The organism is Sphingomonas sp. EU05-FHT14C10, from assembly GCF_058790595.1.
In genome coordinates, this window is record NZ_JBYTEN010000017.1 from 1 (window position 1) to 86,188 (window position 86,188).

78 protein-coding genes are annotated in these 86,188 nt (G+C 66.5%); 39 read left to right on the plus strand and 39 right to left on the minus strand.

Annotated elements, in window-relative coordinates:
• Positions 1–105: 105 nt before the first annotated feature.
• Both AC3WT0_RS15020 and AC3WT0_RS15025 read left to right on the plus strand, forming a co-directional pair.
• The gene (locus tag AC3WT0_RS15020) at positions 106–1,401 is read left to right on the plus strand and encodes a glycoside hydrolase family 130 protein (protein WP_492754244.1); all 1,296 of its coding nucleotides are present in this window, start codon (positions 106–108) and stop codon (positions 1,399–1,401) included.
• Positions 1,402–1,469: 68 nt separating this feature from the next.
• On the plus strand, positions 1,470–2,660 hold the full coding sequence (locus AC3WT0_RS15025; RefSeq protein WP_492754245.1) for an MFS transporter: 1,191 nt from the start codon (positions 1,470–1,472) through the stop codon (positions 2,658–2,660).
• 4 nt (positions 2,661–2,664) lie between these two features.
• Here the strand turns inward: AC3WT0_RS15025 and AC3WT0_RS15030 are convergent, their stop codons facing one another.
• Both AC3WT0_RS15030 and AC3WT0_RS15035 read right to left on the minus strand, forming a co-directional pair.
• On the minus strand, positions 2,665–3,111 hold the full coding sequence (locus AC3WT0_RS15030; RefSeq protein ID WP_492754246.1) for a DoxX family protein: 447 nt from the start codon (positions 3,109–3,111) through the stop codon (positions 2,665–2,667).
• A 29-nt stretch (positions 3,112–3,140) separates the two neighbouring features.
• Entirely contained in the window at positions 3,141–3,407 is a 267-nt protein-coding gene (locus AC3WT0_RS15035) for a BufA1 family periplasmic bufferin-type metallophore (protein ID WP_492754321.1), read from the minus strand.
• A 262-nt stretch (positions 3,408–3,669) separates the two neighbouring features.
• Here AC3WT0_RS15035 and AC3WT0_RS15040 point away from each other — a divergent pair, with 262 nt between their 5' ends.
• The 5 genes from AC3WT0_RS15040 to AC3WT0_RS15060 all read left to right on the plus strand — a co-directional run bounded on the left by AC3WT0_RS15040 (position 3,670) and on the right by AC3WT0_RS15060 (position 6,837).
• Positions 3,670–4,209 carry a sigma-70 family RNA polymerase sigma factor gene (locus tag AC3WT0_RS15040; protein WP_492754247.1) on the plus strand — a complete coding sequence of 180 codons (540 nt, stop codon included), beginning with the start codon at positions 3,670–3,672 and terminating at the stop codon, positions 4,207–4,209.
• Positions 4,206–4,847, plus strand: a complete 642-nt coding sequence (locus AC3WT0_RS15045) for a DUF1109 domain-containing protein (protein ID WP_492754248.1) — start codon at positions 4,206–4,208, stop codon at positions 4,845–4,847. Before AC3WT0_RS15040 ends, AC3WT0_RS15045 begins: the two co-directional genes overlap by 4 nt.
• A gap of 78 nt (positions 4,848–4,925) precedes the next feature.
• Positions 4,926–5,195: a BufA2 family periplasmic bufferin-type metallophore gene (gene bufA2 / locus AC3WT0_RS15050; protein ID WP_492754249.1), complete on the plus strand. Its 270-nt coding sequence runs from the start codon at positions 4,926–4,928 to the stop codon at positions 5,193–5,195.
• A 56-nt stretch (positions 5,196–5,251) separates the two neighbouring features.
• A complete protein-coding gene (bufB, locus tag AC3WT0_RS15055; protein ID WP_492754250.1) occupies positions 5,252–6,094 on the plus strand; it encodes an MNIO family bufferin maturase in 843 nt (280 codons plus the stop codon).
• Entirely contained in the window at positions 6,091–6,837 is a 747-nt protein-coding gene (locus AC3WT0_RS15060; protein ID WP_492754252.1) for an HvfC/BufC family peptide modification chaperone, read from the plus strand. Before bufB ends, AC3WT0_RS15060 begins: the two co-directional genes overlap by 4 nt.
• A 7-nt stretch (positions 6,838–6,844) precedes the next feature.
• Here the strand turns inward: AC3WT0_RS15060 and AC3WT0_RS15065 are convergent, their stop codons facing one another.
• The 3 genes from AC3WT0_RS15065 to AC3WT0_RS15075 form a co-directional block, all read right to left on the minus strand.
• Positions 6,845–8,980, minus strand: coding sequence for a S9 family peptidase (locus AC3WT0_RS15065; RefSeq protein ID WP_492754253.1), 2,136 nt, complete (start codon positions 8,978–8,980; stop codon positions 6,845–6,847).
• Positions 8,981–9,172: 192 nt separating this feature from the next.
• Positions 9,173–10,474: an MFS transporter gene (locus tag AC3WT0_RS15070; RefSeq protein ID WP_492754254.1), complete on the minus strand. Its 1,302-nt coding sequence runs from the start codon at positions 10,472–10,474 to the stop codon at positions 9,173–9,175.
• A gap of 19 nt (positions 10,475–10,493) precedes the next feature.
• Entirely contained in the window at positions 10,494–11,357 is an 864-nt protein-coding gene (locus AC3WT0_RS15075) for a 2-keto-4-pentenoate hydratase (protein WP_492754255.1), read from the minus strand.
• Positions 11,358–11,409: 52 nt separating this feature from the next.
• Here AC3WT0_RS15075 and AC3WT0_RS15080 point away from each other — a divergent pair, with 52 nt between their 5' ends.
• From AC3WT0_RS15080 to kduD, 3 genes are read left to right on the plus strand one after another with little or no spacing between them, the layout of a single operon-like run.
• Positions 11,410–12,456 (plus strand): LacI family DNA-binding transcriptional regulator, encoded by a 1,047-nt coding sequence (locus AC3WT0_RS15080; protein WP_492754256.1) that lies wholly within the window; start codon positions 11,410–11,412, stop codon positions 12,454–12,456.
• 55 nt (positions 12,457–12,511) lie between these two features.
• The gene (gene kduI, locus AC3WT0_RS15085) at positions 12,512–13,348 is read left to right on the plus strand and encodes a 5-dehydro-4-deoxy-D-glucuronate isomerase (RefSeq protein ID WP_492754257.1); all 837 of its coding nucleotides are present in this window, start codon (positions 12,512–12,514) and stop codon (positions 13,346–13,348) included.
• A complete protein-coding gene (kduD, locus tag AC3WT0_RS15090) occupies positions 13,345–14,100 on the plus strand; it encodes a 2-dehydro-3-deoxy-D-gluconate 5-dehydrogenase KduD (protein ID WP_492754258.1) in 756 nt (251 codons plus the stop codon). Before kduI ends, kduD begins: the two co-directional genes overlap by 4 nt.
• Positions 14,101–14,119: 19 nt before the next feature.
• Here the strand turns inward: kduD and AC3WT0_RS15095 are convergent, their stop codons facing one another.
• The gene (locus AC3WT0_RS15095; RefSeq protein WP_492754322.1) at positions 14,120–15,418 is read right to left on the minus strand and encodes a pectate lyase family protein; all 1,299 of its coding nucleotides are present in this window, start codon (positions 15,416–15,418) and stop codon (positions 14,120–14,122) included.
• 266 nt (positions 15,419–15,684) lie between these two features.
• On the opposite strand from AC3WT0_RS15095, the gene AC3WT0_RS15100 reads away from it, so the two are divergent.
• Positions 15,685–18,492: a TonB-dependent receptor gene (locus AC3WT0_RS15100; RefSeq protein WP_492754260.1), complete on the plus strand. Its 2,808-nt coding sequence runs from the start codon at positions 15,685–15,687 to the stop codon at positions 18,490–18,492.
• Between the two features lie 132 nt (positions 18,493–18,624).
• Here AC3WT0_RS15100 and AC3WT0_RS15105 read toward each other — a convergent pair whose 3' ends face one another.
• Positions 18,625–19,437, minus strand: a complete 813-nt coding sequence (locus AC3WT0_RS15105) for an energy transducer TonB (protein ID WP_492754261.1) — start codon at positions 19,435–19,437, stop codon at positions 18,625–18,627.
• A gap of 238 nt (positions 19,438–19,675) precedes the next feature.
• Between AC3WT0_RS15105 and AC3WT0_RS15110 the strand changes: the two genes are divergently transcribed.
• The 4 genes from AC3WT0_RS15110 to AC3WT0_RS15125 are packed head-to-tail and all read left to right on the plus strand — an operon-like array spanning position 19,676 to position 22,736.
• Complete coding sequence (locus tag AC3WT0_RS15110) at positions 19,676–20,365, plus strand: PepSY-associated TM helix domain-containing protein (RefSeq protein ID WP_492754323.1); 690 nt, start codon at positions 19,676–19,678, stop codon at positions 20,363–20,365.
• A 14-nt stretch (positions 20,366–20,379) separates the two neighbouring features.
• A complete protein-coding gene (locus tag AC3WT0_RS15115; protein ID WP_492754262.1) occupies positions 20,380–20,859 on the plus strand; it encodes a DUF2271 domain-containing protein in 480 nt (159 codons plus the stop codon).
• Between the two features lie 11 nt (positions 20,860–20,870).
• Positions 20,871–21,752 carry a DUF4198 domain-containing protein gene (locus tag AC3WT0_RS15120; protein WP_492754264.1) on the plus strand — a complete coding sequence of 294 codons (882 nt, stop codon included), beginning with the start codon at positions 20,871–20,873 and terminating at the stop codon, positions 21,750–21,752.
• Positions 21,753–22,736, plus strand: coding sequence for an FAD:protein FMN transferase (locus AC3WT0_RS15125; protein ID WP_492754265.1), 984 nt, complete (start codon positions 21,753–21,755; stop codon positions 22,734–22,736).
• 96 nt (positions 22,737–22,832) lie between these two features.
• On the opposite strand, the gene mdoH is transcribed toward AC3WT0_RS15125, so the two are convergent.
• From mdoH to AC3WT0_RS15250, 25 genes are all read right to left on the minus strand, one after another.
• A complete protein-coding gene (gene mdoH / locus AC3WT0_RS15130) occupies positions 22,833–25,115 on the minus strand; it encodes a glucans biosynthesis glucosyltransferase MdoH (protein ID WP_492754266.1) in 2,283 nt (760 codons plus the stop codon).
• 4 nt (positions 25,116–25,119) lie between these two features.
• Positions 25,120–26,238 (minus strand): polysaccharide biosynthesis/export family protein, encoded by a 1,119-nt coding sequence (locus AC3WT0_RS15135; RefSeq protein WP_492754268.1) that lies wholly within the window; start codon positions 26,236–26,238, stop codon positions 25,120–25,122.
• The gene (locus AC3WT0_RS15140) at positions 26,235–27,434 is read right to left on the minus strand and encodes a KpsE/RkpR family capsule polysaccharide export protein (protein ID WP_492754269.1); all 1,200 of its coding nucleotides are present in this window, start codon (positions 27,432–27,434) and stop codon (positions 26,235–26,237) included. Before AC3WT0_RS15140 ends, AC3WT0_RS15135 begins: the two co-directional genes overlap by 4 nt.
• A gap of 83 nt (positions 27,435–27,517) precedes the next feature.
• The gene (locus AC3WT0_RS15145) at positions 27,518–29,872 is read right to left on the minus strand and encodes a TonB-dependent receptor (protein WP_492754270.1); all 2,355 of its coding nucleotides are present in this window, start codon (positions 29,870–29,872) and stop codon (positions 27,518–27,520) included.
• Positions 29,869–30,810, minus strand: a complete 942-nt coding sequence (locus AC3WT0_RS15150) for a FecR family protein (RefSeq protein WP_492754272.1) — start codon at positions 30,808–30,810, stop codon at positions 29,869–29,871. Before AC3WT0_RS15150 ends, AC3WT0_RS15145 begins: the two co-directional genes overlap by 4 nt.
• A gap of 43 nt (positions 30,811–30,853) precedes the next feature.
• Positions 30,854–31,375 (minus strand): RNA polymerase sigma factor, encoded by a 522-nt coding sequence (locus AC3WT0_RS15155; protein ID WP_492754273.1) that lies wholly within the window; start codon positions 31,373–31,375, stop codon positions 30,854–30,856.
• Between the two features lie 108 nt (positions 31,376–31,483).
• On the minus strand, positions 31,484–32,104 hold the full coding sequence (locus tag AC3WT0_RS15160) for a trimeric intracellular cation channel family protein (RefSeq protein WP_492754274.1): 621 nt from the start codon (positions 32,102–32,104) through the stop codon (positions 31,484–31,486).
• Between the two features lie 136 nt (positions 32,105–32,240).
• Positions 32,241–33,359, minus strand: coding sequence for an OmpA family protein (locus AC3WT0_RS15165; protein ID WP_492754275.1), 1,119 nt, complete (start codon positions 33,357–33,359; stop codon positions 32,241–32,243).
• Between the two features lie 143 nt (positions 33,360–33,502).
• Positions 33,503–34,003 carry a DUF2793 domain-containing protein gene (locus AC3WT0_RS15170; protein WP_492754276.1) on the minus strand — a complete coding sequence of 167 codons (501 nt, stop codon included), beginning with the start codon at positions 34,001–34,003 and terminating at the stop codon, positions 33,503–33,505.
• Between the two features lie 10 nt (positions 34,004–34,013).
• Positions 34,014–36,206: a phage tail protein gene (locus AC3WT0_RS15175; protein ID WP_492754277.1), complete on the minus strand. Its 2,193-nt coding sequence runs from the start codon at positions 36,204–36,206 to the stop codon at positions 34,014–34,016.
• On the minus strand, positions 36,206–36,496 hold the full coding sequence (locus AC3WT0_RS15180; protein ID WP_492754278.1) for a hypothetical protein: 291 nt from the start codon (positions 36,494–36,496) through the stop codon (positions 36,206–36,208). Before AC3WT0_RS15180 ends, AC3WT0_RS15175 begins: the two co-directional genes overlap by 1 nt.
• 48 nt (positions 36,497–36,544) lie before the next feature.
• Positions 36,545–38,077: a M20/M25/M40 family metallo-hydrolase gene (locus tag AC3WT0_RS15185; RefSeq protein ID WP_492754279.1), complete on the minus strand. Its 1,533-nt coding sequence runs from the start codon at positions 38,075–38,077 to the stop codon at positions 36,545–36,547.
• A 70-nt stretch (positions 38,078–38,147) separates the two neighbouring features.
• Complete coding sequence (locus tag AC3WT0_RS15190; RefSeq protein ID WP_492754280.1) at positions 38,148–38,570, minus strand: hypothetical protein; 423 nt, start codon at positions 38,568–38,570, stop codon at positions 38,148–38,150.
• Positions 38,571–38,643: 73 nt separating this feature from the next.
• On the minus strand, positions 38,644–39,894 hold the full coding sequence (locus AC3WT0_RS15195) for a DNA-packaging protein (RefSeq protein WP_492754324.1): 1,251 nt from the start codon (positions 39,892–39,894) through the stop codon (positions 38,644–38,646).
• 55 nt (positions 39,895–39,949) lie between these two features.
• Positions 39,950–40,540, minus strand: a complete 591-nt coding sequence (locus AC3WT0_RS15200; RefSeq protein ID WP_492754281.1) for a hypothetical protein — start codon at positions 40,538–40,540, stop codon at positions 39,950–39,952.
• A gap of 402 nt (positions 40,541–40,942) precedes the next feature.
• A complete protein-coding gene (locus AC3WT0_RS15205; protein ID WP_492754282.1) occupies positions 40,943–41,584 on the minus strand; it encodes a glutathione S-transferase family protein in 642 nt (213 codons plus the stop codon).
• 12 nt (positions 41,585–41,596) lie between these two features.
• Entirely contained in the window at positions 41,597–42,367 is a 771-nt protein-coding gene (gene tatC / locus AC3WT0_RS15210) for a twin-arginine translocase subunit TatC (RefSeq protein WP_492754283.1), read from the minus strand.
• Positions 42,364–42,711, minus strand: coding sequence for a Sec-independent protein translocase protein TatB (gene tatB, locus AC3WT0_RS15215; RefSeq protein ID WP_492754284.1), 348 nt, complete (start codon positions 42,709–42,711; stop codon positions 42,364–42,366). Before tatB ends, tatC begins: the two co-directional genes overlap by 4 nt.
• Positions 42,712–42,740: 29 nt before the next feature.
• A complete protein-coding gene (locus tag AC3WT0_RS15220; RefSeq protein ID WP_492754285.1) occupies positions 42,741–42,983 on the minus strand; it encodes a twin-arginine translocase TatA/TatE family subunit in 243 nt (80 codons plus the stop codon).
• Between the two features lie 28 nt (positions 42,984–43,011).
• A complete protein-coding gene (scpB, locus tag AC3WT0_RS15225) occupies positions 43,012–43,587 on the minus strand; it encodes an SMC-Scp complex subunit ScpB (RefSeq protein ID WP_492754286.1) in 576 nt (191 codons plus the stop codon).
• Entirely contained in the window at positions 43,584–44,357 is a 774-nt protein-coding gene (locus AC3WT0_RS15230; protein WP_492754287.1) for a segregation and condensation protein A, read from the minus strand. The genes scpB and AC3WT0_RS15230 overlap by 4 nt, the downstream gene beginning before the upstream one ends.
• Complete coding sequence (locus tag AC3WT0_RS15235) at positions 44,354–44,986, minus strand: molybdenum ABC transporter ATP-binding protein (protein WP_492754288.1); 633 nt, start codon at positions 44,984–44,986, stop codon at positions 44,354–44,356. Before AC3WT0_RS15235 ends, AC3WT0_RS15230 begins: the two co-directional genes overlap by 4 nt.
• Complete coding sequence (gene modB / locus AC3WT0_RS15240) at positions 44,976–45,674, minus strand: molybdate ABC transporter permease subunit (protein ID WP_492754289.1); 699 nt, start codon at positions 45,672–45,674, stop codon at positions 44,976–44,978. The genes AC3WT0_RS15235 and modB overlap by 11 nt, the downstream gene beginning before the upstream one ends.
• Complete coding sequence (modA, locus tag AC3WT0_RS15245) at positions 45,671–46,429, minus strand: molybdate ABC transporter substrate-binding protein (RefSeq protein WP_492754325.1); 759 nt, start codon at positions 46,427–46,429, stop codon at positions 45,671–45,673. Before modA ends, modB begins: the two co-directional genes overlap by 4 nt.
• A gap of 95 nt (positions 46,430–46,524) precedes the next feature.
• Positions 46,525–46,842, minus strand: a complete 318-nt coding sequence (locus AC3WT0_RS15250; RefSeq protein ID WP_492754290.1) for a 2Fe-2S iron-sulfur cluster-binding protein — start codon at positions 46,840–46,842, stop codon at positions 46,525–46,527.
• Positions 46,843–46,919: 77 nt separating this feature from the next.
• On the opposite strand from AC3WT0_RS15250, the gene AC3WT0_RS15255 reads away from it, so the two are divergent.
• The 8 genes from AC3WT0_RS15255 (at position 46,920) to AC3WT0_RS15290 (ending at position 58,479) form a co-directional block, all read left to right on the plus strand.
• Positions 46,920–47,546 carry a DNA-3-methyladenine glycosylase family protein gene (locus AC3WT0_RS15255; RefSeq protein WP_492754291.1) on the plus strand — a complete coding sequence of 209 codons (627 nt, stop codon included), beginning with the start codon at positions 46,920–46,922 and terminating at the stop codon, positions 47,544–47,546.
• Between the two features lie 279 nt (positions 47,547–47,825).
• Complete coding sequence (locus AC3WT0_RS15260; RefSeq protein WP_492754292.1) at positions 47,826–49,202, plus strand: OmpP1/FadL family transporter; 1,377 nt, start codon at positions 47,826–47,828, stop codon at positions 49,200–49,202.
• A gap of 113 nt (positions 49,203–49,315) precedes the next feature.
• The gene (locus AC3WT0_RS15265) at positions 49,316–51,301 is read left to right on the plus strand and encodes a S9 family peptidase (protein ID WP_492754293.1); all 1,986 of its coding nucleotides are present in this window, start codon (positions 49,316–49,318) and stop codon (positions 51,299–51,301) included.
• 90 nt (positions 51,302–51,391) lie between these two features.
• Positions 51,392–52,732, plus strand: a complete 1,341-nt coding sequence (locus tag AC3WT0_RS15270; RefSeq protein ID WP_492754294.1) for a UDP-glucose dehydrogenase family protein — start codon at positions 51,392–51,394, stop codon at positions 52,730–52,732.
• Between the two features lie 106 nt (positions 52,733–52,838).
• Positions 52,839–53,897: a dTDP-glucose 4,6-dehydratase gene (gene rfbB, locus AC3WT0_RS15275; protein ID WP_492754326.1), complete on the plus strand. Its 1,059-nt coding sequence runs from the start codon at positions 52,839–52,841 to the stop codon at positions 53,895–53,897.
• Between the two features lie 196 nt (positions 53,898–54,093).
• Positions 54,094–55,560 carry a flippase gene (locus AC3WT0_RS15280; protein ID WP_492754295.1) on the plus strand — a complete coding sequence of 489 codons (1,467 nt, stop codon included), beginning with the start codon at positions 54,094–54,096 and terminating at the stop codon, positions 55,558–55,560.
• 119 nt (positions 55,561–55,679) lie between these two features.
• Complete coding sequence (locus tag AC3WT0_RS15285; protein ID WP_492754296.1) at positions 55,680–56,837, plus strand: right-handed parallel beta-helix repeat-containing protein; 1,158 nt, start codon at positions 55,680–55,682, stop codon at positions 56,835–56,837.
• Between the two features lie 10 nt (positions 56,838–56,847).
• Entirely contained in the window at positions 56,848–58,479 is a 1,632-nt protein-coding gene (locus tag AC3WT0_RS15290) for an O-antigen ligase family protein (protein ID WP_492754297.1), read from the plus strand.
• A gap of 81 nt (positions 58,480–58,560) precedes the next feature.
• On the opposite strand, the gene AC3WT0_RS15295 is transcribed toward AC3WT0_RS15290, so the two are convergent.
• The gene (locus tag AC3WT0_RS15295) at positions 58,561–59,457 is read right to left on the minus strand and encodes an EpsD family peptidyl-prolyl cis-trans isomerase (RefSeq protein ID WP_492754298.1); all 897 of its coding nucleotides are present in this window, start codon (positions 59,455–59,457) and stop codon (positions 58,561–58,563) included.
• 160 nt (positions 59,458–59,617) lie between these two features.
• Between AC3WT0_RS15295 and welK the strand changes: the two genes are divergently transcribed.
• Positions 59,618–60,646, plus strand: a complete 1,029-nt coding sequence (welK, locus tag AC3WT0_RS15300) for a beta-1,4-glucuronosyltransferase WelK (RefSeq protein ID WP_492754299.1) — start codon at positions 59,618–59,620, stop codon at positions 60,644–60,646.
• A gap of 24 nt (positions 60,647–60,670) precedes the next feature.
• Here welK and AC3WT0_RS15305 read toward each other — a convergent pair whose 3' ends face one another.
• Both AC3WT0_RS15305 and AC3WT0_RS15310 read right to left on the minus strand, forming a co-directional pair.
• The gene (locus AC3WT0_RS15305) at positions 60,671–62,071 is read right to left on the minus strand and encodes an ATP-binding protein (RefSeq protein WP_492754300.1); all 1,401 of its coding nucleotides are present in this window, start codon (positions 62,069–62,071) and stop codon (positions 60,671–60,673) included.
• Between the two features lie 52 nt (positions 62,072–62,123).
• Positions 62,124–62,543, minus strand: a complete 420-nt coding sequence (locus tag AC3WT0_RS15310) for an XrtV sorting system accessory protein (protein WP_492754301.1) — start codon at positions 62,541–62,543, stop codon at positions 62,124–62,126.
• A gap of 154 nt (positions 62,544–62,697) precedes the next feature.
• On the opposite strand from AC3WT0_RS15310, the gene AC3WT0_RS15315 reads away from it, so the two are divergent.
• The 8 genes from AC3WT0_RS15315 to AC3WT0_RS15350 all read left to right on the plus strand — a co-directional run bounded on the left by AC3WT0_RS15315 (position 62,698) and on the right by AC3WT0_RS15350 (position 71,854).
• The gene (locus tag AC3WT0_RS15315; RefSeq protein ID WP_492754302.1) at positions 62,698–63,903 is read left to right on the plus strand and encodes an outer membrane beta-barrel protein; all 1,206 of its coding nucleotides are present in this window, start codon (positions 62,698–62,700) and stop codon (positions 63,901–63,903) included.
• A gap of 16 nt (positions 63,904–63,919) precedes the next feature.
• Positions 63,920–64,756, plus strand: coding sequence for a polysaccharide biosynthesis/export family protein (locus AC3WT0_RS15320; protein WP_492754303.1), 837 nt, complete (start codon positions 63,920–63,922; stop codon positions 64,754–64,756).
• 25 nt (positions 64,757–64,781) lie between these two features.
• Entirely contained in the window at positions 64,782–66,107 is a 1,326-nt protein-coding gene (locus AC3WT0_RS15325) for a Wzz/FepE/Etk N-terminal domain-containing protein (protein ID WP_492754304.1), read from the plus strand.
• A gap of 3 nt (positions 66,108–66,110) precedes the next feature.
• The gene (locus AC3WT0_RS15330; RefSeq protein ID WP_492754305.1) at positions 66,111–66,821 is read left to right on the plus strand and encodes a CpsD/CapB family tyrosine-protein kinase; all 711 of its coding nucleotides are present in this window, start codon (positions 66,111–66,113) and stop codon (positions 66,819–66,821) included.
• Positions 66,822–66,826: 5 nt separating this feature from the next.
• The gene (gene xrtV / locus AC3WT0_RS15335; RefSeq protein ID WP_492754306.1) at positions 66,827–67,729 is read left to right on the plus strand and encodes an exosortase V; all 903 of its coding nucleotides are present in this window, start codon (positions 66,827–66,829) and stop codon (positions 67,727–67,729) included.
• Positions 67,726–68,430 (plus strand): exosortase-associated protein EpsI, V-type, encoded by a 705-nt coding sequence (gene epsI / locus AC3WT0_RS15340; protein WP_492754307.1) that lies wholly within the window; start codon positions 67,726–67,728, stop codon positions 68,428–68,430. Before xrtV ends, epsI begins: the two co-directional genes overlap by 4 nt.
• A 78-nt stretch (positions 68,431–68,508) precedes the next feature.
• Entirely contained in the window at positions 68,509–70,002 is a 1,494-nt protein-coding gene (locus AC3WT0_RS15345) for an undecaprenyl-phosphate glucose phosphotransferase (protein WP_492754308.1), read from the plus strand.
• Positions 70,003–70,441: 439 nt separating this feature from the next.
• Positions 70,442–71,854 (plus strand): right-handed parallel beta-helix repeat-containing protein, encoded by a 1,413-nt coding sequence (locus AC3WT0_RS15350; protein WP_492754309.1) that lies wholly within the window; start codon positions 70,442–70,444, stop codon positions 71,852–71,854.
• A 25-nt stretch (positions 71,855–71,879) separates the two neighbouring features.
• On the opposite strand, the gene AC3WT0_RS15355 is transcribed toward AC3WT0_RS15350, so the two are convergent.
• Complete coding sequence (locus AC3WT0_RS15355) at positions 71,880–73,217, minus strand: sensor histidine kinase (RefSeq protein WP_492754310.1); 1,338 nt, start codon at positions 73,215–73,217, stop codon at positions 71,880–71,882.
• A complete protein-coding gene (locus AC3WT0_RS15360) occupies positions 73,207–74,595 on the minus strand; it encodes a sigma-54-dependent transcriptional regulator (protein WP_492754311.1) in 1,389 nt (462 codons plus the stop codon). The genes AC3WT0_RS15355 and AC3WT0_RS15360 overlap by 11 nt, the downstream gene beginning before the upstream one ends.
• 149 nt (positions 74,596–74,744) lie before the next feature.
• Between AC3WT0_RS15360 and AC3WT0_RS15365 the strand changes: the two genes are divergently transcribed.
• The 4 genes from AC3WT0_RS15365 (at position 74,745) to AC3WT0_RS15380 (ending at position 79,568) form a co-directional block, all read left to right on the plus strand.
• Entirely contained in the window at positions 74,745–74,921 is a 177-nt protein-coding gene (locus AC3WT0_RS15365; protein ID WP_492754312.1) for a hypothetical protein, read from the plus strand.
• A gap of 88 nt (positions 74,922–75,009) precedes the next feature.
• Positions 75,010–76,326: an efflux RND transporter periplasmic adaptor subunit gene (locus AC3WT0_RS15370; RefSeq protein ID WP_492754313.1), complete on the plus strand. Its 1,317-nt coding sequence runs from the start codon at positions 75,010–75,012 to the stop codon at positions 76,324–76,326.
• 11 nt (positions 76,327–76,337) lie between these two features.
• Entirely contained in the window at positions 76,338–77,018 is a 681-nt protein-coding gene (locus AC3WT0_RS15375) for an ABC transporter ATP-binding protein (protein ID WP_492754314.1), read from the plus strand.
• Positions 77,019–77,060: 42 nt separating this feature from the next.
• Complete coding sequence (locus AC3WT0_RS15380; protein ID WP_492754315.1) at positions 77,061–79,568, plus strand: ABC transporter permease; 2,508 nt, start codon at positions 77,061–77,063, stop codon at positions 79,566–79,568.
• A 111-nt stretch (positions 79,569–79,679) separates the two neighbouring features.
• On the opposite strand, the gene AC3WT0_RS15385 is transcribed toward AC3WT0_RS15380, so the two are convergent.
• Positions 79,680–82,427 carry a M14 family metallopeptidase gene (locus tag AC3WT0_RS15385; RefSeq protein WP_492754316.1) on the minus strand — a complete coding sequence of 916 codons (2,748 nt, stop codon included), beginning with the start codon at positions 82,425–82,427 and terminating at the stop codon, positions 79,680–79,682.
• Positions 82,428–82,566: 139 nt separating this feature from the next.
• Between AC3WT0_RS15385 and AC3WT0_RS15390 the strand changes: the two genes are divergently transcribed.
• Positions 82,567–83,121 carry an NADPH-dependent FMN reductase gene (locus AC3WT0_RS15390; RefSeq protein ID WP_492754317.1) on the plus strand — a complete coding sequence of 185 codons (555 nt, stop codon included), beginning with the start codon at positions 82,567–82,569 and terminating at the stop codon, positions 83,119–83,121.
• A gap of 1 nt (position 83,122) precedes the next feature.
• Here the strand turns inward: AC3WT0_RS15390 and AC3WT0_RS15395 are convergent, their stop codons facing one another.
• The gene (locus AC3WT0_RS15395; RefSeq protein ID WP_492754318.1) at positions 83,123–84,802 is read right to left on the minus strand and encodes an MFS transporter; all 1,680 of its coding nucleotides are present in this window, start codon (positions 84,800–84,802) and stop codon (positions 83,123–83,125) included.
• Between the two features lie 169 nt (positions 84,803–84,971).
• On the opposite strand from AC3WT0_RS15395, the gene AC3WT0_RS15400 reads away from it, so the two are divergent.
• Together AC3WT0_RS15400 and AC3WT0_RS15405 are read left to right on the plus strand one after the other, a co-directional pair.
• The gene (locus AC3WT0_RS15400; RefSeq protein ID WP_492754319.1) at positions 84,972–85,595 is read left to right on the plus strand and encodes a glycine zipper 2TM domain-containing protein; all 624 of its coding nucleotides are present in this window, start codon (positions 84,972–84,974) and stop codon (positions 85,593–85,595) included.
• 106 nt (positions 85,596–85,701) lie between these two features.
• Complete coding sequence (locus AC3WT0_RS15405) at positions 85,702–86,076, plus strand: glycine zipper 2TM domain-containing protein (RefSeq protein WP_492754320.1); 375 nt, start codon at positions 85,702–85,704, stop codon at positions 86,074–86,076.
• Positions 86,077–86,188: the final 112 nt, after the last annotated feature.

Here is an 86,188-nt window from a genome sequence, read left to right on the forward strand (position 1 = left end):
TCCCACAGAGTGTATCCTGGATGGGAGGCCGGGTGGGGGAGCGGGCCGGTGCCGCGCCTGATCCGGATTCCCGGATCAGGCTTAAGAGATCGGGAGTAAAAGCAGATGGGCGACGGCGAGACGACGATCGACAGCGGCATCATTCTCCGATCGGACCCCAAACGCACGGTGATCCGCCCGTTCGAGCCGGGCGACCCGCCGGGCTTCGGCGTCGAGGGGCGGCCGCGTGCCCAGCGCATCGCCGACCGCATCCTCGAACTCGATGCCGACGCGCTCCACGCCGAGCTGAAGGCGATGACCGACGCGCTCGCCCCGCGCCACCGCGATCTGGAAGCAATCCTGATGCGCCGGTTCGAGGAAGTGAACGGCCTCGTCATCGACCGCTGCCTCGTCCCGCGCGAACAGGCGCTGCTGATCGGCGCCTATTTCAGCGAGGAATATTCGTACGAGGCGGCAGCGCTGTTCAATCCCAGCATCGTCCTGCATCCCGATCAGGGCGGCGTCGGCGAAGGCGCGCTGCGCTTCATCATGTCGCTGCGCGGAATCGGCGAGGGACATGTCTCCTCGGTCACCTTCCGCACCGGCATCTGGGAGGCCGACGGCACGATCATCGTCGATACGCCCAGCCGCTACTCGGTCGCGCCGCGCGTTACGCGCGAGGATGGCGACATGATCCGCCTCGGCTGCGCGGAGAGCCATGACATATCCGAAACGGTGATCTTCCCCCTCACCCCGGCGCAGCGGCAGGGGATCGAGGATGTCCGCCTCGTCCGCTTCCTCGACGATGACGACGCGACGCCGCGTTATTTCGGCACCTACACCGCCTATAGCGGATCGACGACGCGGCAGGAGATGCTCGACACCGAGGATTTCTCGAACTTCGGGATGCGTCCGGTGACCGGGCCGATCGCATCGGGCAAGGGCTTGGCGATCTTTCCGCGCCTGATCGGCGGGCGCTATGCCGCGCTCGCCCGCCACGACAATGAGAATATCTGGCTGCTCACCTCCGACGATCTCTACGCCTGGGAAGGCGGTGGCCGGCTGCTGACCCCGCGCTGGCCGTGGGAGTTCGTGCAGATGGGCAATTGCGGATCGCCGATCGAGATCGACGAGGGCTGGCTGGTCATCACCCACGGCGTGGGCATGGTCCGCAACTATTGCATCGGCGCCTGTCTGCTCGACCGCGACGATCCCGCGCGCGTGCTGGCGCGGACCGAAGCGCCGATCCTGCGTCCGGACGAAGGCGATCGTGACGGCTATGTCCCCAATGTCGTCTATAGCTGCGGCGCGATCGCCAAGGGCCGGACGCTGCTGCTCCCCTATGGCGTGGCCGACAGCTATGCCACGTTCGCGACGGTGGACATCGATCGACTGGTGAAAGCGATGAAACCGGTTTCATGAGACCTTGAAGCCAGCAGGGCTATGCGCCTATCTGGACGCTGTTGCACCGCAGCATCGGGAACCCCGCCATGTCAGCTTCCGCGAGCCGTCATCCCGGCCTCGTCATGTTCGCGCTCGCCACGGGCGGCTTCGCGATCGGCACCGCCGAATTCGCGGCGATGAGCCTGCTCCCCTATTTCTCCGCCGGGCTTCACATCGACGCACCGACGGCGGGCCATGTGATCAGTGCCTATGCGCTGGGCGTGGTGACGGGCGCGCCGGTGATCGCGGTGCTGGCCGCGCGCGTGGCGCGGCGGACCCTGCTCATCGGCCTGATGCTCTTCTATGCCATCGCCAATCTGCTGAGCGGACTGGCTCCCGACTATCACATGATGCTGCTTTTCCGCTTCCTGAGCGGGCTGCCGCACGGCGCCTATTTCGGCGTCGCGGCGCTTGTCGCGGCGTCGCTGGTGCCGGCGAACAGGCGCGCGCAGGCCGTAGCGCGGGTGATGGCGGGGCTGACCGTCGCGACGATCCTCGGCGTGCCGGCGGCAAGCTGGGTCGGTTTCGCGATCGGCTGGCGCTGGGGCTTCGTGATCGTCGCGGCGCTCGCGACGCTGACCGCGCTGCTCGTCTGGCTCTACGCCCCGCACGATCCCCCCGCCGAGGGCGCGAGCCCGCTGCGCGAATTGGGCGCGCTGGGCAACCGGCAGGTGTGGCTGACGCTCGCGACTGGCGCGATCGGCTTCGGCGGGCTGTTCGCCGTCTATACCTATGTCGCCTCGACGATGATCGAGGTGACGCATGTCTCGGAAGCGCTGGCGCCGCTCGTCCTCGCCATCTTTGGCGTCGGGCTGACGCTGGGCAATCTCGGCGCGGCATGGGCGGCGGATCGCGCGCTGATGCCGACGGCGGCGGGGATGTTCCTGTGGAGCGCCGTATCGCTCGCGCTCTTTCCCTTCGCCGCGCCCCATCTGTGGAGTCTGTCGATCGTCGTCTTCCTGATCGGCATCGGCGGCGGCGTCGGCACCGTGCTGCAGACCCGGCTGATGGACGTGGCGGGGGACGCCCAGACGCTTGCCGCGGCCCTTCATCACAGCGCCTTCAACCTCGCCAACGCGATCGGACCCTGGCTGGGCGGGCTGGCGATCGCCGCCGGCTATGGCTGGACCTCGACCGGCTGGGTCGGCAGCCTGCTGGCGCTGGGCGGTCTCGCCATCCTCGGCATCGCCGCGCTCGATGCGCGGCGCGGCGCGGGAAAGCCCGCGCCGGCCTGCTGACCGATCAGGCGGCCAGCCGCCGCCTGAACAGCGCATCGAGCGAAATCGCGCCGCCGCCCTGTGCGATGAGCGGAAGCAGCAGCCCCGCCCAGCTGAGATGCGTCGGCCAGGCATCGGGATAGACGAAGATCTCGATCACCGCCGTCATGCCGAGCAGCGCCAGCGCCGCCGGGCGCGTGGCAAGGCCGAGAACGAGCAGGATCGGGAAGAGATGCTCCGAATAGGTCGCGACGTGCGCCGCGAGTTCGGGCGGCATGAAAGGCAGCGCATAATCGGTGCGGAACAGTTCGTAGGTACTGTCGGTGATGGTCAGCAGCCCTTCGACCTTGGTGCGCCCCGACGTGAAAAACACCGCCGCAATGCCGAGGCGCGCGACCAGAAGCAGCAGGGCGGGCGGCAGCAGGCGCTGCGCGAGCGACGCCGCGCGCCGATAGAGATTGGGGATGCTCATGCTGTGGCTCCTTCCGGTCGCGCGATCGGTCACGACGCCTTGGGCGTCAGCGAGCCGTAGCCCTTGGGGGTCTTGGTCTTGGTGCAGGTGCCGGCGGGGACGAGCTTCCACGCGTCGCCCTGATAATTGACCTTGGAGGTGCCGGCGCAGCTGGTGCCCGCGCCCGCCTTGCAATCATTCTTGCCGGCCAGCGAAACGCCGTAGCATTTCTCCATCGGCTTCTGCCCGCCCGCGGCATTGGCGGTGCCCGCGCCGGCGATGGCGACGGTCAAGGCCGCCGCGACGATGGTCGTCATATTGGTCATGTTCTTCTCCGTGATTGCGATGAAATCGGCATCCGCGCCCGGCATGCGGCCGGCCATGTGGAGCACGGGCCGGCCGCAAGGTGACCGGCTGGGGGCGCTGAAATGCCGGAACACGCCCGACAGTTCGGCGCTGTCGCGGCAACGGTTACGACCGACGCGATTTTTGTCGCGCCTCCCAAAAAAACGTGAGCGCCCGTCATTCCGACTGTAACTTCGCGCGCGACCCGCGCGAAAAGGCGGTTCGGGAGTGCGCATGCGAGCAGGCGAGGAACAGTTGCGGGCATGGATGGTGGCTGGGCTGGACGGCGATGCCGCAGCGCATGCCGTGTTGCTGCGCGCGCTCGTCCCCATGCTGCGCGCCTTCTATCGCCGCCGCGTCGGCAGCGGCGACCATGATGTCGAGGATCTGGTGCAGGAGACTTTGATCGCGGTGCATACGCGCCGCGCCACATATGACCGGGATCGCATGTTCAGCGCCTGGCTGTTCGCGATCGCGCGCTACAAGATGATCGATCATTTCCGCCGCGCACGCCACATGGTCGATGTCGAGGACGTGCAGGAGATGCTGGTCGCCGAAGGCTTTGAGGACGCCAGCAATGCCCGGATGGACGTCGACCGGCTGCTGGGCGCGCTGCCGCCCAAGCAGGCGCGCGCGATCCGCGCGACGCGCATCGAGGGGCTGAGCGTCGCCGAGGCCGCCGAAGGCGCGGGCATCGGCGAATCGGACCTGAAGGTCTCGGTTCATCGCGGGCTGAAGCGCCTGGCCCAGCGCATCGTGGGGGACGGGCGATGAACACCGACATGCTGATCGATCAGCTTGCCACCGACGTGAAGCCCGTGCCGCGCCACGGCGTCATGCGCAGGATCGGCCTCGGCGTCGCCGCCGGCGCGATCGTCACCGTCGGGCTCATCGGCCTGTGGCTGGGCTTCCGCGCCGATCTGATGCAGGCGATGCACGGTTTCCATTTCTGGATGAAGTGGAGCTACACCGCGTCGCTGTTCATCGGATCGCTGATCGCGACCGCGCGGCTCGCCCGCCCCGACGCCCAGCCGCTCCGCTGGTTGTGGCTGCTCGCCATCCCGGTGCTGCTGCTCGCCGCCGTCACCACGATCGAGATGATGCACGCGCCGCCGGCCGACTGGCTGAAGATGTGGTTGGGGCATAGCTGGAAGCGCTGCCCGTGGATCGTGCTGATGCTTTCCGCGCCGATCTTCATCGGGCTGCTCTGGTCGTTCCGTCGGATGGCGCCGACGCGGCTGCGCGCGGCGGGGGCGGCGGCGGGCATGGCGGCGGGGGCCTGCGCCGCGACGCTTTACTGCATGCATTGCCCCGAGGTCTCGGCGCTGTTCGTGCTGACCTGGTATTCGCTCGGCATCCTGCTCGCCGCCGCGATCGGCGCACTGATCGGCCCGCGTTTCCTGCGCTGGTAAAGTTATGCTGTAACCGGTCGGCACCCGGCGTCGAAACAGCAAGCGCCATCACGGCAGACTCTATTTCGGGAGAATGAAATGATCAGCATCAAGTCGGGCGCCAGCGTCGCCGCCTCCGCCGCGCTTCTTGCCATCGCCGGCCTGTCGGTCGCAGCGCCGGCCAATGCCGCGTCGCACGAAGGCGCGGCCAAGGTCCACTGCTACGGCGTCAACACCTGCAAGGGCACGTCGGACTGCAAGACCGCAAAGAATGACTGCAAGGGCCAGAACAGCTGCAAGGGCCAGGGCTTCAAGGAAATGTCGTCCAAGCAGTGCACCGCCGCCGGCGGCAGCCTGACCGAGAAGTAAGCGGCAGCGCGCCCGGCTGCCCCAAGGCGGCCGGGCCGCGTTCACGGAGACGCACCATGACCGTCCCGCGCCTTGCGGACCATCATTTCGGGCTGGGGCTGCGCAAGCCGCATTATGCCGAGTTTCTCGACGGCGAGGTGCCCGTCGACTTCGTCGAGGTCATCTCCGAGAATTTCATGGTCCCCGGCGGGCGGCCGCGCGCCATATTGCGCCGCATCCGCGAGAAGCATCCGGTCGCGCTCCACGGCGTGTCGATGTCGATCGGGTCGGCCGATGGCCTTGATGCCGATTATCTGAAGCGGTTGCGCGCGCTGTTCGACGAGATCGATCCGCTCTTCGTCTCGGACCATCTCAGCTGGTCGCGGATCGACGGCTTCAATTCGCATGACCTGCTGCCGCTGCCCTATACCGAAGAAGCGCTCGCCACCGTCTGCGCCAATATCCGCCGCGCTCAGGATGCGCTGGGGCGCACGATGCTGATCGAGAATCCGTCGAGCTATATCGCCTTTCCCGGCGCGCCGATGACCGAGTGGCAGTTCATCGAGGCGATGTGCGCCGAAACCGGCTGCCACCTGTTGCTCGACGTCAACAATGTGTTCGTCAGCGCAAGCAATCATGGCTTCGATGCGCTCGCCTGGCTGGGCGGAATCCCCGCCGGTCGCGTGCGCCAGATCCACCTCGCCGGCCATTCGCAGGGTCGCGACATGCTGATCGACACGCATGACCGCCCCGTGCCCGCATCGGTCTGGGATCTTTACGCCCATGCCGTCGCGCTGACCGGCCCCGTCGCGACGATGATCGAGCGCGACGACGACATCCCCCCGCTCGCCGATCTGCTCGCCGAGCTGGATTGCGCGCGCGCGATCGCCGGCGGTGTGCGGGCCTGCGTCGCGGCATGAGCCTGATCGCCCTGCAGCGCGACTTTCGCGCCTGGCTCGACGGCGCATCGGACGACGCGGCGGCACGGATCGGGCCGCAGGCGGCGGCCGGGCTGCTCGTCTATCAGAATAATTATCGCGCCGCCCTGATGGCCTGCCTTGCCGACACGTTCGAGCGGGTGCGCGCCTGGATCGGCGAGGATGCGTTCGAGGCGGCGGCGATCGCGCATATCCGCGGCCACCCGCCCCATGCCTGGACGCTCGACGCCTATGCCGAGGGCTTCCCCGACAGCATCGCCGCGCTCTGGCCCGACGACCCCGAAGTCGGCGATCTGGCGTGGATCGACGGTGCGCTGGCCGAAGCCTTCGTCGCGCCCGATGCCGATCCGGTCGCGATGGCCGATCTAAGCGCGATCGACTGGGACAATGCCGTGCTGCGCTTCAGCCCCTCGATCGCGCTGGCTCCCGCCGCCAGCAACGCCGCCGCCATCTGGTCGGCGCTGTCGGCCGGAGAAGCCCCGCCCGCCACCGCGCGCCTGCCGATCCCCGGAGCGATCATCGTCTGGCGACAGGATGGCATGTCCTGCTTCCGCAGCATCGAGACGGTCGAACGGCTGGCGATCGATCATGCGATGAGCGGCGCGAGCTTCGGCGCGCTCTGCGCGATGCTGGTCGACAGCCTCGGCGAAGCGGAAGGCGCCGCGCAGGCCGGCGCGCTGCTCGGCCAGTGGTTGCGCGACGGCCTGATCGTGGGCGTGGATTAAAACATCCTCATTTCACCGGCCCGCCGTTCACCGCCGGCGCGCCCTTCAGATAATGGCCGAGCCAGGCCTGCACTTCCTTGTAGAATTGCCGGCTGTCCTCGGGCTTGGTGATCCAGTGCCATGCGTCGGGCCAGACGAGCAGGCGGCTGGGCACCTGCATCCGCTGCAGCGTCGACCAGGCCTCGAGCGTATTCGCCAGCGGCACGCGATAGTCGCGCTCGCCGATGCTCATCAGCATCGGGGTCTTCCAGTCGGCGCCGTAGGTGATCGGGCTCTGGTCGCGCCACACCTTGCTGTCGCCCCAGGGCGGCCCGCCGCTGGCGACCTCGCGGCCATAGTTGAAGTCGCTCGTCCCCCACTGGGTCAGCAGGTCGACTTCGCCGGCATGGCTGACGAGACATTTGTAGCGCGTCGTCGTCGCCTCGATCCAGTTGGTCAGGTGGCCGCCATAGCTCGCCCCGCCTGCGCAGGCATTGCCCGCGTCGATGAAGGCGTAGCGCTTCGCTGCCTCGTTCACCGCCTCGTCGATTTCCTCGGCGGGGCCGCGCAGCGGATCGAGCTTGATGTTGCGCGCGAACTGCTCGCCATAGCCGGTCGAGCCCGTATAGTCGGTCAGGAGCACGACATAGCCGGGTGCGGCGAGCAGATGATAGTTCCAGCGCAGCCCGATCTGGTCGGCATTGCTGCTCGCCGGCCCGCCATGGATGATGACGAGCAGCGGATATTTCTTCTTCGGGTCGAAGGCCGGCGGGGTGACGATCATGCTGTGGATCGTCCGCCCCTTCTTGCTGATAAAGCTGAAATGTTCCGGGCTGCTCCAGTCGATCGTCGCGGCGAGCGCGGTGTTGACGCTGGTCAGGTTGGCGTGGCTTTTCTTCGCCGGATCGACGCGCACGATCTCGACCGGGCTGACCGAGCTGCCATAGCCGGCGATCAGGCGAAGCTGCTTCGCCTTGTCGGGGATGACGAGGCTGGTGTACCCGCCGGTCCTGGGCGCGATCACCAGCTCGGGCTTTCCGCCGTCGATGCCGAGGCGGTAGATATTCTCGTTCGCCGCCTCGGGCACCAGCATGTAGATTTGACGGCTGTCTGGGGTGACGGCGAAGGAGGCGGGTTCGCGATCGAAGCCCGCCGTCAGCGTCGTGATCGCGCCGCCCGCGGGCCAGCCGACCTTGGCAAGGCGCGGCAGGTCATAGACTTCCTGCCCTTGCGTGTTGTGCGTGAAGAGCAGGGCGCGGCCGTCGGGCGTGAAGGTGGGATCGGAAAATTCGCCCGCTTCCTCGGTAACCGGCTTCGGCTCGCCGCCCTCGGCGGGGATGCGGTAGAGCTTGTAGTTGACGCGCGCGAACGCGGCGTTCCAGCGCTCGGTCGTCGCGATGAAGACGATCTCGCGCCCGTCGGGGCTCCATACCGGCGACAGCGTCGCGCCGCCGTCGCCCTGCGCCGACCCGAAGAACCCCTCCTGCGCGGCGAGGTTGGTCGGCGCGATGATGTCGCGCGCGGCCGCGCCATCAACGAGCGGCTGAACCATGATCGTCGGGCGCTTCTCGTCGATCCACTGGTTCCAGTAGCGGATCGGGAAATGTTCGTAGACGCGGACATTATATTTGCGCGCCTTGATCGCGGCGGCATCGGCGCGGTTTGCGGCATCGTCCTTCGCGTCGGGGAAGACCGAGGATTCGAAGAGGATCGCCTGCCCGTCGGGGCGCCATTGCGGATTGGACGCACCGGTCGACACGCTCGTCGCGCGCACCGCCTCGCCGCCCGCGAGATCGAGGATATAGACTTGCGGCGCATCGTCGCCGTCGCGCTTGGCGACAAAGGCGATGCGGCGGCTGTCGGGTGACCAGGCTGCGTCGCTCTCGCCGCCCTTGCCGCTGGTCAGGCGGCGGGGGGCGGCCGATCCGTCGGCCGGGACGATCCACAGGTCGGTGACGGCCTTGTCGGCTTCATAGGAAGGCTCGTTGAGCGTGTAGACGACCCAGGCGCCGTCGGGGCTGACGACCGGCGCGCCGACGCGCTTCATCATCCACAACGTCTCGTGCGTGATCGGGACCCTGCCCGCCGCCGACGCCGCCATCGGCACCAGCGCGGTGCCGAGCGCAAACGCCAGCAGGCCAGCCGAAAAACGTGATGCGCGCATGATTGCCCCCTCGAAGAATCGTTCTGATCCTTAAGGACTAGCGGAGCGACGCAGCCATGTCTCTCCTCGCCGCGAGCGGGCCGAGCCTGAACGGGAGGTGATTTCCCGTCATTGCGAGCGCAGCGAAGCAATCCAGTCCGATGTCGAACATCCCTGGATTGCTTCGCTGCGTTCGCAATGACGAAATATGGCCTAGATCTCGATCCGTTCGGCGACGGGCTGGAGGCGCGGGCTGAGCAGGTGAACCACACCCAGCGCGAAGAAATAGGCGCTGCCCGCGACGACGAAGATCGGCGTGTAGCTGCCGATGCTGTCGAGGACGTAGCCGGTATATTTGGACATCACCATGCCGCCGACCGCGCCCAGCGTGCCGCCGATGCCGATCACCGATCCCACCGCCGCGCGCGGGAACAGGTCCGACGGCAGCGTGTAGAGGTTGGCGGAGAAGGCCTGATGCGCCGCCGTCGCGATGCCGATCACCAGCACCGCCACCCACAAATTGTCGTAATGCTGCGCAAAGAAGATGGGCGTGACCGCGATGGCGCAGCCGAGCATCGTCATCTTGCGCGCGAAATTGCAGCTTCGCCCCGCCTTCATCATCGTCGACGATGCCCAGCCGCCGACGATGCTGCCGACGTCGCTCAGCACGTAGATGGCGACGAGCGGCGGGCCGAAGCTCTTGAGGTCGAGGCCATAGCGTTCGCCCAGATAGCCGGGCAGCCAGAAGAGGAAGAACCACCAGATCGGGTCGATGAAGAATTTGCCGAGCGCATAGGCCCAGGTCTCGCGCACGCCGATCAGGCGGCGCCAGGGCAGCGGCTTGACCGGGTCGGCGGGGTCGCTTTCGATCCACGCCAGCTCCGCCGACGATAGGCGCTTCTGCTCGCGCGGGCGGCGATAGATGGCGACCCAGGCGATCAGCCAGACGATGCTGAACAGCCCGGTGACGATGAAGGCCATGCGCCAGCCATAAGCAATGGTCAGCCAGGGGACGATCAGCGGCGTGATGATCGCGCCGACATTGGCGCCGGCGTTGAACACGCCGATCGCCAGCGCACGCTCCTTGGCGGGGAACCATTCGGTCACCGCCTTGATGCCGGCGGGGAAATTGCCAGCCTCGCCCACGCCCAGTCCGAAACGGACGGCGGCGAACTGGGTGACGCTGTGGACGAAGCCGTGGCCGATATGCGCGGCCGTCCAGATCACGAAGGCGATGGCATAGCCGAAGCGCGCGCCGATCCGGTCGACGATGCGGCCGAAGCCGATATAGCCGATCGCATAGGCGGCCTGGAACCAGAAGACGATGTCGGCATAGGCGGTCTCCGTCCAGCCGAGTTCGAGCGACAATGTCGGCTTGAGCACGCCGATCATCTGGCGATCGACATAGTTGATCGCGGTCGCCGCGAAGAGCAGCGCGACGATCACCCAGCGATAGCGGCCGGCCCTGCCCGCCGCTGCTTCCGTCACCGCCGCGGCGTTGCCCTGACCTGCCATATACGCATCCCCTTCATTTTCACTCCGCCCGCGGCTCTGCGGCCACGATACGGCATTCGATCGCTTCCTCGTCGCCGAAACGCGCAACGGCGGTCTGCCCCGGTGCGATCGGATGGACCCCGCTGACGGCGCCCGTCGACACCCAAGTGCCCGGCGGCGGCGTGATGCCGCGCGCGGCAAGATTTTCAAGCAGCGCGCGGAGCGACCCGGCGCTGCCGTCGGGGAAGGACGACGCCTTGCCCTCGCCGATCGTCACGCCGTCAATCAGCGTCGCCACCCGCCAGTCGTCGATCGCGCGGTCACGCCAGCCGACGATCTCGGGGCCGATCACCAGCCCGTTATTGTTGCCGAAGTCCGACGCCGTCACCAGCGGGCCGAGCGCGTTGATCCCCGGAAAGGGCGAGCTCGCGATCTCGAACCCCAGATGCACAGCATCGACGGTGGCGAGCGCATCGTCGAGCGTCCAGTGAAGCCGGCCCGGCTCGACCATGCCCAGTTTGAACAGGAATTCCGATTCGATCGCACCGAATCCGCCCTCGAAAACGGCGACTTCCGGCCGGTCTTCCGCGTCGGTCAGGCTGCCCGCGAAGATCGGGCCGCACAGCCGCGTCGTCCCCAGCTCCACATCGAGCGGCGGGGGCACCCGGCCGACTTTCCAGCCCACCACCGGCGCCCCCCACAGCGCGATCGCGCGGTCCTGAATGGCATAGGATTGGGCGAAGGAAAGCGGCGGATTTCCGGGATATTCGGGCAATGCCCGCGCCGCCTTTCGCGCGGCGACGAACGCCTCGGCGATCGCCTCATTCCCCGTCGCTGCTTGCTCGTCCGCCATCGGCACTGCTTTCCTCTCGTCGGCGAACGAGCTATAGGAAACCGGTGTCATTGTCCATGCCCTGTCCGCGCGCTATGCGGGGCGGGCAAGGGGAGTATCGGGTTTGAGCGAGGGTGCGGGCGGTTCGCGGGGCGGAAAGCCGACGATCAACGACATTGCGCGACTGGCCGGCGTGTCGAAGAAAACGGTGAGCCGCGTCATCAACCGCTCGCCGCTGCTCAACGAGGAGACCCGCCGTCGCGTCGACGCGGTGATCGCCGAGACGGGCTATGTCCCCAACCCCCAGGCGCGCGCGCTGGCGCTGCGGCGCAATTTCCTGATCGGGCTGGTCCACGACAACCCCAATGCCCAGATGGTGCTGGGGATGCAGCAGGGCATATTGGGCGTGCTGGCCAACACCGAATATGAGCTGATCGTCCGCCCGGTGAACCGCGGGTCGCCGACGATGGCCGACGACATCCGCGCCTTCCTGACGCGCCAGCGGCTCCACGGCATCGTGCTGCTGCCGCCGATTTCCGAGAATGACGCGCTCGCCGCGCTCTGCGACGAGCTGGACTGCCGCTATGTCCGCATGGGATCGGCGCAGCTCGACCAGCCCGAGCGGATGGTCGGCTCCAACGACCGCGAGAGCGTGCGCGAGGCCACGCAGTTCCTGATCGAGCAGGGGCACCGGACGATCGGGATCGTCACCGGACCGCAGGGCTTCCGCTCGGCCTTCGAGCGCCGGTCGGGTTTTGGCGAAGCGCTGGCGGCGGCCGGGATCGAGCTACCCGACGCGCTGGTCGTCGAAGGCACTTACCGCTTCGAATCGGGTGTGGCGGCCGGGCACAGGCTGCTCGATTCGCGCCCGCGCCCGACGGCGATCTTCGCGTCCAACGACGAGATGGCGGCGGGCGTGCTCCACGCGGCGCGCGCGCGCGGGCTCGACGTGCCCGGCGATCTTTCGATCATCGGTTTCGACGATACGTCGATCGCCGCGCATCTCTGGCCCCCGCTTACCACCGTGCGCTGGCCGATCGCCGACATGGCGCGCGCCGCCGCCTACAAGCTGCTTGCCGACACGCCCGACGCCGACGCGCAGGCCGCCGCGCCTTCGCTCTTCCTGTCGACGCTGATCAAGCGCGCATCGGTCGCGCAGCCGCGCGGCTGATGCTTGATTCGTCGAATGACACCGGTTACCAATCGCGCCGAGAGGAAATCCCGACATGTACGTGAAAACCTACCACGCAACTCACCCCGACATGATGGACAGCGTCAGCAACGACGCGCTGCGCGACCGCTATCTGGTCGGCGGACTGTTCCGCGAGGGCGAGGTCGTCCTCAACTATTCGCACAATGAGCGCTTCGTGATCGGCGGCGCCGCGCCCGGCGCGGCCCCGGTCGCCCTCCCCCGCCAGGCCGAGCCGGCCTCGGCCGCGGGCAAGCCCTTCCTCGAACGCCGCGAGATGGCCGTCGTCAATGTCGGCGGCGCGGAAGGCACCGTCACCGTCGACGGCGCCGACTATGCGCTGGCGACAAAGGAAGCGCTCTACCTGCCGATGGGCACCACCGATGTAAGCTTCGCCGGCAAGGGCGCGCGCTTCTACATCGTCAGCGTCCCCGCGCACGCGACCTTCCCGATCAAGAAGATCACGCTGGCCGAGGCCAATCCGCTGGAGCGCGGCGGGCTTGAGGGATCGAACGAGCGGACGATCTACCAGCTCGTCATCCCCGGCGTCTGCCAGTCGGCCCAGCTGCTGATGGGCATGACGATCCTGAAGCCCGGCAGCGTGTGGAACACCATGCCGCCGCATCTCCACGATCGCCGGTCGGAAATCTATTTCTACTTCGATCTCGAAGGCGACGATCGCGTCTTCCATTATATGGGCGAGCCCGATTCGATGCGGCACATCGTCGTCGGCAACGAGGAAGCGGTGATCTCCCCCCCCTGGTCGATCCACATGGGTTCGGGCACCAAGGCCTATGCCTTCATCTGGGCGATGGGCGGCGAGAATCTCGACTATACCGACATGAATGTCCTCGACATCTGCCAGCTCAAATGACCGGGCTCTTCGATCTTAGCGGCAAGATCGCCGTCGTCACCGGCGCGAATACCGGCATCGGGCAGGGCATCGCTGTCGCGCTGGCTAGGGCTGGCGCGGACGTGGCGGTCGTCGGGCGATCGGCCTGCGACGAAACGGTCGCGCTGATCGAGGCCGAAGGGCGCAAGGCGGCGTTCATCGCCGCCGACCTCTCGACCATCGCGCCGGTCCAGTCGATCGTCGACGAAACGATCGAGCGGCTCGGCGGGCTCGACATCCTCGTCAACAACGCCGGGATCATCCGCCGCGCCGACGCCGTCGATTTCAGCGAGGCGGACTGGGACGCGGTGATCGACACCAACCTGAAAAGCGTCTTCTTCCTCTGCCAGGCGGCGGGGCGGCATATGATCGCCGGGGGACGCGGCAAGATCATCAACATCGCATCGATGCTCAGCTTCCAGGGCGGGATCCGCGTGCCCAGCTATACCGCATCCAAATCGGGCGCGGCGGGGCTGACCAAGCTGCTGGCCAACGAATGGGCGGCCAAGGGCATCAACGTAAACGCGATCGCGCCGGGCTATATCGCGACCAACAACACCGCCGCGCTGCAGGCCGACGAGGCGCGCAACAAGTCGATCCTCGACCGCATCCCCGCCGGCCGCTGGGGCGCGCCCGACGATATGGGCGGGGCGGCCGTTTTCCTCGCCTCGCGCGCGTCGGACTATGTCAACGGCCATATCCTCGCGGTCGACGGCGGCTGGCTCGCGCGCTGAGGCCGAGCCTGCCTCCCGCTCAGTGCGCCTTCTTGCCCTGCGGCGACTGGACTTCGTGCACGGCATGCTGGCCCGGATAGACGCCTGATTTCGGCTCCATCGTGTCGAGGTTCCACGCGGCGGGATCGAAGGCGGTGCGCGTCGGTTCCCTGACGTCGGGATAGCCGCCGACCTGCTTCTCGTCGTTGATGATTTCGCCGCGCCCCTCGGCGACGTCGAAGACCAGACGGGCGTCGTCGGCGTCGCGGTCCCACGGCCGCGCGCCGGCCATGGCGAGAATGTCGGTCTCGACCTCGTCCGAAGGCAGCACCGCAAGCCCGGCAGGCCAGACATCGGGCTCGGCGACCGTGACCAGCTTCGCGGTGGTGACGCCGTAGCGGCCGAACATCGGCAGCGGACTACCGATCCGATCGACCGCGACATTGTCCTTGGCGTAATAGCGCAGGTCCCCCGCGCCGCCGAGCATCAGGAAAGCGAGCGGCTCGGTCGAGCGGCCACCGCGCAGGACGTTGCCGACCGCCGACAATTGGCCGGGCACATAGGGATGCCCCGCCCATTCGAGCGCCATGAGATTATAGTGGATCGCGCGCTGGCCAGGGTCGTAGATCAGATTGTTGACCACCGCCGCCTGCACGCCGCCTTTGAGCAGCGGATTGCGCTCGTAATTATGCGCGTAGAGATTGCGGTAGATCAGGATCTGCGTCGCGTTGTCGTGGATCAGCGATCCCTTGCTGTGCTCGCCCTTGGGATGGCTGCCGTTGGCGATCCCCTCGCCCGCGATATTGTAGGAGAAGGTGATGCGGTAGGACGCGCCCTTGCGCCAGCTTTCGAGCGTATCGCCCGAGAAGCGCGGGCCTGACGCCGACATATTCTCGTCGAGCGCCCAGAGGAAGGAGCAGTGATCGACGATCACGTCGTGCGCGCCGACCGTCGAGATCGCATCGGCCTCCCAGCCGCTGCGGATCGGCTGGCCGTCTACGCCCGTGCGGACGCGGATGTGGCGGATGATCACGTCATGACCTTTCACGTCGATCCCGCCGCGGATAATCGTGATCCCCGGCGACGGCGCGGTCTGGCCGGCGATCGTCAGGAAAGGCTCGCTGATCGTCAGCACGCTACGCCCGAGATCGATCACGCCGCCGACCTCGAACACGATGATGCGCGGCCCCTTCGCCTCGATCGCCTCGCGCAGCGAACCGGGTCCGCTGGCCGCCAGCGTCGTGACGCGAATGATTCGCCCGCCGCGCCCGCCCGGCGTTTCCGCCGCCCATCCGACCGCGCCCGGAAAGGCCGGAACCGCATGCGCGGCGCCCGACACCGTGCAAGCAAGCAAGGCGAAAGCGGCGAAAAACTTGGGTTTCACAGGCAGGCTCCACTCGCTTCTTGACAGCGGCCTAGCGCCGCTTCATTTTTATGACACCGGTTACTTAACCGCAAACGAGACCATCGCCAAGATGGCCGGCAAGGGAGGATGGGGCAGAGACATTCCGCCACATTCTGGTTTTTCAGGCCCGGGGGGTCGATAGCGGCTTTGCGCCGACGATCGATGATACCGGTGTCATCAGAACGAAGGGGAGGTTTTTGATGAAGACGGCAGGCGGCACTATCGCGACGACATGGCTGGGGGCGGCTTCGGCTTTCGCGCTTGCGGCGGGCGTTGCCGGCGCGGCGCAGGCGCAGATCGCAGAGGCCGACGGCGTGGATGCGGCAGTCGACGACATCGTCGTCACCGGCTTTCGCGCCAGCCTCAATTCGGCATTGACCGCCAAGCGTGACGCGGTGGGCATCGTCGACGTCATCAAGGCCGAGGACATCGCCGAATTCCCCGACAACAATCTCGCCGAATCGATCCAGCGCATTCCGGGCGTGACGATCACGCGCGATCAGGGCGAAGGCCGCCAGATCACCGTGCGCGGCCTGGGGCCGATCTTCACCCGCGTCCGCATCAACGGGATCGAGGGCCTGTCGACCACCGGCGGCGCCGACTCGTCGGGCGGTGCGAACCGCAGCCGCGCCTTCGACTTCAACGTCTTTGCGTCCGAGCTGTTCAACGCGATCACCGTGCGCAAGACCGCCTCGGCCGATGTCGAGGAAGGCTCGCTCGGCGCGACCGTGGATCTCCAGACCGCCCGCCCCTTCGACTATAAGGACGATTTCACGCTGGCCGGTTCAGGCCAGGTCGGCCTCAACGATCTGTCCAACGCGGTCGACCCGCGGCTGGCCGCGCTGGTTTCGGCCAAGCTCGCCGACGGCAAGATCGGTATCCTGCTGTCCGCCGCCTACAGCGAGCGCGGCATCCGCGAGGAAGGCCCCTCGACCGTGCGCTGGGAACGCGGCACCGACAATGGCGGGTTCAGCCCGCTGTCGACGCTGCCGACCGGCGCCAATCAGGGCTTTGCCTTCTTCGCCCCGCGCATTCCGCGTTACGACAGCTATCTGTACAAGACCAAGCGCCTCGGCCTGACCGGATCGATCCAGTTCCAGCCGACCGAGCATACGCTGCTGACGATCGACGCGCTCTACGCCAACTTCAAGTCGGACCGGTCAGAGCAATATCTGGAGGCGATCTCGTTCAGCCGATCGGGCACGGGCAAGCCGCAGACGGTGATCCTGCCGGGCGCCGAAGTCGACGCCACCAACAGCCTCGTCAAGGGCACGTTCAACAATGTCGACGTCCGCGTCGAATCGCGCTTCGACAAGCTGGAGACCAAATTCCAGCAATATACCGCGAACCTGCATCAGGATCTGGGCGAGCATATCCGCTTCGACCTGCTCGGCGGCTATTCGCGCTCGCAATTCTCGAACCCGATCCAAACGACGATCACGCTCGATGCGAACAACGTCCAGGGCTATAATTACGACTTCACCGACGGGCGCATGCCGACGCTTGGCTATGGCAATCTGAACGTCACCAATCCCAACGCCTTCACGCTTTCGGAGATCCGGCTGCGCCCGCAATATGTCGACAATGATTTCCGCGTCGGTCGCGCCCAGATCGAGTTCGACGTGATCGAGGGGATCAAGATCCGCGTCGGCGGCGATTACAAGCGCTATACCTATAGCAGCGAGGAATATCGCCGGACGAGCGAAACCGCGGTGCCGACGCTCGCGGCGGGGCAGCTCGCGTCGCTATCCCAGCTCTACTCGATCAGCAGCGGAACGCCGACCAACGGCACGCCCCACAGCTTCGTCATCCCCAATCTCGCCGCCTTCGCGAGCGCTTTGAACATTTATTCCAACAGCGGCACCTATGCGCTGACCGGCATCAACAACAACAGCGCACAGGGCAATTGGCGCGAAGTGCGTGAGCGCGATCTCGGCGGCTTCGCGCAAGCCGTATTCGAAACCGAGATCGCCGGCATGGAGCTGCGCGGCGACGCCGGCGTGCGCTATGTCGACACGCGGCAATTTTCGAGCGGCTATTCGGGCGGCGCGGCCAATCCGTCGCTGATCACGGCGAGCCGCAGCTACGGCAACTGGCTGCCCTCCGCGAACCTCAGCCTCAACATCACGTCCAATTTCATCGCCCGCGCGGGTATCGCGCGTGTGATGGCGCGGCCCGACCTCGGCAATCTCTCGCCGGGCGGTTCGTTCAGCATCTCGGGCGGCAACCGCACCTATACGCGCGGCAACCCCTATGTCGATCCGACCAAGGCGACTGACTACGACCTGTCGTTCGAATGGTATTTCGCGCCGCAATCGGCGATCGTCGTCGGGTTGTTCTACAAGGATATCTCCAGCTTCGTCGCGACGACGGCGCAGCAGATTCCGTTCAATCAGCTCGGGCTGCCCGACAGTTTCCTGAACGGCACGACAGTGCTGCCGACCGATCTGTTCACGGTCACCCAGCCGATCAATTCCAAGGGCGGATCGCTGAAGGGCATCGAAGTCGGCTTCCAGACGCCGTTCAAATTCCTGCCCGGCTTCCTTACGCATACCGGCGTGCAGGCGAACTACACCTATGTCGACTCGAAGATCACTTACCCGCTCTCGACCGCGGCCAATGCGCCCTCGATCACCCAGCCGCTGGTCAATCTGTCGAAGCACAGCGCCAACGCGACGCTCTACTATGAGGATGAGCGCTTCTCGCTGCGCGGCTCGCTTGCCTATCGCAGCGGCTATCTGACCAACGTCCCCGGCCGCAACGGCGTGAGCCCGCCCGCCGCGACTGCCGGCCAGCCGACCTATAACAATGTCGAGGGCACGCACGGCACGACGACGATCGATGCGCAGGCCTCGCTCAAGATCACCAAGAACTTCACGCTGACGGTCGAGGCACTCAACCTCACCGACACCTATATCGATCAGTATATCGACAGCGCCGCCGACCGGTTAAGCGTCTACCACCACACCGGCCGGCAATTCTATTTCGGCGGTCGCTTCAAGTTCTGAGGGTCGCGCACTCGAGGGAAGGCGGCTCCGGAGGTAACTCGGGGGCCGCTTTTCTTCTGCGCGCTTGAGAGCGGCGCTCGCGGATTTCAAACAAGCTCCCGACCGATGATGGGCCCCGTTTGCCGACGAATGTCAGGCGTGGTTCCCGGCGGGGCTCAGCATGAAGGGAATCTTGACCAGCCCCTTGACCCTGACGGCTTCCCCACCACGCATTGTCGGCAACCAGCGCCAGCCCCTGACGGCGACCAGCGCGGCGCTGTCGAGCCTTTCGAACCCGCTCGATTGCGCGACCGAAACGCTTTCGACCGCTCCGTCGAGCGAGAGAAGCACCGACAGCACGACCGTGCCCTGCTCATGTTTGCGGCGCGATTCGAGCGGGTAGCGCGGCGGCGTTGCCGAGATCATCTTCGTCGACAGATCGACCCCGTCGACCGGCCCGGCCATACGCACGGGCGCGGGCGCCGGAGCGGGGGCGACCACCGCGGCCTGGACGGGCGGCGGTGTCGGCGTGGTATGTACCGGATTGACGACTGGCGCCGCGATCTGAACGATCGGCGGCGGCACGACGACCTGCGGCTGCGCAACCTTGATATCGAGCGGCTTGTCCGGCTCGGCGGGCGGCGGCGGGGGAGGTGGCATCAGGTTGATGACGTGGAGTTCGTGCCGGTGATGCTTGAAGTGCGGGCCATGATGAAGAAGCAGGCTCGCAAAGGCGACACCGACGATGGCGCAGGACGCGATCAGCGCAACGGGGCGATGCTTGCCGCCCGCACCATAGCGCGAGGGTTCAAAGGGAACGGGCTTGAGCGTGCGGACAGCCCGACCGCCTGTCGAGTCGGTGCTCGATTCAGGCTCGAGCGCCAGCGCATCGCCGCCGCCGCTCAGCATGTCTCGCCGCCCCTGATCATTGCCCCAACGCTCCGCGATATGACTATTGAGAAGCATTCGCATAGCCTTTCGCGTCCGAAAGGTCGAGCCTGTCCGTGAATCTACGCAGCCGGACGGCTGCGCCACCTCCCGAAACGGGGGCGCAAGCGGCGGAGAAAATGGCTTGCGATTCCCCGTCCGCGCATTATTGCGACTAATTATCAATACGACGGTCGCGCGTTGGTCCGCCGGAGCTTTGTGCGCCCAATTGTCAGTTGCATTCCCCCTGGAGCCGACCCTGACCGACCCTCTTGCCATGCCCGCCGATACGCAGCGAACGGAGGCGGCTGCCGCGAATGGGCCAGGCGGCGGAGCGCCGGCGCGCGCCGGGCCGAAGCGCAAGAAGCGGCACACATGGTGGCTGAAGCAGCTTCACACCTGGCACTGGATCAGCGCGGCGGTGTCGCTTGCCGGAATGCTGCTGTTCGCGGCGACGGGCATCACGCTCAATCATGCGGCGTCGATCGAGGCGAGGCCCGTCGTCACCGATCGCTCGGCGACGCTGCCCTCCGAACTGCTCGCGCAGCTTGCCCATCCGGCCAGCGCCAGCGCGCCACTGCCCCCCGCAGTCGCCGATATGGTGAAGCGCAAGGTCGGTCTCGATCCGGCGGGCAAGCCGGGCGAATGGTCCGATGCCGAAGTCTATGTCGCAATGCCGCGCCCGGGCGGCGACGCCTGGGTGAGCATCGACCGCGCGAACGGCGACATCAGCGCCGAAGTGACGACGCGGGGCTGGATCTCCTACCTCAACGACCTGCACAAGGGGCGCAACACCGGCGGCGCATGGTCGTGGTTCATCGATATCTTCGCGGGCTTCTGCCTGCTCTTCACGCTCACCGGCCTGCTCCTCCTCCAGCTTCACGCCAAGCATCGCCCGTCGACCTGGCCGCTGGTGGGGCTGAGCCTCGCCATTCCGCTCATTCTCGCCATCCTGTTCATCCACTGAAGGTGCTCTGGCCTATGCGTAGCTCTTCCCTTGTCCTGATCGGCGGCGTGATCGCCGCGCCGGCAGCCGCCGGTACGGTGACCGTCACCATCCCGCGCCTCAACGTCGCCGAATATCACCGCCCCTATGTCGCGGGCTGGATCGAGCCGGCGGGCGGCGGCGCAGCCCGCACTGTCTTCGTCTGGTACGACGTCAAGAAGGGCGGGAACGAGCCGGGCACCAAATGGCTTGCCGATCTGCGCACATGGTGGCGCAAGGGCGGCCGCAGCCTCAAGATGCCGGCCGACGGCGTGAGCGGTGCGACGCGCGCGCCGGGCGCCTACACCATCCCGCTGCCCGCCGACCTCAAGCCCGGCCAATATGTGCTGAACATCGAGGCCGCGCGCGAAACCGGCGGGCGTGAGCTCGTCTCCGTTCCGCTGTCCGTCCCGACCAAGCCGGCCTCCGCCTCGGGCAAGGGCGAGCTCGGCGCCGTCACTCTCTCCGCTCGCTGAAAGGCTCAACGATGAAGCGTTCAAACCTGCTGATGCTCGCTGCAGCCGCGCTGCTGCCGCTTGCCGCCCCCGCCCAGGCTCACCGCCAGTGGCTGCTGCCTTCGGGCACGATCTTCTCGGGCCAGGATCCGTGGGTGACGGTCGACGCCGCCGTCTCCAACGACCTGTTCTTCGCCGATCACCAGCCCTTCCGCCTAGACGGCGTGAAGGTGTGGCAGCCCGACGGCACGCCGGGCAAGATCGAGAATGGCTCCACCGGCCGCTATCGCTCGACCTTCGACGTGCATCTCGACAAGCCGGGCACGTGGAAGATCGGCACCGAGATGTCGGGCGTGATGGGCAGCTTCAAGGTCAATGGCGAGGAACGCCGGGTCGGCGGCCGCCGCGGTCCTCCGGGTGGTCCGGGTGGTCCGGGTGGTCCGGGTGGTCCTCAGGCCGGCGCTCAGCGCCCGTCTGTTGCAACCGTCGCTGAAATTCCGGCCGATGCAACCGACGTCAAGCTGACCGAGACGATCAACCGCAACTATATCTTCGTCACCTCGGGCGAACCGACGACGACGGTGTTCACGCCGACCGGCAAGGGGCTCGAGCTGTCGCCGATCACGCACCCCGACGAGCTGGTCGCGGGCGAGCCGGCGAAGTTCAGGTTCCTCGTCGACGGCAAGCCGGCGAGCGGCCTCAAGGTCACCATCATCCCTGGCGGCAAGCGCTACCGCGATGCCGAAGGCGGTTTCGAGGTGACGACGGGCGCCGACGGCGTCGCGACGATCAACTGGCCGACGGCGGGCATGTACTGGCTGAACGCCACGCTGACCGACAACAAGCCGAGCGAACCGCGCGCGACCGAGCGCCGTATGGGCTTCACCACGACCGTCGAGGTGATGGCGCCCTGAATGATCGCTTTGTCGGCCGTCCCGCGTATCGCCGTTCCCGAGCATCTCTCGGCGGCGGCGTTCGCGGGGCACGATGACAGCCTGCCCATCGTCGATCTCGCAGGGGAGACGATGGGCACCTATTGGACGGTGCGCTTCGCCGCGCCGCGCGGCTGCGTGGTGCTGGCGATCCAGTCTGCGATCGAAGCGCGCCTCGCCACGATCGTCGACGAGATGAGCCATTGGCGGCCGGATTCGCTGCTCAGCCGCTTCAACGCTGCCCCCGCCGGCAGCTGGTTCTCGCTGCCGCCCGATTTCGCCCATGTCGTCGCCGCCGGCCTCGCCATCGCCGAGGCCGGCGAAGGCGCCTTCGATCCCACGATGGGTCGGCTGACCGACCTGTGGGGCATCGGCCCGAGGCCGGCGAGCCAGCCGCCGTCGCAGACCGCGATCGCCGGGGCGCTGGGCCAGTCGGGCTGGCGCGCATTGTCCTTCGATCCCGCCGCGCGGCGTCTGCGCCAGCCGGGCGGGCTGTGGCTCGACCTGTCGGGAATCGCCAAGGGCCATGCGGTCGATGCGGTGGCCGATCTGCTTGCGGCGCACGGCATTGCCCATGCGCTTGTCGAGGTGGGGGGCGAACTGGTCGGGCGCGGCGTGTGCCCCGATCTCGATCCCTGGTGGGTCGATCTCGAAACCCCGGCGACGGGCGTCGAGCCTTTGCGCATCGCGCTTCACCAGTTGGCGGTCGCGACGTCGGGCGATTATGTGCGCGGCCCGCACACGATCGACCCGCGCACCGGCATGCCGCTGGTCGATGCTCTGGCGGTGAGCGTCTGCCACCCCAGCGCGATGATCGCCGATGCGTGGGCGACGGCGCTGACCGTTGCCGGCGCCACCGGAGGCCCGATCCTTGCCGACGAACATGGCATCGCCGCGCGCTGGATCATGCGCAACGGCGACGCTTATCGCGAAATCCTGTCCCCGGCTTTCGCCGCTATGCTCTGACCCCCCGTCATTGCGAGCGCAGCGAAGCAATCCAGACGATGCCAGGCGCCTGACTGGATTGCTTCGCTGTGCTCGCAATGACGGAAAAGAAACGCCTCAGCCCAAACGCGCCGCGCGCATCGCATAAAGCTCGTCGAAGCAGCGGCGCTCGCTGAACGCCAGCAGCATGTCGCGCTCCGACAGCTTCGCGCGCGCCCTGATCCGCGGCAGCAGACGATCGGCGATGCGTGGTCGCGCCCGTGTCTCGCGCCGGTGATGCACGTAGAAATGGGGATCGACGAGCGCCTGGTCGAGCACGCTCTCATCGGCTTCGAGGCGCGGCAACACGCGGGCCAGCCGATGTTCCCATAGCCCGACCGCACGCACCACCGCCGGCTCTTCGACTTCCTCGGGGATGCAGAACAGCCGGCGCGCCCTGAGCGCGGGGAAGCTCAGGCTCGAATAGCGCGCGATCCAGATGCTCGTGGTGAAGCCGATCAGGATCGGCGAGAACCACAGGATCAGGTCGCTCGGCCGCGCCCAGCCGCCCGACATCGCGCTGAACAGCATCTTCTGCGTGTGCGGGACATTCACCACCTGCCAGACCATCGTCGCGAGCGCGGCGAGCCCGATCGCGCTGACCCAGCCGAAATGGCGCGTGCACGCCGCCCAGGGCAGCGGCGCATCGCCGCGATCCTGCACGCCCCAGCTGATCCCCTTGCGCTTGATCCACAGCCAGATGAAGCGCGTGACGAAGATCATCATCAGCGGCGAGAAGAAGAGCGAGAAGATCGTCTCGATCAGCACCGACCAGACGAGTTTGGCCTTGCCGCCGTAAAGCCGCGCCTTGTCGTGCCTGAGGTGCAGCACGAGCGCGACGATGCGCGGCAGGAACAGGAAGACCAGCGACGAGATGAGCAGCATCAGCATCGGCATCTCGATCTGGCGCAGGCTGCCGATCGCGAGCAGGCCGTGATTGAGGAAATTGAGCATCCCATAGGCTGAGACGACGAGGAACATCGCCCAGAGCGGCGCGGCGACATAGCCCATCGATCCGCTGAGGAAGGTCTCGCGGTGGATCGCGCGCAGCCCGCCGATGAACAGCAGGCGCAGATGCTGCAGATTGCCCTGCATCCAGCGCCGCTCGCGCATCAGATAGCCGAGGATGTTGGCGGGCATCTCCTCATAGCTGCCCTCGACTTCGGTCAGGAACCAGACCTCATAGCCCGCGCGCGCCATCATCGCCGATTCGACGATATCGTGCGACAGCGGCTTGCCGCCCCAGGGCGCGGGACCGGTCAGCTCGGGCAGGATGCAATGCGCGATGAAGGGCTCCATGCGGATCATCGCATTGTGCCCGATATAGCTGGCATGCCCCATATACATGGCCTGCAGGCCGTATGAGAAAACCGAGCCATAAAGCCGCGCGGAGAATTGCTGCATCCGCCCGAACAGGCTTTCGCGCAGGATCGGCTTGGGATTGGTCTGGAGGATGCCGACGCGCGGATTGCCTTCCATCATGCGCAGCAGCGAGACGACGGCGTCGCCGTCCATCACGCTGTCGGCATCCATCACCAGCATATAATCATAGTCGCCGCCCCAGCGTCGGCAGAAATCGGCGATATTGCCCATCTTGGCATTCTGGTTGGTCGGGCGACGGCGATAGAAGAAGCGGCCTTGCGGAAAAGCCTCGCGCAGCCGGTGGACGGCCGCTTCCTCCGCGACCCAATAGTCGAGCTTGCGGCTGTCGGAGAGCAGGAAAGTGTCGAAGCAGCCGGCAAGGCGCGGATGGCTGCGCGCGATCGATTCCCAGGTCGCCGCAATGCCGGCGGCCACGCGCGCGACATCCTCATGATAGACGGGAAAGACGATCGCGACCTTCACGCCTGCACGCGGATCGCGCGCAGTCTGCGAGGGGTGCCAGCGATTTTCGGGCGCGTGCAGCATGTGCCATGTGCCGAGCACGAGCTTGAAGAAATTGGCCGACAGGAAATAGGTCATCACCCCATAGACGACGAGGTAGATGTAGAGCGTCGCCTGCGGCATCTGCTGCGCCTTCAGCATCAGGCTCGACATAAAGAGGATGCCGGCGGTCGCCGCGACCGCAAGCGCGAGCGTGACGCGCTGGCGATATTCGACGGCCCTGACCCAGCCCGGCTCGGCATTCGCCTTCCCCGTCGTGCGCCCGTCGATCAGGCGGCGGCGGAGATTGACCTTCCACGACAGCGGGATGAGCGGCGGCACGATCGATCGCCGGCGCGGCGGCGGCTGCACGCCCTCCGCCCCGTGCCGATCGAGCCAGCGGCGCAGATCGTCCCAGCCGCCGATGCCGCGCGCAGCCCTTGCCGCCGCCGCCTCGTTGAGGCCGGCGAGCTTCAGATAGTCACTGATCCGCGCCATGGGCTTATTTCAGCACCTGCGCCGGCAGCGTGACCTGGAAGAGGAGCCCCACGACCTTCTGGATCGAAACGATCGGCGCCTCGGCGATATAGACTAGATCGCCATCCTCGAGCGGAAATTGCTGCGCAGCAATCAGCCCCTGCGGCCTGTTCCACGCAAAGTCGTAGAGGATCGGCCTGTCGCCCGCGCGCCTGCGCATCACGAACACCGCATTGTCGTTGGCGGCATTGCCGTCGAGCCCGGACGCCTCCGCCAGCGCCTCGGCCAGCACCGGCTGCCTGCCGAAGGCGAAGCTGCCATCCTTGCGCGCGCCGCCGCCAAGCACCGTGACCTTCACCACCGGCGCCTTGCGCACGATCACCCGGTCGCCTGCCTGCAGCGGGATGCGCTCGCGCAGCGCGACCGAGATCGGCAGATCGACGGCGGCGGCGTCGCCGCGCAGCACGCTGACCTGCACGGTCGCGCGGTCGCCCGAAAGATCGCCCTGCCCCAGCATGGCGTTGCCATCGCCCAGCGACTGGGTCAGCGCTTGCGCCAGCGTCAGCCCGGCGGGCGTCCAGCCGACCGCCTTGGGCTGACCGACCGACCCGGTGACCATCACGTCATAATGCGGCGAGGCGGCGACAGCGACCATCGCGGTCGGGCGCTGGAGGATGCGCTGATCCGCGAAGCGGCGCGAGATCGCCTGCTGCGCCTCGATGGGGGTCATGCCGGCGATCGCGACGGGGCCGGCATAAGGCAGGCTGATCGCGCCGTCGGTCGAAACGGTGAAGTTGCCGAGCGCGATCGCGCCCGGATTGCCGCCCGATCCGCCGCTGCCGCCCGGCCAGGGCGAGAAGCTCCACAGCGTGACGTTCAGCACGTCGCCCGCACCGAAACGGAACTCGCGCACCTGCATCGGCTGGCGCAGCGCGACGAGCGCGCGGTCGACCCCGGCCTCGTTCGCACCGATCGCGTCGGTGCTGGCCTTCGCCGCGACCTCGGGCGTGACATGCACGATCTCGACCACGTCGCTCCGCGCCATCGAAGGCGCCGAAGGCCCGGTGCCGGGCAGCGCGGCGCAGCTTGCCGTGCCGAACAGCAGCGGAATGATCAGCCAGCGGAAATAGTCGAAGCGGTTCATCGCAGCAGCCCCCAGAGGATGAGCGTCGCGAGCAGGATGCCGCCGATCCACATCAGGCGGCGGGGATGCTCGGGCGTCTGCGGCTGCGACGGATTGGAGATGACGTTCAGATAATAGCGGTTCTTTTCGGCGCTCGCCTGCGCCTCCTGCACCGCCATATTGGCCTGGTTGAGCTGGGCGATGTGGTTGTCGCGCGAGACGATCAGATTCTCGTAGCGCGCCGAATTCTTCGCCAGCGCCGGAAATGCTTGCCGCGCGCTCGACATGTCGCGCCGGACCGCGCCGATTGCGCTGCCGAGATTGTCGGCCATCGGATTGTTGGGCGTCGCGCCGGCAACCGATTCGCGCTGCGCCTTCAGCTCGGTCTCGCGCATGGCGAGGCTGTTCATCAGCGACAGGTTGGAGAGATAGAGATCCTTGGGATCATAGGTGCCCGTCGCGCCGCGATAGCGGGCAAGCTCGGCCAGATCGGCGTCGAGCGCCTTTTCCACCGCATGTTTGCGATTGATCGCGCTCGCCACATAATCCTGCACCTGCCGGTCGTTCATCCGGTCCATATGATGCACAGCGTCGGCGAGCAGGCGCTGCGCCAGCGCGGTCGCGAAGCCCGGATCATAGGCGTCGACCTCAAGCGAGACGATGCCGCTCTTCTGTTCGATCTCGATCTTCACGCTGCGCTGGAAATAGCGCCACAGCGACACGTCGGTGCTGCGGAACAGGCTGGCCAGCCCGCCATAGCGGCTGACGAAATCGCCTTCGCGGAAACGGTCGGCCAGCTTCATCGGCGCGGCGAGGCCCTGAAAGGCTTCCCAGCTATCGAAATAGCTCTGGAGGATATAGCCGCCCTGTTCCGAGCTGTCCCCCGAGGCACCGGCGAGCAGCGAGCTGAGGCTCGGCCCGCTCTGCTTCGGATTGACCACCATCAGCGACGCGGTCGAGGTATAGACCGGCGATGCGATCAGCCCGAAATAAAGGATCGAAAGCAGGTTGGGGATCAGCACCACGGCCAGGAACAGCGGCCGCTTCAGCAGGCGCTGAAGCCGGTTCGGTTCCTTCGCATCGGCGGGCGCGGACTGGTCCGCCGCAGCGGTGGCAGCAGGTGCCGGCTCTTCGTGCCAGCGCAATCTGCCGATGTCGGGGGCATCCGCAGGCACGCTCGCATCGCGCAGCCGGCGCACGTCAACTCCGAGAGTCATTCGTCATTCTCCTTGGTCTCCGCAAAGACGGAGCCAGGGCGAACCAACCTTGACGTAACGTGCCGCCCGCCGATTCCCGCGACCTAGAAGCTGCTGTCCAGCCCGATGCGCAGCGTGCGCGGCCGAAGCGGCGTGATCTGGTCGTTGAGCGCGCCGGTGAAGGGCGTGCCCAGCGCGAAGCGATTGCCGATCTCGTCGGTCAGGTTGGTGATGCTGATCGTCACCCCCAGCCGGTCGCGCCCCACGCGCGCCGACAGCGACGAATCGAGATAATTGCCCTGCGGCTCGCCAAGCTCCGGCCCGATGCCCAGCCGCGACCGCCCGATATAGCGCGCCATCGCCGAGACGTGCAGGTCGAGATCGCCGCTCAGCGGCGTCCGATAGTCGACGCCCCCGCGCACGGCATAGCGCGCGACATTGGGGATCCGGCTCATCCGCGCGAGCGCCAGCCGGAACAGGTTGGCGTCGGGCCGCGTTACCTTGCTGTCGTTGAACGCCGCGCCGCCGTCGATACGCAGGCCGGGGACGATCATCCAGCCGGCATTGACCGCGACCGACCAGATGCGCCCGTCGCCGATATTGGCCGTGCTCGGCAGCCCCGCCGCGTCGATGAAGTCGGCCTGGATATCGTCCCAGCGCGTGTGCGACAGGCTGGCTGCGAAATCGAAGCGATCGTGCCCCGGCGCTCCGATCCGGAAGCCCGTTTCCGCCGCGCGAACGCGGTCGCTGCGAAAACGGCGGACGAAATCATCCTCGATCGCCAGCCCGCCGGGGCGGAAGCCTTCCTGATAGCGCGCATAGACCGTCAGTCGCGACAGCGGCGTCGCGGTCAGCGCGACCGAAGGCAGCAGCGCATTTTCACTGCGCGCCGCCGCCGTCTTCGCCATCGCGGCGTCAATCACGCGGAACACATCGCGCCCTTCGCCCGAAAGCCGCGAATGGGTATAGCGCCCGCCGGCCGTCGCCGTCAGCCAGGACGCGAACTGGACGCTCAATTCGCCATAGACGGTCGCCTCGCGGACGCGGTTGACGACGCCCGTCACCGGCGCCAGCCCATCGAGCGGGCCGAGCGAGCGAGCGATTCGGGTGCGATTGTCGATATAGGTCGCGCCGATCACGCCGCCCCAGCCGTCGATCATCGGCCGCGACAGGCGATTCTCGGTCGAGAAGAGCCGCGTCACGTTATTCTGGGTGAAGAGACGCGGCGTATCGCCTGGCTGGGTGGCGTCGTAGCGCTCGTCGAGGCTCTGCCCGACGATCCCCGTCGAGGACAGGAAGCGCAGATCGCCCCAGTCCTTCGCGATCACCAGCTCGCCCAGCTTGTAGAGGCTGTCGAAACCCTGCGCGATCGGACTCGACCGGGTGAGCGCCGGCGCATCGCGATCGGCATATTGGCTGTCGGCGCCGTGCGTCGACTGGATCACGCCGCCGACATCGATCGTCCAGTCGTCGCCCGGCGCAAAGCGCAGCGTCGCGCGCCCGCCCGTCACGCGCGTGCGGTTGATGTTCTTCTCGCCGAGCAGCGGATTGTCGATATAGCCGCCATCGCTGACGACATAGCCGGTCACGCGCGCAGCCACACCTTCGGCGACGGGCAGGTTGAGCGTCCCGCCCAGATCGGCGCCCGGATCGCCATGCTGGGTGAAGGAGAAACCCATTGATGCCGATCCCTCGACCTGGCCGAGCTTGGGCGTGTTGGGCGCCAGCCGGATGATCCCGCCCAGCGATCCGGCACCATATAGCGTCGCCTGCGGCCCTTCGAGCACCTCGACCGAGGCCATGTCGTAAAGCCTGAGGTCGGGATCGGGGGCATTGTAGGTCAGGCGCAGGTCGCCCAGATACTGGCCCACCGTCGCTTGCGTCGGGCCGGTGAAGCTCGAATCGGCGATACCGCGGATGAACAGCTTGTTGCGCCCCGCGCCGAGATGCGTCGACGAGACGCTGGCCAGCCTGATCAGGATCGATTCGGTGCCGCGTTCGCCACCGAAACGCAGATCCTCCCCGTCGAACAGGCTCGCCATGCCGGGAAAGTCGTGGAGCCGCGTGTCGCGCTTGCTCGCGACCACCACGATATCCTCGCCCGATTCCGCGACCGCCGGCAGTGGCACCGGCGCAACCTTGCGTCGCGCGGGCGCAGCCTTGTCAGGCACGATGCGCAAGGTCTGCGCATCGACTACCACGACCTTCGCGCCGCTGCCGCCGAGCAGCCGGCCCAGCGCATCGCGCGCACTCATCCGCCCGCGCACGGCGGGCACGCGGCGGTTCCACAAGGCCGGGTCGATCGTCGCGACGCTGACGCCGGTCTGCGCGCTGAGCGCAGCCACGGCTTCGCTCAGCCGCCCTGCGGGCAGGTCGAGGCGGGATTGCGGGGCGGCCTGCACGGCCGTCGCCGCCAGACCCAACGCCCCGATCGTCAAGGCGCGGCTTATTGCTTTCACGGCGCTCCCGCGTGCAGCATCCAGCCCCTCGCGTCGCGCTGCGCCGATACGCCGAGCAGGGCGGCCAGCCGCTTCACCACCGCATCATGATCGGGATCGAGAACGATCACCGCGCGCACCGGCATCGCGGCGATGGCGGGCGATACCGAAACCGTCTGGCCCAGATTGCGCGAAAGATCGTCCGCTACGTCGGAGAGCACGGCGCCGTCATAGATCAGCCGCCCTGCGCGCCAGCTCGCGACGCGATCGGGCGCAATGTCGGCGACGCTGACATTGGCGTCCGCATCGGCCGCGCGCAGCATCCGACCCGCCGGCAGGCTGACGCCCTCGGCGCCCGGATTGTAGACGACTTCGCCTTCGGAAACCGCGACCGTGGTCACGCCCCGGTCGCGCGTGACGTTGAACGCCGTTCCCACGTCGCGCAGCAGCGCGTTGCCGACCTTCACCTCGAACGGATGATCGGCGTCATGCACCACCGCGAACATCGCCTCGCCGCGTTCCAGCGTCGCGCGACGCGGGTCCTTGCGATCGAGCAGGATGCGGCTGCCGCCGTTGAGATCGATCGTCGTACCCCCCGCCAGCGCGATCTGTCGGTGCACGCCCGGCCGGGTCTCGACCGCATAGAGCGAAGGACGCTGCGCCATGAAGACGAAGCCGAGCACGACGAGCAGCAAAGCCGCCACCGCACCACCCACCCAGGGCCGCCGCCACAACGGCGCGCGCGCCACGGCGGCAGGCGCCAGGGAAGCCGGCTTCGCCGTCGCCAGCAGCGCCGCCGCATCCTCCTCCGCCACGGCCATGGCATGATAGAGGTCCGCGCGCCCGGGATCGCCGGCAAGCCAGTCGCCGAACGCCTCCCAGTCGTCGAACGCGGGGTCGCGTTGCCTTATGATCCAGTCGAGCGCTTCTGCGCGCATCGCATCGCCTGTCTGCGTCATCTATCCCCCATGATCGCGATGACGGAATGGATCGCCCGCAACCTCATTCCAATTCGCCCCGTGCTTCGATGACGGCGCGATAGGCCTTGCGCAGGTCGCTTTCGACGGTGCTCAGGCTCACGCCCATTTCGGCGGCGATGTCGCGCTGGGCCACGCCGTCGATCCGGTGGCGGCGGAAGATCGCGGCGGCCCGTTCGCCGATCGCATCGAGCGCGGCCTGCACGCGGCGCAGTTGTTCGCGCGCCAGCAATGTCCGCTCGGCCGAAGGCTCGTCGGAACGCCCCGGGGTGACCGGGCCGGTGGTCTCGGACCAGGCCCGCTCACGCTTCGCTTCCTGCCGGACCGAGCGGTAGCGATCGAGCATCAGATTATTGGCCGCGCGGAACAGATAGGCCAGCGGCTGCGCGATCGGCCCGCCTGGCGACGCGCTCAGCTTCAACCACAATTCCTGCAACAAATCCTCCGCCGCATCGCCGGCGCCATGCGCTGCGAGGAAACGGATCAGCTTGTCCCGATTGGCGAGGAATACGGCCTCGATACCGTTCGATTCAGGCGAATCGTGCATGGGGCTGGGGGATATGGCCTGTGAGTCTCGGCCGATCCCATAACCCGATCGCGCCCGTCACGCCAACCCGCTTCGCCCGAAAGCCGGCGGGCGGCCGGGAATCGTGCCTCAGCTGCGATAGCCCGGCAGCGCCAGCCCGCGCACGATTGCCAGCGCGCGCAACCCGAAGCCGGCGCCCGCCGCCGCGAATGCCGCGACGAACGGGGAGACCCCTGCGATCGTCAGCCCGACGAACAGGAAGGCCGACAGGGCGGCGGCAGTCACATAAAGCTCGGGGCGCAGGATGATCGAAGGCTGCCCGGCCAGCACGTCACGCAATATGCCGCCGACGCAGGCGGTCACGACGCCCATCATCGCCGCCGGAATCGGCGCGATGCCGAACGCGATGGATTTGGCGGCGCCGAACACCGCATAGGAAGCCAGTCCGATCGCATCGAACCAGTCGAGCGCGCGATCCTGCCACCAATGGCGGGGCGTCACCCAGACGAGCAGGGGCACGGCGAGGCAGATCAGCGGATAGCGGCTGTCGTGGATCCAGAAGACCGGAGCGCCGATGAGGAGATCGCGCAGCGTGCCGCCCCCCGTCCCGGTGATCAGCGCGAAGAACGCGAAGGTGACCAGCGTCTGCTGCTGGCGCGCCGCCTGCAGCGCGCCTGAGGCCGCGAACACCGCGATGCCCAGCAGGTCGAACCAGGACAGCAGAAGATCGATGCGATGCAGCGAGATCATCGGGAGGAACCGGCAAATATCCGTCGAAGGCTGACAGCGCGGGCGCAGTCAGCCGGACGGGCCTGAAAAGGGCAGGCATGAAAAAGGGGAGCCGACGCGAACGCCGACTCCCCGATTTCTGGCATCAAGCCCAGGCTTAGTTGCCCGAACCCGGACCGTAGGTGATTTCCACGCGACGGTTCTGCAGTTCGCGAACGCCGTCGGCGGTCTCAACGCGGAGGTTGGTCTCACCATAGCCCTTGGCGGTGATCACGCCGCCCGGGACGCCCTTCGACTGCAGATAGCTGCTGACGGTCGCGGCGCGACGCTCGGACAGGCCCATGTTGTACTTGGGCGTACCCGACGTGTCGGTGTAACCGGCAACCATCACCTGCGCCTGACCGCAGCTGCCATAGGCCGTGACCGCGTTGTCGAGGATCGACGAAGCCTCAGCGGTGAGGTCCGACTTATCCCATTCGAAGAACACGATGTACGGTCCCGGCGTGCAGACCACTTCCGGCGGCGGAGGCGGCGGAGGCGGAGGCGGCGGGGGAGGCGGCGGAGGCGGAGGCGGCGGCGGGGGAGGCGGCGGAGCCGCCGGTGCGCCGAAATTGTAGGTGATGCTCGCCAGCAGGCTGTGCGAACGGTAGCGCGTCTTCACGTCGCGGCCGAGCCCGTCGATCAGCTTGATGTTGTCGATGTTGAAGAAGCGATACTTCGCGCCGATGTCGATATGGCTGGTCAGCGGCGCGCGGACGCCCGCCAGAGCCTGCCAGGCGAAGCGCGTGTCCGAATCGTCCAGAAGGCTGGCATTGCCCACGAGGCGCCAGTTGAACTTCGCACGGCCGACACCGGCACCACCGCCGACGAAACCGCTGATGCCGTCGTCCGAGCCGAAATCGACAAGGCCGTTCAGCATGAAGCTCAGCGCCGAGCTGCTGCCGCCAGCGTTGGGATAGGTCCCGGCGGGCGCCGGCACGGCGGTGCCAACATACGACGTGGTCTGCGACGTGAAGTTGGTCACGGTCGCGCGACGATAGCCGACCTCGGCTTCCGCACGGAACGGACCGAAGTCATAGCCGATGATGCCGTCGACATCATAGCCGGCGCGATGCTTCGCGGTCGCGTTATCCTTGATCCCGGCGATGTCGAGCTTGATGTCCTCGACAATCATGGCGCCGCCTTCGACGCCAACATACCACGACTTGTCTCGCGCCAGAGCGGGCGAGGCAATCGCCGTGGTGGCGAGCGCCACTGCAACGGCTAGCTTCCGCATATGAATCCCCTTTCTCGTGTGTCACCAAGGACAGCCGTAACTCCGTAACTCCAGCTTCGTTGCGGCGCAAGCATCCAATTCCTCAAACTGTTGCCTAAATGCCGCAGTTTGGGGCGCTTAAACACTAAAGGACAGGCATTTTATTACGCGATCAGGCCGTGCGCGCGGAGCCTGTCGACAATGGCCGCAATTGCCGCACGGGCCTCGCCGTCGATTGTTGCACCGCCGTCGGGAAGCACCACTGCGACCTTGCGCGCGCCCAGCACCGCGTCGCCGCCGATTCGGATTTCGGCGGCATGTTCGACGCCGGCGGACCATGTGCCGCCGACCCGCTGCGCCCACAGATTGCGATCGGCGAGCCACACGCGCATGCCGTCGGGCGCCGCCAGGAAACGCCAGCCGCCGGCGACCCTGCACGCCAGTTTGCCAGCCTCCCCGCTCCACTCGGCCGAGGCCGCCTCGCCCACGATCCAGCATGCCCCGATGGCGGGATCGGCTGGCGGCGCCCCCAGATCCATCGACAGCGCTGCCGGCGCCAACCCCATGTCGATCAGGGCAAGCGCTTCATTATGCGTGATATCCTTCTGGGCCTGTCCGCTTGCCAGATAGGGCAGGCCCAGCCGCGCGCTCGACGATTCGGTCATCGCTTCATCCTCATCCGATGGTCAGGTTCAGCGTGGCGGTGGGCGACAGGGCGTGATCGCCGATCTGCGCCACCCTGATCAGCATGTCGGGTCCGCCGACGGCGAGGTCGGCGGCGACCGCGTCGGGCGGATAGATCCAGGGCGGCGGCCCGGTCTCGACGCTGCGCCCGCCGCCGCCGGCGCCTTGCAACGTCAGGCGATAGGCTTCGCGCGCCTCGCCGATCGGCGCGTCGCCGCCGTCGCTCCATGTCCAGCCCGCGCGGCTCCGCCGGGTCCAGCCGATCATGAAGCCGCCATCCGCCATCGGCGTCGCGCGCAGCCGGACGGGCGCAAGCGGACGCAGTCCGCCCGCCATGGCGGGGATGGCGTCCTCGGCGGGCGTCGCCAGGTCGCCCAGCCCGCTTGCCATGAGCCTGACCGCGCCGCCCATCGCCGCGAGCGGGGGCGACAGCCGCGCCAGCGTCGATGGCTCGATCAGCACGAAGCGCTCGCCCGCCCGATGCGTGGCGATCGCGGACTCGGTCGCCCGCCGCCCGCGCAGCAGCCGCGACAGCCGCCAGCGCGCGCCACCCAGCGGCTCGGCCTGTCCGAACTGGATCAGCTCGTCGCCGAGCAGCGCCAGATTGGCCCCGCCGAGCAACGCCGGATCGTCGGCGTCCCCGATCGTCATCGCCGCATTGAGCAACATGATCTCCACCGCGCCGCCCAGATCAAACAATTCGGGCGCGGCCTCGCCCAGCACCGAAAGAGCCGTCCCCATCGTCGCGGGCGCCGCCGTCCCGCCGATCGGCTCCCAGCGCGCGCCGCCGTCGGTCGACATCAGTAGACTTGCCCGCCGCCAGCCCGGTGACATGCCCGCCGCCGCGACGAAAAGCCGGGGCGCATCCGGCGCGCCATCCTCGATCGGCGGCAGGTCGAGCAGGCGGACGGTCGTCGGCCCGTGGATCAGATCTGGGGCGCCGCTTCCCCGCCCCGGTGCTGCGGGCAGCAAAGGCGTCATCGCCCCCGCCCGCACGCGCACCAGCTTCAGCGCAAGCGCCATTCGCTCGAGCGTCCATCCCGCGACGCGCCAGCGCCCTGCCTCGCCCGCCAGCGTCACCACGTCGCCGGGGCGCAGCGCCGTGCGCCGCCAGCCGGTCGACAGACTCCATTGCTCGCGCTCGACCGCGTGGCGCGCCAGCCGCGCCTCGGCGATCGCCTTGGCCTCGCCTGCCTCCAGCGCCGCCGCCAGCTCGATCCGCGCCGATCGCCGTCCCGCCCCCGGCATCCGCGCGCGCTGCAGCCCCGCCTGATAGTCGCGCGCCGGATCATAATAGCTGAGCTCGACTTCGCCCGGCACGGCCAGCGCCGAACCGCGCTGATGCGCCTCCTCGGTGGTGCGATCGGCCGTCGCGCGCCGCTCGGTCGCACCGATCTCGGCCACCGCGCCGTCGTCCCCGATCCTCAGCGCCGCGCCGTCGTCGACCAGCGACAGCGGCAGCGCATCGGCGACCGTCTCGATCAGCCCGCGCACGCTGTCGCCCGAAGCCGCGAACCCGCCGAGCGAGGCGACATGCGCGCCCGCCACCGCCCCGCCCGAAATCTCGCCGAGCATGGCGCCGACATTGACCGCCGCGTCATCGGCCACCACCTCGAAGGTCAGCGACGGAATACGGTTGCCAAAGGCGCCGAGCTGAAATCCCTCGAACACGGCATAAGCGCAGCCGCGCGCGGCGGGCGCCTGGCCGATGCCCTCGGCCGACGCGATCAGCGGATCGACTTCCTGATCCTCGTCGCCCGAATAGAGGCGATATCCCGTCTCGGTCTTGAAGTCGCCCGCCGCGCCGCGCAGCAGATTGCCGTCGGCCCAGATGCGCCGCACCTCTCGAATCCGCCGCCCCGAAATCAACACCGCGAACGACGCCGAATAGCTGTAGCTCGTCGTCGAAGGCCGCCCCTTGCCCCCGCCGCTCTTGTGCCGGTCCTCGATCAGGTCGGTCGACCAGAAGACCGTCCCCGCCACGCGCATCGTCCCGAACAGCCTGGGGATCGCCGAGCCGTAGGATGATGTCTGGACCGATCGGTCGCCCAGCCGCGCGCCCTCGCGCCCCTTGGGTTTGAAGATGATCGCCTGGTCGACATATTGGCCGATCGCCGCCCCGATCGCGCCGCCGATCGGCCCGCCGATCATCGTGCCCACCGCCGTCAGCACCAGCGTCGCCATCAATCCTCTCCCGCTCGCCAAAGCCCGATCAGCGGCCAGCGCGGCCGCCCCGGCGTCTCGACCACGCGCCGCAGCCCGGCATCGGCATGGACGAAGCCCTGCCCCGTCCACACCGCCAGATGCGCCTGCACCGCGCGCTGCGCCACCGGATTGCGCAGATAGGCCGCGCGCACCCGCGTCTCGTAGCTCGCCGGCCAGTCCTCGATCTCGCCCGTAACGACACCCGCAAACCCACGCGCAAAAGCAGGCCGCGCAGCACCCTGCGCGGCCTTCCGGCCGAACCATCTCATCCGCTTGTCCTTTTGCTTTGGCGGCGCCCGCCCGCGCGCCCTTTCCTGCTACCAGCTCATGTCGGCCAGCAGCCCGGCATAGACCTCGATACCGTCCCACAAATTGCCCAGCCGCAGATTCTCGTTCCGCGCATGCTGGTTGTCGTCATAATTGGCGATGCTCACGCCCACCATCGGCACCTTGAGCTGGTCGACCACCTCGGCAATGCCCGAACTGGCGCCGACGATCGGCAGGCGGATCACCGGATAGCCCACCGTCCGCCCGATCGAGGCGGCGACGGCGCTCGCCGCCGCCCCTTCCATCGGCGTCTCGGTCGCGATCGAGCTGCCTTCGTCCCAGTCGATCTTCACGATCTTCGGATGCGCCACCCGCGCCGCCGCATCGGGCGTCTCGTGCACCACCGTCCAGCCGATCGTTCCCAGATAATCCTCGATCAGCGTGCGAACGCGCGCCGGCGTCTCGCCCGGCGCCAGGCGGATGTCGACCGATGCATTGGCCTCGGTCGCGATCGCGTTCGCCGCATTGGGCCCGTCGTCGCCGGCATGGATCGCGCGGACGTTGAGCGTCGGCGACAGATAGCCGTCGGCCAGCCGCTTCGGCCCGACATTGCGCCCAAGCGCCAGCGCCTTCCTCAGATCGTCCTCGACCGGCGGCATCGCGGCCAGCGCCGCCTTGTCCGCCGCCGACACCGGCTTCACATCGTCATAGAATCCCGTCACCTTGATGTACCCGTCATCGTCGCGCAGGCTCATCACCAGATCGGCGATCATCACCGCCGGGCTCGGCGCCCAGCTGCCATAATGGCCGTCGTGGAGCGGCTTGTTGGGGCCATAGACGGTCATGCGGAAACCGGTGATCCCGCGATTGCCGAAATTGATCATCTGCTTGCCCGACTGGTGCATCGGCCCGTCGCCCATGATGAGCAGATCGGATTTGAGCAGCGCGCTGTTCTGCCGCACGATCTCGGCGAAGTGCGGCGATCCCTGCTCCTCCTCGCCTTCATAGAGCAGCTTGATGTTGATCGTCGGCCTGATCCCCCTGGCCTTCAGCGCGTCGAGCGCGCTCAGCATCGTCTGGATCGATCCCTTGTCGTCGCCCGCCGATCGCGCATAGATGCGCCAGTCGGGGTTGAGCGGCCCGCTCGCCGCCTTCCAGTCGACCGCCTTCGCCGCATCGCCCGATCCCTCGCGCACCGTCGGCTCGAAGGGCGGGTTGAGCCAGCCCTTCTGCGCGATCGGCTGCCCGTCATAATGGGCGTAGAACAGCACGGTGCGCTTCGCCCCCGGCACCTTCATCTCGGCATAGAGCGAAGGCGGCGTCCCCGGCGCCGCGCGCAGCAGCTGCGTCGTGAAGCCGCGCTTCTGCAGCTCGGCCGACAGGAAATCGGCGTTCTTCTCGACATCGCCCAGCGTCGTCGCGACATTGGGCAGCGACAGCAGGGTCGAGAATTGCGTGACGATCGCCTTCTCGTTCGCCTCGCGCCACCCGCGCACCGCCTTCGCGGGAGAAGCCGCGTCGGCCAAGCCTCCCGCAACCAGCGCCAGCCCCGCCACGCCCACCGAAAAATGCCGCAATTTCATCGCCGATCCCCTGCTTGATCATCCAAAAGGATAGGCGAGCGCGGCGCCGGAACGAAAGCCCAAAAATCCGCTATTTTCGCACCGGCGGCTGTCCGTACCGATCCTCCAGCTGCTTCAGCGTCGCATCGAACGCGTCCATCGCCGCCTGATGCTCTTCGCGCTCCGCATCCTCATTGATCGCATAGGAATATGTACCATCGAGCATCTGGTGACGCTTCAATCTGCACGTGTTGACGACGGTGAAATCCCGATCGGGGCCGAAACGCGCATGATAGGAACGCTTCAGCGCCTCGATACGATTCCCATAGCGGCGGTCGAAATCAGCCGCGTAACGCTCGGCACGCGCGCGATCGCAAAGGCCCCTCCCTGTTGCGCCCTCGCTGGCCAGATAGATTGCCTCGTCCAGATTGCCCAACCGGTCAGCCGCAGGGCGTAAGGGGCCCACGCCCGGCTCCCCCGCCGCAAGCGCAACGATCAGCAGAATCGGCATCATGCGAGCATCTCCGCCCTAAACCGCTCACGACGGATATCGATCGTGCGGCAAGCCTCAATAGGCGCGCAACCCCTCACAACATCCTTACCCCCACATGCCCCGCCTGCGGACCGAGCATCAGTTCGCTCATCGCCCACACCAGCGCGTCGGCGCGGTCGGGGGATCGCCCCGGCCCGGCATAGCCGCCGCCCGCGATCAGCCCGCACAATTGATCCTCCAGCTCGGGGAAAGCGCCGACATGGAAGGCGCGCCCCGCATCGTAGAGCGCAGAGACCGGCTCGGCCCGCGCCGCCTTGCCACGTGAGGCGTGGACGAGCCTGACGGGCAGGTTCGCCGCCGCCGCGCGCAGCACGCTTTCCACCATCGCCCCGCCATTATTGGCCTCGGCGATCACCCGGTCGGCGCCCGCCCGCGCCGCGCACGCCGCCACGGCGCGCGCCCAGCCCTCGGGCGCCTGCCCTTCCACGCTCGCATCCTCGATCACATAGGCAAAGCCGTCGTCGCCCAGCGCCACCGCCACGATCCCGCAGGCGTCGCCGTCGGTCCCCGCCGGCGGATCGACGCCCACCACCACGCGCCGCACCGCGCCCATCCGGCGCACGCGCCGCGCCTCGATCGTCGCGCGGCTCCACAGCGCGCCTTCGGCTTCCTCGATCAGCTCGCCGTCCAGTTCCTGCCGGCCTAGCCGCGTGCCGCCATAAAGCCCGTCCATCGTGGCGATGAACGAGGGCGCCAGGTTGGCGCGATTGTCGCGTGTCCGCCCGCCGGTCACGATCACGCCCGGCTCGGCGATCAGCCGGCGGATGATCGCCACCGGGCGCGGCGTCGACGTCGCCACCACGCGCGGCCAGCGCCCGCTGCGCAGCCCCAGCATCAGATTGTCCCAGGCCTCGATCGCGTGGGGCCATTTGGCGATCTCGTCGGTCCAGGCGGCGCTGTGCTGCGGCCCGCGCAGCGCATCGGGCTCGGCTGCCGAATAGACGAAGGCCTGCGCGCCATTGGGCCAGTGCAATTGCCCGATCGAGGGCTTCCAGTCGGGTCGCTCGTCCGCAGGCGCGATCGCCAGCAGCCCGCTGTCGCCCTCGATCATCACGCGCCGCGCCTCGCCTGCCGTCGCCGCGACCAATGCGATGCGCGCGCGCGGCCCCTGCCGCGCCTGATCGCGCACCCATTCGGCCCCCGCGCGCGTCTTGCCGAAGCCGCGCCCCGCCATCATCAGCCAGACCGTCCACTGCCCCTGCGGCGCGATCTGGCCGCCGCGCGCCCACAGGCTCCAGTCATGCTCGATCGCGCGCAGTTCGGCGCCGGCCATGCCCCGGATCATCGCGGGCAGGAAATCCGCATGGGGATGATACAGATGCCGTTCGACCCATGAGTCTTCAGCCGGCGGGACGTTGCGCGCCATCGCCGCTCTCCTCCGCCGCGCCTGTCTGGCGCTGCTGCTCGACCGGCATCTGCTGCCCCGTCAGATTCTCCCGCATCGTCTCGATCCGCAGGATCAGGCGCGCGCGGATCGCCTCGTCCGCCTCGTCGCGCGCTGCGCCCGCGCCCCGCCGCGCGCGCAATTCCATCACCGTCGTCCGGTGCTGCGCCATCAGCTGCAGCGCCATGCTTTCGGAAAAGACGCGCTCGCGCCCCACGCGCTTGCCCTGATGCCACACCGGCTTGCTCACGCCCTTGGTCGCGCGGCGGATCAGCGCCAGCTCCAGTTCCTCATAGGCGGCGATCATCGCCTCCTCCCACGCCTCGGCGAAACCCGCGTCGCGCTTCTTGAGCATCCGCGCCGACGCCGGCGACATCGCCACCGCACGCGCCGACGCAGTGACGTTCAGCGTCCTCGCCAGCGTCGCCAGAAAGGTCTCGCGCTTCTCCCCGGTCCATTCGTTCGCGCGCGGCGCCCGTGCCTGCGCATCGCGCGGCGGACGCACAGCCGCCGTCCGCGCCGCACCCCCGCTGCTCCGCTTCGTCATCCCAATCTCCCGATACCAGCACCCCGGCCATCCCGCCGCCCGTCATCCCCGCGCAGGCGGGGATCCATGAACATCTCGGTCGCAAGGTTGAGCGCGCGAACATCAGGACAATCAGCTCACGCGGAGACGCGGAGAAAAGGCGGCAGGACCAACCGAACCGCGCCTCAAACTCCGCGTCTCCGCGTCTCCGCGCGAACCCCATTCCCACGCCCCCGTCATTGCGAGCGCAGCGAAGCAATCCAGAACGAAGCCCGAGAGCCCCTGGATTGCTTCGCTATGCTCGCAACGACGAAAAGCAGGCGCCGATCCCCAAAAGACCGCCCGGCCCGACTCACAATTCTTCAGCGTGCTGACCTTGTGCCAGATCAGCGTCACGATGTCAAGATATTTTTACCGATTTGGTTAGTTCGACAGATGCAGCATCTTCCGGTTGGCGGCGACGATCGGCGCCACGCTGGGCCGCGCATTCATGCTGGCGAAGAAATGCGCCAGCTTCGGCCGCGCCGGATCGTCGATCGCGACGCCGCAATAGCTGACATTCTGCAAGGGGCAGATCACCGCAATGTCGGCGATGGTCAGCCGGCCGTCGATCAGATGGCCCGATTCAGGCATCACCGATTCGATATAGTCGAGCACCGGGGGCAGCGTTTCGGTGCGCGCCTTGTCCGCCGCCGCCATGTCGGGCTCGCGCCCCATCATCCGCGCGACGAACATGTTGAAGAAGACGGGCAGCGTGGCGCCGGTCAGGATCGTGTCGGCGAATTCCTCGTACCAGATGGTCTGCGCCCGCGCGCGCGGTTCGGCGGGCAGCAGCGGTGTCTCGGGATGCAGCGCTTCCCAATAGGTCAGGATCGCCGTCGAATCGCAGATCTGGAAATCGCCGTCGCTCAGCGCCGGGATCTTGCGGAAGGGGCTGGCCGCGCAGAAGCCGGGATCGTCCGCGCCGGGGGGCAATTGCTTATGCTCGAAGGCGATTCCCTTTTCCGCGCCCGCGATCATCGTCTTGCGGACGAACGGCGACAGCGACGAACCATAGAGAATCATCGGCCTTCTCCCTTACTCGGCGGCAGCCGCTTCGGCCTCCCGCTCTTTCTTGCGCTTGCGTTCGGTAAACCAGATCGCGATCAGCGTGAACTCGTAGAGCGCGATCAGCGGCACCGCGAGCAGCAGTTGCGAGAAGACGTCGGGGGGCGTCAGCACCGCCGCGACCGCCACCACCGCGACGATCGCGTAGCGCCGCCCGGCGCGCAGCTGCGCAAGCGTCACGATCCCGGCGCGCTCCAGCAGCATCAGCAGCACGGGCAGCAAAAAGGCCACGCCAAAGCCGAAGATGAATTTCGTCACGAAATCCAAATAGTTACCAACGCCCGGCAACGCCTCCTGCGTCACCCCACCGACATTCCCCTGGTAACCCAGCAGGAATTTCAGCGCGACCGGCATCGCGAAATAATAGGCCAGCGCCGCGCCCATGATGAACAGCACCGGCGTCAGAATCAGGAAGGGCAGGAAGGCCCGCTTTTCCTTGGCGTAGAGCCCCGGCGCGATGAACTGCCACAGTTGGCTCGCGATCACCGGAAAGGCGACCATCAGCGCCGCGAAGAAGGCCACCTTCACATTGACGAAGAAGGCCTCGAAGATGTTGGTGTAGATGAGCTTGCCCTGCCCCGCCTTCAGCAGCGGCTGGACGAGGAAGGCGAAGATCGGCCGCGCATAATAATAGCAGCCGGCAAAAGCGACGCCGATCGCCAGCAGCGACCAGAGCAGCCGGCGGCGAAGCTCGATCAGATGGTCGAGCAGCGGCGCGGTGGTCTCGTCCAGATCCTTCATCGCGCCGTCTCGCCCGTTGCCGGCGGCGGCGCCTCCGGCGCAGCAGCTTGGGCCGGCGGCGCTTCTGGCTGGGGCAGCGCAGCCATCACCGGCGGCGCCTCGTCCGGGGCGGCATGCTCGCGCATGATCCGCTCATTCTCCTCGGCCCATTTCTTTTCCATCTCGGCCAGCTCGGCCTCGCGGATCATCGCATCGAGCCCGCTGCGGAAATGGCGCGCCATGCCGCGCGCCTTGCCGATCCACTTGCCGAGCTGGTGGAGCGCGCGCGGCAAATCCTTCGGCCCGATCACCAGAAGGGCGACCACCGCGATCACCAGCAATTCGGTCGGCGCGACGTCCAGCATCAGCTCACTTCACTCGTCGCGGACGGCAATCAATTCTGCCGCGTTTCTTCCGGCTGCGGCGCGCGCTGCGCCTCGACGGTGCGCGGCGTGGCGTCGACCGTATCGATTCGCGGCTGCGGCTTGGTCGATTCGTCCTCTTCGGCGAGGCCCTTCTTGAAGCTCTTCAAGCCCTTGGCGACGTCGCCCATCATGTCGGAAAAGCGACCTTTCCCGAACAGCAGGAGCACCACGATACCCAAAACCAGCCAATGCCAGAGGCTGAAACCACCCATGATCAATCTCCCGGGACGTTGGCCCCCTCTAGTCGGTCTCGTCGTCGCTTTCCAGTTGAACCGCACTCATCGCGAGATCGATCGGATCAAGCAGGCCGGCTGCCCTCAGATCGTCGATCCCGGGCAGGTCGCGGCGCGAGGCCAGGCCGAAATGTATCAGAAAATCGGGGGTAGTGGCATAGGTAAGCGGTCGCCCCGGCACCTCGCGCCGCCCGGCGGGCCGCACCCAGCCCGCCTCCATCAGCACGTCGAGCGTCCCCTTGGAGATCTGCACGCCGCGAATCGCTTCGATCTCGGCACGGCTCACCGGCTCGTGATAGGCGATGATCGCCAGCGTCTCGATCCCCGCGCGGCTCAGTTTGCGCGGCTCCTCGCGCTCGCGTCGCAGGATATGGGCAAGGTCGGCTGCGGTCTGGAACTGCCAGCGCCCGCCGCGCTCGACCAGCTCGACGCCGCGCCCTTCATAATCGTCGCGCAGCCGCGCCAGCACTGCGCCCACCTCGAAATCGCCGGCATGCGCTTTGATGTCGGCGATCGTCAGCGGCTCGGCAGCGGCGAAGAGCACGGCTTCGACCGCGCGCATCAGGTCGTCCGCGTCGTTCATCCCGCCGCTTTCAGATAGAGCGGCGCGAAAGCCGCATCCTGTTTCAGCGTCACGCGCCCCTGCCGCGCCAGTTCGAGCGCGGCGAGGAAGCTCGAGGCGAGCGCCGATCGTCGGTAATCCTCGTCAGCCGCCACCGGCAGGAACGCCTCGATCCGCGTCCATTCGATCCGCTCGCCCAGCATCGCCATCACCCGATCGAGCGCAGCATCGAGCGTCATCACCGGCCGCCGCTCGATCCGGTGCATCACCGGCCGCCGCCGCGCCTCGACCACGCCATAGGCCGCGATCAGCTCGTAGAGGTCGGCGACCCACGCCGACTTGCGCACCGTGCGCAGCCCCTCCGGCGCGCCGCGCGTGAAGACGTCGCGCCCCACCCGGTCGCGCCCCATCAGCCGAGCGCCCGCCTCGCGCATCGCGTCGAGCCTCTGGAGGCGGAGCTGCAGGCGCAGCGCCAGCTCCTCCGGGCTGGGATCGACCGTCGGATCCTTGGGGAGGAGCAGGCAGGATTTGAGATAGGCGAGCCACGCCGCCATCACCAGATAGTCGGCCGCGATCTCGAGCCTCAGCGCGCGCGCGTCCTCGATATAAGCGAGATAGCCCTCGACGAGCTGCAGGATCGAGATCTGCCGCAGGTCCACCTTCTGCGATCGGGCGAGCGCCAGCAGCAGGTCGAGCGGGCCTTCCCACCCGTCTATCTCGATCCTCAGGGCCTCGGCAGGCGCAGGGGCGATTTCGGCCTCGTCGAACTCCACGGCGCCGACTTTAGTCACGACTCCCCGTCCCGATCCAGCGCCACGATTGTCGTCGCCAGCCGCTCCACCTCGGCGCGATCGTGGCTGACATAGAGGATCGGGAGCCCGAGCGTGTCGCGCACGCGCTCGATCACGCGCATCACATCCTCGCGACGCACCTTGTCGAGCGAGGCGAGCGGCTCGTCCATGAGCAGGAAGCGCGGCGCGGAAAGCAACGCCCGCCCGATCGCCACGCGCTGCGCCTCCCCACCCGAAAGGTTGCGCGGCCGCCGGTCGAGCAGCGCGCCGATGCCAAGGAAATCGACCACCTCATCGAACCCGATCCAGCGCTCGGCCTCGGCAGCCAGCCGCTCGCCATAGCGCAGATTGCCCGCCACGCTCATATGCGGGAACAGCCGCGCATCCTGGAACACATAGCCCGCGCGCCGGCGCTGCGGCGGCAGGTCGGTCGTCTCGTCGAACAGGGTCACGCCAGCGACGCGGATCAGCCCGGCATCGGGCTTCAGCAGCCCGGCGACCATGTTGAGCACGCTCGTCTTGCCCGCGCCCGATGGGCCGAACAGCGCGGTCAGCCCCGGCCCGCTCGCAAAGCGCGCCGCGACATGCGCGCCGGCGAAGCTGCGGGCGACATCGACCTCAAAGGACATGGCGGCTCCCGCCCGCGCCGATCCGCCGCGCCAGCCATTCTGACGCGATCAACGCTACCAGCGACAGCAGCACCGATATCGCCGCCAACCGCACCACGATGCCCTCGCCCCCCGGCACCTGCAGCGCGGCGTAGATAGCGAGCGGCAGCGTCTCGGTCTCGCCCGGAATGTTCGACACGAACGTGATCGTCGCGCCGAACTCGCCGATCGACCGTGCGAAACCCAGCACCAGCCCCGCGAGCACCCCCGGCAGCGACAGTGGCAGGGTGATGCTGGCAAAAGCGCGGATCCGCCCCGCCCCCAGGGTGCGCGCCGCATCCTCCAGCCTGTGGTCGACCGCCTCGATCGACAGCCGCATCGCACGCACCATCAGCGGCAGCGCCATCACTGCCGCCGCAATCGCCGCCCCCGTCCAGCGGAATATCACGCTGACGCCGAACCAGCTTTCCAGCCAGCCCCCGATCGGCCCCTGCCGCCCGAACGCGATCAGGAGAACCCAGCCCGTCACCACCGGCGGCACCACCAGCGGCAGATGCACGAGCGCGTCGATCAGCAATTTTCCCGGAAACCGTCCCCGCGCCAGCAGCAGCGCGATCAGGAAGGCGATCGGCAAGGCAGCGGCCACCGCGACGATCCCGACCTTCAGCGACAGGCCGATAATCCCCCACTCCTCGGCCGAAAGCCTCACCGGACGGAAAATCCGTAGCGCTGGAAGATCGCCCGCCCGCGCGGCGACAGCAGGAATCGGCGGAAACCCTCGGCCTCCGGACTGCGCGACGATGCGATGATCGCCATCGGATAGGTGATAGGCGCGTGACTGCCCGGCGGGAAAACGCCGACGATGCGCACTTTCGACGATGCCCTGGCGTCGGTTTCATAGACAATGCCGAGCGGCGTCTCTCCACGCTCGACCAGCGCGAGCGCCGCGCGCACATTTTCCGCGCGCGCCACACGCCCGGCAACCGAAGGCCAGACGCCCAGCGCGGTCAGCGACGCCTTGCCATATTTACCCGCCGGCACCGCGTCGGGATCGGCCATTGCCAGCCGCCCGTCGCCCAACGCGCGCGCGATCGGGAAACCGCGCCCGATCCGCAGCGCGACACGCGACCCTGCGGGCGCGATCAGCACGAGGCGGTTGCCGAGAAAGTCGGACCGGCTGCCGGGACGGATCAGCCGCTCGCGCTGGATCACGTCCATCCATTCGACATCGGCGGAGACGAACAGATCGGCGGGTGCCCCCGCCTCGATCTGCCGCGCCAGCGAGGATGACGCCGCGAAGGAGATCACCGGCCGCGCGCGCCCGGCGGTGGCCCAGGCATTCGCCGCCGCGTTCATCGATTCCTGCAGGCTCGCCGCCGCCAGCACGAGCGGCCCGCGCTTCTGCGCCTCCGCCGGCGCTGCCAGCGCCAGTAAAGCGGCCATCCACAGGAACAGGGAGCGCATCATATTCATCGGTGCATAAAGGCCGACAGCGCCACCGGCCGCAAGCCCCTTCGCCCGGTGGCGGGTTCGCGCCTTCGGACCCGAACGGTCTTGCCTCAGTCCTCGGGAGCGATCGTCACCTTGAGGCCGTCGAGCGCGGGGCCGAATTCGATCTGGCAACCCAGCCGCGACGTCGCGTTGCGGAAGCTGGAGCTGTCGAGCAGGTCGTTCTCGTCTTCGCTCATCGGCGCGAGCTTGTCGACGAAGTCGGGATCGACATGGACATGGCAGGTCGCGCAGGAACAGCAGCCGCCGCACAGCGCGAGCAGCTCATCGAATCCGTTATCGCGGATCACTTCCATCACCGACAGGCCGTCTTCGCCCTCGACGCTGTGTTCAGCTCCGTCGCGGGTGACGACGATCAGTTTCGACATTTGCGTTCCCCTTCCGTTCGCGCTACGCGATGAGCGCGCAGACGCTATGTCGCGCGTCGAGGGGATGATCAAGCCGGATGGGCCTTTCCGCCGAACAGCTCAAACTTTCGCTCGATGCACTGGCGGCGATCGAACCTGCTCTGGGTGCTGCCGTCGCGCGCGTCGGCTATCCGGCGCCGCGCCTGCGCGAACCGGGTTATGAAACGCTGTTGCGGACGATCGTCGGCCAGCAGGTCAGCGTCGCTGCCGCCAATGCGGTCTGGACGCGGCTCGATGCCGGCATCGGCGGCGCGGTCGATCCGGAAAAGCTGCTTGCCGCATCGGACGAGACGCTACGCGCGGCCGGCCTGTCGCGCCAGAAATCGGGCTATGCGCGCAGCCTTGCCGGGCTGATCGTCGAGGGTGAGCTCGATCTCGCCCGACTGCCTGACGATGACGAGCAGGCAATCACTGAGCTCGTCCGCATCAAGGGCATTGGCCGATGGTCCGCCGAAATCTACCTGCTGTTCGCCGAAGGCCGGCCCGACATCTGGCCGGCGGGCGATCTCGCCGTGCAGATCGAGATCGGGCGGATCATGGGGCATGAGGCACGCCCCGACGAAAAGACGCTGCGCGAGATCGCGGAAGCATGGCGGCCGCATCGCGGCGCCGCCGCCATTCTCGCCTGGCATCATTACAAGGCCGATATGGGCCTGCCCGTCTGAAAGCTTCACCGTTCACTCCCCCGTCATTGCGAGCGCAGCGAAGCAATCCAGCCGATGCCCGGCGTTCCGCTGGATTGCTTCGCTGCGCTCGCAATGACGGGGATGAGTTCGCGCTGCGCCCGTTAAGACCCCGGCCTTCAACACCCGCTGCAAATAAAGCCATAAACGCAGCCATTCCGGCGCCATATACTGAAATCAGGATTGCGATTCGCAACGGGCAGGCGCAAAGGCCCGCGCTTGGTTCCGGCGGAAAGCCGGCCGTGTAGAGAGGATCGCCCCGTGCCCAACACCAAGACGCTTGTTCGCGCGTCGCTGTTCGCGTCCGCCGCCTTCGCCCCGCTGATCGCCGCTGCCCCCGCACATGCCGGCGCCTTCTATCTGCAGGAACAGTCGATCAAGGCCGCCGGGCGCGCTTTCTCCGGCGAAGTGTCCGAGCGCGGCGTCCAGCAGCTCTGGTGGAACCCGGCCGCGATCGGCGGGATCAGTGCGCCGCAGGGCTTTCTCGGCGTTGCCGCCGTCTTCCCGCACGCCGATGCCCGCAACGTCAACACGCAGGTGATCCGCCCGACCGTCACCATTCCCGGCCTCGGCACCGTGCCCGGATCGACCACCTCGGTCGGCGGCCAGCAGAACGAGCATAACCCGGTCAACAGGGGCTTCCTGCCGACCGGCGGCTTCGCCATGCCCCTCAACGACAAGTTCGCGATCGGCATCGTCTCGGCCGCGCCATACGGCTTCACCAGCAATTATGCGGCGGACAGCTGGGCCCGCTACAGCGCGGACAAGACGCGCCTGCGCACCTATGATATCCAGCCGACCATCGCTTTCTCGCCGACGCCCAACATCAGCATCGGCGCCGGCCCGAACATCGAATATGTCCGCGCCACCTTCTCGAACGCGATCCCCGATCCGCTGCCGCCGATCGCCGGCCTCAACGCAGGCAATGACGGCTATCAGTTCCTGAAGGGCAGCGGCTGGAACGTTGGCTACAGCCTGGGCATCCAGTTTCACAACGAGCATTTCGACTTCGGCGTCAGCTACAAGTCGAAGATCAAGCACAAGCTGGACGGCTCGCTCACCGTGTCGGGCTTCACCGATCCGGTGCTGATCGCGCAGGGCGTCAATTTCAGCGTCGATACGGCCAAGGCGCGCTACACCTCGCCCTGGCAGCTCCAGTTCGGCGGCCGTTATCATGCCACGCAGCAGCTGACGCTCAACGCCCAGATCGTGCGCTTCGGCTGGAGCGAGTTCGACACGATCGATCTCAGCGACCTCGGCCAGCTCGGCAGTCAATCGCTGCCCTTCGGCTATCGCAACACCTGGTCCTATGCCGGCGGCTTCGACTATGCCGTCAGCCCGAAATGGACGCTGCGCGGCGGCATCCAGCGCGATCTTTCGCCGGTCCGCTCGGGTGAGCGCGATCCGCGCGTGCCCGACGGCAATCGCTGGAACTTCGCGCTCGGCACCAGCTATGCGCTGACCGAGCATATGGGGCTCGATGCCTCGCTGGGCTATGCGAAGATCGCCAGCAATCCGATCGACAAGACCACCGCCGCCTTCGTCGGCACTCCGCTGCAGACCGTCGTCACCACCTCGGGCGTGCTCGACAATGGCCGCGCGATCGTCTTCGGCCTCGGCGGCCATATGACCTTCTAACTTTCAGCGGGGCGGCGCCGGGCGCCGCCCCCGCCCGGCATGGCGCAACAGGCTTGGCGCGCGGCCCTCCCATGTGTATTATTTATGCAATACACCGATGGGGAGGCTTGTTCGTGAAGACAATCATTCTATCTGCGCTGTTCATGGCCACGACCACTTTCACCGCCGCGCCACTCTCGGCCGCGCCCTCCGCCCCGCTGATCGAGCGCGCGAAGCTCTTCGGCAATCCCAGTCGTTCGATGGGCCGCATCAGCCCCGACGGCAAATGGCTGAGCTGGCTCGCCCCACGCGACGGCGTGATGAACATCTGGATCGCCCCCGCATCCGATCCCGCGGCGGCCAAGCCGATGACCGCCGAGAAGACGCGCCCGATCAGCCAGTATTTCTGGGCGCCCGACAGCAGCATGCTGCTTTTCGTGCAGGACAAGGGCGGCGACGAGAATTTCCTGCTCTACGGCGTCGATGTCGCGACGGGCAGGGAAAGCAAGCTCACCCCGTTCGAGAAGACCCGTGTCGAGGTGATAGGCACCTCAAATCACATCAAGGATCGCATCCTTGTCGGTCTCAACAACCGCGATGCGCGCTGGCACGATGCCTACAGCCTCGATCTCAAGACCGGCAAACTCACCGAAGTGATGCGCGGCGATGGCTTTGCCGGCTTCCTGGCCGACGACAATCTCGATCTGCGCATGGCGCTTCGCCCCAACACCGCCGGCGGCTTCGACTTTTTCCGCATCACCGGCGGCAAGGTCGATGAAAAGCCCTTCGCGTCGACCACGCTCGAGGATTCGCTGACCACCCAGCCCTCGGGCTTCACCACCGACGGCAAGACGCTTTATTGGCTCGACAGCCGCGGCCGCGACACCGCCGCGCTCATCGCGCAGGATGTCGCGACCGGCGCGACGAAAATCGTCGCCGAAGACCCCAAGGCCGATATCGGCAGCGTGATGACCGACCCGAAGACCGGCGAGGTCGAAGCCTGGTCGGCCAATTATCTGCGCGACGAATGGACCGCGATCGATCCTGCGGTAAAAGCCTCGCTCGATTTCCTCAAGTCCAGGCTCGACGGCGACATCGTCGTCACCTCGCGCACCGAAGCCGACGACAAATGGACCGTGGCGCTCGATCCGGTGAAAGGCCCGCCCGTCGTCTATCTCTACGACCGGACCAAGGGCACGCTCACCCAATTCTACGCCAGCCGCCCCGAACTCGAAGGCGCACCGCTCGTCGCGATGCACCCGACCGAGATCAAGTCGCGCGACGGCCTGACGCTCACCGCCTATCTCACGCTTCCGCCGGGTAGCGACGCGAATGGCGACGGCGTGCCCGACAAGCCGGTGCCGATGGTCCTGCTCGTCCACGGCGGCCCCTGGGCGCGCGACCAATATGGCTTCAACAGCTATCACCAGTGGCTCGCCAATCGCGGCTATGCCGTGCTGTCGGTCAATTATCGCGGCTCGACGGGCTTTGGTAAGGGCTTCACCAACGCAGGCAATCTCCAGTGGGGCCTGAAGATGCATGACGACCTGATCGACGCCGTCGACTGGGCCGTCGCGCGCGGCGTCGCGGTGAAGGACAAGGTCGCGATCATGGGCGGATCCTATGGCGGTTATGCGACGCTTGCCGGCCTCGCCTTCACGCCGACGACCTTCGCCTGCGGCGTCGACATCGTCGGCCCGTCGAATCTCGAGACGCTGCTCAAGACCATCCCGCCCTACTGGACGGCGGGCATCGAGCAGTTCAACCAGCGCATGGGCAATCCCAACACGCCCGAAGGCCTCGCCATCCTCAAGAAGGCCTCGCCGCTCTACAGCGCCGACAAGATTGTCCGCCCGCTGCTCATCGGCCAGGGCGCGAATGACCCGCGCGTCAACAAGGCCGAATCGGATCAGATCGTCGATGCGATGAAGGCGAAGGACATCCCCGTCACCTACGTCCTCTTCCCCGACGAGGGCCACGGCTTCCGCCGACCGGAAAACAATATCGCCTTCAATGCCATCGCCGAGAATTTTCTCGCCCGATGCCTCGGCGGCCGCGCCGAGCCCGAAGGCGAGACGGTGAAAGCCTCGACGGCTCAGTTCCTCGCGCAGGCGAAGTAAAACACCGCAAACAAAAACCGATAACCCTCTTTCGGGTGGCATCCTGCGCCCGCCCCGGCTAACGGGACGGGCGCAGCAAAGAGGGTTTCGATGAAGATCACCATGATCGGCTCGGGCTATGTCGGGCTGGTATCCGGCGCCTGCTTTTCGGATTTCGGCCACGAGGTGGTCTGCGTCGACAAGGATGAATCGAAGATCGAGGCGCTGAAGGCCGGCCGAATCCCGATCTTCGAACCCGGCCTCGATCAGCTTGTCGCGGCCAATGTCCGCGCCGGGCGTCTCAGCTTCACCACCGATCTCGCCGCCGGCGTCGCGGATGCCGACGCCGTGTTCATTGCGGTCGGCACCCCGTCGCGGCGCGGCGACGGCCATGCCGATCTCAGCTATGTCTTCGCGGCCGCCAAGGAAATCGCCGAGGCAGTGACCGGTCCCACCGTCATCGTCACAAAATCGACCGTGCCCGTCGGCACCGGCGACAAGGTCGAGGCGATCCTGCGCGAGACGCGGCCCGATGTGCCGCTCGCCGTCGTCTCCAATCCCGAATTCCTGCGCGAAGGCGCGGCGATTTCGGACTTCAAGCGCCCCGACCGCATCGTCGTGGGCACCGAGGATGTCGGTGCGCAAAATGTGATGCGCGAGATTTACCGGCCGCTCTATCTCAATCAGGCGCCGATCCTGTTCACCGGCCGGCGCACGGCCGAACTGATCAAATATGCCGCAAACGCCTTCCTCGCGACCAAGATCACCTTCATCAACGAGCTTGCCGATCTCGCCGAGAAAGTCGGCGCGGATATCAAGGACGTGTCGCGCGGCATCGGCCTCGACAATCGCATCGGGTCCAAGTTCCTTCACGCCGGCCCCGGCTATGGCGGCTCCTGCTTTCCCAAGGATACGCTCGCGCTGCTCCGCACGGCCGAGGAAAATGCCGTGCCGCTGCGCATCGTCGACGCGACCGTGGAGGCCAATGACCTGCGCAAGACCGCGATGGGCCACAAGGTGATCGCCGCGCTCGGCGGCGACGTGAAGGGCAAGCGTATCGGCCTGCTCGGCCTCACCTTCAAGCCCAATACCGACGACATGCGCGACGCCCCCTCGCTGTCGATCGTGCCGGTGCTGAAGGAAGCAGGCGCCGAGATCGTCGCCTACGATCCCGAGGGCCATGAAACCGCGAAGGCAGTGATCGAAGGCATTGGCTATCGCGACAACGCGCTGGCGGTCGCCGAAGGCGCCGATGCGCTCGTCCTCGTCACCGAATGGGACATTTTCCGCGCGCTCGATTTGCGGCGGATCGCCTCGCTGATGCGCAATCCGCTGCTCGTCGATCTCCGCAATGTCTACGCGCCCGACGATGCGCGCCGCGCCGGCCTTGCCTATGTCGGGGTCGGGCGGGGCACCGCCGACCACGGCTCGCTGGAACAGGCCGAAGGCTGAGGCACCTCCCTCCGAAAACGTCCCGTCCCGCCACGCTGAACGAAATCGAAACGAGCATCGTCCAGAACCACGTACCACTCACTCTGACGGAGCTGTGATGACTTCGCTGCGTATCCTCGTCACCGGCGGCGCCGGCTTCATCGGATCGGCGCTTGTCCGCCACCTGGTCGCCAACACCGATCACAGCGTGCTCAATGTCGATGCGCTGACCTATGCGGGCAATCTCGCATCGCTCGGGCCGATCGCCGACAGCAACCGTTATCGCTTCCAGCGCGCCGACATCTGCGATCGTGACGCAGTCGCCAGCGCGATCGCCGATTTCCGCCCGCAGGTCGTCACGCATCTCGCCGCCGAAAGCCATGTCGATCGCTCGATCGACGGCCCTGCGCAGTTCATCCAGACCAATCTGGTCGGCACCTTCAACATGCTCTCGGCCGCGCTCGACTATTGGCGCCAGCTGGACGGCGCGGAGAAAGCCGGTTTCCGTTTCCATCATATCTCGACCGACGAGGTGTTCGGCGCGCTCGGCGGCGAAGGCTATTTCACCGAGGATACCGCCTATGATCCGCGCTCGCCCTATTCGGCGTCGAAGGCCGGATCGGACCATCTCGTCAGTGCCTGGCATCACACCTACGGGTTGCCGACACTGATCACCAACTGCTCGAACAATTACGGCCCCTATCACTTCCCCGAGAAGCTGATCCCGCTGATGATCCTCAAATGCCTCGCGGGCGAGCCACTGCCGGTTTACGGCACTGGCAACAATGTGCGCGACTGGCTTTATGTCGACGATCATGTCCGCGCGCTGACGGTGGTGTTCGAGCGCGGTGTCCCCGGCGAAAGCTACATGGTCGGCGGCCGATCCGAACGCACCAACCTGAAGGTCGTCGAGACGATCTGCGACACGCTCGACAAAATCCGCCCACGCGCCGACGGCGAAAGCTACCGCGTGCAGATCAGCTTCGTCGCCGACCGCCCCGGCCATGATTTCCGCTACGCGATCGATGCGTCAAAGCTCGAGCGCGAACTCGGCTGGAAACCGCTGGAAAGTTTCGAGACGGGCATCGCCAAGACGATCCGCTGGTATCTCGACAACGAAGCCTGGTGGCGTCCGATCATGTCGGGCGCCTACGCAGGCGAGCGGCTCGGTCTCAAAAGCGCCTGATCCGTGGCGCGCCCCGCAATCCTCGTTACCGGCGGCAGCGTAGCGGCGCAGAGCTATGGCATTCGCTCGCGTTCGTGGCAGGATGTGTGTCGGGGCGATATGCACAGCCTTGTGGAGAGCGATAAATAATGAAGGGCGCCATCCTTGCCGGATGCGACGGGCATGATCCCTGTGCGTTGACGGAGGTCGCGCGCCCATGAGCATCGCGCGCAACTCGCGCTATAATCTGATCGGGTCGATCATCCCGATCATATTGGCGCTGGCGACGGTGCCGATCTACCTGCATTTCGTGGGGCAGGACCGGTTCGGCGTGCTGTCGATCGCCTGGCTTTTCCTCGGCTATTTCGGGCTGTTCGATCTGGGGCTGGGCCGCGCGACCACTTACCAGATCTCGGCGCTGCGCGACGGCGATCCGGCCGAGCAGGCCGAAGTCTTCTGGTCGGCGATCCTCGTCAACATCGGGATGGGGCTGGTCGGCGCGATCGTGCTCTGGCTCGTGTCGCAATATTTCTTCCAGAGCGTCTTCAAGGTCGATGCCAGGCTGCGGCCAGAGATTCTCGCTGCCGTCCCGCTCCTTGCCGCTTCGGTTCCGGTGGCGACGATGACGGGCGTGCTCACCGGCACGCTGATCGGCAAGGATCGTTTCCTCGAAGTGAACATGCTCTCGGTCACCTCGACCGCCTTGTTCCAGATCTTCCCGCTCGGCGTCGCCTGGCTGATCGGCCCCAACATCTCAGGATTGCTGGCAGCAGCGCTGGCCGCGCGCGCGACCGCGATTGCGGCTATGTGGATTCAGTGCCACCGGCTGGTGCTTCGCGGCCAGCCGATCCGCTTCTCGTCGGGGCGCGCACGATCGCTGCTCGGTTATGGCGGCTGGGTGACGCTGACCTCGATCTTCAGCCCGATGCTGGTGATCGTCGACCGGTTTGCGATCGGCGCCGTCCTCGGCTCGGCGGCAGTCACCGTTTACACCGTGCCTTTCCAGATCGCTCAGCGCATCTCGATCATTCCGACCGCGCTGGTCGGCGCGATCTTCCCGCGCCTGCCCTCGGCCGACCGGGAGGAACAGTCGCGGCTCACCGGCAAGGCGCTGCTCGTCCTCTCGTCGCTGCTCGGGCCGCCGATCATGGTGGCGATCTTCATCATCCACCCCTTCCTCGATCTGTGGGTGGGGCGCGAGATCGGCACGCAGGCCGCGCCGATCGCCCGGCTGATCATCCTCGGCTTCTGGGCCAACGCCTTCGCGATCGTGCCCTATGGCCGGCTGCAGGGCACCGGCCGCCCCGATCTGGTCACCAAGGTCCTGCTGATCGAGATACCCTTCTATCTCGCCGGCCTCTATTTCGGGATGAAGCAATTCGGGCTCGTCGGCTGCGCCTTCGCCCTGGCCGTCCGCTTCGCCGTCGACTTCATCCTTCTGTCCTTCGCCGCGGGGGGGAAACTCGACAAGGCAGGGCTGCTCGGCGCCAACGCATTGCTGCTGTGCGCAGGCGCGGTCGTCGCCAGCATCCTGCCTTATCACGGCATTGCCTTGTGGATTGTCTCGGTTCCGCTGCTCGCCGCGATCAGCTGGCTCGCCTGGGCGAACATGCCTGCCGAACTGCGCGCGCAGATCGATACCGTGCTCGACCGGCTGCGCGCCGCGCGAAAGTCACAGGCGTGAAGGGAAATGGCCCTGTCCGGGCTTTCTCCACCAATTTTCAACGTGACGCCTGCTATGCGGCGCCCATAGACTGAGCGGCGATCGCGCTGCACGGCCCGGCCTGAGAGAGTGAGTCAATGATGCCTAATCTCAAAGTCGCCCTTGGCGCCTTGCTGGCCATTGCGGCGGGCGGCTGCTCGGCGACCCCGGCGCCCGCCGCAGGCCCGGTATCGACCGACGCGGCACTCGCCGCCGCTCTGGCCAGCGCGAAGGGCGGCGAGACCATCGCCGTCGCGCCGGGCGACTATACGCTCTCGCTCGACGGCAAATCCTATGCAAAGCCCGTGACCATCACCTCGGCGGTGCCGGACAAGCTCGCCCATTTCAGCGACGTCAGCCTGTCGAACGTCGAGAATATCACGCTGCGCAACGTTCGGCTCGGCCGCGTTCTCGAAGCCGGAGAACCGGAATGGCTGCGCTTCGTCCGCATCTTGGGCTCGCGGAATATCGTTGTCGATCAGGTTTGGGTGCATGGTTCGCTCGACGACGATCCGCGCAATGACGGCGTTGGCATCTTCGTGGCCGACACAAAGGGCATCACGATTAGCCAGTCCGACTTCCAGCAGCTCTACAACGGCGTGATCCTTACCAAGTCGCAGGATGTGACGCTGCAGGGCAACCGGTTCTATCAGATGGCGTCGGACGGATCGGACTTTTCGGCGATCGACACCGCGCTCATCGACGGCAATTGCTATTCCAGCTTCCACCCGGCGCCCGGCGATCATCCTGACGGCATCCAGTTCTGGAACCATAGCGTGCCGAGCGGATCGACCAATGTGAAGATCACCAACAACCAGGTGTTCAAGGGTACGGGTGACGGGATGCAGGGCATCTTCATCAGCGCCGAGAATCCCGCGCTGCGCCACAGCAATTTCACTATCGCCAACAATCTGGTTTACAATCAGCATCTCTACCACGGCATTTTCGCCAGTGGCGTCGATCATGTCCTGATCGAAAATAATACGGTGCTCTCGATCCCGGGTGGAAACCCGGTGTGGATCGCGGCGGCCGGCGCCGCAGACATCACGCTCATCGGCAACGTCGCGGACCAGTTCGTCAACGACAAGAGCCGCGACGTGAAGCTCAGTGACAATATTTTCCTCAACGAATCAGGCGGCAAGGCTAAGTTCCCCAATCGCAAGGCGGGCGCCGACGCGCGCGCCTCCGACCTGATCATCGCCGGGCGCGGCTTCCAGGGTGCAGACAAGCAATGCGTCATTTCGCGGCCCGCCGAGTGAGGATCATCGAATGTTGAGTGCGATCCGCAATCTGTTCGTCGGCTATGGCCGCTTCCTGACGGCGCCGGCGCCCCCTGTCATCGCGCCGTTCCGCAGGCCCGTCGCGCCGCATCGCGCGCTGATGCGCAAGGTCGGCTTCTTCGCCATGTGCATCTTCCTGGGCATGGTTTACGGCTTCGTCTTCACCGTCTTCCCGCTCAGCTTCATCGTCGTTCTCGCGCTGCCGATCCTCGCGCTCGTGATGATCGTGATCTGGGCGCTGCCTGATCAGGAAAAGGCGCCGACACGCGCGCTTACCAATTTGCTGTTCCTGCTGATCATGCTGGTCGTGCTGTGGCCCAATTATCTGGCGATCTCGCTGCCCGGCCTGCCGTGGATTTCGGTGCGGCGCCTCTTTTCGCCCATCGTCACCTTCATCCTGCTGATCTGCATCTCGACTTCGGCGCGCTTCCGCGCCGAGCTCGGCCATTCGCTGCGCTCCTCGCCGCTCATCTACACGGGTATCGTCGTCTTCGCGATCCTGCAGCTGGTGACGCTGATCTGGTCGCTGTCGCCGCTGGGCGGGCTCTTTCCCGTGATCGACCACGAGTTTCTGTGGATCGGCGTCTTCTTCGCCAGCGCCTGGGTATTCACTCAGCCCGGCATGGTCAGGCGCGGCGCGATGATGCTGCTGGCCATGACGCTGATCGTCTCGGTGATCGGTATGCTCGAATGGAAGAACCAGCAGATTCTATGGGCGCACCACATTCCGTCCTTCTTCCAGATCGGTGACGATGCGGTGGAGCGCATCCTGACGCCGCAGTTCCGCGACGGGCGCTATCGCATCGCATCGACCTTTTCGCTGTCGCTGAACTTCGCCGAATATCTGGCGCTGATGACGCCGTTCCTGCTCTATTTCCTGTTCCGGGCACGCTCGATCATCACCATGGCGATCTGGGCGGCGGCCGATCTTGCATTGCTGATTGTGATCTTTCTCAGCACCGCGCGGCTCGGCGTCATCGGCTGGCTGACCGCGCACGGCTTCTTCATCATGTTCTGGGCGTTCAAGCGCTGGCGCTCGAACAAGGCGGACCTGATCGGCCCGGCGCTGTCGATCGCCTTCCCTACCGCGCTGGTATTGCTGGTCATTGGGATCAACACGGTGGATGCGATCCATAACCGCACGATCGGTGGCGGATCGACGAGCTTCAGCAACGACGGCCGACGCACTCAATTCAGCATGGCGCCGCCGGTGATCGCCAGAAATCCCTTCGGCTATGGATCGGGACAGGGCAGCGGCGCGCTCGGCTATGTCGCGCCCAGCGGGCTGCTCACCGTCGACAGCTATCTGCTGACCATCGTCCTCGACTACGGCATCCTCGGCTTCCTGGCCTATTACGGCATGATGCTGTCGGCGGTCGTCAACGGCGCCCGCGCTTCGCTCGAGGAGGATGATCCAAGCGACAATGTGAGCTTCTCGCTTGCGGTATCGACAGCGATCCTCGTCTTCCTCACCGCCAAGCTCGTACTCAGCCAGGAAGACAATCATGCCGTCTACTTCTTCCTGCTCGGGATGAGCTGTGCGATCCAGTCGCAGACCAAGCGGCGGCCCATGACAAAAGTCGCAGCGGCGCCGGGGGCGGCACTCCCCGCTCCAGCCTGAGCGCCGCATAACCTGAACGCAAAAAAGAGAGGGGCGCCTCCCGCCATGGGAAACGCCCCTTCCTTCTGTCCGGAGACGCTTTTACTTCGCGGCGGGCGAGCCCGATGCTGCCGGCGTCGGCGCGCCCGGCTTGGCCGGGCCGTAGCCGGGCTGATACTTCACCGCGTCGCGCGCGGCCTTCACCTTGGCCTCGAGCTCCTTGTTGGCGAGGTCGTTCAGCTTGCGCATCTGCACCTGCTGCATGGCGACGGCGAGCGCCTGATCGCCCGTGAACGGCACGACCTTGGTCTCGACGATCTTGTTCGCGACGAGGATCGGGCGGCCCGGCACCGGGATGATGAACACTTCGCCGGCCGGCAGCTTCAGTATCTGCTGCAGGAGCTGCGGCGGCATGCGCAGCGCGTCCATCTGGCCCGGTGCACGCTTGTACTGGAGGTGATCCGCATCGAGCTTGGCCTGGACTTCTTCCATGGTCTTCAGCGGCTGGAAGGCCTTCAGCTTGGCTTCGTCGGCCGGCAGCTCGAACTGGATCTGGTCGACGGTGAAGATCTTGCGCTGGGCGAACATCTCGGGGTTGTCGTCCATGAACTTCTGCGCTTCCGACTTGGTCGGCTGCGGGATCGTCGAGGCGATCGAACGCTGCAGCATGTCGACGAGGATCTGGTCGTCGGCGCGGCGTTCCTGCAGCAGATAGGCCGGGGTCTTGTCGAGCCCACGCTCGCGCGCGAGGTCGGAGAGGATGCGACGGTTGATGATCTGCTGGAGCGCGTTCTGCTCGATGATCTTGCGCGCTTCGCCGGTTGGCAGCTGGATGCCCTGAAGCTCGGCATTGAGTTCGTGGATGGTGATGTCCTTGCCGTCGACGGTGGCGATAACCTGCCCCTTGTCGAGCTGAGCGGCCGCATCCTTCTTGCCGCACGCGCCAAGCGCCAGCAGCATCGTGCCGGCCAGCAGCCCGCCCGAGATCATCTTACGCATATTTGCCCTCCTCATCGGCCCGGTGAGCCCGGGCCGCAAAATCCCTGTGCGCGTCGCTATAGGGCCGGCCGGGGCAGTCACAAAACGAAAAGAGCGTTAAGCCTCTAGAGTCGGCTCGACGGGGCTGGCATGCCGAACGAAGTCGGGCACAAGGGGGATCATGACACAGGAAGGAAACGCCGGACCGCGCCGCCGGCCACGCATCTGCCTCGCCGCATCGGGCGGCGGCCATGTCCGCCAGCTGCTCGATCTCGAACCCGTCTGGCGCGATCAGGACTATTTCTTCGTGACCGAGGATACGGCACTCGGCCGCAGCCTCGCGCGCGATCATCCCGTCCGCTTCGTCGCCCATTATGCACTGGGTCAGGCGCGGATCGGGCAGACCGTCGCGATGATCCGCGGCGCGTTCGCCAACCTCGTCCAGTCGGTGCGGATCGCCTTTTCCGAGCGGCCAGACATCGTGATCAGCACGGGCGCCGGCGCCGTATTCGTCACCGCGCTCGTATCGCGGCTGCTCGGCGCGCAGTTCATCCTGATCGATTCCTTCGCACGTTTCGACAAGCCGTCGAAATTCGCTCGCATCGCCAAGCCCTTCGCCAGCCATGTCGTGGTGCAGTCCGCCGCGCTCAAGACGATCTGGCCCGACGCCGAACTGTTCGATCCGCTGCGCATGCTCGACGAGGAGCGCCCGCCCAAGCAGCCGCTGATGTTCGCGACCGTCGGCGCGACGCTGCCTTTCCCCCGGCTGGTTGAGGCCGTCCTCGCGTTGAAGGACAGCGGCAAGCTGACCGAGCACGTCATTCTCCAGATCGGCGACGACGATGCGCCCTATGCGCCTCGCTCCGACATCGAGATCGTCCGGTCGCTCGATTTCGATCGCGTACAGGCGATCCTCCGCGATGCCGAGCTGGTGGTCTGCCACGGCGGCACCGGATCGCTGATCACCGCATTGCGCGCGGGCTGCCGCACCGTCGCCATGCCCCGCCGCTTCGCGCTCAAGGAGCATTACGACAATCATCAGGAAGAAATCACCGCCGCCTTCGCCGATCGCGGCCTGATCGAGGCGGTGCTCGACGCCGATCAGCTCGGCCCGGCGATCGAGCGCCTTCGTGCGCGACCGGCGCGCATGGCGACGACCGATCCCAGTGGCCTGATCGCCTGGCTGCGCGCGTTGATCGCGAAGGGCTGACAGTCAGCCCTTCGCGCAATCCGGTCAGAGCGCGCCCGCAGTCCGGGCCACGGCCTTGGGCTTGTCGGCGCCGCGACGGAACTGGTCGCGCGCAATCGCCATAAGCAGATAGGTGGGCAGCGCCTCGTCGCGGAACCGATAGCGCCGGGCCGGACCGGCGGTATCGACATCGAACAGCTCGTCCCACTTGTCCATCGTCGCGGCGACGCTGCCGGCCGCAGCGGCGCTGTCGGGCGAAAGCCGCACGTCCTCGGCCGCGAACCAGCCGTCCGCAGTGCTTGCCGAGCGCGCGATCGCGGCGAGCACGCTGCCGTCGCTGTCGGCCAGCAGCTTGCCCTTGATCGTCTTGCTCGCCGGCAGGATGCGACTTTCGGCTTCCTCGACGATGCTGTCGAGCGCGCCCCAGACGTCGTTCAGCTCGACGTTGAGCCGTTCCTGGTCGAGCGCGTGGAGGCTCGAATGGTGGCAGATCAGCCGCACGAGATAAGGCGAACCATTGGACAGCAGGCGGATCAGCTTGACCGCCGGCTCCTCGAAGCTGACGCCGGCGCTGTTCTCGCCGATGCGGATCAACGATCCGATCTCGGCATCGGTCAGGCGCGGCATCGGCAGGCCGATGACGTTGCGGCGGATCGAGGGGATATAGCCGACCAGCTCCTGCAGGTTGGACGCGACGCCGGTCAGGATCAGCTGCACGCGCGCCGCGCGATCGGACAGGTTCTTGATCAGCTCGGCGACCGACTGGCGGAACTCGGGATCGATGATCCGGTCATATTCGTCGAGGATGATGAGCACGCGCGTTCCGACGATCTGCGCGCACAGGTCGCTCAGCTCGCGCGGGCCGAAGGAACCGGCGGGCAGGCGGTCGGCGAGCGAGGCGCCGCCCTCGGCCTCCGGCGCGGTCGGCGCGACATTGCCGAGATAAAGCTGCGGGATATCACGCAGCACCGAGCGGAAGATATCGTCGAAGCGCGAATGCGCCCCGCACGAGGCATAGACGACCTGATAGCGCGAATCGCGCGCCACATCGGCGAGGATATGGACCAGCGAGGTCTTGCCGATGCCGCGCTCGCCATAAATGACGACATGACTGCGCTGCTCCTCGAGATGCTCGATCAGCTTGGCGAGCACGCCCAGACGCCCGGCGAAACGATTGCGATCGGTCACCGGCTGGGCCGGCGTGAACACATCGCGCAGCGCCAGCCGCGCCTTCATCAGGCGGCTGCCTTCGCCCATTGCGGTTGGCTGGTCGAGTGCTGACGCACGGAAGGTCGGGAAGGGTTTGGCGTCCTCGCCGCCATCGTCCGGCCCGGTCCAGCCCATCCGCAGACGGCGTGAATCGGGGCGATAGGCCACGCGCTCGATCCGGTCAGGATTGCGCCGGCGGCGGAACATCGCGGTAAACCAGTGGGGAAGCACAGCCACATCAATTCCTTACGTCTTGGCGTCGCGATCGTTCCTGCCGGCGCGTCGCCCGTCAACCCTGCCGCTTGAACGGCTTCAGCACGAAATAGCTGTAGGCCAGAACCGCTACGATTCCGATAACAGCAAAAGCATCATAACCGTGATTGCCGAGATAGTTGGAAACCGCACAGCCGACCGAGGGCGGAAGATAACTGAGAATCGAATCCTGCGGCTCGCCGTCCCCAACCGAACGCTGCAGGAAAACCACGATCAACCCGGCGAAAATCGCGATGGTAATCCAGTCATATGGTGTCTGCATCGCTTGCCCGCCCCATTTGCAAAATATTGCTTTCGGGTGCGGCCTATCATTGAAATCGGCCCAATACAAAGGTCCCGCGACCGGACGCGCAAGACAAAGATTGTTAATAGCCCGCGCGCCGCTTTGGCGCACCGCAGTGCGAAAAGCCTGCATTTCCGGGGATTGGAGCGTCATGGCCGGCCGTTGCACGAAAAGCGCTTACCGGCTGAATCATGGTTTCCGCGCGGCCAATGATGTTGCCTCAACGCCCGCAACAGGTTAGCCGAATAGTCCTTCGGGGGTAGGATGACCCAGCTTTTGGGTCATGTTTGGGCGTAGGGTGGCGGCATTGAAACTGGCTTCGACGATCACGATCCTGCTGATGTCGTCGGGTGTCCCGGCGTTGGCGGCGGGGCAATCGGATCTTCCGACCCGCGAGATTTCGGTCACACCAAATGTTCGCATCGAATATGACTCGAACGTCTACGGCGTGAACAAGGCGTTCGTCCCGGCGGGAAACGGGACACGCGACGATCTTCATATCGCGCCCGGGGTCGGCTTCGATCTGCAGATGCCGTTCAGCCGCCAGGCACTCTATCTGAACGGCTCGGTCGGCTACGATTTCTACAAGAACAACAGCGCACTGAATCGCGAGCGCCTCGACATCAACGGCGGCGCGCGACTCAATCTGCTCGGCTGCAATCCGACCATCGACGGCACCTACACGCGCATGCTCAGCAATCGCTATGCGCTGGTTTCTGTCGATCAGATCGACAACACCGAAACCCACCGCGCGATCGGCACCACGGTCAGTTGCGGCGGGCCGCTTGGCCTCACCTATGGCGGCAATTACCGGCATGAGAATGTGACCAACAGCCTCGCGGAACTGAAGATCCTCAATTATGATTCGGATTCGTTCGGCGCCAATATCGGCTATACGCGCCCCACGTTCGGCACGCTGCTGCTGTATGGCAACTATAACAAGATAAGCTATCCCAATCGCCTCTACATCATCGGCGGCACCGACATCGTGACCGATGGGGCGAAGATCTACAGCGCCGGCGTGAGTTTTGAGCGCAATATCGGGTCGAGGATTACGGGCAAGGTTTCGGCAGGCTATACCTGGGTCACGCCGAAGCTGCCGCTCTCGCCGAAATTCCACGGCGCGTCCTATGCGCTGAATGTGACCGCCCGTCCGATCGAAGCGCTGCAGATCGATGCCATCGCATCGCGCAGCGCCTCGGCGTCGAATCTAGCCGACGTCGCCTACACGATAACGGATCTTTATTCGTTGCAGGGTAATTACACCTTCAGCCGATCGCTTTCGGCACAACTGGGGGCGAGTTATCAGAAGCAGAATATCAACGGGTCGCCGGTGGAGACGCCCTTTTCGCAGGCCGATTATGATTTCTGGACCGCCAATGGGGGTCTTCGGTACGTTTGGAGAAAACTGACCTTCAGCGCTGACGTGTCGCACATGCGCCGCAATTCCAGGATCCTGTTCCAGCGCTATAATGACACGCGCATCGGATTCGGCGTTTCGCTTGGTCTTTGAAGCAATGGGAATGAGCATGAGCAGGTCTGTATTTGGTACGCTCGCCGCCTCGACGGCGCTCTTCATGTCGGCGGCGGTCGTCGCGCAGCCGCCCGTTCCCGCAGCCGCGCCCGCCAAGCCTGCGGTTAGCCCGGACAAGCAGGAAAAGGATCTGCTCGCCGGTTATGTGCTGGGGCCGGACGACGTTATCGAAGTCGACGTGCTCGGCCAGCCCGAGTTCAAGACGCGTGCCAAGATCCGCAACGACGGCATGATCGCCCTGCCCTATATCGGCGATGTGAAGGCGCAGGGCCTGACGATCATCCAGTTCAACAACATGGTGTCCGAGAAGCTGCGCGCCGGCGGCTATTATGCAAAGCCGTTCCTCAGCACCGATATCGTGTCCTTCGCCAGCCGCTATGTCATCGTGCTCGGCGACATCGCGCAGCCGGGTCTCCAGCCCGTCGATCGCGCCTATCGCGTGTCGGAAATGCTCGCCCGCGCGGGCGGCCTGCGTGAGACCGGCGCCGACTATGTCGTGCTGCGCCGCCAGAATGGCGAAGAGCTGAAGCTCGATTTCAGGAAGCTCGCGGCCGGCGGCGTCGAGGACGATCCGCTCGTCCAGCCCGGCGACAAGCTCTATGTCCCTGCCGCCGAGCTTTTCTACATCTACGGCCAGGTCAATGCGCCGGGCGCCTATCCGCTCAAACTCGAAATGACGCTGCGCCGCGCGCTCGCCCGCGGCGGCGGCCTCACGCCCAACGGCTCGGAAAAACGCATCAAGCTCTATCACGACGGCACGGAAAAGAAGGTCGGCATGGATTATGTGATCCAGCCCGGCGACGTTCTCGTGGTCGGCGAACGACTCTTCTGATCGCCCGCGTTAAGGGAGCAGCCCCGTGAATCTTGTTCAGTTCCTCCGCATCCTGATGGCGCGCAAGGCGATCATCATCGCGACGCTGCTTGCCTCCCTGGTGACTGCCGTCATCGTGTCGCAACTCGTTCCGCCGCGCTACGAAGCGCGCAGCCGCGTGATCCTCGATCTGATCAAGCCCGATCCGGTCACCGGCCAGCTGATCGCAACCAACATGCTGCGCAACTATATCAGCACGCAGATGCAGCTGATCGAGGATCTGCAGACCGCCGAGCCCGTCATCGACAAGCTTGGCTGGGCCAACGATCCCGCGCTGATCGAATCCTATGCGCGCGCGACCGACGGCAAGGGCACCGATATCCGCCGCTGGCTGGCGCAGCAGATCGTCGACAACACCAAGGCGAGCATGGTCGAGGGCAGCAACATCCTCGAGATCAGCTATCGTGGCTCCAGCCCCGAATTCGCCAAGCAGATCGCCGACCTGATCCGCGACACCTTCATCGAGCAGAATCTGCGCTCGACGCGCGAGACTTCGGCGCGAACCGCTGACTGGTATCGCGATCAGGCCGAGCGCGCCAAAGCCGATCTGACCGCGGCCGAAGACGCCCGCACCGCCTATGCCAAGGCGAACGGCATCGTTCTCGACGCCTCCAATACCGATCTCGAAAGCCAGAAGCTGACGCAGCTCTCGGGCGCCTCGACGCTCCCGGCGACGATCACCAACATGACATCGCCCGCGCAGACCCAGCTCGATCAGGTCGACCAGCAGATCCAGCTGGCCGCCTCGACGCTCGGTCCCAACCACCCGACCTTCATCGCGCTCCAGAAACAGCGTCAGGTCCTCGCGGCCGAAGTCGCGCGCACCGGTGGCAACGGCGGGATGAGCGCGGCGCAGATCGAGGGCAAGTTCCAGGCGCAGAAGGCCCGCGTGTTGGGTGAGCGCGACAAGATCGACCGCATCAACCAGATGCAGCGCGACATCGACATGAAGCGCGATCAATATCAGAAGTTCGCTTCTTCGGCGGCACAGCTCCGCGTCCAGGCCGATGTCGGCGAGACCAGCCTCGAGCCGCTCGGCAACGCGACCGCGCCCTCGAAGCCGAGCTTTCCGAACATCCCGCTGATCATCGGTGGCTCGATCGGTCTCGGCCTCGCGCTCGGCGTCGGCTTCGCGCTGCTCGTCGAGCTGCTCAACCGCCGCATCCGCAGCGATACCGATCTCGAGCATGCCGCTGGCGTTCCCGTCTTCTCGGTGGTCGGCAGCACGCGCAATCCCAATGGCCTCGTCAGCCGCATCCTGCGTTTCTTCGATCGCAGGAACCGTCGGCGCGGCGAGCTGGCGGAGGCTTAAGTCATGGACAATATCGATATCATCGCCAGCGAGCCGCCCGCCGAGCCCGCCGCATCCGAGACGAGCTGGGAAGCCGGCCCCGAATATCATATCGCGTCGGTGATGCTGTCGGACCCGACGAGCATCAATGCCGAGGCGATCCGCGGGCTGCGCACGCGCATCATGGCGCAGCACGTCCGCGAAGGGCGTCGCGCGCTCGCCTTCTGCACGCCCTCCACCGGATCGGGCTGCACCTATTCGGCCTTCAATCTGGCGGTCGCCATGGCTCAGATCGGCGTCCGCACCGTGATCGTCGACGGCAATCTGCGCACACCCAGCATCGCCGGGCTGTGCGATCTGCCCGATGGCACGCCGGGCCTGTCCGAATATCTCGCCGATGAAGGCATGCGCCTGTCGCAGATCATCAACGCGGACGTGCTGCCTAACCTGTCGGTGGTCGCGGCGGGTGCCGTCCCCGCCAATCCGCAGGAGCTGCTGTCGGGCGACCGCTTCCGCTCGGCGGTCGATCAGCTGCTGCGCCAGTTTCAGCTCACGATCATCGACACGACGCCCAGCAACACCTGCACCGATGCGCAGCGGGTCGCGACGGTCGCCGGCTACAGCATCATCGTCGCGCGCAAGCACAAGACGCATTACAGCGATGTGCAGATGCTCGCCCGTCTGCTGCGCGCCGACCGTTCGGTGATTGTCGGCACCGTCCTGAACGACTTCTGATGGACATGAGCAGCTCCGTGCGCTCCGGCGACAGCCGCGCGGCCCTCGCCGCGCACTGGCCGCTTTTCCTCGGCATTCTGGCGCTGCTCGTGCCGACCATCGTCACCATCGCCCGCCAGACCTGGACGGCGGAGGCCGGTGTCCACGGCCCGATCGTTCTCGCGACCGGCATCTGGCTGGTCGCGCGGCGCTGGAAGGAGATGCTCGGCATCCGCCAGCCGGGATCGCCGCTGATCTTCTGGGTGGGGTCAGCGATCCTGCTCGTCGCCTATATGCTCGCGCGCGCCTTCGATTTCCTCGTGATCGAGGCGGCGGCGCTGCTCTTCGAACTGGTGCTGATCTTCTATCTCTATTTCGGGCGCGAGGCGGTAACCCGCATGTGGTTCCCGATCCTCTATCTCTGCTTCGCCGTGCCCATCCCCGGCTGGGTGATCGACACGATCACCGCGCCGCTCAAATCCTTCATTTCGCATACCGCGACCTGGCTGCTCACCAAGGCCGGCTACCCGATCGTGCGAGAAGGCGTGACACTCTACATCGCGCAGTATCAGTTGCTGGTCGAGGATGCGTGCGCCGGCCTCAATTCGCTGATCAGCCTCACCGCGATCAGCCTCTTCTACATCTACATCCTCCACAATGCCTCGGTGCGCTACTCTCTGTTCCTGATGCTGTGGATCATCCCGGCGGCGCTGCTCGCCAATCTGGTGCGCGTCATCATCCTCGTGCTCATCACCTATTATTTCGGCAACGCGGCCGCGCAGGGCTTCCTGCACTCGACCGCAGGGCTGGTGATGTTCGCCACCGCGCTGCTCGGCATCTTCGCCGTCGACAGCCTGATGACGCCCATCCGCAGGATGCTGACCAAGTCGACGCCTCCCGCCCCTCCGGCAGGGGAGCAGGCGGCATGAACCGGCGCGATCTCCTGATCGGCGCGGCCTGCCTCGTCACCGCCGGCGGTGCCGAGGCGATCCGCCCGCGCAACCGCATGTCGCTCGTCCACGGCCGCAAGCTGGCCGATGCCATCCCCCTTGCCTTCGAGGGCTGGAAGCAGATGGATACCAACGCGATCGTGACGCCCGAGAGCGACAACAGCCTCGCAAACCAGCTCTACAGCCAGCAGGTTTCGCGCCTCTATGTCCGCCCGAACGGCGACTATGTGATGCTGCTCATCGCCTATGGCGATACGCAGAGCGACAGCCTCCAGCTTCACCGGCCCGAAGTCTGCTACCCGGCATTCGGCTTCCAGGTGACCGAGAGCGTGGCGTTCGACTTCGATCTCGATCGCGGCGTGACCATCCCCGGCCGCCGCCTGACCGCCTCGACGCCCGACCGCACCGAACATATCAGCTACTGGACGCGCATCGGCGAATATCTGCCCGCCGACGGCCGCCAGCAGCGCTCGATGAAGCTGCGGCAGGCGATCGCGGGGATCATCCCCGATGGCGTGCTCGTCCGTATTTCCAACGGGCTCAGCGACCGCGATGCGGCCTTCGATCTCAACGAAGCCTTCGCGCGGGCGATGATCCGCGACATGAAGCCTGATATGCGCGCGGCGCTGATCACCTCAGAGAAGGCCCGGGAGCTCAGCCAGCCCCTGGGCAAGGCGTGATCGCATGGCGGCCGCCCGGCGGGACCGGCGCCTGACGCGCGCGGCGGCACGCTCGAAGGGCCGGCGGGGGCTGCCGGCATGGGCGTGATGGCGCCCCCGCCCGAACCAGCGGGCGCAACGACGCCGGCAGCGGCCAACGTGCAGGTCGATGCGCAGAAGCGTTCGCCGGCGATGATGGAATTGGCGGTGCTGCTGCTCCGCCTTATCGAGATCGTCGTCATCCTCGGTTCGGCCGCGCTTGCGGCGACGCTGACGATCGATTCCGTGCCTGAGGGCATGGCCGGCACCTATGTGAACACCGTGCTCGTCGCGGCGCTGTTCTTCGCGGGGCTGAGCGAGATCACCGGCTGCTACGACGTCGACGTCCGCTTCCAGGTCCGCCAGTCGTGGAGCCGGGTGATGACCGCCTGGCTGGCGACGCTCATCTTTCTCCTCACCCTGGGCTTCCTGCTCAAGGTGTCGGACAACTTCTCGCGCGGCTGGGCGCTCGGCTGGTTCGGCATCGGCGCGGTCGGGCTGCTCGGCGTCCGCGCGGCCGGCACAGGCTGGATGCTCCGTTTGAAGCGGCGCGGCGTGTTCAACCAGCGCGTGGCGATCTTCGGCGCCGAGGCGCAGGGCGACCGGCTCGCGCGCTACATCAACGGCAATGACAAGCTGACGATCGATCTCGTCGGCTTCTTCGACGACCGCACGCCCGATCGTCTGCCCGACCGCGAGACCAGCCTCGCGCTGCGCGGCAATCTCGACGATCTGATCGAACTCATCCGCGAAGGGCGGGTCGAACAGGTCATCGTCGCGCTGCCCTGGTCGGCCGAGACGCGCCTGCAGGAAATCGTCGCGATCCTCTCGGTCACGCCGGTGCGCATCCGCCTCGCGCCCGACATGGCGGTATTCGCTTTCGCGCAGCGCCCCGTGGTGATGCTCGGCGACCTGCCGGTGATGACGCTGTTCGAACGTCCGATCTCGGGCCTCGACCAGGTCATCAAGAAGATCGAGGACCTCGTTCTCGCCTCGCTGGCGCTGCTGCTGGTCTCGCCGATCTTCCTGATCGCCGCGATCGCGATCAAGCTGGACAGCCCCGGCCCGGTCTTCTTCCGGCAGGAGCGCGAGGGCTTCAACAACCGCCGCTTCCGCATCTGGAAATTCCGCTCGATGCGGCAGGACCGCTGCGAGGCCGACGCGATCGTCCAGGCGACGCGCGGCGATCCGCGTGTTACGCGCGTCGGCTGGTTCCTCCGCCGCACCAGCATCGATGAGCTTCCGCAGCTCTTCAACGTCATGACGGGCGAGATGTCGCTCGTCGGCCCGCGCCCGCACGCGCCATCGACCCGTGCGGGTGAGCGCCTCTTCTCCGATGTCGTCGCCAATTACGCCGCGCGGCACAAGGTGAAGCCCGGCATTACCGGCTGGGCGCAGGTCAATGGCTGGCGCGGCGAGACCGATACTGAGGAAAAACTCCTCCGCCGGCTCGAGTGCGACCTCTATTATATCGAGAACTGGTCGGTCTCGCTCGACCTTTACATCGTCGTCCGGACGGCCTTCTCGCTGCTTTTCCAGCGCGCCGCATACTGATTTCGGCTCCGTTCGGACGTCCGGCAGGCCGTCCGGTTAGCGATATCAGCGGTAATTTTCCCTTTTGTCGTGCAATTCACCGCGAAAGCTCGGCGCTTCGCCGCCGTTAACCATAATTCGCTTGCGTACACGCCGACTCATCCCCGACAATGTAAAAGTCAAAAACGAAACGGTCGCGGGGAAATCGCTAAACCACATTGGCGTTCGGCCTTTGCCGATAATCGTGCGCATCGCACGTCATAGTTAAACCAACGATAACCAAAGCCACCGACTGCCATCAAGGGCTGTATCGGGTCCGTAACATTATCCACGAAGGCCTCACCATTACGGCTTTCGGCGGATTAACCAGTGATGTGAACAGTATATAATGACCAGCGTCCTATATCCCGGAATAGTGAGTGGCACGCCGGCGTCTCCCGTCGGCAGTGGGAGACCCGGGGTGGCAGATATTCAGATCAACGGCAGCGCAGCGCTTACGGCGGCGCTCGCCAACGCAAAGGGCGGCGAAACCTTCGTCCTCGCGGCTGGCGACTATGGCGATCTCACGCTTTACGCCCAGAATTTCGCTTCCAACATCACGATCAAATCGGCGAGCAGCGGCAACCCGGCGCATTTCAATACTGTCAGCGTGCTCAGCAGCTCGAACATCACCCTTCAGGGGCTGGACATCGGCCACGCGCTCAGCTCAAGTGAGCAGGACTATTCGCCGATGGCCCGCGTCTCGGACGCCAGCAACATCGTGTTCAACGGGGTCACTGTTCATGGATCGCTCGACAACGATCCCGGCAATGACGGCCGCGGCATCCAGGTCGCCAACTCTTCCGGCATCACGGTTACGAACTCCGAGTTCACCCAGCTGTCGACCGGCATCGTTTTCAACGGCTCGTCGAACATCACCGTCAAGAACAATAATGTCCACGGCATGCGCAGCGACGGCATGGATTTCGCCAGCACGTCGCAGGTCCTGATCGACGGCAACTCGTTCCGCGACTTTTCGCCGGCCGAGGGCGACCACCCCGACGCTATACAATTCTGGAACAAGACCGGCTCCAGCAGCGTCCGCGACGTCACGATCATCAACAATGTCGTGCTTGCCGGCACCAGTTCGGGCTCGCAGGGCATCTTCATGTCGGACAATGGCGGCTACGCCTACAAGAACGTCCTCATCCAGAACAACCTGATCTTCACCGGCGGTCAGTGGAACGGCATCCTAGTGGCGGGGGCCGACGGCGTGAAGGTCATCGGCAATACCGTGCTGTCGCCGTCGAACGACAGCCTGATGGCGTGGATCCGCATGGACGACATCACCAACGGCCTCGTCCAGAACAACGTGACCGACAAGATCATCAACGAGGGCGCGCATACCGCCGTCCTCCTCAACAATCTGTCGATCAACGGCGATGCCGCCGCGCAGGCGCTGATCCCCAGCCTGCTCCACGGCGCCAACACGACGATCGCCGATCTGGTCATCGCGGGCTATGGCTATCACCCGCTGACCTCGACCCCGTCTTCCTCGGCGTCGAGCAGCTATTCGAACGCCGGCAGCCTGTTCAGCTCCGTGCTCGGCCAGATCTACACGGGCAGCACCGCCGCCACGACGGCGACCAACGACGTCGACCGCATCATCCCCGCCTTCGCGATGTCTAATCCGTCGGCGGCGGACGCGCAGGATCTCGGCAAGCTGCTCTCGGCGGCCGGCCTCACGTCGTCTTCGTCTTCTTCTTCGTCGTCCACCTCGACGACGCAGGCGCTCAGCACCGCTTCGACGGCGGGTAGTGTCGTCGGCAGCGACACGATGGCGCACGGCTCGCTCGCCACGCTGCTGAGCCAGCACACCCACGCCATCGCCTGAGGCTTGCCCCGGGGCGGCCGCGCTTTCAGATATTGATGCGAAAGCGCGCGCCGCCGTCCGGCGCGTCGTCGATCAGGATCGATCCGTCATGCGCCAGCACGACCTGGCGCGCGAAGCTCAGCCCAACGCCCGTGCCCTTCGCCTTGGTGGTGAAGAAGGGGAGGAAGACATCGCCGCGCATGGCCTCGGGCACGCCCGGGCCGTTATCGGTCACGTCGATCCGCACCCCGCCGCGCGTCGCGGCGATGCCCAGCGCCAGCCTGGCCTGAACGCTGCCTGCCGAAGCAGCCTCGGCACCGTTACGCAGAAGGTTGATCAGCACTTGAGCCAGCAGATCCGGATCGGCGTCGACGGTGAGATCGCCGGGCTCGACGGTCAGCGCCAATGTCGCGCGATCGGCGGGCCAGTCGGCGGCGAAGAGGCGCTCGAGCTCCTGCGCGAAGGGCAGCGCGGCGAAGCGGCGGCGGCGGATCTGCGGCGCGCGGCTGACCTGGCGATAGGTCTCGACGAAGTGCATCACCCCGTCGGCGCGGCGCGACAGCGTCTCCACCGCCTCGCGCGCATCGGCGATGGCGGGATCGCCATGATCGTCCAGACCGCGCATCAGTTCGGCCGCGGTGCGCGCAAGCGAGGTGACCGGCGTCATCGAATTCATGATCTCATGCGTCAGCACGCGGATCAGGTCGCTCTGCGCCGCGACCTCGACGGCGTTGAGCGCATCCTGGATCGGCTGGATGACGACGACCCGCGTCAGCCCGCCCAGCCGCTGCACCGCGGCCGATCGCGCCATCGCGCGCTGCGGCCCGGTCGGCAGCATCAGCTGGACGAGGCGGCGGCGTGAAGGGTCGCGCTCGGCGAGATAAGCGGCAAGATCGGCCCCAAAGGGCGCATAGTCGGCGGCTCGGATCCCCGCACTCACCGGAAACAGCCGCCGCGCCGATTTGTTGATCGGCGTGATCCGGCCTTCGGGATCGATAACCAGGATCGCGGCGGGCGCGTCGTCGATAAGGGCTTCGTGGAAGCGCTGGATATCGGCGTCGCGCGCGCGTTCCTCACGCATCTGCGCCATGCTCGCGTCCAGCGCCGCGCCTAGCTCGTCGAAGCCGCCGCCCGACCGTTCGTGCCCGAAACGCGCGGTCATGTCGGCGAAGCGCATCGCCTCGACGAAGCGCGCCACCTCGCGATTGGTGCGCTCGACATGCCGCCACAGCAGCCAGACGGCGCCGGCGACGAGCAGCCCGGCGACGATGCGCGCAGCCCCCAGCCCCGGCTCAGTCAGGCTGAGCGCCAGCAATGCCACCGTGCCGAGCAGCAGCGCCAGCCGCACCGCGAGGCCCAGCGTGAAGCGCGCGCTAAAGCCCATGCTTCTCCATCCGCCGGTAAAGTGATCCGCGCGTCAGCCCCAGTTCGGCGGCGGCGAGCGAGATATTGTAGCTGTGCTTGCGCAGCGCGCGCTCGATCATCTGCCGCTCGGCGCGATCGAGATTGAGATCGTCGACGGTCGCGGCGGGCTCGATGGCGATCGGCGCGGGTGACGCTCGCCCAATCGAGAAATCCTCGATCGTCAGCGGCCCGTCGCCGGCCAGGATCGTCGCGCGCTCGGCGGCGTGACGCAGCGCGCGGACATTGCCGGGCCAATCATAGGCGACGAGCGCCGCCATCACGCCTTCGGGGACCGGCTGACGCGCGCGGCCATATTTGCGTGCGTAGATGTCGAGGAAATGCTCGATCAACATCGGCACGTCCTCACGGCGCTCGCGCAGCGGCGGCAGCATGATCTCGACCGTGTTGAGCCGGAACAGCAGGTCCTGCCTAAAACGCCGCTCGTCGTTGAGTTCCGCCGTCGTCATGTTGGTCGCCGCGATCACGCGCACGTCGATGTCGACGGGGCGGTTCGCGCCCACCGGCGTCACGCGGCGCTGCTCGAGCGCGGTCAGCAGCTTGGGTTGCAGGTGGAGCGGCAGGTTGCCGATCTCGTCGAGGAAAAGCGTGCCGCCGTCCGCCGCCTCGATGCGCCCCATCCGGTCGGCGCGCGCATCGGTGAACGCGCCTTTGACATGGCCGAACAGCTCGCTGTCGAACAATGTCTCGGCGACCGCGCCAAGATCGACCGAGACCATCAGTGTCTCGGCGCGGCGCGACAGGCGGTGCAGCTCGCGCGCCACCAGTTCCTTGCCCGTGCCGTTTTCGCCCAGGATCAGCACATTGGCGTCGGTCGGCCCGGCGCGCGCGATCAGCGAATGGACGCGCGCCATCGCCGGCGACCGGCCGAGCAGCGCCGTGTCGCCGGCAGGCGCCGCGACCGTCACGGCCTTGCGCTTTTCGGTATCGATCGCGCGGCGCGACTGACGCAGCGCCGCCGCCGTCCTGACCGTCGCCAGCAACCGCTCGTTCGACCAGGGCTTGGACACGAAATCGGTCGCCCCGCGCTTCATCGCCTCCACCGCGATCTGCACGCCGCCATGCGCGGTGATCATCACCACCACCGCTTCGGGATCGCTCTCGAGGAAGCGACTGAGCCAGGTGAAGCCTTCGCGCGCATCGGTCGCCCCGCGCGCGAAATTGGCGTCGAGCAGAATGGCGTCGGGCTGCCGCCCCGATATCGCGTCGAACGCCTGCTGGGGGTGCGTCGCCACCACCACTTCGGCGAAGAGCTCGCGCAGCAGCAGCCGCGCGGCGAGGAGGATATCCTCGTCGTCGTCGACGACGACGCACAGGTCGAATGGCTTTCCCCGCTCCATGTCCGCTTCCGTACAGATACTGTCCGCTTCCGGACAATCAATAAGCGTGCCAGCGCGCCACTACGTTCGACGAACGACGTTTTTCCGCGCGTTTCGCAACTTGGCACGGCGCCTGCAACGCTACCGACGTCTCAACAAGGAGTTTGACAATGTATACCCCCGAAAGGCGCCCCTTCCAGTCCGCGATCGCCGCTCTGCTCTTCGCGTCGGCCGTCACCTTCGCCACCGTCGCGCCCGAGCCGGCGCATGCGGATGCCGGGAAATCCGGCGTTTCCTGCCTCGCCTCGGCGCAGGCCATGCCGTCGCCGCGTCACATCCTGGCCTGATGCCGGGGATGATCGTCGTGGGGGCCGCCATGTCCGTTTCCGGACACCAACTGTCCGTTTCCGGACGCGGGGCATGCGGAGCACGCCGATGAGCGTGATCCGCATGCCCGCCGAGGCCCGCAACGACGCCGGCCCGAGCAGCGGCGGCGCGATGGATCGCGTCGTCGAACGCAAGGGCATTTCAAAAAGGATCAAGCTGGCGATCGCCGCCGGCGCGCTGGCGATCGCGGCGGGCGGCTTCTACGCCTATGCCCCGCGCGCGGACCAGCAGACGGTCGCCGCCGACAGTCTCACCATCTCGCCCGTCACCAAGGGCGTGTTTGACGATTTCCTGCCGCTGCGCGCGCGCGTCACGCCGCTCCTCACAGTCTATCTCGATGCGATCGAGGGCGGCCGGGTCGAAAAGGTGCTCGTCGAGGACGGCGCAACCGTCACCGCCGGCCAGCCGCTCGCGGTGCTCTCCAACGCCGAGCTCCAGCTGTCGGTGCTCGCGCGCCAGACCGAGGTCACCCAGCAGGTCAATTCGATGCGCAGCCAGGAACTGGCGCTGTCGCAGACGCGCCTGCAGAATGAACGCGCCCTGCTCGAAGCCGAGCTGGACCTGCGCAAGGCCGAGCGCCAATATGCTCGCGAACAGCCGCTGGCCGCCAAGGGTTTCGTCTCGGGCCAGGCGTTTCGCGACACCAGCGACAATCTCGACTATCAGCGCCATCGCCGCGACGTGCTGAAGCGCGCGCAGTCGAGCGACGAGCGCCTCCAGACCGGCCAGCTCGCCCAGCTCCGCGCCTCGGCGGATTCGATGGAATCGGGGCTCGGCATCGCGCGCGCCAATCTCGATGCTCTCAATCTGCGCGCGCCCGTCTCGGGCCAGCTTTCATCTTTCTCGATCCAGGTCGGCCAGTCGATGGCGCGCGGCGAGCGCCTCGGCCAGATCGACAGCCCCGGCCGCAACAAGCTGATCGCCGGGATCGACGAATTCTACCTCGGCCGCGTCCAGACCGGGCAGATCGCGACCGCCGAGAGCGGCGGAAAGACGTGGAAGCTGAAAGTCTCGAAAATCTATCCGCAGGTGAAGAACGGCCAGTTCGAGGTCGATCTCGTTTTCCTCGACGGCGAGCCGCAGGGCCTCCAGCGCGGCCAGTCGGTGCAGGTCAGGTTGACGCTGGGCGATCCCGCGCCCGCGCGCCTGATCCCCGGCGGCGCCTTCTACAACGACACCGGCGGCGCCTGGGTGTTCGTCGTCTCGCGCGACGGCAGCCAGGCGGTCAAGCGCCAGGTCCGTCTCGGCCGCCGCAACGCCGATTATATCGAAGTGCTCGACGGCCTGGACGTCGGCGAGCGCGTCATCACCTCACCCTATGCCGGTTTCGCAGACAAGGACCGGCTCGATCTCACCAGGCAGTGAAAGGCCCGATTATGCTCAGCATGCGTGAACTCTCGCGGGTCTACCGCACCGACACGGTCGAGACGACTGCGCTCGACCGCATCGATTTCACCGTCGACGAAGGCGAATTCGTCGCGATCATGGGGCCTTCGGGCTGCGGCAAATCGACGTTGCTCAACATCATCGGCATGCTCGACAGCCCATCGAGCGGCTCCTACCGCTTTGCCGGGCAGGAAGTGGCGGGGCTGAGCGAGGCCGGCCTCTCCGACGTGCGCAAGCAGAATATCGGCTTCATCTTCCAGAGCTTCAATCTGGTCGACGAACTGAGCGTGCGCGAGAATGTCGAGCTGGCGCTGCTTTATCACAAGGTCGCCCCCGCCGAGCGCAAGGCGCGCGTGGATCGGGTGATGGACCGCGTCGGCATCGCGCACCGCGCCAAGCACCGCCCCAGCCAGCTTTCGGGCGGTCAGCAGCAGCGCGTCGCCGTCGCGCGCGCGCTCGTTGCCGAGCCCAAGCTCATTCTCGCCGACGAACCGACGGGCAACCTCGATACCCAGCATGGCGAGGAAGTGATGCACATGCTCCAGCAGCTCAACGTCGAAGGCTCGACCATCGTGATGGTCACGCACTCGCCCGCTCATGCCGATTATGCCGGCCGCGTCGTCAACATGCTCGACGGGCGCATCCTGCAGGAACATCGCCGCGCGGCCTGAAGGCGCGGCGGGAAAGCGGGATAGGGAAAGGAAAGACAAGTCATGTGGCGCAATTATCTGACCGTCGGGCTGCGGGCGCTGGCCAAGAGCCGGGTCTATGCCTTCATCAACATTTTCGGCCTGGCGGTCGGCATCGCGGCCTGCCTGATGATCCTGCTCTATGTCCGCTATGAAAGCAGCTACGACAAATGGCTGCCCGACAGCGACCGCGTCTATCAGTTCCAGAGCTATTACCGGAGCACAACAAGCTCGGACAGGTTCGACAATCAGGGCGTGCCTTATGTGACCAAGGCCGCGCTGCTCAAGGATTTCCCGCAGATCGAGACCGCCACCTATGTCGGCGGCGGCGTCTCCATCACCGTGCTCAACGACGGCCGCGCGATCGCGCCCGAAAACGCCTATCTGGTCGACAGCCCGTTCCTCGACGTGATCGAGCTGCCGATGCTGCACGGCGACCGCACGGCGCTGACGCGGCCGGGCAACGCCATATTGAGCGCGAGCGAGGCGACGCGCCTGTTCGGCAAGACGGACGTGGTGGGCCGGACGCTCAGCGTCATCGTGCTGGGGGTCAAGACCGACTATCGCATCACCGGCGTGTTCAGGGACCTGCCCAAGAACTCGCACATGGAATTCAACCTGCTGCTGCGCGCCGACATGCCCAGCCTCTACAAGCAGGCCAATAACGAGCCGTTTCTGACCCAGTGGGGCTGGACCGCCGGCTGGGTTTATACGAAGCTCAAGCCGGGCGCCGACGTCGCGCAGATCAACAGCCAGTTCGCGGCCTGGAAAAAGCGCAACATTCCCGACGAGACCGTCAACGGCCGCCGCTCCAACCAGGGCGACGGGCGCACCTATGCCCTCGTCAACATCCGCGACGTTCATCTCGGCGAAGCCCAGGGCTCGGCGATGACACCGGGCAACGACAAGACGACGATCGTCACCTTCTCGGTGATCGCGGTGCTGATCCTTGCCATGGCCTGCATCAACTTCACCAATCTCGCCACCGCGCGCGCCGGCCAGCGCGCACGCGAAGTCGCGCTGCGCAAGGTGCTGGGCGCGACGCGGGGCCAGCTCATCCTGCAGTTCCTCAGCGAATCCATTCTCCTCACCGCCATCGCCACTCTGGTCGCGCTGGCGCTCGCCGAGATCGCAATGCCCTGGTTCGCGCATTTCCTCGATGCCGACCTCGCCGTGCGCTATGTCGGCGCGGACGGGATCCTGCTTGCGGTCCTTGCGCTCGTCCTGATCGTCGGCGCGATCGGCGGCCTCTATCCTGGCTTCTATCTCTCGCGCTTCCAGCCCGCCCGCGTGCTGAAGGCGAACAAGTCTGCTTCGGAAGCCGAGGGATCGGGCCGGCTGCGCAGCATCCTGGTGGTCGTGCAGTTCGCCGTGTCGATCGGTCTGATGGCCTGCACCGCCGTAATCTACAGCCAGACGGTCTATGCCCGCTCGCTTGACCCCGGCTACAAGCGCGACGGGCTGCTACAGGTCTTCGGCATGGGCTCGTCCAGGCTCCAGGGCCGGCAGGACGAACTGATCCGCGCCATTCTCGCCGTTCCCGGCGTCGAATCCGCCGGCAGGACGGGAATCGGCGTCAACACCGGCAATACGTCGAGCACCACCGTCGACCTTCCGGGCCACAGCGATCCGATCGAAATCGGCATCTACCCCGTCGATGCCGGCTATTTCCCGACCATGGAGATTCGCACCGTCGCCGGCCGCATCTTCGATGCGAACCGGCTGATGGACGACCAGACCACGCCCGACAAGCGCGATGAGGCGGTGGAAAGGGCGCTGACGGCGCGCGGCGCGAATATCGTCATCAACCAGTCCGCCGTGAAGCGGCTCGGCTTCGCCAGCGCGCAGGATGCGGTCGGCAAGGTCGTGGAATATGATCGCGGTCCCGAGGATGGCGGCGTCATGCGCCTCAACGTCGTCGGCGTCGTGGCGGACTCCCGCTTCCGCAGCGTTACCCGGCCGATCGAGCCGATCATGTTCTATGTCCAGAAGAACGCGACCAACTGGCTGATGGTGCGCTATCATGGCAATCCGGCGCAGGTGCGCGCGGGGGTTGAGCAGGTCTGGCGCCGTTTTGCGGCGGAGGTGCCGTTCGACGCCGAATTCAGCGACGCGATCATGGCGCGCACCTACAAGCGCGTCGACGCCCGCGCCCAGATGTTCGCCATCTTTGCGCTGCTCGCGGTGGTGATCGGCTGCCTCGGCCTGTTCGGTCTCGCCGCTTTCACCGCGGAACGGCGGACCAAGGAGATCGGTATTCGCAAGGTGCTGGGCGCCCGCACGCGCGACATCATCCGGCTGCTCGTCTGGCAGTTCAGCCGGCCGGTGCTGATCGCCAATATCATTGCCTGGCCGGTGGCCTGGTGGGTGATGCGCAACTGGCTGAACAGCTTCGATGCGCGCGTCGGGCTTGGCCCCACGCCGTTCGTCGCGGCGGGGATATTGGCGCTCGCTATCGCCGTTGCGACGATCGCCGGCCACGCCTGGCGCGTCGCCCGCGCTAACCCGATCAACGCGCTGCGCTACGAATAAGCCCTTCCCGTCATTGCGAGGCGGCGCAGCCGACGAAGCAATCCAGAACGATGCCGGGCATCGGGCTGGATTGCTTCGGCCCACGGCCTCGCAAGGACGGGAGCCTTGCCCTCAATCGCGCGACGACGGGCCGTAGTAGATGCCGTTGAACAGATATTTGAACGTCGCATAAGGCTGGCCGCGCTGGGTGACTTCGGGCCCGAGCAGATAGACATGGCCCTTGCCGAGCGGCGCGTCGACGATCGCGGTCGTGCCGTTCAGCACCTTCTGGCCCCATGCCCAGCCCGAAATCAGCGCATCGTCGCTGTCGAACCACGTCACCTTGCGCGCCGTGCCACCGTCGGCAAGGCGGAAGACCGGGCTGTTATAGTAGAAGAGCTTCACATCGGCCGGCACGCCATAGGCGATCGGGTCCGAAGGATCGGTCTTCGCCGCCAGGATCGATCCCGGGATATAGAATTTGGTCGAAGGCAGCGGCTTCGCCTTGCCGTCCTTGTCGGTGAAGGTCAGCGCGTCGGTCACCGGCAGGCCGATATCCGGCCCGATCTTCGCGGCATTGCCCACCGCGATCACCGTGCCGCCCGCCTTGGCGAAGGCCGCGATCTGCGGATAGCTCATCTCCTTGCTGACCTTGCCCAGCATCGCGCGATATTCGGCCGGCAATTCCTCGGCCTTGGGCTGGCGCCAGCCGCGCCCGATCACGTCGCTCTGCAGGATGATCACGTCATATTTCCTGTCGAGCCCGCCCTTGTCGATCTCCTGCGGGAAGACCTTGGTGTAGGGGAATTCATACTGGTCGAAGATCCAGCGCGTCCAGCCCGAGGCCATCGACCCGCCATAGACGTCGACCAGCCCGATCCGCACCGGCTTCACGGTCACGCTCTCGCCTGCGGGCTTCGCGTCGACGGCATAGGCGTCGATGCCCAGCGGGCCGACGCTCGCGGTCACCACCGATTTCGCGGCGGCGCTGGCCGGAATCCATAGCGCGCCCGGGGCCAGCGTCTGCCCCCCCGCCGTCACGCTGCTCTTCATCCAGTGGATGGCGACATGCGCCTTCAGCAGCCGGTTGGTGAGGATGAAGCTGTTGTTGGTCGCGTGGCTGACGACATAGCCCGCCTTGCCGTCGCCGATCACCTGCCCTGCGGGCGGCGTCATCTCGTCGGGAACGGGCGTGAAAGTCTGCGGGAAGGCGTCGAGCACGCGATCGAACTTCACGTTCATCTGCAGCGCCAGCGTATAGCCGGTGATGTCATAGGGCTTGAGCGGCGGGCCGCCCGGATAGGCGAAGTCCTGCGGATGATCCTGCGGCTCGAACATGTCGAGCACATGCGGGCGATAGGCCTGGTCGGCGCGCACCACGAAGGATCCGGCCGGATAGCTCTTGCCGCCGAAGCTGAAGGCGCTGTCGGCGCGCTGCACCTCGACCCCGCCCTTGATCAGCGCGTTGAGGAACTTGACCGTCGTCGGCATGTCGGGCTGCGCGTCGGCGGGGATGATGAAGGCGCGCGGCGCACGCGCCGCCGGGTCCTGCAGCACGCTCTTGTAGAGGCTGGCGTCGACCACCTTGGCGCCGCGATATTCGCCGTCGGCATCCTCGGGCGCCTTCAGCTTGGTCGCCGCCGCCTCGACTGCCGCGATCCGCTTGGGGGTGACGACCCAGCTGTCCTCGCTGCCCTTGGCGATCTGGTTCCGCCCCATGACATAGCGGTTGTAGAGCATCGTCTCGCGGTTGCGCGAGGCGAAGTCCATCACCGCGCGGTCCATCGACTTCACATAGTCGATCGACTGCTGGAAGTGCCAAGTCTGCGGGGCGATCGGCGCGGGGATGTCCTCGCGCGCCAGCTGGTTTTCGGGGACGAGCGGGATTTCCATCGGCGTCGGGTTGCCGATGATCTCGGTCAGGATGCCCAGCACATTGTGGAAATAGCCCATGGTGCGGACGCCGCCGTTGAACCAGGTCGAATAAGGCGCGCCCGATCGCATGATCGAACCCGGCTTGCCCTCGGCGATCAGTCGTCCGTGCATCTGCATCGCGAGCGTGTCGGTCTGGTTGATGACCAGCGGCTCGTAATTATAATTGAACGGGTCGCGGAAGGGCGGGATGAACACCACCGTTCCCACCGGCCCGGTCTGGTGCTCGTTGTAGATGATCTGCGGGAACCACTCGCGATAGGATGCGCGGTTCATGTTGGTCGTCTCGGGCTGGGTCGAGGCGTAGCTGTCGCGGTTGTTATCGTGGCCGACATATTTCTGGTACAGCGTCGGGATCGTGCTCGTGTTGCGCTTCTTCGGATCGGCGGGGCGCATATACCAGTTGGCGACCAGCTCCAGCCCGTCGGGATTGGCGAAGGGGAAGAGGATGATGTCGTCGTCCAGCAGGCGCAGCGTCTCGGCGTCGTTGCGCGTCAGCATCTCCTGGATGATCTGGATATGCGTCTGGGCGTTGACCACCTCGGTCGCGTGGAGGCCGGCGTCGATCCACACCATCGCCTTGCCCTCGGCGGCCAGCGCCCTGGCCTGATCGTCGGTCAGCCCCTTGGCGAGCGCCAGCTTCTTGGCGATCTCCTTGTAATGATCGAGCCTGGCGAGGTTCGCGGGCGACGAGACGATCGCCATATATTGCTCGCGCCCCTCGGCGGTCTTGCCGATGCTGATCAGCTTCATCCGGCTGCTCTCGCCTGCCACCTTCTTCAGCCAGGCGCTGATCTGCGTGTAGTTGGCGAGGAAATAGTCCGATCCGGGCTTGCCGCCGATGATCGTCTCGGGCGGCGTGATCGCGTCGCTGGTCGCGGGCGCGGCGGCGGCGAGCGGCGAGACGGCAAGCGTCAGCAAGGTGGTGGCGAGCAACAGGCGACGCATCGGCATTGACCCCTTTTTCGGATGCGCCGGCCCCGTCACCGGCGATCATTGATATCGGCGCGACATATCCGAAAGGATGACGCGCTTGTCCAACCCCAAAAGCATCTGCGAGAGGAGACCGGCAACATGGGAGTGAATGATGGCGAAGCTGGTCGGCATTTCGGGAAGCCTGCGCAAAGGCTCGTTCAACACCGCGCTGCTCCGCGCCGCCGTCACCCTCGCCCCCGAAGGCTCGACGATCGAGACCGCGACGATCAGAGGCATCCCGCTCTATGACGGCGATGTCGAGGCCGGGGGCTTCCCGCCCGCCGCCACCGCGCTCAAGGATGCGATTGCCGGCGCCGACGGCGTGCTCCTCGTCACCCCCGAATATAACAATTCGATCCCCGGCGTGTTCAAGAACGCGATCGACTGGGCGTCGCGCCCGCCCGCCGATGCCGCCCGCATCTTCGCCGGCCGGCCTTTCGCGGTGATCGGCGCCTCGCCCGGCCGCTTCGGCACCATCCTGTCGCAGGACGCCTGGCTCCCCGTCCTCCGCACATTGGGTGCGTTACTGTGGACCGGCGACCGGCTCATGGTCTCGTCGGCGACGGGCCTGTTCGACGCCGACGGCAATCTGACCGACTATGCTACGCGCAATCGGCTGCGCAAGTTCGTCGCCGGCTTCGCCGCCTTCGTCGACGCGCGCCGCTGACTCAGCTCGATCGCGTCGGATCGGTCATCGGGTCGGCCAGCTCGCGCGCACCGCGCTCGAAATAGGCCGGCAGCGATCCGGTCTGGCGCTCGATCAGCCGGTGGACCCTGGGCGGCCCCTCGCCCGAATGGAGCGCGCGCACATGCGCGGCGATATCGGCATCGTCTTTGGTGATGCGCTGGTTGTGCCGCAGATAATCGATCCATGTCGGCGTGTGATAGCGCTCCAGCCACAGCTCGGGGTCCTGCAGGTCACGCATCAGCGTCCAGTGCCGCGCGCCGTCGCGCCGCCGGATCCGCCGCCGCTCGGCCATGGCGTTGAGGAATTCGAGCACGTCTTCCGTGCGGATGCGATATTCGATGGTGACGACCACCGGCCCGCTGCGCGGCTCGACCGGCACGGCGATTTCGGGCGGCTTGAAGGCGCGCAGGGGCGCAAGGTCGATCTCGCGCAATTCGGGCAGGCGCAGCTTCAGCCCCATCAGCGCGCACAACCCCATCACCAGCGCCGCGCCGACGAGCGCCCCGGCAATCTCCCAGTCCTCGGCGATCAGCCCCCAGATCCAGCTGCCGACCGCCATGCCTCCGAACACCGCCGTCTGGTAAAGCGCCAGCGATCGCGCCACCACCCAGCGCGGCGAGAAAAGCTGCACCGTCACGTTGAAGGTCGACAGCGCCATCACCCAGCCCGCGCCGCAGATGGCGAGCATCGCCATGCTGAGCGGCAGCCAGGGGCTGAACGCCACCGCCGCGCTCGCCAGCCCGAAGGTCAGCGCGCACAGCCGCACCAGCGCCTCGCTCGACAGCCGGTCGCGCAGCCGCCCGCTGAGCAGCGCGCCGCCCACTGCCCCAAGCCCGAACGCACCGAGCAGCAAGCCGTAGGTCAGCGGTCCGCCGCCCAGCACTACCTTGGCGACAAGCGGGTTGAGCGCCGGCACCGCGCTCGCCGCGATGCCGAAAACCAGCGCGCGCGCCAGCACGCGCCCGATGTCGGGCGACATGGCGACATAGCGTATGCCCGCACCCATCGCCGTCGCCAGCCCCTCGGGGGGCAGGAGCCGGGCCTCGCGCGCCGGCCGCCATGTCGCCAGCACCACGACCAGCCCGACATAGCTGAGCGCATTGAAGCCGAAGGCCGCCGCCGCACCGGCCGCCGCGACGATCAGGCCGCCGATCGCCGGCCCCGTGCTGCGCGCGATGTTGAACCCCATCGAATTAAGCGCGACCGCGCCGGGCAGGTCGCCGCGCGGCACCATGTCGCCGACCGAGGCCTGCCAGGCCGGGCCGTTGAAGGCGGTGCCCACCCCGATCAGGAAAGTGAAGATCAGCAGCAGCCAGGGCGTTATCCAGCCGAGCAGCGCGAAGACCGAAAGCAGTGCCGACACGACGAGCATGAAGCCCTGCGCCCACAGCATCACCAGCCGCCGGTCCATATTGTCGGCGATCGCGCCGGCGACCAGCGACAGCAGCATGATCGGCAGCGTCGTCGATGCCTGCACCAGCGCGACATACATGGGAGAGGGGGCGATCCCGGTCATCATCCACGATGCGCCGACCGACTGGATCAGCCCCCCGAAATTGGACACGAGGCTCGCGATCCACACCGCGCGGAAGATCGGGTGGCGGAAGGGCGCAAGCGCGGACGGGCGCTGTGGCGGCGCGTGCGGGTCGGGCTCGCTCATATCTTCTCGATGCACCCGTGCAACGCAAAGGCCAAGCCGCGAGTTTGGTGATAATATCGATCATCGGGCTCGCCTCGTCTGAACGCCGCTTGTCGGTGGCGATCAGCCCCCGTTCATCCGGCGGGGCGCATTCGGGGCGCGTTACATATGCTCATGTTATGAGGTTGTTATGCGCAAGGCTCTTCTCGCCAGTCTCCTGGCCTTCGTCGCTCCGGTCGCCGTTTATGCCCAGCCGTCGCCGCCGCCCGGAACCACGCCCCCGCCGCCGGCCGCCGCGCAGCAGGGTTATGCCGCGCAACAGGGCTATTATGACGATCAGGCCTATGACGAGCGCGACGATTATGCGCGCGACCGGTTCAACGACGCGCAGGATCAGGGCAATTACGCGCAGGACCGCTCGATCGACGCACAGCAGCAATATCAGCGCGACCGCGATCAATATTATCGCGACCGCGCCGAATATGAGCGGTCGCGCGCCAACTATTATCGCAGCCGCGACGCTTATTATGACAGCTACGCGCCGCCGCCTCCCCCGCCCCCCGTCGCTTATGCACCGCCCCCGCCGCCTCCGCCGAGCGGTGTCGTCGTCGGCGGCACCTGGCGCGGTTCGGACGGGCGCACCTATTGCAAGCGTTCGGACGGGACGACCGGCCTGATCGTCGGCGGCGCGGGCGGCGCGCTCATCGGCCGCGCGATCGATGGCGGCCGCCACCGTGCGGTCGGCACGATCATCGGCCTCGCCGGCGGCGCGCTGCTCGGCAAGGCGGTCGAGCAGAACGCGTCCTGCCAGTAAGCGCATCCGCTCCGGGCGCCGAACCCGAAAATCGTTACGGGCTCATGCAACCGGATGCAGGTTCGCGGTGTTGGGTTGCTGGGAACGTAACTGGAGGAACTCAATGATGCGCAAGCTCATTCTCGCTTTGTCGATCGCAACGATGCTCGCGCCGACCGCGCCCGCCTTCGCGCAGCCGCCTTATGGCCGCGACCCGGGCTATGATCGCGGCTACGACCGTGGCGGCTATGATCGCTATGGCCGCTATCGCGAGCCGCGCCGCATCGGGCGCAACGACCATGTCTGGCGCGGGCGTGACGGCCGCTATTATTGCAAGCGCGACAATGGCACGACCGGCCTGATAATCGGCGCGGCGGCCGGCGCGCTCCTCGGCCGTGCGGTCGATGGCGGGCGCGACAAGACGCTCGGCACCATCCTCGGCGGCGTCGGCGGCGGCCTGCTCGGCAAGTCGATCGACAGCGGCGATCTCAAGTGCCGCTGATCTGAAAGCCCGTTTGAGATCGGGCTCCAAGCGCAGTGGGGGGGGGGGGGGGGGGGGGGGGGGGGGGGGGGGGGGGGGGGGGGGGGGGGGGGGGGGGGGGGGGGGGGGGGGG

What these genes read in the sequence shown, in the direction of transcription:
- AC3WT0_RS15250 (WP_492754290.1), bottom strand. Translation starts at nt 46,842, where the DNA reads ATGTCGAAACTGATCGTCGTCACCCGCGACGGAGCTGAACACAGCGTC.
- AC3WT0_RS15200 (WP_492754281.1), bottom strand. Translation starts at nt 40,540, where the DNA reads ATGACGAAGCGGAGCAGCGGGGGTGCGGCGCGGACGGCGGCTGTGCGT.
- AC3WT0_RS15065 (WP_492754253.1), bottom strand. Translation starts at nt 8,980, where the DNA reads ATGCGCGCATCACGTTTTTCGGCTGGCCTGCTGGCGTTTGCGCTCGGC.
- AC3WT0_RS15045 (WP_492754248.1), top strand. Translation starts at nt 4,206, where the DNA reads ATGAACACCGACATGCTGATCGATCAGCTTGCCACCGACGTGAAGCCC.
- bufA2 (WP_492754249.1), top strand. Translation starts at nt 4,926, where the DNA reads ATGATCAGCATCAAGTCGGGCGCCAGCGTCGCCGCCTCCGCCGCGCTT.
- AC3WT0_RS15035 (WP_492754321.1), bottom strand. Translation starts at nt 3,407, where the DNA reads ATGACGACCATCGTCGCGGCGGCCTTGACCGTCGCCATCGCCGGCGCG.
- epsI (WP_492754307.1), top strand. Translation starts at nt 67,726, where the DNA reads ATGAACCGGCGCGATCTCCTGATCGGCGCGGCCTGCCTCGTCACCGCC.
- AC3WT0_RS15165 (WP_492754275.1), bottom strand. Translation starts at nt 33,359, where the DNA reads ATGCGGAAGCTAGCCGTTGCAGTGGCGCTCGCCACCACGGCGATTGCC.
- AC3WT0_RS15310 (WP_492754301.1), bottom strand. Translation starts at nt 62,543, where the DNA reads ATGACGCTCCAATCCCCGGAAATGCAGGCTTTTCGCACTGCGGTGCGC.
- AC3WT0_RS15185 (WP_492754279.1), bottom strand. Translation starts at nt 38,077, where the DNA reads ATGAAATTGCGGCATTTTTCGGTGGGCGTGGCGGGGCTGGCGCTGGTT.
- AC3WT0_RS15390 (WP_492754317.1), top strand. Translation starts at nt 82,567, where the DNA reads ATGGCGAAGCTGGTCGGCATTTCGGGAAGCCTGCGCAAAGGCTCGTTC.
- AC3WT0_RS15280 (WP_492754295.1), top strand. Translation starts at nt 54,094, where the DNA reads ATGAGCATCGCGCGCAACTCGCGCTATAATCTGATCGGGTCGATCATC.
- AC3WT0_RS15220 (WP_492754285.1), bottom strand. Translation starts at nt 42,983, where the DNA reads ATGGGTGGTTTCAGCCTCTGGCATTGGCTGGTTTTGGGTATCGTGGTG.
- bufB (WP_492754250.1), top strand. Translation starts at nt 5,252, where the DNA reads ATGACCGTCCCGCGCCTTGCGGACCATCATTTCGGGCTGGGGCTGCGC.
- AC3WT0_RS15105 (WP_492754261.1), bottom strand. Translation starts at nt 19,437, where the DNA reads ATGCTTCTCAATAGTCATATCGCGGAGCGTTGGGGCAATGATCAGGGG.
- tatB (WP_492754284.1), bottom strand. Translation starts at nt 42,711, where the DNA reads ATGCTGGACGTCGCGCCGACCGAATTGCTGGTGATCGCGGTGGTCGCC.
- AC3WT0_RS15030 (WP_492754246.1), bottom strand. Translation starts at nt 3,111, where the DNA reads ATGAGCATCCCCAATCTCTATCGGCGCGCGGCGTCGCTCGCGCAGCGC.
- AC3WT0_RS15025 (WP_492754245.1), top strand. Translation starts at nt 1,470, where the DNA reads ATGTCAGCTTCCGCGAGCCGTCATCCCGGCCTCGTCATGTTCGCGCTC.
- AC3WT0_RS15405 (WP_492754320.1), top strand. Translation starts at nt 85,702, where the DNA reads ATGCGCAAGCTCATTCTCGCTTTGTCGATCGCAACGATGCTCGCGCCG.
- AC3WT0_RS15320 (WP_492754303.1), top strand. Translation starts at nt 63,920, where the DNA reads ATGAGCAGGTCTGTATTTGGTACGCTCGCCGCCTCGACGGCGCTCTTC.
- tatC (WP_492754283.1), bottom strand. Translation starts at nt 42,367, where the DNA reads ATGAAGGATCTGGACGAGACCACCGCGCCGCTGCTCGACCATCTGATC.
- AC3WT0_RS15255 (WP_492754291.1), top strand. Translation starts at nt 46,920, where the DNA reads ATGGGCCTTTCCGCCGAACAGCTCAAACTTTCGCTCGATGCACTGGCG.
- AC3WT0_RS15345 (WP_492754308.1), top strand. Translation starts at nt 68,509, where the DNA reads ATGGGCGTGATGGCGCCCCCGCCCGAACCAGCGGGCGCAACGACGCCG.
- AC3WT0_RS15175 (WP_492754277.1), bottom strand. Translation starts at nt 36,206, where the DNA reads ATGGCGACGCTGGTGCTGACGGCGGTGGGCACGATGATCGGCGGGCCG.
- AC3WT0_RS15270 (WP_492754294.1), top strand. Translation starts at nt 51,392, where the DNA reads ATGAAGATCACCATGATCGGCTCGGGCTATGTCGGGCTGGTATCCGGC.
- AC3WT0_RS15375 (WP_492754314.1), top strand. Translation starts at nt 76,338, where the DNA reads ATGCTCAGCATGCGTGAACTCTCGCGGGTCTACCGCACCGACACGGTC.
- AC3WT0_RS15170 (WP_492754276.1), bottom strand. Translation starts at nt 34,003, where the DNA reads ATGACCGAATCGTCGAGCGCGCGGCTGGGCCTGCCCTATCTGGCAAGC.
- AC3WT0_RS15190 (WP_492754280.1), bottom strand. Translation starts at nt 38,570, where the DNA reads ATGATGCCGATTCTGCTGATCGTTGCGCTTGCGGCGGGGGAGCCGGGC.
- kduI (WP_492754257.1), top strand. Translation starts at nt 12,512, where the DNA reads ATGTACGTGAAAACCTACCACGCAACTCACCCCGACATGATGGACAGC.
- AC3WT0_RS15040 (WP_492754247.1), top strand. Translation starts at nt 3,670, where the DNA reads ATGCGAGCAGGCGAGGAACAGTTGCGGGCATGGATGGTGGCTGGGCTG.
- AC3WT0_RS15140 (WP_492754269.1), bottom strand. Translation starts at nt 27,434, where the DNA reads ATGACTCTCGGAGTTGACGTGCGCCGGCTGCGCGATGCGAGCGTGCCT.
- AC3WT0_RS15155 (WP_492754273.1), bottom strand. Translation starts at nt 31,375, where the DNA reads ATGCACGATTCGCCTGAATCGAACGGTATCGAGGCCGTATTCCTCGCC.
- AC3WT0_RS15290 (WP_492754297.1), top strand. Translation starts at nt 56,848, where the DNA reads ATGTTGAGTGCGATCCGCAATCTGTTCGTCGGCTATGGCCGCTTCCTG.
- AC3WT0_RS15160 (WP_492754274.1), bottom strand. Translation starts at nt 32,104, where the DNA reads ATGATCTCGCTGCATCGCATCGATCTTCTGCTGTCCTGGTTCGACCTG.
- kduD (WP_492754258.1), top strand. Translation starts at nt 13,345, where the DNA reads ATGACCGGGCTCTTCGATCTTAGCGGCAAGATCGCCGTCGTCACCGGC.
- AC3WT0_RS15125 (WP_492754265.1), top strand. Translation starts at nt 21,753, where the DNA reads ATGATCGCTTTGTCGGCCGTCCCGCGTATCGCCGTTCCCGAGCATCTC.
- AC3WT0_RS15120 (WP_492754264.1), top strand. Translation starts at nt 20,871, where the DNA reads ATGAAGCGTTCAAACCTGCTGATGCTCGCTGCAGCCGCGCTGCTGCCG.
- AC3WT0_RS15370 (WP_492754313.1), top strand. Translation starts at nt 75,010, where the DNA reads ATGAGCGTGATCCGCATGCCCGCCGAGGCCCGCAACGACGCCGGCCCG.
- AC3WT0_RS15115 (WP_492754262.1), top strand. Translation starts at nt 20,380, where the DNA reads ATGCGTAGCTCTTCCCTTGTCCTGATCGGCGGCGTGATCGCCGCGCCG.
- AC3WT0_RS15060 (WP_492754252.1), top strand. Translation starts at nt 6,091, where the DNA reads ATGAGCCTGATCGCCCTGCAGCGCGACTTTCGCGCCTGGCTCGACGGC.
- AC3WT0_RS15075 (WP_492754255.1), bottom strand. Translation starts at nt 11,357, where the DNA reads ATGACACCGGTTTCCTATAGCTCGTTCGCCGACGAGAGGAAAGCAGTG.
- AC3WT0_RS15285 (WP_492754296.1), top strand. Translation starts at nt 55,680, where the DNA reads ATGCCTAATCTCAAAGTCGCCCTTGGCGCCTTGCTGGCCATTGCGGCG.
- AC3WT0_RS15235 (WP_492754288.1), bottom strand. Translation starts at nt 44,986, where the DNA reads ATGTCCTTTGAGGTCGATGTCGCCCGCAGCTTCGCCGGCGCGCATGTC.
- scpB (WP_492754286.1), bottom strand. Translation starts at nt 43,587, where the DNA reads ATGAACGACGCGGACGACCTGATGCGCGCGGTCGAAGCCGTGCTCTTC.
- AC3WT0_RS15355 (WP_492754310.1), bottom strand. Translation starts at nt 73,217, where the DNA reads ATGGGCTTTAGCGCGCGCTTCACGCTGGGCCTCGCGGTGCGGCTGGCG.
- AC3WT0_RS15100 (WP_492754260.1), top strand. Translation starts at nt 15,685, where the DNA reads ATGAAGACGGCAGGCGGCACTATCGCGACGACATGGCTGGGGGCGGCT.
- AC3WT0_RS15295 (WP_492754298.1), bottom strand. Translation starts at nt 59,457, where the DNA reads ATGCGTAAGATGATCTCGGGCGGGCTGCTGGCCGGCACGATGCTGCTG.
- mdoH (WP_492754266.1), bottom strand. Translation starts at nt 25,115, where the DNA reads ATGGCGCGGATCAGTGACTATCTGAAGCTCGCCGGCCTCAACGAGGCG.
- AC3WT0_RS15150 (WP_492754272.1), bottom strand. Translation starts at nt 30,810, where the DNA reads ATGACGCAGACAGGCGATGCGATGCGCGCAGAAGCGCTCGACTGGATC.
- AC3WT0_RS15330 (WP_492754305.1), top strand. Translation starts at nt 66,111, where the DNA reads ATGGACAATATCGATATCATCGCCAGCGAGCCGCCCGCCGAGCCCGCC.
- AC3WT0_RS15385 (WP_492754316.1), bottom strand. Translation starts at nt 82,427, where the DNA reads ATGCGTCGCCTGTTGCTCGCCACCACCTTGCTGACGCTTGCCGTCTCG.
- AC3WT0_RS15070 (WP_492754254.1), bottom strand. Translation starts at nt 10,474, where the DNA reads ATGGCAGGTCAGGGCAACGCCGCGGCGGTGACGGAAGCAGCGGCGGGC.
- AC3WT0_RS15380 (WP_492754315.1), top strand. Translation starts at nt 77,061, where the DNA reads ATGTGGCGCAATTATCTGACCGTCGGGCTGCGGGCGCTGGCCAAGAGC.
- AC3WT0_RS15360 (WP_492754311.1), bottom strand. Translation starts at nt 74,595, where the DNA reads ATGGAGCGGGGAAAGCCATTCGACCTGTGCGTCGTCGTCGACGACGAC.
- AC3WT0_RS15195 (WP_492754324.1), bottom strand. Translation starts at nt 39,894, where the DNA reads ATGATCCGGGGCATGGCCGGCGCCGAACTGCGCGCGATCGAGCATGAC.
- AC3WT0_RS15205 (WP_492754282.1), bottom strand. Translation starts at nt 41,584, where the DNA reads ATGATTCTCTATGGTTCGTCGCTGTCGCCGTTCGTCCGCAAGACGATG.
- AC3WT0_RS15110 (WP_492754323.1), top strand. Translation starts at nt 19,676, where the DNA reads ATGCCCGCCGATACGCAGCGAACGGAGGCGGCTGCCGCGAATGGGCCA.
- AC3WT0_RS15180 (WP_492754278.1), bottom strand. Translation starts at nt 36,496, where the DNA reads ATGAGATGGTTCGGCCGGAAGGCCGCGCAGGGTGCTGCGCGGCCTGCT.
- AC3WT0_RS15400 (WP_492754319.1), top strand. Translation starts at nt 84,972, where the DNA reads ATGCGCAAGGCTCTTCTCGCCAGTCTCCTGGCCTTCGTCGCTCCGGTC.
- AC3WT0_RS15395 (WP_492754318.1), bottom strand. Translation starts at nt 84,802, where the DNA reads ATGAGCGAGCCCGACCCGCACGCGCCGCCACAGCGCCCGTCCGCGCTT.
- welK (WP_492754299.1), top strand. Translation starts at nt 59,618, where the DNA reads ATGACACAGGAAGGAAACGCCGGACCGCGCCGCCGGCCACGCATCTGC.
- xrtV (WP_492754306.1), top strand. Translation starts at nt 66,827, where the DNA reads ATGAGCAGCTCCGTGCGCTCCGGCGACAGCCGCGCGGCCCTCGCCGCG.
- AC3WT0_RS15135 (WP_492754268.1), bottom strand. Translation starts at nt 26,238, where the DNA reads ATGAACCGCTTCGACTATTTCCGCTGGCTGATCATTCCGCTGCTGTTC.
- AC3WT0_RS15020 (WP_492754244.1), top strand. Translation starts at nt 106, where the DNA reads ATGGGCGACGGCGAGACGACGATCGACAGCGGCATCATTCTCCGATCG.
- AC3WT0_RS15365 (WP_492754312.1), top strand. Translation starts at nt 74,745, where the DNA reads ATGTATACCCCCGAAAGGCGCCCCTTCCAGTCCGCGATCGCCGCTCTG.
- modA (WP_492754325.1), bottom strand. Translation starts at nt 46,429, where the DNA reads ATGCGCTCCCTGTTCCTGTGGATGGCCGCTTTACTGGCGCTGGCAGCG.